Raw genomic sequence first — 115343 nt, 5'->3', positions numbered from 1 at the left:
AACCTTGGTCTAAAGGTTTAGTTAATGCCGTGTTACGCAATTTCTGTCGCCAAAAAAAAGAAATTATAAGCCGTTTGAGCAAAGAACCTTTGTTTGTTCATGGCCAACCCCAATGGCTGGTAGAACGCCTGCAAGTCGACTGGCCCAATGACTGGCAATCAATAGCTCAAGCAAACGACGCACATCCTCCTATGACCTTACGAGTGAACCTCCAAAAACATTCGGTTCAAGAATACCTGCAGATTTTAAATCGTGAAGGGATTGCTGCCGAACTCCATCCTTTAGCACCTGAAGGAATTACTTTAAACACACCCTGTGATGTACATCAATTACCCGCTTTTGCAGAAGGAAGCGTATCGGTTCAAGATGGCGCTGCACAATTGGCGGCTTCTTTGTTGTCTTTAAAACCAGGATTACGTCTTCTTGACGCCTGTTGCGCTCCTGGAGGTAAGACTTGTCATATTTTAGAAAAGGAGCCCAACCTGGCGGCATGTATTGCTCTGGACGTGGATAGCAAAAGATTAAAACGTGTTCAAGAAAACTTGAATCGGCTCAATTTACATGCAACTTTAGTTCAAGGAGATGCTCTAACTCCTTCTTCGTGGTGGGATGGACAGCTCTTTGACCGCATTTTATTAGATGCCCCTTGTTCCGCCACAGGGGTTATCCGCCGTCATTCTGACATTAAATTATTACGCAATAACCAAGAAATTGTTACTATAACCAATCTACAGCGTGATATGCTGAATTGTTTATGGCCTTTGTTAGCCAAAGGTGGCTTACTGGTTTATGCAACCTGTTCCGTAATGTCTGTGGAAAATGAACAACAAATCGCAAATTTTGTTGCTGCTCACCCTGACTGTATCCAATTAAAAGAGCCCAGGACTTGGGGACATGCAACAGGTCATGGCCAACAAATTTTGCCAGGCGAACAAGGTATGGACGGATTTTTCTACTCAGTACTTTTTAAGGATGAAAAATGACAATCAACTGGCCTTTAATTACTGTTTTGTTCTGCTTATCCATTCCTGGGGTGCTCATCGCAATAAAACGGTTAATCTTTTTTTTATTGCCTGATAACTCTGAAGCGTTAAAAAAAAGGATAAGCAATTTTGCCATTTTGCAAACTTTATTGATGGTCTTTATCCTCAGTCTTGCCGGTGCGATGTTATCGCCAATGACAGGGTTACATGACACCCTACTTGAAGGCCTATTACAAGGAACCACCCGGGTAAAAGCATTACTTCCTATCATATTACCCACCGTCTTGTATGCCTTTTTTGGGTTAGTGGTGTTTTTAGTACTCTTTTATGGCTTGATTGCACGCATTATCGATAAAAAAAACATGCAAATCATGGCCAATATTCGTACCGTTCTTGGTGTTGATGGCTGTGTTCTTTATGGCGGTGTAGTCGAGGAAGTCATTGGACGCTGGGGATTATTGAATCTTGCTACTTTTTTTGCCTTGCTGTTTACGAAACAATTTCCCAATTTACTTATCTGGATTTCAATTTTTATTAGCGGCTTAATTTATGCCGTGAGCCAAATTCCGATTTATCTTGCTGCCGGTTGTACCCGAAGCCGCAATTTCATTTACTCTGTTATTATACTGAGTTTGTACCAATCCGTGCTTTTTGGCTATCTATTTTGGCATTATGGACTTATTGCTGCGATTTTGTCCCATATGTTATTTCATTTGGGATGGGCCGCATTTGAAAATGTAAAAAGATCGTAAAGCCCTCCCCCCTTAATTTTGTCTTAACCTTCATCTTTTATCCTACAAGTGAATGTAATGAAAGTTAGGGGGGGTAGGATATGGCCACTTCAAGTAATGAATTTGCTGCTTTAGTAAAGCAATTACATCAATCACCTAATGATCCTGTTTTGAAACAGGCTGTAGTTCAACATTTACCTAAAATGATGGCTTTAGCTCAAGATAACCCTATGGCTTTATACCATTTAGCTCATATTTATCCACCTACTTCTTCTCAATACAAACAAACCATGCGCCAGGCAGCGAACTTAGGGTGTACTAGCGCGATGCTGGTTATGGTGCAAGTTTTAGGCAACTCTAATGATGCGAGCGATCTAAAAAAAGCAGCCCATTATATGACCATGATCAATAAATCGGGAGATCCATACATTAAAGATCAGGCTCAATTACTCTTAGCTGAATATTCTGAGTTAGCAAAAACAATGCAAGAACAAGCGAAGCCTCATTTAAGTTATGGACTTTCTCATCGTTTCTTCACGCCACAACGGGAAAAAGAAGAACCAATGGAGCTATTGAAAACTGTAGCGTGTAACGCTTAATCTTAAAAAGGTAGCCTGTTTGCAAGCATCCAGGCTACTCCTGAAATAACGGAACATTCAAACAATTAAGAATCGAAAATTCTTTTGAATCTCATTCAAATCAAATTGATTTAAATATAAAGAAAAACTCATCCATGCGCTTAAAGCCGCTAAATCCTGAAATGGGGGAGGAAGATAGACGGGATTGGTTAAAACACCGCGCTCTTTGAGTTCAGTGAGTAAAGGCAAATCATCCAAAACCAACTTCCCAGTAAATAATAAGGGAATCGAATCCACATGCTTTTTACTGATTGCAAAACGTATGTAATTATAAATTAATACAAAACCTTTGGCATAAGATAAATCTTTGGTAAAAGGACCACCTGTTGGTGTACTTCCTCGAAAAACTCGTACTGATTGATTATAACTGTCCTCTTCGCTCAAACCACAATCCATAAAATAATTATAAATATCGAGAAAGTCAGCCCCTTGGGTCACCATATCCAACGCAATAACACGATTGGTAATCTTTAACATACGGCTGGGATAAGAAGAAAAAGTAACTACCTCGGTAATCACTGCCAACCCTTCCTGAATTACGCTGCTTGAAGGAGAACCCTTAGAAAGAAAAAAACAATTGGGCTGCATCGAACCATTCAAGGTTGTCCCAACGTGAACCCAACCCTCATGTACTTCAAGATATCGAAGGTCGCGATCACTAAACATCGCTTGCTGGCTTAATTTAATATTGTCCGCACCAGCAGAGGCATCTGCGATCATTTCGTCGCTGACCATTACGGTTACTTTGCCAGGATGTTTATCAAAAAACTGCCCTAAACGCGCTTGCAAAATTTCCTGAGCCTGCTGTGGGGTATAACGTTTGATATCCGCTTCAGATTGTAATTGAACACTAAGACCTGTTAACACATCAAAAAGTAAAGTACCCATCTCTGACATGCGTGGCCCACCTGCGTAAAACACATCATTGGGACTACCATACAATTCCATCGCCAGTTCAGAAAATGCAGGAGTCCCGCGCACAGCAAGCATTTGGGTGGCACGACTATATTCTTCACACTGGCGACGTATTAAACGAGTTAAGGTAGAATATTGCCCGAGTTGATTCTGGGTATCGCGCAAAATAATTCGAAACTCTTCTTGTTTTTCATGGACATCAAAGGGCAAAGGTTTTTTTTCATAATATTCTTTATCAACAGCAGGAAGCCTTTTACCTTTATATTTAAAAAATTCCTTTTTTATTGATTCATCCCATTTGATACTATCAAGAATCCTGATTTTGCGTTGCGCATCCACAATACGCTGTGATAATTCCTGTACAATAAGCAATTCAGCTGATTCTGATGGTGTCATAATAAATCCCCTATGATACAGGTGGTGAAATGCTCACACGTGCATCTTGGTTCTGTTGAGGCAAATCATAAAAATTACTAATATTTGCTCTCGTTAACGGCGGCGGCACTTCTAATGAAGGACCATTACGGCTGCTCAAATAAAGACTCTCTCCATTACTCGCATAACGACTGCATCCAGAGAGAACGAGCGCCACAAAAACAATAAAACACAATTTTTTCACTTAAATCAACTCCAAACTTTTCATAATCTTTTCTAATGGTTCATGATGCTCTTTAGACAAACAAGTCAATGGCATCCTTAATTCGTTATCCATTAACCCCATTCTGTTTGCGGCCCATTTTATCGCAATCGGATTCGTTTCAATAAACAATAATTCATATAGAGGTGCAAGCTGTTCATTGATACGTAAAGATGCAGCGTGATCACCGTCTAAAGCAGAATCACATAATTTGGCCATCAATTTTGCAGCCACATTAGCTGCTGCGGAAATATTTCCTTTAGCTCCAGCCAGCATCCAGGATGCTGCGGTGAAATCATCACCACTAAATACATCAATGCTGCCCTCTGAAAGACGCAAAATTTGCTGTAACCGGGTCATCTGTCCTGTAGCATCTTTTATTCCCACGATATTGGAAATTTTAGCAAGTCGAGCTACTGTTTCTGGTAACATATCACATGCCGTTCTCGTTGGCACATTATAAAGGATAATCGGCATCGCGACGGCTTTGGCGATTTGACTGTAATGCAAATATAACCCTTCTTGGGTAGGTCTAATATAGGCAGGAGTCATAATTAATGCTGCATGTGCGCCACACTCCATCGCCTCCTGGGTTAATTGAATACAATCCCGTGTTGCATTCATACCAGTACCCGCAATTACTGGGATTCGCTCTTTTGCTTGGTCTATTACTGTTTTAATGACCAATAATTTTTCTTCATGAGATAAAGTACCTGATTCACCGGTAGAACCCGCCGCAACAAGACCATGACTGCCCATTTCGATATGAAATTCGACCAATTCCCGTAAACGTGGAACATCAACTTCATCATTCTTCATGGGTGTTAATAAAGCAACTATGCTTCCTTTAAACATACAATCCTCTGTTCTTATTATTTATATTTCTAATACTACTGGAAAATGGGGGTAAGAGTAAAATCTGAACGTAAAAAGCCGCCTTCAAAAGCAAAATATGATCACTTATTTTACATTAAACATTTTTTTTGTACTAAAATCATAGTGAAGATGAAGAAACCAGGATTTTCCTGCCGTGAATCTGCCTTATCAATGCAGAAGTCCTGAAAACTATAAAAAGGAGTTCGCTATGAAAAAAATTATTGCTCCCTTATGTTTTGTCGGGTTATCCGCTTTTATGATCGGGGGTTGCACTAACACTCAAGTGGGTACTGCTGCTGGTGGTGCTGCAGGAGCTGGTATAGGGTATGCAGTAACTGGAGGCAGTGCGGTTGGTACTGTGATTGGTGCAGGAGCTGGCGCATTAGTAGGCAATGCAATCGGCCAAGATCAAGACCGACGAGCATACTATTATCATCACCGCTACTATCGTCCTGGTTACAATTATTACTATTACTAATACAACCCCAAACACCCTTAACCTTTTTTGAGGTTAAGGGTGTTATATTTTAATAATCAAAGTGAAATACACTATTTTCTGCAAAAAATTAGAACATTTTTTATGGAATTTTCTTTAACCAATAAAAAAACTTAATAATATAAAGCAATATCAAATTTCCATTGCTATACTTTTTAAAAGGAATTTCAGGTTAATCCTAACCGATTGATCATTAACCCAAAAAATACAAGGATTGTAATCATGCGCTTAAAAAATAAAGTAGCAATAATTACCGGTGCGGCCAGTGGAATAGGTAAAGAGATCGCCCTTGTTTATGCCAAGGAAGGAGCTAAGGTTGCTATTGCTGATCTTAATCTCGAACAAGCCCAAAATACAGCGGAAGAATTAAAGTCTAAGGGTGGAGAAGCCATGGCAGTTGCCATGAATGTCGTCAATGAAGATGAAGTCAATAAAGGTGTTGATGAGGTTGCAAAATACTTTGGCGGCGTGGATGTGTTAGTCAGTAACGCTGGGATTCAAATTATCAACCCCATAGATCAATTGGCTTTTTCTGATTGGAAAAAATTATTATCCATTCATCTGGATGGAGCTTTTCTAACCACCCGTGCTGCACTAAAGCACATGTATGCTTCAGGTAAGGGAGGCAGTATTATTTATATGGGATCAGTCCATTCTAAAGAAGCCTCTAAATTGAAAGCACCTTATGTCACTGCAAAACATGGATTACTTGGTTTGTGTAAAGTGGTCGCCAAAGAAGGGGCTGCTCATAATGTCAGAGCCAACGTCATTTGCCCAGGATTCGTACGCACACCTTTAGTGGACAAACAAATTCCAGAGCAAGCTAAAGAACTAGGAATTACTGAAGACCAAGTCATTAAAAACGTCATGCTTAAGGATACCGTAGACGGCGAATTTACCACTACAGATGATGTGGCACAAACCGCGTTATTTTTTGCCTCTTTTGCATCCAATGCGCTGACAGGTCAATCATTGGTGGTGAGTCACGGATGGTTCATGGAGTAGTCCTATGACCCGGGCAAAGAAAGGTAAATCGAAAAAGCATCGACATGTTGCCTGCTGTTTTCAAGGTGGAGGCGCTTTAGGCGCCTATCAAGTGGGTGTTTTACATGCATTGGATGAAGCAGGTTATGATCCGGATTGGTTTGTTGGCACATCAATAGGCGCAATTAATGCAGCCATCGCAGCCGGTAACCCGCCAGGGGTACGTGTCGAAAAAATGCAACAATTTTGGCAAAAGATTGCCACCCCCTCTTTCATCAAGCCTGACCTTCTACCTAATGACGATGAAAGTCGAAAACTTGAACATTTTTTATCAGCTCAATCCGCTTTACTTTGGGGACAACCGGGCTTTTTTACACCTCGTTTCCCTCCTTTGCTCATAGGATATTATGACAAACCCGATACCATAAGTTTTTATGATACCCAATACTTAAAATCATCTTTGGAGCAATTCATCGACTTTGATCGCATCAACTCCAAAGCAACTCGTTTAAGTATCGGTGCTGTTGAAATTTGCAGAGGGGAAATGGTGTACTTTGATTCACAAGATACCAAAATCGGACCCGAACATGTTATGGCCAGTGGTGCATTACCCCCTGGTTTTCCCGCTGTTGAGGTTGAAGGAGAATATTATTGGGATGGTGGAATTTCCAGCAACTCACCAGCAACCTATGTATTGGCAGTAAATCGATGCCCTCGCGATTTACTTTGCTTTGCGATTCACTTATTTGACTCTTATGGTTTGTATCCAACCTCTCTAGATGCAGTGATGAAGCGACAAAAAGATATAGAATACTCCAGCCGGTTTTCCCAAGCGATTAACATGTATCAACAGATCCATGCATTAAAGAATACCATTCATATTCTCTCTCGCTATGTTCCAGAAGAGGAACGAGGAAACCCCGAACTAAAACTTTGTATCGCACGTGGACACCAATCTACAGTCTCCGTGGTGCGCTTTTTATATGAGCACGATGAGTCAGAACTTTCTTCAAAAGACTATGAATTTTCACAAAAAAGTATTTTAGAACGCATAAATAATGGCTACTTAGATGGAAGAAGAGCCATTAAAAAATCACCTTGGAATCAAAAGGTCTCTCAAACAACAGGGATTGCTGTTTACGATATGTCCCCTAATAAACATTTAAAAACGGAGTTTGAAAATGAATGAAGCTGAGGTAAAAAAACAGGCATTTGCCATGCCACTCGTCAGTCCATCTTATCCTCGTGGCCCATACCGTTTTATTAATAGGGAATTTTTAACAATTACCTATGAAACCGACATGGATGTGTTGCGGGAGGTAGTTCCTGCCCCATTAGAGGTGGTAGAGCCTTTAGTCAAATTCGAATTCATTCGGATGCCTGATTCCACGGGATTTGGTGACTATACCGAGTCTGGGCAAGTCATCCCTGTTCGCTACAAGGGTAAAATGGGAAATTACACCCATGCCATGTTTTTAGATGATCTCCCTCCCATCGCAGGTGGTCGTGAAATATGGGGATTCCCTAAAAAACTGGCACAACCCAAATTGGAAGTTGTCCATGAAACTTTGTTAGGGACCTTAGAATATGGACCTTGCCGTATCGCCACAGCCACCATGGGTTACAAATATGAAGCACTTGATGTAAAAAAAGTAGCCGAATCAATGAGCACACCCAATTATTTACTTAAGATAATTCCTCATGTGGACGGTAGTGTGCGAATTTGTGAATTGGTTGAGTATTATCTTGAGGATGTTGCGATTAAAGGGGCTTGGCAAGGACCAGCTCAACTGCAATTAACACACCATGCCTTGGCTCCTGTAGCGAATCTTCCTATACGACGCATAGTAAATGGAGTCCATTTATTAACCGATCTCACCTTGCCTTATGGTCGCGTTGTTCACGATTATCTTAAATAGAGGTTAGGAGAGCGAATAAAAATGTTAATTATAATCGGCTATATAGTCATACTACTCTGTGTTTTTGGAGGATTTGCTTTGGCTGGAGGCCATCTTGCAGCAGTCTTTCAACCCATTGAACTGCTCATTATCGCTGGGGCTGCCATAGGCTCACTTATTGTTGCAAACAGTACCTCAGTTTTAAAATCCCTGTTAAAGGCCATACCTAAAGTATTTCGTGGTGAGAAATCCATTAAGGAGAACAATACTAATTTATTAGGCCTTTTATACAATCTGCTGAATAAAGCGCGGCAGCAAGGATTGATGTCTTTGGAAGCAGACATTGACTCACCAGAAGAAAGCCCTATTTTCAATAATTATCCTTCGTTAATGAAAAACCATCATGTTATTGAGTTTATTTGTGATTACTTAAGATTGATCATCACCTCGAACCTGCAACCTTTTCAACTTGAGGCGTTAATTGACATGGAAATTGAATCACATCATGAAGAAGAAATGATTCCTGCTAATGCCTTATCGAAACTCGCTGATGCGATGCCTGCGTTTGGGATAGTTGCTGCAGTTCTTGGTGTAGTCCATACGATGGAATCGATCAATTTGCCTCCCCCTGAACTTGGAGTACTCATTGCCCATGCTCTGGTAGGTACTTTTTTAGGTATTTTAATCGGTTATGGATTTATTGGTCCGGTTGCATCGGCAATGGAACATCATGCCAATCAAATCCAGTTGATGCTGCACTGCATTAAAGCAACCATACTAGCGAGTTTACATAATAATCCTCCTATTATTGCCGTCGAATTTGGGCGTAAGGTATTGTTTTCGGGCCAACGTCCCTCCTTCGCTCAGCTTAATGATGAAATTAAAAATTTCAAACCGGCCGCATCCTCATCCAGCTCTGAGGGTTCTGCTGCTGAACCTACCCCGAGTTAATGAGGTTACAGCATGAGTGACAATGGTGGTAAAGGAAAAGCGGGTGCAAGCCCAATAATTCGAAAAATTAAAAAAAATCAACACAAGCATCATGGAGGCTCATGGAAAATCGCTTTTGCCGATTTTGTTACCGCCATGATGGCCTTTTTTTTGTTGATGTGGCTGATTGCATCACTGAATAAAGCGCAAAAAGATGGTATTGCCGAATATTTTAAACAGCCAATGAAAATAACTTTTTTTGGCGGTAAAAACGTAGGCAATCAACAATTAAATCTTAAAGGCGGAGGACCCAATCTCAAGGATACCAATGGTCAAGTTTCTACAACCGATAAGGCATCCAGCCAAAGTAAACAAGCCCAAGATATTCAGGTCATTCAATCGGATAAAGAGCAAACCCAAAAACTTGAAGAATTAAAATCACAAATTAATTTAAGCATTCAAAAAGATCCCTCGCTAGCAGGATTAAAGAATCGATTATTAATGCGAATTGTGTCCAATGGGTTGCGCATCCAATTGGTTGATAATAAAGATCAATCTATGTTTGATGTAGGCTCTGATAAGCTCAATCCCAATATGGATCCCATGTTTGCCCAGATTGCCAAACTATTAAGCACGGTTCCCAATGCAATTATAATCGAAGGACATACCGATGCTCATCCCTATCACAATCCTGAAGAATTAGAGTACACCAACTGGGAATTATCAACTCAAAGAGCCAATGCCGCTCGCCGCGCACTAATTAAAGCCGGGCTAAACCCAGATCGTGTCAAACGGGTATCTGGTTTTGGTTCAACGATGCTCCTAAATCTAAAAGACCCATTTGCTCCTGAAAATCGTCGAATCAGTATAATTGTTATGAAAAGCAGCCCCAAGGAGAATTTAATTTTAAAGGGTGATCGTATTATTATTAAAAATTCAAATCCGAGTAATGAAGTACCGTCTAATACTAGTAATTCGAATACTATCAATACTGGAAATACTACGAATAAGAGTACCAAGTAGACATGCGACGATTTAGAATTGGAACTTATACTCGCAAGTGGTATGCTTGAAATCCTGGGTGGTATTTTGGTTCAGATTGAAAAAGAAATAACCAATAACAAAGAACCATATATCGATATTTGAGGCTTCCCAAACATTATTTTCACGCCAAATGCAATCTTTTTGTTCAAAGGGCCTAAACGACTCCCGGTTAGAGCTTTGCGCCTAACCGGGGCTTGATGACTATCAATAATTTCAAAAAAAACTAAACAGTAGAAGCACTCAACATCCAACGAGCTTTTTCATGCGCAGCAATACGTTCACTGAGTAAAGCAACTGTTCCTTCATCACCATGCTCTTGCGCTAATTTAACCGCTGTATTTAAATCCTTAACCAAAGCGCCATGATCCTGAGCTAAATCACTCACCATTCGATTCGCATCGAAGTTGGAATCACCATCCTTAATTGTTTTTAATTGATTCAGTGCAGTAAATGTCGCAGGAGCCTTATGCCCCATAATTAAAATGCGTTCGGCAATCGCATCCACGGCTTCTGCCAATTCCTTATATTGCATTTCAAATAATTCATGCAAACTTTTAAAATGCACGCCTTTAACATGCCAGTGATAATTTTGCGTTTTAAGATATAAAGCATAAGTATCAGCCAAAACTACTTCCAATTTTTTAATTATTGTTCCCATTATGACTCCTGACTTTATAAATTACAGTTATTTTGAATGATAGCACGCCATCTCGAGTGCAGCGAGGGATGATGGTCTTCTTTACCAATAAAAAACCCGCCATTACGGCGGGTTTTTAAAGGAATAGGAATGGAGAGAGGCTTACATCATGCCGCCCATGCCTCCCATACCGCCCATTCCACCCATGCCGCCCATATCACCAGCAGCTTCATCTTTCTTAGGTAAATCAGCAACCATGCACTCAGTAGTCAGCATAAGGCTCGCTACAGAAGCAGCATTTTGTAATGCCATACGAGTTACTTTAGTTGGATCCAAAATACCCATATCAACCATGTCACCAAATTCGCCAGTGGCAGCATTGAAACCATAGTTATCTTTATTTTCAGATACTTTGTTTACAATTACTGAAGCTTCATAACCAGCGTTTGATACGATCTGACGCATTGGTGCTTCAATAGCACGACGAAGAATGTTGATACCCATGTTTTGATCGTCATTGTCACCTTTCAAAGAATCCAGAGCTTTTTGGGCACGAATTAAAGCAACACCACCACCTGCTACGATACCTTCTTCTACAGCAGCACGAGTAGCATGTAATGCATCTTCAACACGAGCTTTCTTCTCTTTCATTTCAACTTCAGTAGCAGCACCCACTTTGATGACCGCAACACCGCCAGAAAGTTTAGCAACACGCTCTTGTAATTTCTCACGGTCGTAATCAGAAGTAGTTTCTTCGATTTGAGCACGAATTTGAGTAATACGCGCATTGATTTCAGAAGCTTTACCTTCACCATCAATAATAGTTGTGTTTTCTTTGGTTACCACGATGCGTTTTGCAGTACCTAAATCTTCTAAAGTAGCAGCTTCTAAGCTCTTACCAATTTCTTCAGAAATAACTTGGCCACGAGTTAGAATTGCGATGTCTTGCAACATTGCTTTGCGACGATCACCAAAGCCAGGGGCTTTAACTGCACATACTTTAACAATACCACGCATGTTGTTAACAACTAGAGTTGCTAAAGCTTCGCCTTCAACATCTTCAGCGATAATCAATAATGGACGGCCTGATTTGGCAACGCCTTCCAATACAGACAACATGTCACGAATACTGGAGATTTTCTTGTCAACCAACAGAATGAATGGATGCTCAAGCTCACAAGTCATGTTTTGTTGATTGTTGATGAAGTATGGAGAAATATAACCACGGTCAAACTGCATACCTTCAACAACAGATAATTCATTCTCAAGTCCATTACCGTCTTCAACAGTAATAACACCTTCTTTACCTACTTTATCCATTGCACTAGCAATGATAGAACCAATTGCTTCATCAGAGTTAGCAGAAATAGTACCTACTTGAGCAATTGCTTTATTGTCTTTGCAAGGCTTAGACATAGATTGTAATTTTTTGGTGATTGCAGTAACTGCTTTGTCGATACCGCGCTTCAAATCCATAGGATTCATACCCGCAGCAATTGCCTTGTACCCTTCAACAACAATCGCACGAGCCAATACAGTAGCAGTAGTAGTACCATCTCCAGCAGTATCAGAAGTTTTAGAAGCAACTTCTTTAACCATTTGTGCGCCCATATTCATGAAGCGTTGATCAAATTCGATTTCTTTCGCTACAGATACACCGTCTTTAGTTACAGTGGGAGCACCATAAGCTTTTTCTAAAACGACATTACGACCACGTGGGCCCATAGTTACTTGTACAGCATCAGCTAATGCATTAACACCAGCTAACATTTGTAGACGCGCATCGTCACCAAAACGTAATTCTTTAGCCATTATCTCTATCTCCTAAATGAAACGATTACTTCTCGATTACACCCATGATGTCGTCTTCACGCATCACAACTAATTCTTTACCGTCGATTTTCACTTCAGTACCTGAGTATTTGCCAAACAGGACAATATCACCCACTTTTACAGCTAAAGCGCGAACATCACCGTTGTCTAATACCTTACCAGCGCCAACAGCAATGATTTCACCACGCATTGGTTTTTCAGTAGCGCTATCTGGAATAACAATACCACCCGCTGTGGTACGTTCTTCTTCCATACGACGAACAACAACTCGATCGTGTAAAGGACGAATTTTCATGCTTCTATCTCCTGATTAATTAATCTTTAAAGTCAATTTGCAATGTTACTGAGAGCCATATGGGGACAAGGAAGAGAGTTTCAAGGGTTAAAATAAAAAAAATTTTAATTTTATTTTTTTCACACTACTCGATGTTCTGATATAGTTACACTATATATCAGTAAAATTCTGTAGCCTGGGTGGAGCGCAGCAAAACCCGGGAATTTCTTAGATCAATTTCTAATCCCGGGTTTCGCTGCGCTCCACCCAGGCTTCATTGTAATAAAGGTTTCAGAATGAGAAAATGGTTTTTATTGTTATTTTGTTGCATAACCACATTTGCTCTGCATGCAACCCCTCTTCCTGCTGCAGAAATATTCCAAGTCAATGTAACACCAGTCGATCCGAATACATTTGCCATTAATTTCCGGATAAAGCCTAATTATTTTCTCTACAGCGATCGAATTAAATTAACCACCAAAACGAACAGTGCGGTGCAAATAGGCACCCTTCGGTTCCCCTCTACAGAGAAAAAAGTAGATAAACAGGGGCATGTGTATCCTGTCTATCGTAATCACGTCACCATACCAGTAGGTATCTTAGGAAATAAACCTGGAAAAGCTTTGGTGAACTTACACTATCAAGGCTGCTCTGACGATGGTTTTTGCTATGCCCCAGAAACCCAAACAATTCAGTTAACTATAGATGACAGTTTGGCGTTAACCCAAGCAAGCCTGGATCAAGGCAACAATATGCAACCTGCGGTTGCAGAAGAAACGCAAAATGAGGGAATCACAAAAGTTTTTTCGAGCCACAATTGGTTGCTCATTTTGATAACTTTTTATGGCTTTGGTTTGCTTTTATCATTCACTCCCTGCATTTTACCCATGGTGCCCGTTTTGTCTGGAATTATTGTGGGTCACGGTAAGGAAATTACAACGCGAAAAGCCTTTTTCCTCTCATTAAGCTACGTACTGAGTATGTCGATTACCTATTCAATTATTGGTGCAGTCGTCGCTTTACTCGGATCCAATCTGCAAGTAAGCATGCAATCACCTTGGTCCGTAGGAATATTTAGCCTGATTTTTATGCTGTTAGCCTTATCCATGTTTGGATTTTATGAATTCAAATTACCGCATTCCTGGCAAGCAAAAATACACGGTTCCAGCAATCAAAGAGGAGGCCACTATCTTGGGGCTGCGATCATGGGTTGTTTATCCACCCTGATTCTTTCACCTTGTGTTACAGCACCATTAATTGGGGTATTAACCTACATTGCGCAAACCGGGAATATCCTTTTAGGCTGCCTGACCTTATTTGTTTTAGGCCTGGGAATGGGTACGCCTTTATTGCTTATTGGTACTTCTGCAGGCAAATGGTTGCCTGAAACCGGGAACTGGATGAACACTATCAAGGCATTGTTTGGTATTATTTTCATTGCGGTTGCCATTGTGCTTATTTCGCGAATCACTCCTCCCTTGGTCAGTATGATTTTATGGGCAAGTTTGCTTATTTTTTCAGGAATCTACAGTGGCGCCCTCACCTACTCAGCAACCCATCGTGAAAAATTCAATCAGGGAGTAGGCCTCATTCTACTGGTCTACGGTTTCCTGATTTTGGTTGGAGCAAGCATGGGTGCAACAAATCCGCTGCAACCCTTAACTACAGCCCAATCAGCAAATGCGGCTCCTGTTAATATTGCAATTAAAACACAACAAAAACAGACCTTGAGCTCCATAAAAAAAGCGTTAACTGAAGCCAAAGGCAATCCGGTGATGCTTGATTTTTATGCTGACTGGTGTACATCCTGTAAGGTAATGGATGCAACCACATTTAAAGACCCTCGTGTTCAAGAAGCTTTGGCGCGTTTTACGGTAATTAAAATCGATGTCACCGCAAACTCTGCGGAAGATAAAGCCCTCCTCAATTATTTTCATGTTGTAGCGCCCCCAACCTTTATATTTTTCGATGAGCAAGGCAGAGAACTTAATAAGCTCAAGCTGGTTGGCGAAGTCTCTGCAAATAAATTTTTAAAAATCTTACAGCAGATAGACTAGGCAGAAAAGAAATATCCCTCCTCCGCTAGAAATGAAATACCTTAAGGACGGATGAGGGTCTCCCGAAACGGGAGAGTGTGTAGACTGAGCCTTGGGCTCAACCTACATTTTGAAAGAACCACTGATTTACGTAAATGCAATCAAATACTTGAAACCTCCATAATCTTGTCGACAATAATACTCATTAAGAGGTATAATTCGTTCACTTTTTTTACAGTTAGAGTTTTATGAATCATAAAGTAGGATTTGTTAGCTTGGGTTGTCCCAAAGCTCTGGTAGATTCCGAGCGCATCATTACCCAACTGCGTGCGCAGGGATATGAATTGGTATCCAGTTATCAGGATGCAGGTGTTGTAGTGATTAATACTTGCGGATTTATTGATAGTGCCGTCAAGGAGTCTTTGGATACCATTAAAGAAGCGATGGCAGAGAACGGACGTGTTATTGTTACAGGTTGTTTGGGTGCCAAGGCCGAGATCATCAAAGAAGTGTGTCCCGATGTTTTGCATATTAGTGGTGCACATGCCTATGAGGAAGTAGTGAATGCCGTTCATCAGCATCTGCCTCCACCCGCCGATCCGTTTACCCAGTTGATTCCTCCCCAAGGAATTAAATTAACACCACGTCATTATGCCTATTTAAAAATATCCGAAGGCTGCAATCAAAAATGTACGTTTTGTATTATTCCTACCATGCGAGGAAAATTGCAAAGCTACCCAATGGCCCAAGTATTAAGCGAAGCGCAAAAATTAAAAGACGCGGGGGTTAATGAAATTTTAGTGATTTCCCAGGATACAAGCGCTTATGGAGTGGATACGCGCTATCAACCTATAACCTGGAAAGGAAAAAGCGTAGATACTCGTTTTTATGATTTATGCGAACAATTAGGGCAGTTAGGCATTTGGATTCGCCTGCATTATGTTTATCCTTACCCGCATGTGGATGAGATCATTCCTTTAATGAGTGATGGTCTGATTCTCCCGTATTTGGATATCCCATTACAGCATGCTAATTCGCGAGTACTTAAAGCAATGAAGCGTCCTGCAAGTAGTGAAAATACCTTGCTGCGTATCGCTTCTTGGCGAGAAATTTGCCCCGATATTACATTACGTTCAACCTTTATTGTTGGTTTTCCCGGAGAAACAGAGGAAGAATTTGAGGAGTTACTCGACTTTCTTGAAGAAGCTCAGTTAGATCGCGTAGGCTGTTTCAAGTATTCACCAGTTGAAGGGGCTAAAGCGAATGAATTAAGCGACCCTGTACCGGAAGAAGTTAAAGAGGAACGTTACCATCGCTTTATGCAATTACAGGCAGAAATTAGCCGCAATAAATTAGAAAATAAAATTGGCAGTATACAAACGGTATTAATTGATGAAGTCAACGCAGAACAAATTATTGCCCGAAGCCAAAGTGATGCCCCGGAAATCGACGGGCTTGTTATTCTGCCACCAAATCCCGGCGTTAAAGTGGGATCATTTGCGGAAGTTCTGATTACCGATAGTGATGATTATGATCTCTATGCAGAATTCAAGTAAAAGATAAGTTGCACCTCAGGATCTGTAGCCTGAAATACGCGAATACGGGCTACAGATAAAAAAACTATTTCACCTGATTATAAAGTTCTTTACATACACTCAATATCTCACCTTGCTTGTTTTTTTCATGATTCACAACCCCTGGACGCAATATATTCTGATGCAATAACTGATGGTGTTTTTTGTATGCTTTCTTTAAAAAATTGTAGTGCTCTGTGCTTAAAACACCCGCTAAAAACAAATGATGGAGTTGACTTAACGTATGCGTATATCGTGATAAAGAAGGGGCTCCCAAATGAAGTATTAAAAACTGCACCAAAAACTCCAAATCCAATAACCCACCAGAAATAGGATTTCGATCTTGATGTTGCTCCATTTTGGACCTCATCGCCAACACATCTTGCAGCAGCGTTGGTTTATCACGCGTCATGAACAATACCGATTTTTTCAACTGTAAAAAGGTATTTCTAATCTTTGTATTTCCGCTCAGGATACGTGCTTTCAATAAAGCCTGATGCTCCCATGTCCATGCTTGATTTTTTTGGTATTCGACAAAGGCATCCACATGACTTACCAATAATCCCGCCGCACCAGAAGGCCTAAGACGTGTATCGACAGTATAGAGGACCCCTGACTGGGAACGAGTAGTCAGCATATGCAAAATTTTTTGCGTTAAACGGGTAATCAATGCTTCTTCAGAAAGGGGTGCCGAATGTAAAAAAACCAAATCCAAATCAGAAGCATAATTCATTTCCCGGCTCCCCAGTTTTCCATAAGCAATGATTGCAAAGTGCGATTTTGCTTGCTTCATTTCCGGATATCGCACACACAATTGATCACTCGCAATGATTAACACTTGGTTTACGATGACTTGAGCCACATCCGACAAAAATTGTCCAATGCGCACGGCATTACATAAACCATAAAGCTCTGCCCGTGCAGCCATTAACCAATTGGTTAGCTTAAATTGACGCAATATTTCTTCTTGTGCTTCCACATCATGATGATGGGTTAGTTTTTCAATTAATTGCCCTTGTAATTGATGCAACGACTGGGGGCGCCATTCTTCCCCCTGATCCAACAACACCTCCAACAAAAAAGGTTGGTTTACGAGTAAGGAGGTAATAAACGGACTTTGGGCAAACCAAAACAATAACTCAGTTAAGACCTGAGGATTTTCAGTTAATAAAGCAAGATAAGCGCTACGACCTACTATATTTTCGAGTAAATGCATCACTTGCAATAAAACTTCATCGGTTTTTTCAACATGGGTTAACTCTGCCAGCAACATCACCATGAACCGATCCAATCGCATCCGTGCACCTTGCGTAAGACGTCGGCAACGAGGGCCATGACGAAAAGAATGAATCATTTGATAGCAATGAGAAGCATTGGTAAAGCCTAAACTAGTCAGCAAATTGATTGCCATACTGGTTTCTACATGTCCTTGCCAAAGACTGGCTAATTGATTCGCTAATAATCGTTTCTCATCTTCATAATCTTTGACCTTCCCGAGCACGGAATGAAATGCATAGCTAATAATCCTCTGATATTTATGTAATTTATTAAGCAAATCATCCCATGTTATGTATCCCATCGCTAAAATAATTTGCTCTTGTTTCACTAAATCATCGGGTAACGAGTGGGTTTGCTGATCATTTAAACTCTGAAGTGTGTTTTCAAGCTTGCGTAAAAACAAATACGCCTGTTTTAAAGCATCCGTATGCGATAACAGTTTTTCTCGCTTTAAAACTGTCAGTGCAAGCAAAGCATTCTGTACCTGCAATTGCGGTAAGCGACCACCACGAATTAACTGAAAATTTTGAATGACAAACTCTACTTCCCTGATTCCGCCTTTGCCACGCTTTATATCATCCAACCGAGGATTTAATTGCACCTCCCGCTCAATCATAGCCTTCATACTGCGTAACGATTCAATCACACTAAAATCTACATACCTCCTGTAGACAAAAGGCACGATCAACCGGGCAAACCAGGGATGCACCTCATCCGCTGTTTCAGCAATCACTCGTGCTTTAACCATTGCATAACGTTCCCAGTCGCGTCCCTGCTCTTGATAATAAGTTTCCATTGCAGCCAAACTAGAAACCAGTGGACCGCTGTCTCCATTGGGTCTTAATCGTAAATCGACTCGAAAAACAAACCCATCAGGCGTTACATTTTGCAAAGTCTGTACAAGTTGTTGCACTAGCCTACTAAAATAGTGCTGATTGTCGATTCGCTCCTCACCGTCAGTTTCTCCCACAACCGAATAGGCAAAAATAAGATCCACATCTGAGGAGAAATTTAACTCCCTGCCTCCTAATTTACCCATGGCCAGAGCAAATAATTCGACCTCATTCCCTTTTTCATCGCGAGGGATCCCATAACGTAAAGATAATCCCTGTTTGCAATAATTGAGCGCATGCAAAATAAGTGCTTCAGCACAATCAGACCAAGAACTCATAATCTGTGCCGTACTGGCAATATCGGATAGTTCAAGAAGAAGTAGCCGCAAGAAATGCGTATTGCGAAATTGTCGCAATGCACGGAAATAAGCAGCCTGGGGCAAGTTAAGTGACACATCCTGCACCCTATGAAAATAATCCTCGCGAGACAACAAAGAACAGCAGTCATCTTCCTTGACTAAGGTTTTTAATATTTGAATCTGTCGGCACGCATAATCACTGACAAGAAGCAACTTAACGACCTGGTCATACAAGGGATGATGCAAATCCGACAGGTGCTTTTCAATGAACGATGCTTTTGATTCCAATAATTTAGGGATTTCCATTGTCATATATTTATATTTTTCATTTCCCAAATTAATACTCTCGTTATAATCTATAAAAATCAATAAATAATTCTATAATTAAAAAATGACTCGATTAATTCTAATTGCATTTATTTGTTTCACCTCCTCGCTTTTCGCTCAAGGCGAAACGCTCAATGTAGGGATTGAAAGTTTTGATCCCCCATTCGTCATGCAAGGAACCCGTAATGAAGCCTACGGCTTTGATGTTGATATGATGAACAGTTTATGCAAAATTATGAATAAGACGTGTGTCTTTCATGTGATGCGTTTTGATAGATTAATCGATGCAGTAATTAATAATAAATTAGATATTGCGATAAGCTCCATCACGATTACTAATGAACGCGCAAAAATAGTAAATTTCAGTCTACCCTATTTGCTCAGTTACTCCCGCTTTTTAGAAAAACAGTCGAATTCAAAAGAGACGTTCAGTCTAAATCTTTTAAACAGTAAAAAAATAGGATTAGAAACCGGTACCGTATTTTTAGATCAACTTAGGGAGATGGGTGTAAATAATCCCAATATTAAAGAATATTCCGGTATTGAGGATCAGCTTGCGGCCCTAAGTAGGGGTGACGTAGACATAATTCTACTAGATAATGCAACCGCCATTTATTGGGCATCTAACTCATCAGATGCATTTAAATTGATAGGACCACCCTACATGTATGGATCGGGTTATGGAATAGTCATTAATCCTGCTAAACCAAATTTATTAACCGAAGTAAACGAAGCCTTAGTCAAATTTCAAAATTCGGATGAATACAAACAAAATTATAATAAGTATTTGCTTGAATTCTAAACGATGGAAGCAGCGGTTTAGGGGCTGTGCTTGAATCCTGGATAGCGGCTGGATTTGAGCACAGGTCGTGCACGATGTGCCGAATACTGCTGCTTCGTAAACCGTGAAATTAATGGAGTGTTTGTCCTTGCGTCAAACAACGAGTAATAATTTGTCGGGTTATAAAATCCCCCTGACTCACTCCGTACATTGAATTAAAATGCTTTGCCAAAATGACCACCCAACCAGACAAACGAAAATTCATTTTTTTTTCGGCTTGATCCACAACTATTTCAAAAAGACCTAAGGTATCACTCTCGCGATCACTAGCATACTCCTCCATAATCACGCGGGCGGCTTGTAAATCTTTGTCTCTGGTAGGCCAGTTTTGATTCATATTATTCTCCCTAAAAAGCATGATTAGGATCTCTGTAATTTTGCTATCATATTGAGATAACTTCCAAATTACAAGAGCAAAAATAGGAGCATATTGTCTCATATTTTGACCAAATTTTCAAGATGCAAGACCTGTGCGGAGACATACTTTAGTTACATAACACGTGGAATGTTTTTTCAAGACAGAATATGATATACCTATTCCTTCAAATTAAAAAAATACTCTATGACTTATCATATTTTACCCTCGATTTTGTCTGCTGATCTCACTTGCCTAGGCAATGAAGTAGAATCCGTAATGAATGCAGGAGCTGATTTTATACATTTTGATGTTATGGACAATCATTACGTTCCTAATCTAACGTTTGGTCCTGCGTTCTGTGAGGCTTTGCTCAAACGTTTCCCTAAACTTCCCATTGATGTTCATCTCATGGTAGAACCTGTTGATGCATTAATTGAAGCATTTGCAAAAGCAGGTGCAAAACGAATTAGTATTCACCCCGATGCAACAATCCATTTGGATCGCAGCTTAAAGCTGATCAAAGATTTAGGATGTGAAGCAGGTCTTGTATTAAATCCAGCAACACCCATTGAGGTATTGACTTGGTGCGCTCATAAACTCGATTTTATATTAGTCATGACGGTAAATCCTGGCTTTGGAGGACAGAAAATCATCTCTGAAATTATTGATAAAATCCCTCAAATCCGCAAGCTCTACCCCCAAATTGATCTTTGTGTTGACGGTGGGGTAACCATAGAAAATATTGCAACTTTGGCACGTGCAGGAGCGAATCAATTTGTGGCCGGTGCTGCTGTATTCAACAGTAAGAATTATAAAGAAACAATTGACTCCATGCGAAAACAATTAGGGACTGTTTAAATTTTAATGTAAGAAAGGTTATGAAAAAAATTATTTTATTTTTATGTGGATTCATTAGTTCTCAAGCCTGTATTGCCCTCTCGGGAGAGGCGTACATGGAACGCTTTAATACTTATTTGTCGTTTAGCCAAAATCTTCCTACAACGACACCTAGTGCTTCTTTCTTGGATTTTATTAAAGGAACCGCCCCTTTATCCACAAAACTACGCGAAAAATGGTTGTATGAACTGGCAAAAAATAAGAATTGGATGGCCTTTAGTCAATACTATCAACCGTCTAATGATTTGAATCTGGTTTGTTATGAGCAAATCGCAAACTACAATACAGGCAAGCAGGAAGAAGCATTAAAAGCATCTATTCCACTCTGGCTAAGCGGTGATTCAAGGCCCCCTTCTTGCAACAGTTTATTTGACTTGCTTTTAAAAGATAATAACTTTGATCAAAACTTAATTACGCAACGAATCGTTCTGGCTTTGGATCGACGCAATATTCAACTGGCCCGATATTTATTGAAGCAATACAGAACACCCCATACATCTGAGTTAAATACTTTAAACCTCGTTTATCAAAACCCAGCAAACATTAGCAAGCTGAGTCCTGGTGGTTTAAATAGTGACCTTTACCTTTACGGCTTGAAGCGTATGGTTTCAATTAATATGAATAAAGCGTTGCTGTTGTGGCAGCAAAGCAAAACTCAAAAAATGCTTACCCAAGCACAAAAGCAAGCATTTTTAGCCCATGTAGCACTTTATAGAGCCATGCGCAATCATGACGATGCGCTGCAATGGTTCGCTAAAGTCAAACCTCAATATTACAACGATGTGTTACTCGATTGGCAAATACGTTTTGCATTAAAAAGAAAAGACTGGAAGCAAGTAACCATATTAATTAATGATTCGAAGAATAAAGATGAACCTTGTTGGCAATATTGGTTAGCACGATCTTTAGAAGAACAGGGAAAGAAAGCAGAGGCCAAAGCCATTTACGAACCTTTAGCCAGAAACAGGCAATATTATGGATTTCTTGCCAGTCTTCGCCTCAATAAAACACCCAGTTTTACCAATGAAACACCAACAACAAATCTGGACGTATTGAAACCCTATCAAACCTTCATTGATCAAATTCAAACCCTTTACATGACCAAACAAACGCTGCAAGCATCGCGCTTACTCAATGATTTCATTAGTGAGTTACCTAAAGACGAGGCAAGTGCATTAGTTTATTGGATTGATCAGAAACTGCAATGGCATGGTAAATCCGTTTATTTAAGTAGTAACGAAACCTTAAATAATCAACTTTCGTTAAGGTTTCCTTTGGCTTATAAAGACAGTATTTCACTCTATTCTAAAAAATATGCTGTTGCCCCTGAGTTTATTTATGCCATTATTCGTCAGGAAAGTGGGTTTAGAGATGATGCAACCTCTTCTGTAGGAGCTCGAGGATTAATGCAAGTCATGCCCTATACTGCTCGAGTTGTCTCAAGAGCAGATAAGATTCAGTATAACGATCAAAAACAATTATTTCTTTCCCAAAAGAACATTAACATCGGTGTTGCTTATTTAAAACAACTTGCAAAGCGATTCGGAAATCATCCCATACTGATTGCTGCAGCATACAATGCAGGCCCTAAACAAGTCGTTTATTGGTTAAGGACGCATCCGCCCAAGGAAATTGATGTATGGATAGAGACTCTACCTTGGCAAGAAACACGCAACTACCTAAAAAACGTAATGGCTTTTTATGTAGTTTACCAATACCGCCTGGGCCAAAAACCTAATTTAGGTAATTTCCTAGAGCCACTATAATTTATTCATGTCCTGAATCATCCCAAGGGCAATGAGCGATCTCCAGGTGGTAGCAGGGTTCTGACCATAGGAAATTGCTCATTGCACTTGAGATGGTGACAAAGAGCCTGCGTTCTCTGCACTGCTCCAAGGCTAAAAATATCGTCTACACCAACCACGACAGATAAAATTACACTCAATTTGTCCTATAATTATACAATACCGGCAAAAAGGTAATACAATTTATTTTTGTATTTCTAAGGGCGTTTTTTATGATAAAGACCACCTGTTCTATTAGTCTTTTAGGAACAATACTTATTTTAGCAGGATGCGCTCCAACTGCTTATGTAGTAGGTACATCAAATCCACCAGCCAATTACACTTTTACTCCTGGATATAATCCCCCGCAAGCGGCTTATCCCGATGTACCTTTAGATGCAAATACTTCAATAGATAGTCCTGCGATTGTCGAACAAGAAAATGCCATCAATGCCATGAATGACTCTATTGCCGCTACCCAACAGCAAAATGAAGCCGCTCAGCAACAGGCAATTCAACTACAACTCAATACAATGGCTATTCATCCGTGATCATTAGCCAAAGTTAAGTGCAGCGATCGATGAAAGCCAGTGGGTATTGCATGGGTTTGTTTATTAAATACATGCGCGGGAGAATTGACAGGAAATCTCAGGAATAAAATGTTCTTCTATTATTCCATTGAACTTTTGAATATCCTGAGCGGAAACTGCTGCTTCATTCAATAAATTCAACATCGTTTCTAATTCTTCTTTCTGGAACTCAACAATCAAAGGAAGATTGCTTAGTGCATCAATGACCTCATCTCGATTTAATATATTATTTTTTTGTCCGCAGATTATTTTAAAATTATGTTCATCTAACATAGAGGCGTGTTGTAACAGTTTCATAAAGTGAAATGCACCAGCCCCTAAATGACTTACTTCAAATAAGCACTCAGGATTGTGACAATTAATCAGTGATTCGCTCTTGAGTAACAAAATATTTTTAGCAAAGATATTGGCATTTTGAGGATTGTCCTCAATGATAGTAAAATAGTTAGGGAATAAGGCCTTTTCTGCAGCAAGCTTTTGAGCCCCTTCGTAAATTTTATCAATATGTTTTTCTTGTCTTAGAAGAATATCAACCACATCAGGGTAAAAGAGATTATTTTCTAATATTAAATCAAGCAAAGCGATCACTGTATCCATACGCTCAGCGGCAATTGAGACATCCTTAAGTTTATCCACTAAAATTGTAGGCGAATAAGCACGTTCTTGAAGCTTAATCAGCAATATTGAGATGTTGAGCGCTTGCTCAGGATAGGCTAGCAATAAATTAAAAGTATTTGAATCAAGCATCTCTAGAAGGGCCAAATCTCGTATGCTTTGTGTTATGGATACTTCAAATTTTGCAGCATTAAATAAAAGCGTTATTGGCAGAAATTCAAGTTTTATACGAACATCTTTTTTTATTAACTCTAATAAACTGACAACCCCACCAACTTGAGAAATATTTTCCTTAATCGTGCACTCAAGATCATCAGTCAAATCGATTTTAAATTCTTTAAGTGCCTTAAATAAAGAAATCAAACGATTACCAAAATTAGAATGTGCCTGAATCAGAGACACCATTCGAGTATTGTTTCCTAAATTTAATTTTTGCAGGCGGCTAATAAAGGGATCAGTAGGTGCTTCAGATACTGCAGGCGCCACAGGTACCACTGGGACCACGGGCACTAAGGGTGTCTCAGATATGGTATTGATTGCATTAGGCTTTAAGCTTGTAATCATTCTGTTGGTGCTGCTGTTTGTTCCAGCCATAACTGTCCCTTAATTGATCTCTAAGGGCATAAATATAACATAAATGACTGTCTTAAATCAATTTTGCTTTTTTTTACCAATGGAGTTTGCTGGTTAAATCATGCTTTTGAATCAGTTCAATTAATTCATTTTGATCATTATCCGAGCAGGGCTCTTTAGTAATTAAACTAAGCATGTGTTCTAATTCTCCCTTCTCGAACGCGGCGAATAAGGGAAGACCACATAAAGCCTCCATGACTTTATGCGTATTCAGTATGGAATGATGCTGACACACTTTTTTATAGTTCTCAGCGTTCAACATTCCTGATTGTTGCAGATGCGTCAAGAAGTGAAATGCACCAGCCCCCAATTTACTTGCAATTAAAAGATCTTCGGTTTTTTTATAATCGATAATTGAAAGGTTCTGCAGCAGCAAAATGATATTTGCAAGAATATTGGCATTTTTTGGATTTTTTCCAACGGCATCAAAATAACTTGATGAAAGTTTATTTGCTACAGCAAGTTTTTTTGCTCCCTCGCAAATTTTACTTATATATCCTTGCTGTCCTAATAAAATGTCGAGGCAGTCGAAATAATAGAGGTTGCTATTTAAAAGCAAAGTAAGTATCTCGATTACTGCATTCATGTTTGGGGCCGAGAATTGTCCCAACTTTTCAACTATTTTTTCAGTAGGATAGGCATGGGCTTGAAAATTAATAATTAAATCGGCAAGTAAGTAAGACTGCTCCGGATAAGAAAATATAAGTTTTAAAGTGGCTGCATCAAGTGATTTATGTTTGATAAGCTGGCGCATTCCATGTTTTAGTGTTGTTTCTGATTCTGCAACCTGAAACAAAAGTTCCAGTGGAATAATCGCAGTATCAATTCCTTTTTTGTGCATAAATTCTAATAGATTTACCACATAGCTGGCATTAGAAACATTATTTGCAATAATTTGATGGCGACTTTCGTCCAATGTAATGTCGCATTTTTTTAACACATTGAATAAGGAGGTCAATCGATTGAGATAGGGCAAATTTTCCTCAAGAGTTTGGATCATTCGTGGATCAGACTTCAAACCTAATTTATCGATACGTGCCATGATCTTACTTCTTGTCTCAGTTGTTTGATTGAACTTCATAAATGCCATTTGCCGCCTCACTTTCCTGTGTCATCTATCTGCTGTAAAAATTTTTATCTGTTATCTTTGAGTTTATCATCAAAAAAGATTCATCAAGGTCAAGATACTATCAAATAATTGGATTTAAAATACAGTAGGTATATCTAATATATACCATACACCCCTCGACATGATCAATTTGACATCAACGAAATCACTTAATGGTCACTTAATATTCTTTTTGTATAATCGCAATATTAAGTACATTGTGAGACTTAGTTTACAAATTAAATAATAAAATCACTTAATGGTAACTTAATATTCATTTTGTATAATCAAAAACCTTGGGCGACTTGTCACCTAAATACCCAAATATAATTTATAAGGATCTGGATTATATTTTTATTTTTTAAAAATTATTCTATGGGGAGATTCTTATGGGCGCAAATAGCGAAATTGTTAAAAGACAGATTGCAGATCTTAAGGATTACACAGATACCGTTGCAGCAGTTCATTTATTAAAAGAAGTTGTAACCAATGGAGCAGTGGTTACAGTAGGTTCAGCAAAAGAGATAATTGCTGTAGAAAACTCAAAAAAGGATCCTAAGATTGGAAATGTCGTAAAAGCGATTTTAGCGAAAGCAGGTAAGCCCGGAGAAGAAAGAAGTCAATGGATTCAAAAAGAAGACGGATTACATCTTGAAGCGGCCATTACTATTGGCGGCGCGGTTTATACAGTAGATTTTACTTATAATGGCATAAAAGAAGATCAACAAGAATACACTGTTAATATAACCAGCAAATTAAATGCAGAAGTGAGTCGAGGTAAATTATTTTTCGATCACGATCATTCAGCAACCGTTAAATTAACCTACGATAAAGAAGGTGATCTTCGTGCGGTGACTAATAAAGGGTTAGCTGTTGATACGAAATCTTTTGTTCCACATGCATATCAAAATGAAATATTAGCCAAATTTACTGACAGCCTAAGTGCAGGAAATGAACAACGTCTGGCAGTGATGGGTACCGGTTCAGGCAAGAGTATTGTAATGGCAGGTATTGCTCAAGCTGTTGGACGCACCGTAATGATTGTTCCTGATAAGACATTAGTGGATCAGCAATCTGGTGAAACCCAAAAAATGTTAGGTGCAGGAAAAGTCAATGGCATCTCGCATATTCCTACTGTTTTTACCTTAGAAACGATTAAATCAAAGGTAGATGTGTTTTGGGATGGTTTGAAGGACGATTTAAGTGATATGGAACAAGAGGATAAGTTAAAAATTAAGGAATATTTTGCTAAAGTGATTGCTGGTAGCGAACATTTTGATCAAATTGTTTTACAAGCGGAACATCCCTTGTTCAAGATCATTGCCAGCGAAATCAAAGATTCGATGGTGTTAATTGATGAAAGCCATCGTCATACCTTTAACGAAGAAGACACAAAAATTTTAGAAGGCTTAAAAGGGCGTAATTCCATTTTGGCATTAACAGCTACACCGACTTCCAAGTTGTACGATCTCTTTTCTGGTACTCCTTTGGATGATTTAAGTCTTGGTGCTGCAATTCAGTTAGGGACCATTCGTCCAATTAAACCGGAGGTGGCTTATTTGGAAGAAAAAGATTTGGTTGATCAAGCAGTAATTCATTACTTTGATGATTATTATCTCCAAGAGGGAATGAATGGTTATGTTGATCCAGTCGAATTAAAAGAACAGATCAAAAAAGCAAACAGTGGCATTGAAGACTCTGTTGCCCAACAACAAGCCATTGATCACGCTTTAGAATTGAACCGTATCCGTGCTCAACGCAACATGGGCTTTTCTGATGACAAAACAACACGTGACAAATTGGCGGAGACCTATCAGAAATTAGCGAATGGGGATGAAGCTACTCTTGAAAAATATCAAGCAAAAATAGCAGAACTCAGAAAAGAATCTGAAGCGCGAGCCAGGGTAGAATTGGCCAAAAGATTTGGGGCTGTGGATGAAGTAGCGGTGCGTGGTCAGGTTCCTTTACGTGAAGTGAATTTAAAAAATGATATCAGCAAAGAACAGCAGAAAGACATTCAAAGAACAATAAATAGTTTTGCTCTTGCATTGATCTTTAATGAAAAATTCACCGATATTGCTGAGAAAGACAGAACTCATAAACTCGAGGAATATCTAATAGAATGTGATGAGCATATCAAGAAATACAAAACAAAAGATGTAGAAATACCTCCTCCGTTTTTAAACAAGCTCAAAGTTTGTGAAGAAACAAATAGAGTAAAATTAAATGAAGCGTTGACAAAATTGGGAGCGCCTATTTCTAAATTGCCTCCTGAGCAAAAAGAAGCCATGGTCAAATTGATTTTGGATAGAGCAGAAGCAATGGTCGCTAAAATCAAGACATCACAACCTGTATCTGATGTGATTACAAAGGCTCCTGCTGTCGATTTAGCTGCATTAAAAGCAACGGAGAATTACGCCAGTGCAATTGATATGAAAACAAAACAGGATGTAATTGATGCACAGCTTGCACAAATTGAAGCAGGACTAAGAACGCATATCGTAGCAGATGAGGTGATTGCCACAGGGGTAAGTATTCGAGACATCCTGAACGTACAAGTGATTAATTCTAATTCACCAGTGATTGAATCAAATATCAATGCGATTAATGGAATTCTATCAGGACCTCAAGCAACGGGACGTTGTGTACGAAATAAAGATGTGGAGGCTCGTGCGCAACAGTATATTGATAAAAGATATGAAGGTACAGGTCTCATTCTGACTGTAGAAGATATAATTGATCCTAAAAATTCAGCTGAAAAAACAAGAGAAGTTATGCTGAACAGGGAGAAACAGGCTAAAAAAGAAGAACAAGCAGCTACTGTCATACAATCAGGGATAAGGACTTTTCTCGCTGTTAGAGACAGGCTATTCAAAGAATATAATCCCTTACATGAAAGGATTGAGAAACTCGAAAAAGACTTGGAAATAGTCAAAGCTCAGTTAAAGGAAATTGTTCAGCAGAGAAAACAATTAGAGTTAGCTAAAGCTGAGTATGAATTAGCGATTATACCAGGAAGAAAAGTAGGAGAACCGCTTCCAATGGAATATGCTAGAAATTCATCCTTTTATCTTCAATGGGTAAGATCAACTCTTTTGAGAGAAGAGTTAGGCATAGGAGATGTTCAAATTTTGGATCTTCCTTCTAATGATAAAGAGTTAAATAAAGATCTAAAAGAGGTACAAACACGTGAATTTATGCTTGAGAAAGCAGTTAAAAAAGGAACAATTGAACTGCAGAAATTGCTTGAAAAGGAAGAGCCTTTAGCAGAACGATTAGGAATAAAAACCACAGCGACATTCTAATGGATTAGTGATTCTTTGGTTTCATTACCCCCCGCCTCCGGGGGGGGGGTTATAATCATCTAAAATCAGATATGATTCCCAATTCAAGCCTCATTCATAATCGTTTACGACACTCGTCATCCTATGGAGTTTTACGAAGGATCTCCCAATATTTATCATACTCATGCCATATACTGGGGCTCCCACACTATGTTTGGGCTGATATATTGCAGCAAATGCTCACATTACTCATCCTTGATAATTAAGTAGATTAGAAGAACTAAAAAGGTAATGAATATTTGAAACGCTATGGTTAAAGATCCTCTTAACGAGGAAGACATCCATATGCCAAACCACTCACCGCAGATGGACATAAACACAACTTGCCAAGTTAAAAACCCCAAAGTGAGGCCCGCTACTGCCCAACTTTTAGTACCATTAAAAATCAGTGCACTTGCATGCCTCACTTTAAATAACTTCCAAGCACCTACTGCACAAAGCACCATGGTTAACGTTTCTAATCCAATGATAATAAGGTATGCTGCACGATGTACTGTGGGATTAGAAATAGCTCGATAACCAATTTGAGAGTCTGCAAAGAGGTCGTTCATCATCAACGTACGCTCTACCAGTACATAATTGTTTTTATAATCGGTAACATTACCCAAAACCACGAGAAAACAGTAAAAAGCAATTGCCAGAATACACATTATTTTTGATGTTCTTATCATCATGATCCTGTAGTATTCCTCACAAAACGTGACAACACATGATCGGTACGTACCGCAGATTCCCGCAATGCTTCATTTGGGCTTAAAAATCCTGCAAACATCGCCTCCAAAATTTCATCGTTAATCCCACGAATCTGATTCTGTGGACCAAAACGGGGTAAAGGTTTTTCTTGCAACGCCCCAGCTAAATCTGTTCGCGCCATCAATAAAGTGGGATGGTGGCTACTGTGCAAAATATCAGCATAAATACCGTTTAAACCTATAGGAAAATAACCTGTATGCTCATGCCAACGCTTTTGTATTTCGGGTTTGGTGATAAACGCAAAGAATTGGGCGATTCCTTTATAATGCTCTTTTGTTTGTCCCGCTACAGCCCATAATGCCGCACCACCAGCAACATTGGCATGTCTAACCTGACTCACCTCGGTATCCAAAGGCATGCTGGCAATTCCTAAACGGAAGGGAACTAAAGCAGACAAACTATTATAAGCCCCAGAAGATTGGCTAAACAAAGGACAAACACCACTTGTAAATAAAATAGTGGCATCATCGACCCTTCCGGCATAGCGAAAATAATGCAATAAATGCCAACGCTTCAAACGTGCGAAATGGCTCACTAATTGTGGGGTATTAAAAACAGCGCGCGCAGGATTATCTTGAGTCAGCGGCAACCCATGAATCGCTAAAAAAGACTCAAAAAGGACCCAGCCTGGATAAGCCGTTGTATAAGTACAATCATAGCCTGCTTTTTTTAATTTCTCAGCCAATACTTCCATCTCAGCCCATGTGCGTGGAAAGTTAGCTGGGGAGTAACCTACTTTAGCAAGAATATCTAGATTGTAATACAGCGTTGCGACGGAGAGATTAAAAGGCAACGCCATGAGTTGTCCCTCTTTACTGTAAAACTCACGAACAGATTGGATAAAGTCCTCTTTAGGCAAGCTTATCCCTTGTTCCTGCATCAGTTCATCTACCGGCTTGATGGTTCCTCTCGGGGATTCCATAATAGCCGTTCCCACTTCGAAAATTTGTACGATCGCCGGCGGATGATGTGCTCTGAATGCAGCAGCAAAACTCGTTAATGTCTCAACATAATTGCCCTTATAAACAGGCTTAATCAAGTATTCTTTTTGACTTTGATTAAAATCATCAGCAAGTAATCGGACCTCATCTCCTAAATGCCCGGCCATTGCATGCCAAAACACCAGTTCAATCCGCTTTGCCTGGGCAGATAGAGCAAAAAAAATGACAAATAAAAAAAGAATAATTTTTTTCATGCTAATAAGTCAGGATAATCACTAAAAACCGCATCAACACCCCAGCCAAATAACTTATGAGCCAAACGCTTGCGATTCACCGTATAAGCACAAAGAACATAGCCTGCTGCTTTAATTGCTTTAACACGTTCCTCAGTTAAAACCCTACGGTTAAAATGAATGGAAAAACAGTCTAATTGCTTTGCTTTTTGCAACCATTGTTCGTCCCAAGCATGCAGGAGTAAACCTAATGGCATTTCTGGAGCAATACTTCGACATAAAACTAAAGCATCCCAAGAAAAACTCGAAACTAAAGGTAGCTCTTTTCCCTGTGGCCAATAACGTTGAATGTGGCTCATCACCGCGACTGCAGTTTGTTCCTCGCTACCAGGATAAGGTTTGATTTCTATATTTGCCTGTACACCTGAAAAAGACAACCACTTCAATACCTCTTTAAAATGAGGAATATGCTCGCCTTTAAATTGGCGGGAAAACCAAGAGCCCGCATCCAAAGAGTGCAAATAGGCTGACTCCACTAAGCCTACATCACCACGTCCATTTGTTGTTCTTTTTAAATTATCATCATGAATTACAAAAGGTTCTCCATCAACACTGCACATGACATCAAATTCAATGAAATGACATCCTAAAGTCAGCGCCTTGTCGAATGAAGCTAATGTATTTTCAGGGGCATAAGCGGATGCGCCTCGGTGCCCAATAATTTTTTCAACAACCAACAAAATTTATTCCCCTTTTTGTAAAATGTAATGTCCCCCCATAGGGAGGAGGTGCCGCTCAGGGCGGATGAGGATGAGGTCGAAAATCCCTCATCCCTACCCCTCTTTTATTAATGGGAGAGGGGAATTTCATGAATAAATTACTTTGTAATGGGTTTACGATTCGAAGCAACCTCAACGAGCGCCGTTAGAATTAATTCATTACTTACCGTTAAAGCGGGAGCCGCAGCAGATGCTTCGCCCACCATCATGGTATTCATTGCTTTTGCCTGCAGAGGTCTTGGCTGCGATGGATTACTTCCTTCAACAAAAACCAAATTGCTTACACTGTAATTTTGGTTTGGGTATTCCTTATTAATACGAGCCAATTCATCATTCACCTGCTGATACAACCGTTGTCGAATTTGACTTAAAACAGCCTGGGTTTCATCAAAACTCGGTTTAAAATCTACACTGGATATTTCATATTTGGCACCCGGCAAACTGACATCCTTGGCATTTTTATAAATCTCGGTTAATGCTTCCTGATTGACTCGCGCTTGTGCTTGCACATAGAGCTTTTCAAGTCCTGAACTATCTTGAGAACGGTCAAATTCAATTAAATGCCAATCCCCTTTCGCGATTTTATTTAATCGTTCCATGATATCAGCACGTGCTTTCACTAAATCAGCACTGGTCAATGTCACATTAATACTCACACCTAATAAAGCAGTTTGCGTTGTAACCCACTGTTTTGCGGAAAGTTGAAAATCAATTTTATCAAGAACCAATTGAGGTTGCGGTGGAGGAGGCGGTGGTAAAACATCTTCAGCAAAAGCAAGCGGTGTGATAACCAATAAAACCAGGATTCTGGTGACGATTTGGCGCATAACCCTCTCCGATCTGATGAATAATCAAATTAGTGTATACCAGCATGCCTTAAGATACCAAATTATTAACTGCATCTAGGAACTTTAAAATAATAAGGCGTATTGACAACTCATCCCCTCCCCGCCTACATGCCGCGACTTGTTCGCGGCATCCAAGCGAACGAGTCGCAGCACATAAGGGATAAATTGTCAACACGCCTTATGTTTTGGCAATTTATTCTTTTTGTCTTGGATGTTTTGATGAGAAGGAAGAGCCACTTTCTATTGCGAATTGTTAAAAACTTCCGGAGCGAGAAAAGCAATAAGATAAAAAGAGCATTTTAGAGTTTCTTGGGGTATACCATTGATTTAATCAAAAAATAGGAATATAACTTCTGCAACTATTTGCAAGAGGAGCATTAACAATGATTTCTGTCGACAATATATCAAATACTAACCAAATAGCAACCGAAGATGATTTCCTCGATTACGCTCTCTCTCATGATTTTGGTGACTTGCACTTTAAAGTAGATCCTAAGACTGGAATGAAAGCAATAATCGCCATCCACAATACCAAATTGGGTCCCGCTTTAGGTGGTTGTCGTTTCATTGAATACCCAAATACTTATGCAGCGATTCAAGATGCCATGCGTCTTGCCCGAGGAATGAGCTTTAAAGCAGCATCAGTCAACTTACCCTTGGGAGGCGGTAAATCAGTTATCATTAAACCCAAAGGTCCATTTGATCGTGCCCAATATATGCATCAATTTGGTCGATTCGTTAATGAATTAAACGGTCGCTACATTACTGCTCTTGATAGCGGAACTGAATTACCTGATATGGACATCATTGCAGAACACACACCCTACGTAGCCAGTTTATCCAAATATGATGGAGACCCTTCACCTTCTACTGCCAGAGGGATTCTACGTGGCATTGAAGCAGCTGTTGCATTTAAACTGGGGAAAGAAAGCCTGCAAGGAATTCATGTGGCCATCCAGGGTTTAGGCCATGTTGGATTTTTGCTCGCTAAACATTTACATGAATTAGGGGCGACATTGACAGTGGCGGATGTTTCTCCAGCAGCAGTCGATCGCGCAGTGACCCAATTTGGAGCTAAATCGGTAAGTACTGATCAAATTCATAAAGTTCCCTGTGACGTTTTTGCTCCTTGTGCTTTGGGTGCAATTATCAATGACATTACCATTTCTCAATTGCAAACAACGATTGTTGCAGGTGCGGCAAATAACCAGTTGGCGCATACCTATCATGGTAATAAATTACATGATAAAGGCATTTTATTTGCAGTGGACTACGTCATTAATGCTGGAGGATTAATTTTTGCAGCATCTAAATATCTCCATACTCCAGAAGAACAAGTTAACGAACAAATCGATGCGATTTATACCCATTTAACTGAAATTTTTGTGCGATCTGCTCAAGAAAATTTACCTACGAGTGAAATCGCAGATAATTTGGCAAAAGAGAAGTTATCCTAGGGCTTACGTCATCCCGAATGCGACGAGGAATCTCCATGCTGTAGCATAGTGTTATGACAGGAGATTCCTGCACTCGACGGAGTAGTAGATGAGCATTGGAAACTTTCATTGCCATTTTGGCCCAAATAATAGAACTTAGGACTCTATGAAACATTTAAACCTGACTTCCGAACTTTATGAATACATGCTGGACAAGTCTTTGCGCGAGCATCCATCCCTAACTGGTCTACGCAAATTGACCTCCACTATGGAGCTGGCGAACATGCAAGTTGCGCCGGAACAAGCACAATTTATGCAGTTGCTCCTACGTTTGCTCCGTGCCAAAAATGTTTTGGAGTTAGGAACATTTACGGGGTATAGTGCCTTAGCCATGTCCTTGGTTTTGCCTGATGATGGAAAGCTCATTACCTGTGATATCAATTCCGAGTGGACAAGCAAGGCTCATCCCTTCTGGAAAGAAGCACAGCAAGACCATAAAATTGAATTAAGACTTGGCCGTGCATTAGATACTTTACATAACCTCCTCAATGAAGGCTGGGAACAAAAGTTCGATTTCATTTTTATTGATGCCGATAAAACCAATTATGTGCATTACTATGAATTGGCATTAAAACTGATTCAACCCAAAGGGTTAATCGCAATAGATAATATTTTCTGGGATGGTAAAGTAATTGATGAAAATGAACTAGGCGGACAAACCAGAGAAATTAGAAAACTGAATGATCTGATTAAAAACGATGAACGCGTGTTTGTTAGTTTGTTACCTATAGCAGATGGATTATTTTTAGTACAACCATCTTAGAGACAACATGTAGCTAGGAATCCCCTCCCCTAGTGGAAGAGGGGGAGAGATGAGGAGTCATGAACCCAATCAATACCCTCATCGGCCCTAACGGGTACCTTCTCTTTGGTCTTCGTGATTCCGAGCATAGCGAAGGATCTCCCCATTTTAGAACAGTGTTCACCCTGGAGAGAGCCCTGCTTGCACTCAGGTTGACGGGCAGGGAAAAGGGTAAATTCCTGAAGTAAATGACAGTGGCCACGAGCCAGGCAAGGTAATCTTACTTTACCTATCTCCTATAGAGAAAGGAGTTTTTAAGTACCGAATCATTTTAAAGGAGTAATCAACAATGCAAACAAATAACAACCCCTGTGGATTAGATGGTTTTGCTTTCTTAGAGTTTTCAGGTCCCGATAAAAAACACCTGCATCAACAGTTCATAGATATGGGTTTCCAAGCTACCGCGCATCATAAAAACCAGGACATCACCTTATTTCAACAAGGCGAGATTCAATTTATTGTCAATGCAGCAACAAATTGCCAAGCAGAAGAACATGCCAAAACTCATGGAGCGGGTGCTTGCGCCATGGGATTTAAAGTAAAGAATGCCAAGGAAGCATTCGAATATGCACTCAAACATGGAGCCAAAGCATTTGAAGATTGCACTCACGCGCATCATGGTTTACCAGGTATCCAAGCTATAGGTGGTAGTGTCATTTATTTTGTTGACGATCAACATCAACCCTTCTCAACGCATTGGGAAAATCAAGCTAATAAAAAAGTAAACGGTAATGGCTTAGTACTCATTGATCATTTAACCCATAATGTCTTTCGTGGCAATATGGATAAATGGGCTGAGTTCTATGGAGCCATTTTTAACTTCCAGGAAATTCGTTATTTTAATATTAAAGGGAAGATGACCGGATTATTAAGTCGTGCTCTAGGTAGTCCTTGTGGAAAAATAAAAATTCCTTTGAATGAATCTAAAGATGATTTATCGCAGATTGAAGAATTTCTACATGATTACAAAGGTGAAGGCATCCAACATATCGCATTATCTACTGACAACATTTACCATACGGTGCATACATTAAGAGAACAAGGGGTTAAATTTCTTGATGTTCCAGATACCTACTATGAAATGTTGCATGATCGCCTTCCTTGGCATCAAGAGTCAGTGAGTCAACTTCAAGAAGAGAAAATCCTGATTGATGGTGAAAGCGATCCCAAACATGGTTTATTGCTGCAAATCTTTACTGAAAATATCTTTGGCCCGGTGTTTTTTGAAATCATTCAACGCAAAGGAAATCAAGGATTTGGTGAAGGTAACTTTCAAGCATTATTTGAGGCGATTGAAAGAGATCAGATCAAACGTGGAACTTTGAAAGAAAAATCCGCCTAAGAAAAATATGGCCTGGACAGATGGGGTAAAGAGTCCCTTCTCCGTTTGGGGAGAAGGTGCCCATTAGGGTGGATGAGGGTATTGGTTTAGGCTAATGAACCCTCACCCATAGCCCTCTCCCATGAATGGGAGAGGGGATTAACTTGTCCAGACTACAACTAAATGAGGAACTTATGAAACTTGCCAGTCTAAAATCAACATCATCACGCGATGGAGAATTATGCGTGGTCAATCAATCATTGACTCGTGCAATACGGGTACCTCAAATCGCACCCAATTTGCAATATGCCCTAGATCATTGGAATGCAGTAGAAGAGCAGTTACAAAAAGTGTATCAACAGCTTAATGAAGGACTTTTGGAGAATTCCTTTAGTTTTGATCCACAACACTGTGAATCACCACTCCCTCGTGCTTATCAATGGGCGGATGGCAGTGCTTATGTTAACCATGTTGAACTGGTGCGTAAGGCACGTGGTGCAGAATTGCCAGAGAATTTCTGGACTGATCCTTTGATGTATCAAGGAGGTTCTGATTCCTTTTTGGGCCCCAGAGATCCCATCTTGGCAGCAGATGAAGCATATGGCATCGATTTTGAAGCAGAAGTTGCAGTAATTACTGATGATGTTCCTATGGGCATAAACCATGAAAACGCAGGACAACATATTAAGCTACTCATGCTGGTCAATGATGTTTCATTGCGTAATTTAATACCAAATGAACTGGCAAAAGGTTTTGGTTTTTTCCAATCGAAACCATCCAGCAGTTTTTCTCCTGTAGCTATCACACCTGATGAACTAGGGTCTGAATGGGATGGTCAACGAGTGCATCTGTCTTTATTAAGTCATCTGAATGAGCAATTATTTGGCCAACCCAACGCGGGAATCGATATGACGTTTTCCTTCCCAAAACTGATTGAACATGCTGCAAAAACCAGAGTCCTTCGTGCAGGAACCATTATTGGTTCGGGTACAGTCTCTAATCTGGATCGCAGCAAAGGTTCATCGTGTATCGCAGAAAAGCGTATGCTGGAAACCATAGAGCAAGGTCAAGCAAAAACGTCTTTTATGCGTTTTGGCGACAGAATTCGTATTGAAATGCTCGATAAACAAGGCAACAGCCTGTTTGGCGCAATCGATCAAGTTGTGAAGCAGGTATAAGCGATGAAACTCTATGATTATTTTCGTTCCACGGCGTGTTATCGCGTCCGTATTGCTCTGAACTTAAAAAATATTGCCTATGAGAAAATAAATATTCACCTGGTGAATCATGGTGGGCAACAACATAGTCCAGAATACCGAGCGGTTAATCCCCAAGAATTAGTGCCCAGCTTAGAAATCAATCAGCGAGTGCTTAGTCAATCACTGGCCATAATCGACTATTTGGATGAAACCTACCCTAATCCTGCATTATTGCCTCCCGATCCTTGGGATAAGGCTATTGTAAGATCCCTTGCGTTAATTGTTGCTTGTGACATGCATCCGCTGAATAATTTAAGGGTTTTAAACCGCTTAAAAGAACAATTTCAAGCAGATGAAGCACAAGTCACAGAATGGTATCACCATTGGCTTAAAGCAGGATTTGACGCTTTTGAAATGAAATTACAACAGATAAAACGCAGTCCATCTTTTTGTTTTGGCGACACAGTGACCTTGGCCGATCTTTGTCTTATCCCCCAAGTCTATAATGCACATCGTTTTCATTTTGCTATGGACAACTACCCTCTTATCAATGAAATCAACGCGCATTGCTTGACACTGGAACCCTTTCAAAAAGCAGTTCCCGAGATACAATAATTGTTCTAGGTTGAGGCGAGGCCCAACCTAGATTACTGAGTCTTTTGTCAATAAGATTCTGTTTCAAAACCAAGCCTTCTTTAATTCTACCGTAACCACACCTTGCGGTGTTTTCTGCAGCATGCTCCAAACATTTTTGCATCGCTGTAAATGGCCAACTAGATAATTTTTACTGCTGCATTGATAGCGCACAGGCATTTGGTCATAAATTTTTCCAGAATTAATCGCCATACAATGTTCACCATTAGTCAGCTCTATGCCCCAAGGGTAAGTAAGCGACATATCTAATGTTTTATTTTGCTCATTATGCAAAGGTTCTTTCACTTTAATCAGGACACTGTCTCCAATCCAAGGAGATTGAGGGCATAATGCCTCTGTCCGCTCTGGTCCTGACTTAACAAAACAAGGATCATAAGTTTTGCCATCTGCCAGGCAACGCCAAGCATCTTCCCGCACAATTAATTGGGATTGAGAATAACATTCACCCATGAGTGTGTTTTTCACTTGCGGAATCGCTTGATTCGTCACGTCACCAAAGGGTCTATATAATTTTAATATCGTATCATCTGCTGCAGCCCCTAAAGAGCAAAAAAACAATGAGATACAGAACACTTTTCGCAACATAATGTTTCCTCAATGATAAACCTAGAAAAAGCAGTTGAGATCAAAGCACTTTCATTCTGATTTGGAATTATCGTAATGAAGCAAGAAAATCAACATGTTTTAGCACTCAGATAGTAGAAATGCTGATAACCCCAGTGTATCATCTCATTTTTAGTTAAAGGTATCTATACTTCGCGAAGCCACAAATCGGGGATTGGCATTGCCCAGTCTCGCTAACCAAACGAATTCTTCAATCGGGAAATGCTTGGTGTAACGCAACTACTTGCGCTGTATTAATAAGCGTACATCGACTGATAGAATTTAAATGCACCCTAACTGTGCCTTTGTGAGTGCGCAAAGTATACTCAGAGTGAGGAGTAAAAAAATGAGTGAAGTTTTTACCATAAAGCAGTGTTTAGATGGTGAAATCAGCATTGATGAACACGTTACCGTTAGAGGTTGGGTTAAGACTCGCCGCGACTCCAAAACGGGTTTATCTTTTGTTAGCTTACATGATGGTTCTTGTTTTGCTCCCATTCAAATCGTAGCAACTGATAATTTGGACAATTACCTTGATGAAGTCACCAAACTGACGGCTGGATGTTCTATCATTGCTTCTGGAAAATTGGTAGCCTCTCAAGGTAAAGGCCAAGCATTTGAAATCCAGGCTGACTCGATTAAAGTAGTAGGTTGGGTAGAAAATCCAGATACTTATCCTATTCAAGCCAAACGACACACACTTGAATTTCTGCGTGATGTAGCCCATCTACGACCACGTACTAATACGATAAGCGCGGTAACGCGAATTCGTCATTGTTTGTCACAAGCCATACACCGCTTTTTCCACGAACAGGGTTTCTTTTGGATACATACCCCCATTATCACTTCCAGTGATTGTGAAGGTGCTGGTGAAATGTTCCGCGTATCGACCTTAGACCTTTTAAATATCCCTAAAAATGAATACGGCCAAATTGATTTTAGTAAAGATTTTTTTGGAAAAGAGACTTTTCTCACCGTTTCAGGACAGTTAAATCTTGAGGCGTATTGTATGGCCATGTCGAAAGTATATACTTTTGGACCGACTTTTCGTGCTGAAAACTCAAATACAAGCCGCCATTTGGCTGAATTCTGGATGATTGAACCTGAAATCGCCTTTGCCACCCTACATGATATTTGTACTTTAAGCCAAGAAATGTTGCGTTATTTATGCAAAGCAGTTCTGGATGAGCGTGCAGATGATATGGACTTTTTCAATCAGTTTGTCGCTCCAGGATGTGTTGAACGACTAGAACACATTGCGGATTCTGATTTTGAAATCATGACCTATACTGATGCTATTAAAATATTGGAACAATGCGGCCAATCATTTGAATTTCCGGTTAGCTGGGGATTGGATTTACAATCAGAACATGAACGTTATCTGGCAGAAATCCACTGCAAAAAACCGGTGATACTGACTAATTATCCTCAGGAAATTAAAGGCTTTTATATGCGCCTAAATGATGATGAAAAAACCGTTGCTGCTATGGATGTTTTAGCACCTGGAATTGGTGAAATCATCGGCGGCAGTCAACGTGAAGAGCGCCTGGATATCCTGGATAAGCGCATTGAAGAATGCAATTTAAATAAAGAAAGCTATCAATGGTATAGAGACTTACGTCGATATGGTACGGTACCCCATGCAGGATTTGGCTTGGGCTTTGAACGCTTGGTCAGCTATGTTACAGGCTTAGCAAACGTACGCGATGTCATTCCTTTCCCACGCACACCAGGGCATGCAAACTATTAAACAAATCTCTTGCTGCATAGGTAATTTGTAGCCTGGGTGAAGGCGTCAGCCGTACCCCAGGCGATTTCAATGCAACCAATTAGGTTCCTTGATTTAGAAATCTTATTCCCGCTTTGCTCAGAAACCCGGTTTTCGCGTCGCTCCACCCAGGCTACATACGAAGGTCTATACTTGCTCAGATTATAAATTTGAAGGAGCTTTATTTTCAGGCAGGTTATACTCTACTGCTTCGATTTCCTCAATAATGATCGGTAATTGAGGGGCTTTAATTTTTGAACTTTTATTTCTTAAAAATCGATGAGGATTTACAGCCCCCATATCGACCAAATCATAAGCTGCTTTATCTTTTTGAATTCCATCGAATAAACTTTTCTTGGCTGCGGCTGGTTTATCACTACCAACCCCCTCCTTCTTTTTAAACATTTTTGTTTACTCCTCTTTCTGTTGATAACCTGAATCAGTAATCATTGAAAATCAGATAAAAGACCGTCGCCCAGCACTAAAACTCGATCCATTTGTTTTGCCAACTGCTGATCATGAGTCACAATAACCAAAGCCGTATTCATTTTTCTATTCAGCTCCAGCATTAAATCAAACACTTTTGTTGCCGTTGTCTGATCGAGATTGCCTGTAGGTTCATCAGCTAGTACGCAGTAAGGTTGATGTACCAAAGCTCGAGCTATGGCAACGCGTTGCCGCTCGCCTCCTGAAAGCTGAGCCGGTTTATGTGTTTTTCTTTCTTTAAGTCCAACATCATCCAACATTTTACTTGCTTCAGCCGTAGCATCCTTTACTGAGATATTCGCTAACAGCAGAGGCATAGCAACATTTTCAAGTGCGGTAAACTCAGGTAACAAGTGATGAAACTGGTAGATAAATCCCAAACCTTGATTACGTAATCGGCAACGTTGTTTTTCATTTACTTTTTGCCAATTCACATCCTTAATTAATACATCGCCAGTGGTTGGTTTATCCAACCCGCCCATTAGATGCAATAAGGTGCTTTTCCCAGATCCTGATGGACCAATAATTGCCAAACGTTCGCCTTTAGCAATCGACAAATCGATTCCTCGCAGCACTTCTATTTTAGAAGCGCCATCATTGTATGATTTACATAATTTTGTAGCATTTAAAATAATATCACTCATAATGCAAAGCCTCCGCAATCACTGTTTTTGAGGCACGCCAGGCAGGATAAATTGTTGCGAGAAAGCTCATGAATAAAGCCATAACACAAACGGTCCATAGATCGCTTACCATAATCTTAGAAGGTAAATAATCAACAAAATAAATACTGGATGACAAGACCTTGAAATGAAACCAGGATTGCAGATGGTTCACAATTGTGGTCGCATTTTTAGCCAATACTAATCCACCCAGCAAACCAAAAAATGTACCCACGACTCCTACCATCATTCCTTGTACGATAAATGTCCATAATATAGTAGAAGGGGTCGCACCAATGGTTCTCAAAATGGCAATTTCTGCTTGTTTGTCATTAACAACCATCACTAAAGAAGAGACCAGATTAAATGCGGCTACGGCGATAATGAGCAATAAAATCATAAACATCATCGTCTTTTCCATTTTGACAGCCTGAAAAAAAGCACCGTATTGCTGTGTCCAATTACCGACCTGATATTCTTCACCCAGCAAATGAGCTAATCGAGAGGTCAATTCAGGTGCCTGGTACACGTTATCTATTTTCATTTTGATCCCAGTGACATCATCACCCATTTGCAATAACTTTTGGGCATCTCCCATATTGATAAATGCCAACTTGGTATCAAAATTAAACCCAGAGCCCGCAGAGAAAACACCAACTACTGTAAATCGCTTAAAACGAGGAATCATTCCAGCAGGAGTCACGGTTGCTTGAGGGATCATCACAGTGACCTTATCACCAATCATCGTGCCCATGCTGTCTGCGAGACCTCTACCCAAGATAATGCCAAAATCTTTTAAATTGCTTAGACTCCCGGCCAGCAATTTATCTTGTAAGTGACTCATCTTTTCTTCTCTTTCGGGCAATACTCCCGTTAAGACAATGGGTAAAACTTGCCCTTCATGCACCATTAATCCCTGTCCGCCCACATAAGGAGCTAATGCTTTAATTTCGGGAACCGTTTGAATCTTTTTAGCTACCTCAGGCCAATTATCGAGTCGCTCATTGGGACCAGATACCGTAATTTCAGGGGCCATACCAAAAAAACGGTTATGTATTTGCTCATCAAAACCATTCATTACTGATAAAACAGTAATAAGAACCATCACTCCTAAGCCTATACCCAGCATGGAGCTCAGAGAAATAAAAGAGACAAAATGATTCTTTTTTCGAGAACGCGTATAGCGTAAGCCCATAAAAAGAGCTAATGGTTTATACATAATTGCTATTAGTTAGAGTTAAAGTCTTATTGTAGAGAAAAAATCATCCAAGAGATATACCTCATAAGCAGTTCTGCTGTTTTATTGTTTCGTCATCAGATAACCCACATACTTATCCACAGAATTTGTGGATATTTATACGCAGTCAGGCACGATCTAAGGGATGCTCTTAAGCCATTAATTCTACAAATTGTGAATTATATTGAGTTACAGTAAACTGTTTTATCAAAAATAATTACAGGAGTATCTAATGGCTTCATCACCATTCCAGGTAAAAAAAATCATTCTCAGTGATAAGCTTAGAACCTTAATTAAGACACCTCACGTTTGCATTGATGACATTAATGCAGTTTTGGATGCAGAACTCAATACTGTTCCAGGAGGAAAAGCACTCGATCAATTAACTGATTTCATTCATTTAGTTACGTTCATTCGTTTAAAACACTTTTCTGATCCTATTAGAGCACTACAAATATTTGCGGATAAAAATACAACTCCAGAAACAGCAAAAGCCCTCGTTAAAGCGATTAGAATGGCCCCAGCACAAGATGATAAAATTTATGAGCTCATCTGTATTTTAGCTCAAAATGAAAAGCTGGCACGCTACTCCGACATAGCCCATGTTACCCCACTCCGTTTTGCCATGATCGTAAATAAACTCGGGACTGAAAGGGAGCCCACATATGTGGAGGAAGAATGCAATGAATGGTATTTGCTGTTTGACTTATTTGGTCTTTGTAAAAATCTACCTCACGATTTAATTCCCTTATTTGCAAAATATTTATGCACTACAAATCCTTCAGCGGAGGATCTTCAAGCTCTTAGATTATTTTTAAATCATTTAGATAAACTCAAGCTGTTACACTACGAAATAGTAACCGTGATGCTGCCCCAGCTAAATAATAAAAGGAACATAGAGAAGCTCCAATCCCTGCTGCTTTTTTTACAAAAAAATGATTTGCTCCATCCTCAAGTTTTAGACAATGCACTGCCTTGGTTACATCATTTAGATGTGCTTAAGAATTTCTTCTCCATTTATAGTGAAGAACTGCAATCCGCGAGCTCATGTCGAGAAGCATTAGAAAAACTCCCCCTATATTGCCAACTTTCTATTCCTGATGCCAGCAATTTTGATGATGTGGTGACTAAAAACACCCCCTTACACCTGGCGGTTGTCCAACGTAATCCGTTGAGTCTAAAACAAGCATTAGGCTTAGCGAATTCCAAACTCCTCTTAGCCACTTCATATGAAAATACAGCCTTGCTATTGGCGTGCAAACTGGCTGATAAACAATCTGCACAGCTTATTTTGGCACGAATGCGCGAATTAGGCTGTGATGTAAATCAGGCGGATCACCACGGGATGACCGCGCTTCATTGGGCAAGATTATATCATTTCGATAGTTTAGCTATGGAACTTATTGCTGCAGGCGCCAATGAAAAAATAAAAACCGCAAATGGGAAAAGCAGCTCCTATTTCGCAAAACACCAATTTACCCTCGTAGATTTCAAAATAGAGGGGCATGAAATTATTGAAGATAATTTCAAATTAAAAAATTCTGCTTTAACCGATATTGCCTTTCATGCAGATAAAATAGCCTTAAATTTAAAATTAACCAGCTCCGATGAGATCATGGATTTGTATCAAAGCGATGAGGGAGCTCAAATTCGTTCCTCTAATCGTTTTAACTTATTTTTTAAAGCATTTCGTACTCGATTAATTGAATGGCTAGGAAAACAAAGAGAATTGGATTTAGAAGCCGGTCAATCAGCAGCTGCTCGCTCAACTCCTGGTTAAGAGAGGTATAGACCCTACCTCATCAGGGAGGATGAGGGGATTAATGGCGACACATGAACCTTCAAGCCTAACCCTCTCCCATGCATGGGAGAGCAGAAACTTCCTTTCCAGGGTTTACCGCACCAAGGAATAAGAAGAAAATACTGATTAGTGTCTTTTTAATAAACTACCAGTTATCCTATATAACATTTTGTAAACCCGCTAACAGGTAAGGTAATTTTTATGAATCCTAGCTCTTGGTATTTTCCTTCACTCATTGCTTTATGTCTTTATGGTGCCTGGGGCTATTGGGGCACCAGAGCATCAAGTTTTATCAATCCTCTCTCCATTACCTTTTATTCCAGTATCGGCGTATTAATTTCAGGCATCATCGCCTTGGTATTACTTGATTTTAAATTGGATCTTTGTCCCCGCGGGGGAACGTATGGGTTATTAAACGGTTTAGCGAGTGGTATTGCCTGTATTTTTTTCATTTTGGCGCTACAAAATGGACCGACGATGCCGGTAGTGCTCGTCACATCGATGTACCCTATGATTACTCTATTATTATGCGTCGTGTTTCTAAAGCAAGGATTAACATTCAAACATGGATTAGGAATGGTCTTTGCGATTCTTGCGTTAATTTTACTTGCGACAGAATGATTGGTGATTGGTGCCCAGGGCCGGAATCGAACCGGCACGGGGGTTAAGCCCCGAGGGATTTTAAGTCCCTTGCGTCTACCTGTTTCGCCACCTGGGCAATTACTTTATGGAGGCTGAGGCCGGAATCGAACCGGCGTACACGGCTTTGCAGGCCGCTGCATGACCACTCTGCCACACAGCCTCATTTGCTACTTCTAATACGTCTATCTCTTAAAGCTCTTAAAAAAAAAGCGACTTTCTGTGTCGCTTTAATTTGGAGCGGGAAACGAGACTCGAACTCGCGACCCCAACCTTGGCAAGGTTGTGCTCTACCAACTGAGCTATTCCCGCGTCTCTACGGGGTGTGATTCTACCGAAATTTAACACCCTGTCAATAATAAAATTAATTTTTTTTCGTTAATTCTGGCCAAGCAATCGCCAAGTAAATAATCATCGACCAAATCGTTAAAATTGCGGCCACATACAGTAAGACAAAACCAAAAATACCACCCCAAGTATCTAACGAATTAAAAGCCAACAATAAAAATAACGCGACCATTTGTAAAAAGGTTTTTATCTTGCCGACATAACCGACGGTCACACTGGCACGCCGACCAATTTCAGCCATCCATTCCCTTAATGCTGAAATAACAATTTCCCGTCCAACAATTACAATAGCGGGAATAGTAATATAATTAATTTCCTTAGCGCCTACGAGCAACAGTAAGCTCGTAGAAACCAATAGTTTATCGGCAACAGGATCAAGAAAAGCACCAAAGGGGGACATCATCTTCAGTTTGCGTGCCAAGTACCCATCTAACCAATCTGTAAAACTTGCTGCAGCAAAAATACTGGCTGCCAACATATGTGCAAATGAAAACGGCATATAAAATACGATAACTAATACCGGAATCAGCACGATACGCAGCAAAGTTAATAAATTAGGTAAACTGGTTAATGTACTCAAGGTTTGATACTCCCTTTACATATGACTAAATAAAGCAACTCCCGTTTCCATGAATCACTGCCATTAGGTTAAGGAGTTTCCCTTCTCTCCATGAGGAGAAGGTGCCTCAAGGGCGAATGAGGGTATGATGATGGCCGATGAACCCTCACCCCGTCCCCTATCCCACGAGCGGGAGAAGGGATCCTTTAGCTTAACGACAATGGTCCTATGAGTGTCCCTATAAAAACGTACCCTAGGTGACGCAAAAAACGTACACCCGGAATTCTGCAGTTTTTATTTTTCATACCCACACAAAAGCAAATAGCTATAGATGCAGCTAACTCTCTTTGGATAAATTTAAAAAATCCGCTACCTGTTTATAATCATCAAATACGGCTACTGCTCCAGCTGCCATAAGGACAGCTTCTTCTTGTTGATGATAAATATCTATTCCTACCGCGGTTACTTTAACACTTTTTGCCATTTCCATATCGGTAAGAGAATCACCTATCATCAAAGTTGTCGCTGCAGTTGCGTCGTATTCTTCAATAATTTCTTCTAACATTTGTGGACAAGGTTTTGCTGGTACTTGTCCTGCAGAGCGAGTAACTTTAAATAGTTTATCAAGGCCTGCAGCCTGCAAAGCACGAGACAAGGATTGATGTCCTTTATTGGTTGCAACCGCCAGATTTATCCCGGCTTCATGTAATTGATAGATCAGTTCACGAACACCAGGCATCAAACAGACATCTGCGGAACGAGAATGCATAGCCAATTGCACTGCCTGTAATAACTGTTGATGTTGTGGTGCAGCCAAGTGCGGATAAGTCTTTTTTAAAGCCTGTACCAAACCTAAATCAACAAATTTTCTCGCCTGATTGGGGTCAAAATCGCCAAATCCTAGCAAATTCGCTTCTGTAGCAACAACATGTAAAACTATTCCCAAAGTATCCGCAATAGTACCTTCCCAGTCAAATACTACCAAATCATATGGATTGCTCATTGCTCACTACGCTCCTCGCACGTAATTGTTTTAGTGCGGTAGAAAAATGATTATCTGCATCAGCTTGAAACAAATGCTTTGTGCCATTTAATTCAAATTGAATCGATCGTGCGTGTAAAAAAAGACGATGATGTTGATTATCTATCCCTTCTACATCTCCTGCAAGTGCCCCATATTTTTTATCCCCGACTATAACATGTCCTAAATGGGCGCTATGTACACGAATTTGATGCGTACGCCCGGTTTTAGGACTGGCCTCGACCCAACATGCCTGTTGATAATTTTCAAGAAGTTTAAATACCGTTTCAGAAGCTTTTCCTTCTTCTTTAACGGACACAATGCGCTCACCTGATTTTAAAGTATTTTTTTCAAGTGCAGCACGCACGGTGACTTGTTTTTTACCTTCCCAGCGATGAGTCAATAAGGTCCAATATGTTTTTTGCACCTCACGTGCCTCAAGTAATGCATGCATTGCCCTCAAGGTACTTCTTTTTTTAGCTAATAAAAGACATCCCGAAGTTTCTTTATCAAGGCGATGGATCAATTCAAGATAAGTTAAATCGTTTCGGGTTTTTCTCAACGCTTCGATTACGCCAAGACTCAAACCACTTCCACCATGAACCGCAATACCTGCAGGCTTGTTTATAACCAAAAAACAAGGGTCTTCAAAAATGATGCACTCTTTCAATCGCTTGGCCAAAGCATCGCCCACAAATACCTCTTTTGATTCGGAAACCCGAATTGGAGGAATACGAACATTGTCCCCGGCATGTAATCGTGAATTGATTTGTGCTCTTTTTTTATTAACTCGAACCTCACCACCACGGATAATTCTGTAGATATGACTTTTGGGAACACCTTTTAAAATACGAATCAAATAATTATCCAGACGTTGCCCTTCTTCTTCATTACTGATTTCTCTATAACTTACTTTACTCATTTGTCAATAAACCTGTTTGCTGGGCGTGATTTTTTTGGTATGATCGCCTGTAGCGTGGGAAAATTTCCATGCAACCGAATTATAACGCATTTAAATAAAAAAAGCGTAACTATTTACTTTAAAGTATATGCTAATCATTGAGGAAGAAGGGCTTTGGCCCATCTAAATGAGTGATTATTTGTTAAATAGAGTTACATAAAAATAGCGCTTCCATTTAAGCATAAGATATAAGGAAGCGACCCAATGCCAGAGATAAATTGACCATATTTTTGACAGAAACCTACGCATGCCAGACATGCTTTATACCGATTACGAATTATTTCAGGGCTTTCGCACGCCTTTGGCTTCCTATTTCAACCCGTTTGGTTTGTAATCAGTATATCTCACAGTATGCACCTCTCATCAGACCTCTTTCGAAACTCGCTGCAGAGCGACAAATGCTAGGAGGAACGGAGCACAGAACCTCAGTGTACATGTCCGTACACAAGGATTCTGTTGAACAGGGTACATGTGTAACGTCTGTTTATAGGGCCATGGGTTCGCCTAAAGATCACATCGCTTATTGTTCAATCCCAGGTGCTACTGATCGATTACCTACTTGCGGTGAAAACCCCGGATTTTCCAATATTGCAACACAGCATACTGAGGTATGCCATGAAGCACAGAAAATCCAGACCTCAACCAAAAGCATCGAAATATCAGTAAATCCAATTGAACCTCTAAGGTATTTTGAGCCTTATATTAGGTTTTTTTCACGTTTCGCTAGATTGAGCCAAAAATGGCTTGATTTTCGAGTATCGAAGCGCAGCCTATACGAAGTAGGTGCGCATCGAAACGCAGAAAATCAAAACATTTTGGACATGATAATAGAAAGGTAAAGAGACCCTATCTCAACTTGAATGATGGCGCCCTTAATTATGGGGTAACAGATGGAAAAAATGTTAATCAATGCGATACAAACTGAGGAAGTTCGTGTTGCACTTGTTAAAGATCGTTATTTATTTGACCTGGATATTGAATGTCCTGGTGAAGTGAAAAAAAAGGGTAATATTTATAAAGCAACCGTCACCAGACGAGAGCCGAGTCTCGATGCTGTTTTCGTAGAGTATGGCTCTAAACGTCAAGGCTTCTTGCCACTTAAAGAAATCGCACCTGAATATTTAAGCAAAAATCCTGAAGAATTTGGCGATGAAAAACCACCCATCACTTCCTTAATCCGAGAAGGCCAGGAATTGTTGGTTCAGGTTGACAAAGAAGAACGTGGCAGCAAAGGAGCCGCGCTAACAACCTATATTACCTTAGCAGGTTGTTACCTGGTTCTGATGCCTAATAATCCTCGCTCAGGCGGTATCTCCAGACGTATCGAAGGTGAAGAGCGTGACGAACTGCGAGAAACACTCAATGCATTGACTTTACCTGAAGACATGGGACTTATTATCCGTACAGCGGGTGTAGGCAAAAGCCAAGAAGAATTACAAGATGACCTGGATATGCTGTGCAATCAATGGCAATCCATCAAACAAGCTTATAATTCCGAACTTGCCCCTTCGTTGATTCATCAAGAAGGTGATGTCATCATTCGTTCTATTCGGGATAATCTACGTAAGTCCATCAGCGAAATCATCATCGATGATCAGATTTCTTACATTAAAGCCAAGCAATATATTGAGCGAGTAAAACCAGAATTCTTACCTAACTTGAAGCTCTATAACAGCAGCATCCCTCTGTTTAACTTCTATCAAATTGAAAGTCAGATAGAGACTGCATTCCAGCGTCAAGTGATGTTGCCGTCTGGAGGTGCTTTGGTGATCGACAGAACCGAGGCTCTGGTTTCAATTGATGTCAACTCAGCTAAAGCAACAGGTGGAGCAGATATCGAAGCAACTGCATTCAATACCAATATTGAAGCAGCCGACGAAATCGCTCGCCAGTTACGTCTACGTGACTTGGGTGGTTTAGTTGTTATCGATTTCATTGATATGAGCTCCAGTAAAAATCAACGGGATGTAGAAAATCGTCTGAAAGAAGCATTACAAGCTGATAGAGCACGTATTCAAGTCGGACGAATTTCTCGCTTTGGTCTTTTGGAAATGTCGCGTCAACGTCTGAGATTATCACTAGGGGAAAGTGCTCAGGAGGTGTGTCCACGTTGTGAAGGACGAGGTACTGTTCGTAACATTCAGTCTCACGGGTTGGCAATTACACGTCTTATTGAAGAAGAAGCATTAAAGGAAAAGACCGCTGAAATCCAAGTACAGCTTCCTGCAGAAATGGCGACCTTCATTATGAATGAGAAGCGTAATTTCATTAAAGACATTGAGAAAAGGCATAGTGTTTCAGTAATGATTATCGCCAATCCTTACATGCACTTACCACAGTACTCAATCACTCGTCTAAAAGAAGATAATGTCGGTAAATCGAAAAAGCCTAGTTATTCTTTAATCCAGCAGCCTGAATTACATGTTCCCGGTAGTGAGGTTGATAGTTCTTTACGAGATGAACCTGCAGTCAAACCTTTGACTGAACATCAACCGGTAAAAAGCGCTCAAACCAGCTTTATCAAGCGCTTATGGTCCAGTTTATTTGGTGGGCATACAGAAACTTCGGTTTCAGTACCACAAAGTCAGGCTAAAAGAATACCAGGTCGTCATCAAACTCAGGCAAAAACGCCTAAAGGTTCCGGCGGTGACCGCAGATCGCAAAATAGAAGACGTCGGCCCAGTGGTAACCAACAACAAAGAACCAGTGCGGGTAATAATCCAACTGCTTCTAACCAGAATCGTAGAAGAACAGGCCAACAGCAACAAGGAAATATCAAACCGGTTGTTAAAGGAGATGGCCAGAAAAAAAGAGAGTCTGCAGTAAAAGAATAAAGCTGCCCCATCAGCCCGAGGACACAAGAGATCTCACGCGATAGCACGATGTTATGACGGGAGATCCCTCGTTGTACTCGGGATGATGGCCAAAAGTCCCCTGTTTTACGGCCTTGTCTTCACCCCGGCTACAACTCAGGTGCCATTCCAGGAAGGGATACTCCACGAATAAAGGACTCACCTTCAATGGTAAAAAGTAAAATTATTCGACATAACAAGGAGAGTTTTAGATGATACCCGTAAAAGGTTATGCCGCTCAAAGTGCAAAAGCCCCTCTTAAACCTTATTCATTTGAGCGTCGTGATGTTGGAAAAAATGACGTTCTGATTGACATCCATTATTGTGGCATCTGCCACTCCGATATTCATCAGGTAAAAGATGAATGGGGAGGCTCCTTATTTCCAATGGTTCCAGGTCATGAAATTGTTGGTGTAGTCAGTCAAGTAGGTCCTTCGGTGAATAAGTTTAAAGTCGGCGACCACGTTGGTGTAGGTTGCTTTGTTGATTCCTGCCGACACTGCGAAAGCTGTCATGAAGGAGTGGAACAGTTTTGCGAAGAAGGAATGACTTTAACCTATAACAATCTGGAAAAACGCAGTGGCAATTTGGCTCAAGGCGGCTACTCTACCAAAATTGTTGTTGACGAAAACTATGTCCTAAAAATTCCCCAGAACTTACCTATGGATGCAGCAGCACCTTTACTGTGTGCTGGAATAACCCTCTACTCGCCCTTGAGGCATTGGCATATTGGTCCCGGGAAGCGTGTAGGTATTTTAGGCTTGGGTGGACTTGGACATATGGGAGTCAAACTAGCCCATGCAATGGGAGCTGAAGTTACCGTTTTGAGTCATTCGCTCAGTAAAGAAGCCGATGGTAAACGCATGGGAGCCGATCATTTTTTTGCTACATCAGAACCTCAAACCTTCCAGAAGTTAAACAACTATTTTGATCTCATTATCTGTACTGTTTCCGCCAAAATTGATTGGAATGAATACATCCAATTACTTAAACGCGATGGAACTATGGTTGTTGTTGGGATTCCGGAAGAATCTATCCCAATCAATGCATTTTCCCTGATAGCCAAACGTAGAAGCCTGTCTGGGTCAATCATCGGAGGGATTAAAGAAACTCAGGAAATGCTCGATTTCTGTGGCAAGCACAACATCGTGTCGGATATTGAATTAATTCCCATACAACAAGTCAACGAAGCGTATGCACGTGTTCTAAAAAGCGATGTCCGCTATCGTTTTGTCATTGATATTGCCACTCTATGAATTTGTAACCTGAAGTGCCCCGTCATCCCTCACTAAGTTCGGAATGACGGGAGCCACTGTACCGCACCCAAGCTACGGTACCGCATTAAGCGACGCAGTTCCAAATAAGCTCAAAATTAAAAATGCCAGGAAAATAACGATAAATAAAAAGAAGAGTACTTTGGCAATACTGGTTGCCGTGGACGCAATGCCGCGAAAACCAAATAAACCTGCAACAATGGCGACTACCAAAAAAATGAGCGCCCACTTTAACATGATGATCTCCTTATCTTAATCGATAATTCTTACATTTTGAGTATAGTCGAAAAAGTGGGGGTAATGAAAAGACTGTAGGATGTAGGCTGGTTATAGGAAACCGTCATGCCAAGCATGGCGAAGCATCTTCTATTGTATAGTTTGTGCTACAGCTATGCCCTAGATGACGAGAGGAGCTTTCGGTACGTCGAATTCAAATCATAAATCGGTGGCAATGGGATTAACACCAATATTGGGATTGATACCGCAATCATCAAGAATTTTGAGTAAATTATTCCCTTTTTTGGTTAACCGTTTGATGCAATACTCTTCAAGATAACTTTTTAAAATGTATTCATAATCAGGCAAGGTGAGAATCTTGAGTATTTTTTCTGCCATTTCCAAATGGCGCTCATTGTTATAATTACAGGCTTGAAATAAAACGCCACCTAGCATTGCGGCAATACTGGCTTTACGCAGAGGATTGGCCAAATAAAAACGTTGAATGCATTCATCTATAGCTCGTTCTTTATCCCAGGCTACCCACTCATCATAAAAGGTCATAGCAGGTTCGAAATTAATAAAATCATTTTTTTGTAACTCTTGAATGGCATAAGCAACGGCAACAATCGCCTGTATATTGGCCCAAGAACAATTGCCACTAATTTGCGAACTAATTGGCATTTTGGCGATGGGAATCAACCCTAATTGTTGGTTAATTACTTGATGGAAATAACGTCTCGGTTGTTTTTTATAAAGAAAATCCTGCAGAAAATGAACATTCAAGGCTTCGGGATTACTCATTTTATAGATATTAACACTCCCCTCCTGTAAGCTGTTTTCACCGCGATCAATTTTAGCCCACCACTGACCAAAACGAATAAATCCCATGGCATGTCCACGACTGGCTGCGGGAAGAATCAACATCGGTGCTTTTAAAAATTCCTGCACCCGTCGCATTTGTTGTTCGTTCAAATAAGGCAAGTGCTGATATTGTAAAAGCTCCTCTGCAAGCGTAAAGCCATCGATAATAACGTAGGCCAATGGAAAATAGTCGCGTAAATGGCGTGTTGAATAGCTGCTGATAAAACGTCTTAAAGCATCCCTTATCACGGCAACAGTAAATTCAAGGATAAAACCTTCATAATCCAGTTCAATAAATTCACCCTTGGCATTTACTATATCAACATCCCCTTGCAACTCAAAACGATGCCCAATAAGTTTGCCGTTAATGAAATCAAGGGCAAAATCAAGTTTAGCCCCATATTGATAGAGTAAACGTTTGAGCGTCTCTTGGCTGCGCAATACTGGATAAACCAATACAGAAAGTCCATTGCGCGTATATGCATTGGGATCTGCACCACTGTTTAATAACAATTGCGCCATTTCGACATCATTATTATCCACTGCCCAATGTAAAGGAGTACGCCCGGTCACGTCGGATTTATTCACATTGACTTTCCGAACAATTAATTGCTCAGCAATGTGGGTTTGGCGTGTAATAGCGCACTCAATTAAGGGTGTAAAACCATATTCATCAATGTCATCCAACGATTCCCCTGCTCGAAGATAAGCTTCAAAATCAGGCATTCGATGGCTGATTATGTCACTTGCAATTGTCATTAAGGACCTCTAGGTTTCGGTGTATTAGTGAATCGAGGCATATTACCTAAACGCAGTTGTTTTTCTTGCTCCTGATTGCGTCGTTCATTATCGTATTCGCGTCGCGCATCCGTATTTAACGGAGGTTCAGGATTTAAAGGTGCATCAATGCCATCAAAACGCTGACTGTCTAAGGCTGGATGTTGCAAAATATTATTTTGCAACTCCCCTTCAAGACCCGGTTGAGCCTCATTATTGGAGTGTTCACGAGCTTTCACCGACGCCATTCGTCGCTCACCTTGCTGTTCAGCCAGACGCCTCTGTCGCTCCATAGCTTTAGTTTCCACAACTAAAAAGGAAGAGCTTTCCGTACGAGTGAATACGGGAAGATCCGATACTCTTTTAAGTAAAACATACACCGCAGCAACACCACCATCACTAGGCTTCGCGCTATGAAACGCAATGACCTCTTGGATTTGCGGTAACCAGTGATTCACTAAATTCTTTAGCAGCGGAGGAGCATTTCTAGTACTTTGTGTACCATGAACAATAAGTATGGATTGCTTATTCTTCTTCACTTGTTTTTGAATAAATTCCAGCAAAGCCTGACGCGCATCCTCTGGCTTTAAATTTGAAAGATCCAGTTTTGCTTCCCAAGGAATTTGCGCAGTTTTTAATTCATTAAACCGCTTACCAGAAACATTGGGTGTAACATAAGCTAAAATACTACTCGCAAGAACAGGCTCTTCAATATCATCGGTTAAATAATATTCATTTAGCATAGTTTAAAATCCAATCATGTTAATCAAAGTATAACTTAGGTTGCAAAAAGTAGGAGGATTTTTTTAAAGTTCTGCTTATTGTACAAAAACTGTGATTCTTGAAGCCTGGATGTTTTTTAGCCCGGATTAGCGCCGCGTAATCCGGGTTCTTTTGACGTCATCCCGAGTGGCACCAGGGACCTCTCGTCATCATACAGAGTACTGCGTAGATCCCTAACTAGCGTTCGGGAAGACGGGCCCATCATCGAGGCTACAATACCGCACAAAATATCTTACAAAAATTCTCTTTGCAAAATTTCAGCAATTTGTACTGCATTGGATGCCGCACCTTTGCGAATATTATCCGCAACAACCCACATATTTAATCCATTAGGATGAGAAATATCCTGCCGAATTCGCCCAACAAACACCTCATCATGCCCTATAGCGTTTTTAAGAACCGTGGGATAACTTGCCTTACCCACATTATCAACGACCTTCACTCCTGGAGCTTTAGAAAGAATCTTACGCGCCTCGTCTGCAGTTAAAGGCTTTTTTAATTCCAAATGAATGGCTTCAGAATGGCCGTAAATAACAGGTACTCTAACTGCAGTAGGATTGACCATAATGCTGTCATCTTCCATAATTTTACGTGTTTCCCACACCATTTTCATTTCTTCGCGGGTATATCCATTCTCTTCAAACTGATCAATATGCGGAATCGCATTAAAAGCGATCTGTTGTGGGTACACATTGATATTGGCAGGCCGGCCATTCAAAAGATCGCCTACTTGCGAAACAAGCTCACTAATCGCTTTCTTTCCCGTACCAGAAACTGATTGATACGTCGCCACATTAATTCGAGCAATTCCTACCGCATCATATATAGGCTTTAGGGCAACTACCATCTGAATCGTAGAGCAATTGGGGTTGGCAATAATGCCTCTATTTTTATAGTCAATAATACGGTGAGGATTGACCTCGGGAACGACTAAAGGAATGTCCTCTTCATAACGAAAGCAAGAACTATTATCGACTACCACACATCCACTTGCAGCAGCTTTGGGTGCATACTCTTTAGATACAGAACCACCTGCTGAGAATAAAGCGATATCCGCTTTACTGAAATCAAACTCAGCCAGATCTAAAACATCAAATTGTTCATTTCTAAATTCTACTGTTTTACCCACAGAACGAGAACTTGCTAATGGATAAAGATTTTTTATAGGAAACTTTCGTTCTTCCAATACGGTTAGAAAAGTTTCACCAACTGCCCCAGTAGCACCAACAATAGCTATATTTAATTCTCTGCTCATGATTAACCTCTTCTGAATTCTTTTATCATTTTTTCTCCATGGGGGAAGGGAAATAATTAAGGAGGGTTTAGGATAATGCCTTATTTCTCAAATAGTGATCCATCAGCACCAAAGCCATCATTGCTTCAGCTATAGGCACAGCCCTAATTCCTACACAAGGATCATGTCGTCCCTTAGTCACTACAGTCACTTCTTCCCCAGAAGTATTGATCGTCTTTCCTGGGGTAATAATGCTTGAAGTAGGCTTTAATGCAATACTTACTTCCACATTTTGTCCTGTAGAAATACCACCCAAAATTCCACCAGCATTATTACTAAGAAAACCCTGACGAGTCATTTCATCCCGATGTACAGAACCTAACTGATTTACCGCCGCAAACCCTGCTCCCACTTCGACGCCTTTAACCGCGTTAATTGACATCATAGCATAAGCTAATGTTGCATCCAGTCTATCAAATACAGGGTCACCTAATCCTACAGGCATATTTTTTGCGATCACTTTAACCCGGGCGCCCACTGAATCGCCTCGACGTCTTAAGTGTTCGATTGCCTCCTCAAGATCCTGGATTTGAGTATTATTTGGGCAGAAAAAAGGATTATTAGGGATCTCCGCCTCATCAACAAAGTCCAGAATCAAATCGCCCATTTGCTGTAAGTAACCCACGATTACCAAATTTAAATGACGTTGCAAATACAAACGCGCAATCGCGCCAGCGGCTACGCGTGCCGCAGTCTCTCGCGCTGAAGAACGTCCGCCGCCGCGATAATCTCGATGACCGTATTTATGATGATAAGTAAAATCTGCGTGGCCTGGTCGAAATAAATTTTTGATTTCTTCATAGTCCCGAGATCGTTGATCGGTATTATGAATCAATAAGGCAATAGGCGCACCTGTCGTTTTACCATCAAATACACCAGAAAGAATTTGTACTTTGTCTTCCTCACGGCGTTGTGTTGTATATTTGGATTGCCCTGGCTTGCGTTTGTCCAGAAAGGGTTGAATGTCTTCTTCCTGCAACATGAATCCGGGTGGGCAGCCATCGACCACACAGCCAATAGCCGGCCCATGGCTTTCACCGAATGTTGTTACCGTAAATAAAGTTCCAAATGTATTACCGGACATTAAAATACTCGTCTAGCTGCTGCTTGGTTAATAAAAATACACCTTGTCCGCCATGGCTCATTTCAAGCCAAGTAAAAGGAACATCGGGATAGGCTTCGCATAAAGCCTCCTCACTATTCCCTACTTCTACAATCAGGACACCCGCTTCATTTAAATACTCAGATGCATTTTGCAGAATTGTTTCAACAATAGCTAATCCATTATTGCCAGTTTCCAAAGCTAAAACAGGTTCATGACGGAATTCATCAGGTAAAGTCTGCATCTCTTCCTTACCAACATAAGGAGGATTACTGACAATTAAATCATAGCCTACCTTTGGTACTTTGGAAAAACAATCAGACTCAATCAACGTCAGTTGCTCTTCAACCCCTAACTGTTCGCGATTCCTCGCAGCAACAGCAAGTGCTTCACTAGAAATATCAACTGCATCAACCTCTGCCTCAGGAAAAGCATAACAACAGGCAATCGCAATGCATCCGCTGCCCGTACACAAATCCAAAATCCGATGGACTTTTTCCGCATCGACCCAGGGAGAAAATTCATTTTTAATCAGTTCTGCCATTGGTGAACGAGGGATAAGAACTCGTTCATCCACATAAAAGGGAATATCACAAAAATAAGCTTCTTTGATTAAATAAGGCACTGGTACGCGTTGATTAATTCGCTTTTCCAATTGATGGTGTAAATATTTTTTTTCACTGGTAGTTAAACGTGCATTAAGCCAATTGGGGTCTAAATCATAAGGCAAAGACAAGCTTCTCAGGATTAATGAATGCATATCATCCCAAGCATTATCGGTGCCATGGCCATAATATAAATTCGCATGAGTTGCACAGGACACACTAAAACGTAAAAAATCCAAAATTGTGACTAATTCTTCCGTTTCCTTAAGTATATAATTGCTCATAGGGGGTCAATTCTCATCCAGAAAAAGTACAAATTGTACCCTATGTTAATCAACAAAAGTAGTTGTATGTTTACCTTGATGAAAACTTAGATTTGAATGCAACACAGTCGCAACGGGATTCTTTTACCGTCATCCCCCTCTTCATCAGGGATGGCGGGTTCTTCTATACACTTTATATTTCATAGCCAGGGGTGCAGCACAGCGGAACCCGGGTTATACTTCAAATATCATTTATTATTTTTACTAAAATATGGCTGACGATTTTTTGTCCGATGAAGACAAAGCCTTGTTTCGCGAACACATGCGTTCTGTAAAACCATTGAAGAAACAATCAAAGCAGGTCAAAGTGGCTCAACCCAAGCCTTCAGTTCCACCTAGAAGAAATACCCCCCAAGTAACACAGGAAAAAAAGAAGTATTACTTATCCGATATGATTGTTGACACGGTTCTTTCAGAAACCATTTTATCCTATTCTCATCCCAGCCTTGCCAGCCAAAGATTTAAAGCATTAAGACATGGCCAAATCCCATGGGAAGCCCGCTTGGATTTGCATGGACTAAAAAGTGAAAATGCCCGCGATACCTTATGCCAATTTATTCAAACCCAGGCAGAAAACAACAGCAGATGTATTTTAATTATTCACGGTAAAGGTGGTTACCAAGGTGCACCCCCGGTGATTAAAAATTTACTCAATCGCTGGCTGCCCCAGTTAGATGAGGTTTTGGCTTTTCACAGTGCCCTACCCAGGGATGGAGGAAGTGGTGCAGTTTATGTGCTGCTTAAGAGAAACAGATAATTACGGCATCCCAAGCCCGCCGAAAGAACCCCACCTTGTATCACCCCAATGCCATGAGGAGACCTCTCGCTTGCCTCAGGATAACCGTAAAAGATCCCGGGTTTCGCGTCATGGCGCCCCGGGTCCATAGAAAATAGTTCTGTGACTTGCGTTAATGCCTCATTCTGGTGATAATTCCCACATTAATAAAATATCCAAGAGAGAACATGGAACACTTTAGTCAATTTATTATACATCATTGGCAGCTATGGCTGGCCTTTATCGTGATTTTATTATTAACTTTTATCAACGAATTAATCACCCAAAAAAGGAAAGCAAAGGAGTTGACCCCTCAAGCCGCTGTCGATTTAATCAATCATGAAAATGCGGTGGTCGTTGACTTGCGAGACAAAGAAGCCTTTTCGAAAGGACACATAATTGATTCGATCCATGCTAAAAGCGAAGATTTTGAACAACAGAAAATGGATAAATATAAAAATAAACCCCTTATTCTGATCGCCTCACGAGCTTTTGATGCTCAAACTGTTGCCAATAAAATTCGTGCTCAGGGCTACCAGCCTCATGTATTAGGTGGTGGAGTCGCTGCTTGGCAAAATGCCGAGTTACCCTTGGTTAAAGGAAAATAAATTATGGCTGAAGTCATTATTTACAGTACCGGATATTGCCCTTACTGTGTCCGAGCCAAAGAGTTATTACAACAAAAACAGGTTTCATTCACCGAAATTCGTGTTGATGTGCAACCCGAATTACGTGATGAAATGATAAGCAAAAGTGGCAGACGTACTGTTCCGCAGATTTTCATTAATGGCCAACATGTGGGTGGCTGCGATGATTTATATGCCCTGGATGCTCAGGGGAAACTCGATAAATTACTAAGAGGATAACAATAACATGAACGATCAAGCTAACCAGGCGCAACAAAATCAAAATGAAACACAATTCATGATTCAAAGGATTTATACTAAAGATTTATCTTTTGAAACGCCTAATACCCCGGCTGTATTTCAGCAACAATGGGAACCTGAACTTAATCTTGAACTCAATACCACCAATACAAAACTGGAAGAAGGTGTTTTTGAAGTGGTATTAACCGTTACTGCCACAGTAACCAATAACAAAACAACTGCGTTCCTTGTTGAAGTAAAACAAGCGGGTATTTTCACCATTCAAGGTGCTCCAGCGAATCAACTGGATCATTTGTTAAACAGTTTCTGCCCCAATATTTTATTCCCTTATGCTCGTGAAGCAATTACATCTCAAGTAATTCGTGGTAGTTTCCCACAACTGGTACTGGCTCCCATTAATTTTGATGCGCTGTACATGCAACAACTTGCAGAAAAACAAAAAGAAGGCAAAGCTTAAAATTACAAGTGCACTAATAAGATAAACAGGGTGCAGGCGAAATTGTATAACATAAGTAAGGAATTTCCCTTCTTCCCCTAACCGGTCATCCCCAGTTCAACGAGGGATAACGAGGACAAAGAGAAGAGGCCTATGCGGGCAGATGAGGTATCATTAACCCTCACCCCTGCCCATCTCCCGCTTAGGGAGAGCGGATTCCTTAATTTAATGATAGTCAAAACCCTGCTTCCAGCTCTATTTAACCCCTATTCAAGAACATAAAATGAACCAAAAAACCATTGCTATATTAGGTGCCGGCTCGTGGGGCACTGCCGTTGCAATTCACCTAGCCAAAGCGGGTCATCGTGTTTTGTTGTGGGGGCATGATCCACAACACGTTGCCCTGATGAAGGGAAAAAAATCAAATCCAAATTATTTACCGGATATCACTTTTCCTGATACTTTGGAACCCTTGGCGGATTTGGATCAATGCATCAATGAAGCCAATTACGTCATTATTGCTGTTCCTTCCCATGCATTTGCAGAAATTATTGCAAAAATTAAACAGTCACCTCAAGGTTTAGCATGGCTAACTAAAGGTATCGACCCACAAAGCCATCAATTATTAAGTGATCTGGTGAGTCAAACTTTTGGTGCTACTTTTCCACAAGCAATTATTTCAGGGCCATCGTTTGCCAAAGAAGTGGCTCACTTTTTACCTACAGCGGTCACTTTAGCCTCCAACGATCCGCACTATCAAAAAGATATCCGCGAACTACTTCATCATCACAACCTGCGTGTTTATCTGAGCGATGATATGATCGGAGTGCAAATTTGTGGTGCGATAAAAAATGTCTTGGCTATTGGCTGTGGAATCAGTGATGGTTTAGGTTATGGGGCTAATGCCAAAGCGGCATTAATAACGCGTGGTCTGGCAGAAATGGAGCGTCTTGGACTTGCTTTAGGTGCACGTGCAGAAACTTTTCTTGGTTTGGCTGGCGTTGGCGATTTAGTATTGACCTGCACCGATGATCAATCGCGAAACCGTCGCTTTGGTTTACTTTTAGGGCAAAATATCAGCATCAACGATGCAGAAAAGCAAATTGGCCAAGTTGTGGAAGGAAAATATAATGCGTCACAAGTCTGCTTCATCGCCAATCAATATCAAGTGGAAATGCCGATATGTGAACAAATTAACGCACTGTTACAAGGAAAAATTACTCCAAAACAGGTAGTGCAAAACCTAATGAGTCGTCCACCGAAGGAAGAGTAATTCTCTTTTAATTCCCTCAACCCTTGCCCCTCTCCCGAAGCGGGACAGGGGATTGTTGTAATGGCCTCGCTAATTTCCCTTCTCTTCAAGGGGGAGAAGGTGTCCGTCAGGGCGGATGAGTGATACGTTCTATTTAATTCCTAACATCCACAAGCTCAATATCTTCCGATGCCAACTGCTCACCCAAAAATATCTCGCCTACAATCTGGAACCGTTTGATGGAATCAGTTACTAAATAATTTACTTTGCGATTCAAGGAAGGGGTATCATTCAGTAAATCCTGCTTTTCAAGCAACTGATGCAATGCCCGCGATGTGGCATGTGCTGAATCCACTATAGTTACACCTTGCGGTAATAAACTGTGCAGCAAAGGCTTAAATACTGGGAAGTGGGTGCAACCCAACAAAACTGTATCTTCGTTAGTAAATCCATCAAGATAATGTTTTAACGCTTCACGTGCTACCTGATTATCCACCATACCTTCCTCAGCCAGGGCAACCAAGACACTGCACGCACGCGTGTTTATTACTGCCTGCGGTAGCTTTTGGATGATGAGCTTCTGGTATGCGTTCGATGCAATCGTGGTTTCAGTCGCTAAAACAATAATACGTTTGTTTTCAGTTGCCGCAACAGCTGCTGCAGCACCTGGAGCCACCACACCAAGCACCGGCATATCGGGTAGCATTTCCTGCAAATACGGCAATGCCGCAGTAGTTGCGGTATTACAGGCGATAACTAAAGCCTTAATCTGCCGCTCTACCAGTAATTTTGCCATTTGCATTGCATATTGTTTTACAGTATCCGGGCTTTTAGTACCGTAAGGCAGCCGGGCTGTATCCCCTAGATAGATAAACGATTCTTGCGGCAAGCCCTCTCGCAATGCCCGCAAAACCGTTAGTCCGCCCATCCCAGAGTCAAATACACCAATCGCCAGTTGGCTTGAATTCAATTGAATCCCCCTTGTTGTTAGTCGTCATCTCCGCCAAGACTTAAAGATGGAGAGCGAGGTGCTTGTTTTCTTTGATCCTGAAGAGGTAATGTAGCAATATCATGCGGCCTACCCTCGTCCATTTGTTTTCTAAAGAGACTGGTGGCATTTACCACACCTTTATCGACTTGATCTCTTTTCTTTGGATTAACCATTGTCTTAAACTCGTTTTCAATCTCCTCAACAAGCCCTTTGGCTGAACCTTTGAATACTGTATTATAAAGAGAGTCTTTAGTAAAACTTTTGCCGCGTATTCCACCTAACTGCTTATCCTTACCCTGATCAGGTCTCCACGCACAAGAACCTCTAAATTCTATCTTATCCATTGAAAATTTTGGGTGATGTTCTCCTAGAACACACACTGCAGTCCATAAATTGGCTAATTCTCTCTCCTTGCCATGCACCCCTCTTAATCTTATAGGGCTTTTACCATCCCAATCTTTTAACAGCTGTTTTGCTGCCTCCATACATTGTTCTGCCAGATAGTTTTTGTCCTTAGCAACTATTGGCAGGCCGACACTTATAGGTTTAGAACCGGAGGTGCTAGGTTTACCCTCAGGATGATAATTTACAGTAACACGGGCTTGCCCATTGAGGTCATCTATCTCATCAGGTTCACCAGGTCGACCGCGAGCGGGATTGTCTTTTTTGTGAACTATATCAGCCTTGAGGACATTACCTTTTTCAGGTATTTCGTGAATTTTATAGTTAGGAGAGCTTTCATCAACGTTAGTAGTGGCGGTCGTTGTGCCTACATTTGCGCTGGTTTTTGATTGAAGTAATGCTGATTTTTCCTGGCTTATGGGAATTACTGAATAAGTGACAGTTGCTTTTTCCACCTGAACAGTAGCCTTACCCTTCATCACTTTATCAATGTTTGCTAAAGCACCATCTTCGCCGTTTATCTGTTTTTTTAATCCTTGATAAAATTTCAACTGTGTCTTAATCTTTGTTTTTTCGCTAGTTAATTCCTCATGCAGCTTTGTTAATTCTTCTTGTTTAGGTCCAGGAGCAATAGGCAGGGGTATTTGATCCAAATATATCTGAAGTTTGCGCTGAGCACCCGCTAAATGCTCTATGATCGTATCACATTGTTTTCCCAAAGCTTCATATTTCCCTTTCATTTCATTAGCTTTGTTCTTCGCTTTTGCTTCATTTGCTCCGCTAAATAAATTTGGAAGTAATGTAAGATCTTCCTGAAGATTTTTTAGATATCCTTTATGTTTTTCAATTGTAGGACTGGAATCTTGTATTCGTTCTAAATCTTCGTTGATTTCATTTATAATTGTCTCTTGTTGCTCGCGATTACCCAGAAGAACCCGAGCTCTGGTGCCTTTTAACTGCTCATATACTTCTGGTGTAAACTCTCTGCTCAACTCTTCCTTCATGGCCTGTTTCACAGGATCACTTGATGCATCTGGAATTAACTTATTAAGAAAATCATGGGTACTAGAACTTACAGGAAATGTAGCAAAGTAAATATCTTTAATATGAGCCGCAGTATCCATATTAACAGTTGTTCCCTTTATCGAGACAGAAGTTGGTCCTCCGACTCTTAACAGAATCTCTACAAACTCTTTCTGGGTTTCACCCAAACCTCCGGCACCTACGACAGCAAGTGCAGTCAGCAGATGTTCGTTAGCATGGTGCTTTGCTTGAGCATTAACAGCTATCGGATTAGGGTTAGGGTCGTCACTAAACTTAGTAGCTTTTTCATCTTCAAAACCAAAAGCTTGATAAAAGGCAGCATCTTGGGGGGCGTTCTTTCTGGTAAAACAGGCGGTACTAATCGCATCAACAACGGCTTTAAAATTGGCTTGAGTGGATATATCCACTGCCGGATTATTTTTTAGGTGATCATTTATATCTTTAATCATAGCGGGAGTCGGAATAATAGGAGGATCAATCCCCATCAAAACCTTGGCTATTTCAGAATTATGGATTTGCTTAAACAGAGCAGCTCGTTTATTTTCCTCAACTAATCGTGTAAGATTAAGCGGCCCCCCTTCAGCATTTTTAGTTCCCAAATAATATTGAAGCTCTTCCTTGTTTTTCGCACTGATTAGCAGCTCATGCTTTTTAGTTTTATCTATGTCTTTTAATATCTCAATTTGTTTTGCATCGGGAAGTTGTTTAAATACTGCTACTAATTCCTTGTGGGTAACAGGTTTTCCTGGTCCTGCATCTAGACGAGATTTTTTAACTTCTGCTTCAAATTCTTTCGCGCGCTCATTTCGTTGAAAAGCAGCTACCTCCGCAACCACTGCTTCTCTAAGCTCAGGTAAGTCCTTCTCCTGCACAAAATCAAAAGAAGCCACTCCAGGTATCTTTTTCGCGAGCTCTTTGCGGAAACTCTCTAGATTTGCAGCAGCTGTCTGAAGTTCATCTAAAGGAGTAGCACCACCTGCAGCTATTGCTTTAATGGCATTCTTTGTTAAAGCGACTTTGAACGTGGCTAGGTTGGTATCTGTTACAGCCAAATCGATGACGTCATTATCATTAGCCTTGCCGATAAAGGCTTTTAAATTTGCTTTTAAGTTAGCTGCCGTTGTGTCATTCAACGCAGCAACGAAATTTCCATCACTGATAGCTTTATTTACAGTTAATACCCTTGCTTTCACATACTGTTCACATAAGGATTGTTGATAACTCGTTGCAAGGGCCTCTTTTTTGTCTTTAGGCAAGCCCGCGATTGTTGTCTTATACGGGTTCTGAGGATCCTCTTTCAAATTCGGATGCGCCGCTAAGTTGGTTGTAAATTTTTCTTTATTAGCCTCTTTGAGAATGTCTCTCATTGATGATTGCAAAAGCTCCGCATCTGTAACACTGCTTTTGAATTGTTGCAGTTGTCTTTCAAACTCAACTACGGCAACTGCAGCAACAACTTCCGTCTTTGAATCCAAAGTCAAAGCTGCAGTTAGCTCTTCTAGTGTTTTTCCTTGAGGGGGAGTAATTCCTCCTGCTTTAAGAAGGGCTTTTGCAGCTATTTGAAAATCGCCTACAGTTGTTGCATTGACTAGATCATGGAATAATTTAGGGTTCGTGATCTCACGCTTGTCTATTAATTTTATTAACAACTGAGTTGCTGCTTCAGTTCTAACTCGAACCAAAGAGTCTTTAGTCAGTAGGCTCTCATTGGTTGTTGGAGTCCATCCAGGTAACCCGGTGAGATTAAGTCCAAGATGAGTTTGTTGTGATTCTATGTAGTCTCTAAGTTCTTTTCCATTATCTGTAAAACCAGTAGTTAAAAGACTAACCAAAACGTCAGATTTCGCGCTAGTTAATGTAAATTTAACGCGTTGTTCGGCAGCTGCTTTCCTCATATTTTTCAGAGCTTCTTCATCACTTGTATTTAATGAATTACCGCTTCGCCAAGCATCATGCTCAACCAGATCTTTAAGGTTTGTTTTATCTATTTTTTCCCAAAAAGTTTTATGAGCAAGTACGGCTGTTTCAAGTGCTCCTATGGTACCCGCTAACAATAGTGCATTTAAGGCTTCATCTCTTTCACTGGATGGAGTAAATTTGCGTAAAGCATCGGTATTTTGTAACGCAGCTAAAAATTCTTTATTTATGTAGGGCATAATCACACACTCCGCAAACCATTATGTTTTTATTTTAAACTTATTTTATTAAAATAACCTTAAATTTCATCGCCTCAGTATATCTTGCTTGTATAAAGGCGGTAAGATGGACTAACGTTATAAGATTATTATAGCAAGATTAAAGGATTAAGTGTGAAAATCATCCTAACTGGACTATTATTTGCAGTGATAAATGGGGTTCATGCTCAAGGTTGTGTCATTGGGGAAATCCCCTCACAACCGCGTTATGTGTGTTTTGATGGCAGAACATTGCAACTTGCAGAAGACGGTCATTACCGCTGGAACGCGAAAAGAGGCTGCTTCGTCAGCGCCGTCCCCTGTTGTGCCTATAAGGCCACCCATTACGCCTTTTACCCTAACCCTGCCAAAATTGGCGCCGCATACGCCCGATGCCGTCATGACTACCCCTTCCACTTGGGAGAAATGCAAACCCATTAGCAAAAAGTCGGACTACACATCTGCATACGATGTAGTTTGAGCCTAAGGCTTAACCTTCATCGTTTTTAGCGAACCAGAGTGGTGCCTGCGCAACATAGCTCTTGCTCTTCAGAGCGCATGCGCCGTGCTTTCTCGCTATCAGAAAAACAAGAGAAGAATGAAAATAAACTGTGCTCCTTGGGCTTATTTTGCGCCATAGCCTGGTTAATCATGGTATTGGCTTCCCATTGGGTTGAAGTCCAACCATATAATCCGCGTAATTGGCGAATAATCCATAATCTGCTACGTAGCTGGCGTATATATTTCACGCCAGCAGCCTCTTCTTCAGAGGAGTTACCATTTATATCGTCCTTTAATTGTTGTAATTGGTCATTAAAATCAGGGCGTCCCTCATTCAACTGAATAAAATGCTTCATGCATTCAAGCGCCAAATCCTTTTTAAATTTCAAACCAAACTGATGATCTTCACCTATTTCCGTCAAAATCTGTTTAAAATCTCCATAATCCATATTCTCTCTGATTCTTTCTAAATATGGGTTTTTAAAATGATACGATCTAATGGTTAACAAGAACTCACTTTTGTACTCTTTTGCGTGTTGCGCCTCGTTTGTCAATAAATGTTTGGCGATTAACACGCCATTGTTTTGTACTGTGTCTTGATCTCTCTGTTGCGCTTGAACTCTTTCCAATGCAATATCTAGAGGAGTCTTGCCCGCTTTGTTTCGTACATTAATGAATTCGCCAAACATTTCTAAGGTTTCTTCATACCGATATTCGCCAAGCTTAATTGCAACATGTAGCGGCGTATCTTCAGGATCAAATCCATCTTCATTTTGAGATAACTCTTTAAAACGAGCAATTGAGTCCTGGACTTGCTGCAGGACCCTTTGTGTTGCCCAACGCGTGGGAATGATTTCGTTTACTAAAGCAAGTGTTTGTTGTTCATCTAATTGACTCACATAATTACGAAATTCTTGGCTGGAAAACAATACAGCGCGCAAACGCGCAAGTCTGGCAGTAGTAGCCTGGATCATCAAGGCAACTTGCGCGCGCTCTGAGGCTTTGCTCATATCAGCACATTCATATAAAGTCTGCTGAATGAGCTCTTTAGGCATTAGAATATGTTTAACAAAGGATTTCCATTTCGCTTTGATAAAATTAGGATTATTCCCCAATTGAGAAAAGGCATTGATTTCAGAATAACTACGATACTCCTTATTATCAAAAGGATTAGCAACATAACCAAATTTCGTAGGCCAATAGGCGTTGCATGAAGTGCTTAAACACATGAGCGACTCAAGATCATCCACAGTGATATCAAATGCATGAGGACCATGGAATAAATGGAAAGGTCTTCTGGTTTTAAATCCCATGATGCTGTCTACAAACATTAAATCATGATCGATTTTGAAAAATACCGCATGGGGCCTGCCCCCACGCTCTACCAAATAAAAACCATAATTTCCTTTATGTAAATCATCCTCTTCCAGGGTATAAGAAGTCGCAAAGATACTGGCCAGTGATTCATAATCAATGGTTAATTGTCCAGCCTCCTCAGCATTCACTAAGTCTGCAAAAAATCCTTGCGGAAGTTTATCAAGGAAATAAATAGGTATTTTGGTGGAGTCTTCCACTTTCTTAGGAGAGCAATCACACCCATCATCCGTTTTTTTTAAGGTATAAAAATGATGTTCTAAGCCTTCCCTATTGGCGATGACATAACACAGATGCTGGACTGCCAAACCTAGAATACGATGGTCTTCATTAACCACTAGATTATTAGCAGGAGTGAGTTCAGGTAATAGAAAAAGACGAGCCAATTGGCCAAACATTACTTCAAGACGCGACAACTCGGGTAACCCGTACTTATTTTTTTTATAAATAATTCTGTAGGGCAAATTTTTGTTATCGGGAGGAGTATATATGGCATTGAGAAACGCCACATGCGCGGTTGCTTGTGTCGCTGGACCTTTATTTATGTCTTTAATATGAAAAAATTCTGCCATACATCAAAGGAAGCCAAAGGATCACATAAGGAAATCAAATTGTGTGAAATTTTAACATAAGTCCAAAAAATATCAATTATCTTCGATGCTTAGACTGTCATCTTGTGAATCAAAATCTCCAGCACTATTCAAACGAATTTGTAAACCTACATTATTCTTCGAGTCGGCATATTTGATCGCATTTTCCTTGGAAATTACCCCAGTTCGATATAATTTTAATAAAGCCTGATCGAACGTCTGCATACCTTGCTCCGTACTACGCTCCATCGCTTCCTTAATGTCATCTATTTTGCCTTTCTCGATTAAATCAGATACATAGGGAGTGTTTAATAAGAGCTCCACAGCTGCCACACGTTGATTATTCACCCCTGGGACCAGCCGCATCGATATAATGGCTCGCAAATTAAGGGATAAATCCATCAAGACTTGTTTTCGTGCGTCTTCTGGAAAAAAATTAATGATACGATCCATCGCTTGGTTCGCATTATTAGCATGCAAAGTTGAAATACATAAATGCCCTGTCTCTGCATAGGCAATGGCATGTTTCATGGCATTACGCTCTCGTATTTCACCGATTAAAATCACGTCTGGAGCCTCCCGCATTGCATTGACTAAAGCATTATCATAACTCATCGTATCAATGCCCACTTCACGTTGATCCACTATGGATTTTTTATGTTGATGAATAAATTCTATGGGATCTTCAATCGTTAAAATATGACCGCTTTGATGTTCATTCCGATAATCGATCATGGCGGCCAAAGTGGTTGATTTTCCCGAACCGGTAGCACCCACTACAAGAACTAGCCCACGTAACTCCAACACGATTGTTTTTAAAATAAGAGGTAAATTTAACTGCTCAATTGAAGGGATTTTATTCTTGATGTAGCGCACCACCATTGAAATATCACCACGCTGACGAAATAGATTAATTCTGAAGCGTCCAACCTGGTTAATAGAAAGCCCCATGTTCAGCTCCATAGTGGCCTCAAATTCTTTACGCTGATCATCATTCATCAGTGATAAAGCAATTTCAGCCATTTGTTGCGACTTGAGAGGTGCCTGCCCCACCGGAGAAATAACTCCTTCAATTTTAATATTAGGTGGTGCACCCACACTAAAAAACAAGTCTGAAGCCCCTCGATCGACCATTAATTTAAAAAAAGGAGTTATGTCCATATATCACCTTCGTATCCTTAGAAACGTAACCCGGGTGTCACACAGTTGCCCTCCCTTCTCCCATTTATGAAAGAGAGGATTCTTCTTAACTTTAAGGCAACACTACTGTGCTGCATCCAGGTTACATCAATCCATTTAACTAATCACCAAATCACGTAATCTTCGATTTTCCAACTCACTGTCACACGTCTGTAAAAAAGCGGCCTTCGCATTTTTTGCAGCTTCATGATGCACAGGCATTAACGCAACGACCTCGCGTAAGCGAGTTAAAAATTGTGTATGCTCCTCTTTAGTATATTCTAAAGACGTCTGTTTGGGTGGAAGAATTTCCTCTTTTGTACTCTTCTCTTCCTCACTGACCAATTTAGGACTGAGATCAAGCATCTCTTGAAAGTAATTTGTATTATAAGGAGCCATGGCCAAACGCTCTGCCCCATCATTCTGACCTGGGGTTGCATTCCAACGCTCTGCCGCTTCAATAAATTGTTTTATTTTTTTAGGATCTAAAAATTGAGCATAACGAACTACTCCCGCGGGAAACTCTTTTCCTAGATGATTTCTGACTTCAAATCCTTTTTCTTTTAATGTGCCCATAAAAGTAGTTTCAAAACGAGCAATTCCTCTCGCCTGCGGGTGAGTGACCACATCCAAAGCAATAATCCGTTCATCAGGTGCCTGAGTACTCGTGGGAGACAATCCTCCATTGGTACCTTTCAAATAGCGAACGTAAATCGCATAAGTTACCGGATTCTCACCTTGTTTTGCTGCACTTTTTATCTGACGCTCAATTTGCTGCAGTATTTCTTCCAGCTGTTCGCCGGCCTTGTCATCCTGTACAGGGATAAAATAATCCACATCACGTAATACCTTTGGAAAAGCGACTTGTGGATGGGTAATATGGTTTTCAAAATCAACTATGGGCTTGGTGCCACGACTTTCAATCGTTTCAGCGGCAGCAATTAACATGAATTGGGGTAATAAACTTCTTAATTCTGAATTCACTAAAAAATTCATCAAATCCGCCCCCAGCCTTAACTCCAATTCTTGAACAAAGGAAGTGATTGAAGGCGCATAAGTCGCTTTGCTGGATTGGGTTGGTTTCTCTGTAGTAAAATTCCACTTCCGAACTTGCCATTGGTGAATGTGTTCGCTCAGTTCAGAATCAGCAGAACTGGGCATTCCTATAAAACTCACATAGTGATTGTTTTTTAATAGGTCGCCCAGTTTGCCTTTCATTTCTTCTGTGTTATGAAACAGTTCTACCGTTTCAAGTAAATTAAAGGCCTTCACAGCACGCAACTTCACACTCAGAACAACCCCTAAAAAACCACTGTTTGCCGCACGTAAAGTCTCAAAATCGGGATGCTCAGGAGTCAGTTCACGAATGGTTCCATCCAAATCGCACACTCTGATTGATTCAATCAGGCCACTTACAGCAGGTTCATCACGCCCCGTTCCATGCCCACCAGGAATAGATAATCCTACAAGACTCGCCCAACTCAGCATACTGAGTGTCGATGAAGATAAATTATTCTTTCGTAAAAATTCTGCGTATTCAGCGATCTGAGTTCCTGCGTTTACTTCCACGAGCATCGCTGGAAGTTGATGAATCGGATTGTCAGGATTAATCCATGACGGCTTGGTATCAAGAGGTCCTAATACTTTGGCTTTATGATATTTCTTTTTAAAACGAATAATAATGTCCGTCCCTTCGCTTTGAGGTGATGCTCGCCCCCCTACTACTTCCGAGAAAGAAAAACTGCCTCCATATTCTTCATCCTGAACTTTAGACCAAGGAAATAAACAACAATCTGCATTCTTCTTATCTTCCCAACCGGCACTCGCTCTTAAGGTAATCTTATTCTGTGGCGTCCGTTTATCATTCATCTTCTTAACTTCTTTCATGATGAGTTGAACTTGCGCTTCACTCTCAACATCAACAACCACCGCAGTGGGATTCCTCACATTCCCCATAAAATTGGACCAACCTTGACTGTGAGAAATTTTGTTGCGAGTTAACATATCCATAAAGTCACGTTTTAGCTGGGTGGGAAAAGTCATCATTGCTCCTATGTTGGTTAGTTTCAATACGATAAAGACTGTGTCTAAAACTCTTAAAACGTTTACAACGAAGGCTGCTTGTGTAACCTGGGTACGACGAATGTCCCCGTCATCCGAGTGCAAAAGGTCCTCATCCTAGCGTGGTGCTGCAGTAGGAATCCTTGGTTGCATTTGGAATGACAGTGAATTATTCGTTTCGCTTTAATACCCGTTGCAGATAGGACTTACATTTTTTCCAAAACTTCATGTAAATATTTGACGGGTTCGATAACCATTGAAGAATCGTGTTGTTGCTTGGGCGCATTAGCAAAAGGGACTATCGCTCGTTTAAATCCGTGTTTTGCTGCTTCTTTTAAGCGTTCCTGCCCACTTTGTACTGGTCTGATTTCACCAGCAAGACCCACTTCACCAAAAATAATCGTTTCCCTGTCAAAAATCCGATTACGCAAACTGGATACTACCGCAGCTAATAATGCAAGATCTGAGCCAGTTTCTGTCACTTTCACACCGCCGACTACATTGATGAAAATATCTTGATCATAAGTAGCAATTCCTCCATGTCGGTGTAGGACAGCAAGTAAAATAGCTAAACGATTGGATTCAAGACCCACGGTCACCCGTTTGGATTGCTGCCCATGTGCTTCATCAACCAAAGCTTGTACCTCGACTAACATCGGGCGAGATCCTTCCCAAGTGACCATCACGGCACTCCCTGAAGTAGGTTCTGGCTGGCGCGATAAAAAAATTGCCGACGGATTGGCTACTTCTTTTAATCCTTTGTCGGTCATCGCAAATACCCCCAGTTCGTTGACTGCGCCAAAACGGTTTTTAATGGCGCGAATCACTCTGAAACGGCTATCGCTTTGGCCTTCAAAATAGAGAACACTGTCCACCATATGCTCTAAAACACGGGGGCCGGCTAGAGCTCCCTCTTTAGTCACATGCCCGACTAAAAACACTGCGGTCTGGGTGAGTTTAGCAAAACGAACTAATTGAGCTGCCGATTCACGTACCTGACTTACCCCACCCGGAGCAGAGCTTATCGTCTCTGTAAAGATAGTTTGGATGGAATCAATCACAATCACCTTAGGATTTTCTTTTTGTGCGTGTGCAATAATCGATTCAACCTGTGTTTCTGCTAAAAGTCTTAATCCCGCTAAAGGTAATCCAAGACGTTTGGCTCGCATGGCTACTTGTTGTAGGGATTCCTCACCCGTGACATATAAAACAGTTTCCTGCATGGAAAGGTTAGCCAAGGTTTGCAATAACAAAGTAGACTTACCAATCCCTGGATCGCCTCCGATAAGAACCACTGAACCATAAACCAAACCACCCCCAAGAACTCGGTTGAGCTCTGATAAACCGCAATCCATACGCACTTCTTTATCCATAACGACATCTTCTACTGCAGTAATTACAGAGCGTTGATTCACCCAAGACCCGCTGCGTGAGTTACGATTCATCGGGATACCTTCTTCCGCAATCGAATTCCATGCGCCACAATGGGTGCATTGTCCCGCCCATTGTTTAGAAATCGCGGCACATTGACTGCATACAAATTGGGTTTTTGTTTTCATGCTTATTCCATCAAATTCTGTTGGCGCTAATATACACGATTTATCTAAAAGCAAAAAAGAGCTTCGGTTGCGGCTTTGCCTTCGTCAAGATTTCCAATTTTCATTAAAATTAATTCACGTACATTGAATCCTGAGAACAACTCAGTATAATCAGTACATTTTGAACAATCAGGACAAAATCTATGAGCCAGGACATGCATTTTGAACAATCGATCATGGAGCTAGAAGAAATTGTCAGGCAACTGGAAAAAGGAGAGCTTTCCCTGGAAGATTCGCTCAAACAATTTGAAAAAGGAATTAGTCTGGCCAGACGATGTCAAGATGTGTTACAAAAGGCCGAACAAAAAATAGAAATATTAACCTCTGCTGAACCCAGCTCGGATGAACAATTAAGTGATCAGTAATTACATACAACGGCATGAAGAGTTTCTTAGTCAAATCATTAATGAATCTTCGGTACCAGCAGCAACAATACGTTCTGCAATCAATTACTCTCTTTTCCCTGGCGGAAAGAGAATTCGCCCAATCCTGGTCTATTTAACCGGGAGCCTGCTTGATCTGGATCTAAAAATTCTGGATGTGATTGCTGCGGCTATAGAATTGACTCATTGTTATTCTTTAATTCATGATGATCTTCCAGCTATGGACAATGATGATCTCCGTCGGGGCAAGCCGAGTTGTCATAAGGCCTTTGATGAGGCAACTGCCATCTTAGTGGGTGATGGCATGCAAGCCTTAGCCATTGAAGTATTATTAAATCATCTTTCTCTTCTGCTGCAACCCAAACAAGTCATTGCCATTACGCTGGAGCTGGTTAAAGCCAGCGGCATTAGTGGCATGGTGAGCGGGCAAAGTTTGGATTTATCGGAGTTATCCAAATCATCGATTAGTGAAGAACAACTGAGAGAAATTCACTATCTTAAAACCGGACGACTTATTTTAGCGTGTATTGAAATGGTGCTTAATGCCCATTCTTCCATCTCTGAAACCGATAAGGCCGCTTTACGCACTTATGCCAGCCATCTAGGCATAGTTTTTCAAATGCAAGATGATTATCTCGATCGTTATGCACCTGCTGAGGTATTGGGTAAAGGGCGCTCCTCTGATTTGGCGAATCAAAAAACCACCTTTGCAGCGCTTTATACTCAAAATAAATTAGAAGAAGAAATCAGCAAACATTATCAAATTGCCCTGGATGCATTAAAAATATTTGATCAAAAAGCGTCTACCTTGATTGACTTAACCAAGAAATTACAAGAACGTAGTAAGTTGGATAGGTAACCTGGTGCAACTGCGGATTCTAAGTATCAAAATCCAATGCACCAGTAAACTGCTAGGTATTTATCTCTTTGGCCTAACGATTTGGGAAATGGGTATCATGGTTTCGATTCCAAGTTCGGTTTTTCTTTGCTCCCCTTTCCAGGCATGACCGTATACCACTTCGTAAGTCAGCGGATATTTCCCTCTATCCGTTTGCAGGGTGGCATAATTTTGCTCAAAACGTCGCCAAGCTGTTTTCCCCGTTAGCCCCTGATTTCTTTGCGGGTTAATGTTTTTTACTCCCTGAGCTTTCAAAGCCTGCAACAGCTTAGGGAGCGTTTCATAATGCACCGACAATAATTCCATATCCATTACTGGTTCTAAAAAATGCTCTGCCATCAAGCAATCACCCACGTCATGCATGTCAGCAAATTCATTGACATGAGCGTAAGGATTCACTCGCGCCCAAGCCTGCTTCAATTCTTTAAATGTATCAGGGCCCAAAGTAGTGAACATCAAACAACCATTGGCTTTCATGACTCGATTCAATTCACGAAAAACAGGTGTCAAAGAACCACCCCAGTGAATCACTTGATTGGCAAAAATTAAATCAAACGCACCTGTAACAAAAGGCATACTTCGCATATCTGCAGCCACTAAAGGCCACTTCCGTCGCCACCCTTGTTTTTTTCGCGCTTCAATCAACATAGACTGTGCTAAATCCAAACCTACGATCTGTGCTTTCGGATAGATCTTAGTCAATTCATAAGAAAAAAAGCCAGGTCCACATCCAAGATCCAGGATACGCTGAGGTTTAATGTTCAAATACTGCAAACGCTCTAATAAACGCACCCCAATTTCTTGTTGTACTTTGGCAGCAAATTCATATTCAGAAGCATGTTGATTAAATGTCTTGCTAATTTCGTAGATAACAGCCATTATAAAACCAGGAAAAATTAAAGGAATCCAACACTTGTGCGCCAGAAAATATGGAGTTTAACACAAAGTTTACGCTTGTACTCAATATGTACTTTATGTAATCAATTTCATAATAATAAAATGGCAGTTTGTACCTCTTGCATTGAATTCATGCCTTATCTAGGCCCTGCGTGCCAACAGTGTGCTTATCCTTTACCGGATACCCATCTGCAAATGTGTGGCCGTTGTATAAAAAAAGCACCTCACTTTGACTGTGCCTATATTAATTATACCTTTGAAGAACCGCTCCGTAGTCTTTTACATCAATTTAAATATCATGAGGGGCTTTATCTAGGCTCTTTTTTAAGTCATTTAATGATTAATTCACTGCCAAACTTTGAAAATCTACCTCAGTGTTTAATCCCAGTTCCTATGCATCCACAACGAATTAAATTACGTGGGTTCAATCAGGCCGCCGTTTTGGTTCGTTTGTTGGCCAGAAAATTAGGCTTGCCTTACGATGTAACCAGTTGTCAAAAAATTCGCAATACTGAACCCCAAGCAAGCCTTGATGGAGAACAAAGACAAAAAAATTTACGCCATGCCTTCAAAAGTAAAAAACTTCCCTGGCAGCATGTTGCGATAATTGATGATCTCTTAACAACAGGAAGCACAGCGAATGAACTGGCATTCACTTTAAAAAAATCAGGGGTGAAACAGGTGGATATTTGGTGTTGTGCACGAACCGTAGGTAAATTGTCGACAGATTAACTATCAAGAAATCGCCTCTACCATTCGAGGCAGAGCGACAGGGTCGTTTGACCTCGTCATTTCGAGATAGCGAGGAATCTCCTCGTTGTAGAATAGTGTGCACACTGGGAGATTCCTCATGTCATCCGGAATAACGGAGGGAAATTATACTTTTGCAACTTTGCCGTCTGTCTTCATGCAGCCAAAGAACAGGAGCTTATTTCATACCCATTTGCGTACTCAGTGTTGACTGGTCAATCCCACAAAACTCCAACATCATCGGAATATCAATTCCATAAGGAGTAATCTCGCGTGTCGCGTCGTTAATTTGTAGAAGACCAAAACCTTGTCCATATGCGGTATAAGTTGCCACATTCTTATCCAAAAAAGCCTGAATTGCTTCTTGAGCGAGCTCTAAGCTCCCTTCAAATTCACCTTTCTCAACATTTAAATATGAATTTTTTAACGCGATACGAATCGTATCATCTTGTATTGAATTTTCTTCTAGCGAGTTTTCTTTAGAAAATAATTTTTCTATTTTTGGTGTGGTTTTATATAGTTGCAATTTCATGGAACATCCTTTTTTAACTAAATTTTGCTCTCAACGGAGATGAGTTTATCTCTTAGGCCTAAAAATGGAAACTAGGGCGTGTTGACAATTTATCCCCACCGGCTACGTGCCGCGACTTGTTCGCGGCATACAGGAAATGGATGCGCGACTTAAACATTTTCGAGCTGTTGCCACAAGATATGATAAATTGAAGAGAAATGATGCGTCAATGCTCGCAATGGCTTGTTCCTATATTTGGCTACCAATGTAATCAGTGAAATTTAGGTGATATCATCGCATTGAGTCCAACACTCTGATCAAAACAAGGAAGCAAAATGAAGTCATTTATGTCTATATTATGGCAAGCAAGCGAAATGGTACACTATACGCTGGTTCAACATCAGATTTAATTAAACGAGTCTGGGAACATAAAAACAACCTGATTCCGGGATTTACAGCTAAGTACAATGTACATATATTGGTTTATTACGAGGTTCATGAAACCTATATAGAAGCTGCTCGACGTGAAAAGCGATTCAAAAATTGGCCCAGGCAGTGGAAGTTAAATTTGATTGAGAACCTAAATACAGAATGGCATGATCTTTATGAAGAAATTTGCCACTGATTAAGATCGGCTGGTTGCCGCGAACACGTCGCGGCACGTAGGCGGTGGAGATGAATTGTCAACACGCCCTATGGTTTTGATTCCAGGTTTGGTTTTCCTTTTCTCTTTTTTAATGGCATGGCCCTATACTACTTCATACTTAGCTGATGCGTTAGTGTAGACTCATCAATCCCACAAAACTCCAACACCTTAGGAATATCAACTTCATCGACGGAAGAAATAATGTCCCGAAGGGGGTGCTCGTTAATCAACGTTTGCAAGTTCTTTCCTTGCAGAAAAGGTAGTAGCTTATCATCTACAAAAGCTTGAATTGCTTTTTGAGCGAGATCTAAACTGCCTTCAAATGCACCTTTCTTAATATCACAGTTTCTACCAAAAAATACAATTCGAATCATATCATTTTGTGAAGGCTGATTTTTTTCCTTATTTTTATGATCATCATTAATTTTAAAATTAAAAAATTTTGGTGTATGGATAGGCATTTGATTTATCATAGGAGGTCCTTTTTATTGACTAAACTGTGCAATAATAACTCAAAATTTCGCATTATGCAATCATTATGAGTGCAACAACAAATGCCGCACGTTGAAGATCACAGTCGTTGCAGATCATTCATCAATAAGTGCACCAAGAGTACACAGAATACAATAATAACCAGTCGATGCAATAAGAGCTCCATGGGCACAGAGACCGCTTTACCACGAACTTTTTCAATAAGTGCATAAACAATTGAACCTCCATCCAAGCCAGGGATAGGAAAGAGGTTAATCACCGCAACGGCAAGACTTAAGCTAGCGATGAAAAACAGGAATACAATGGTTCCTTGCATCAGGGATGACACCGAAGCGGCAAAGATGCCTATTGGTCCTAACAACACAGAAAAAGGGATTACCCCAGTGAATAATTGCTTTAAGGTCATTATAAAAAAATAAACCATATTCCCCATAAACTCATTGACTTGATGGATTGCATCTAAGAGGGATGGAGCCTGTAGTGTACTTTTGGCCGCACCCAGATTGGGTTGAATCCCTAGCTGAGTCAATAAAGATAATTTTACCCCACGAAAGTGTTCTTGACTTAAATCAAGCACAACGATGGATTCTTTCCCATCCGCGCGACTTAGCGTTACTGGAATATTTTTTTTCCCCCATAGAATCACTAAGCGCATACCCACATCACTCCATGTTGGAGTAGCCCTGCCATCAATAGCGATGAATTGATCTCCTGGGAGCATTCCTGCCTGGGCTGCGGTACTTTTAGGGAGTACTTCTTTAATTTCAGGCAAAGTGTACGTCAAACCAATGCTGTACACTAAAACAAAAGCAAACCAAGCAATAATCAAATTTGCGGCAGCACCAGCTAATAAAATGAGGATACGCTGCCAAACAGGTTTTTTATCAAAACATTCGGAATATTGTGCAGGCTCCACGGGACTAATGCGTGTATTTTCCAATTGGACATACCCTCCCAAAGGAAAAAATGCCCATACCCATTCACAACCGCTTCGGCTTTGCCAGCGCAATAAGGGTTTACCAAAACCTATAGAAATTTTTTTAATTTTTACTGAAAAAATGCGTGCTACTAATGCATGCCCCCCTTCATGAATGCCTACTACCAAAATTAATGTCAGTATGATGGCGATAATTGCCAAAAACATAAGTTACTCCTTCACCGAGGGCGAGTGTTATCTACGATCAATTCTAGTACTGGTGTTCCTTTTCTACCACCTAATTCATAACCTTTACGATATACTTCAAAAATCCGATACGCTTGATTCGACTCACTATCAACTAATTCAACATCATCGCCTTGTTCATCAACTAACGTAACCGTTAAATGAATTTCACGAAATCCAGCGATATGATATCGTTCTTTAAATAATTCTAATACACGCGCCAAACTTTCTGCTGCCTCTTCGCCACTGTGAGCACCTTGTAGGATTATGTCCATGATCGACTCCCCATAACTTTGGGATTTTTGTATAAAACCCTCTACTCTTGTTAGCGGCTGAATAAAGATGTACTTTAATTTTACAAGAAGTTTTTTTTCATCAATCTGGGTGCAGCGAGGATCTCCGGTTTTACTTCCCCGGAATATGAAGTAGCAACTCTTCGCTGAACTTGGGATGATCTCTGCACTTTTCTCAATCGCAGAATCCCATTTCGTGGGCCAGAAGAAAGAAATAAGGCAGCGTATACTACAAATTTAGTGGCTAATCGTTTACAATCCCACGATTAACTCAATAATTCATATTCTAATAACTTATATTCTATGGTGTTTGTTGCTTGCGGACTAAATCATAAAACTGCTCCAATAAACGTGCGTGAAAAAGTCGCATTATCTCCTGCTACCCAGGATTCCGTACTCGATAGTTTGTTGTGTCTTCCTGAGGTCAATGAAGCCGCTATTTTATCTACTTGTAATCGCACAGAAATTTATTGTGATACTGAAGATCCACAAATCATCACTCACTGGCTTACCCAAGAACATCAATTACCCGCAGAATCACTGTCTCCATTTATCTATATGCATAAAGGGCATCAGGGAATCAAACATCTTTTACGCGTTGCCAGTGGTTTGGATTCGATGATGATCGGTGAACCTCAAATCCTTGGGCAAATGAAACAAGCATACCAACAGGCATGCAATCTTGGCGCCATAAAAACCGAATTAAGACCAATTTTTGAATATGTATTTAGTGCGTCGAAACGAGTACGCACTCAAAGTGGCGTGGGCACCAACCCCGTATCAGTTGCCTATGCAGCAACACAATTAATAGGTCAACTTTTTACAAACTATAAGCCATTGAATGTATTTTTAATTGGCTCAGGGGAAACTGCCTCATTAGTTGCTAAATACTTACGCCAACAAGGCGTTGAGCGTTTTATGATCGCAAGTAGAACATTAGAAAATGCAGAGAAACTTGCCAACTCATTTAATGGACAAACCATACCGCTCACCCACATTGCCGAATATCTACCACAGGCAGACGTTATTGTGTCGGCAACAAATTGTCCCATCCATTTTATTAATAAAAATTGGGTTGAGCAGGCGCTAAATCAAAGAAATAATGCTCCCATGTTCTTTTTGGATTTATCGGTTCCTAGAGATGTTGAAGACAGCATTAAAGAATTAGAACACGTTCATCTTTATAATATCGACGATCTACAAACCATGATCGATAAGGGAATGGAAGAAAGACGCCATGCTGCATTACATGCAGAGCAATTAATCGATGAGGAATTGAATAAGTACATCCGCAAACATCGTTCGCTTAAAGCCAAAAAAGTCATTTGTGATTACCGCAGTCAAATGCAAGATTTGGCACAAAAGGAACTGCAACGCGCTTTAAAAAAACTTTCCGCAGGACAATGTCAGCAAGTCGTTTTAAATGAGTTTAGTGAACGCCTGGTCAATAAACTGACGCATAACCCTACTGCGGGTTTACGACAAATAGCCAAAGATGGGCGAGAAGATTTATTTACTTTAGCTCAATATCTTTTTAATACAACAACACATCAAACATCCTATGAAGAAATCTCTTGAACTCAAACTACAGCAAATGCTGGAGCGATATCAGGAAGTGGGTCGTTTACTATCGGAAGCTTCCATAATTGCGGATCAGAATCAATTTAAAACGCTTTCAAAAGAATACGCCCAACTCGAGCCTGTTGCGACCTGTTATGAAACCTATATTGAAGCCCAAAATAATTTATCATCACTGCGCGAAATGCTCGAAGGTGACGATAAAGAATTAGCGTCAATGGCAGCAGAGGAATTGGAAAGCGCCCAAAAGCAAGTGGAAGAACTTGACGAGCAGCTACAATGGCATCTGATTCCCAAAGATCCAGATGATGAACGGAATGTTTACCTCGAAATTAGGGCCGGAACCGGTGGCGATGAAGCCGCAATTTTTGCTGGCGATCTTTATCGGATGTACAGTCGATATGCGGAGACTCAAGGTTGGCAACAAGAGTTAATCAGCGCCAATCATGGTGAGCATGGCGGATATAAAGAAGTTATCACACGAATTAGTGGTCATTCAGTTTATTCACAACTCAAATTTGAATCCGGTGCACATCGAGTTCAACGCGTTCCTGAGACTGAATCTCAAGGTCGTGTCCATACCTCTGCATGTACGGTTGCGATTATGCCCGAGGTTGATGAAATTGATGACATCCAAATTAATCCTGATGATTTACGTATTGACACGTATCGCTCATCAGGCGCTGGAGGCCAGCATGTCAATAAAACCGATTCGGCCATACGCATCACCCATATCCCAACGGGTGTCGTAGTGGAATGCCAAGACGAGCGTTCTCAGCACAAAAACCGTGCTAAAGCGATGTCATTACTTAAAACCCGCTTACTGGATGCAGAACAAAGCAAACAGAAGAAAGAACAGGCGCAAACTCGTAAATCGCTGGTAGGTACTGGTGATCGTTCCGAACGAATTCGTACTTATAACTACCCACAAGGCCGATTGACCGATCACCGCATTAATTTGACGATTTATCAACTCGGTGACGTAATGGAAGGTAATTTAACTTTGGTCATCGATCCATTAAAACGTGAGTACCATGCCGAATTGCTCGCAGAGCTGGGACGAAATGATTAACATCCGCACAGCTCTGGGAAAAACTCCGGATCTGGAAACAGAGATTTTACTCTGTCACGTTTTAAATAAAACCAGAACTTATCTCTATGCCCATCCTGAGCAATTATTAACCTCGTTACAGTGGGAGACCTTTCAAAATTTAATGGCTCAAAGAGCCCAAGGGATCCCCATTGCCTATCTCACAGGAGAGCGTGAGTTTTGGTCGCTCAATTTAAAAGTCACCCCACACACGTTAATTCCGCGACATGAAACAGAGCGATTAGTTGAATTAGCCTTAGAGCTCATTCCCAATCAACCCAATACCTATGTGCTTGAATTGGGTACAGGAAGCGGAGCAATTGCTTTGGCACTTGCTAAAGAAAGGCCCAATTGGAATATTGTTGCTGGAGATATCAGTCAAGAGGCCTTGAATATCGCTAAAGAAAATGCTCAAAATCATAAAATTCAGAATGTCAGTTTTCATTTATCGAACTGGTTTGATAACATTCCACAAAGACCCTATCATGCCCTTGTTGCTAACCCTCCTTACATTGCAGAACATGATCCGCACTTACAACAAGGTGATCTACGTTTTGAACCACGAAATGCTTTGGTGAGTAGTCAAGAAGGCTTAGGTGATCTACAATGTATTATTAAACAAGGTCATGAGTACCTTTTACCTGGTGGCTTGATCTTGCTGGAACATGGGTACGATCAAAAATTAAAAGTACAAGCTATACTTAATGAATTACAATATAAGAACGTAACCTGTTGGCAAGACATTCAGGGCAATGACAGAGTAAGTGGGGGTTGGCGATAATTTTATTGATGATAGAATAGTTTTTTGGTATACCTAACCGCTTTCTGTAAACCCAGGTTGTACGAGTTGGGTACGGAGGCTAAAATGATCGAACAATTAATTGATAAAAACAATGAGAGACGACACAACGTGAAAAACGACGCAATAGGTAGTATGGGTATCACCCCCTACAAGGAAACCCCAGGTGAAGAATATATGAATGAAAACCAGTTAGCACATATTGAAAAAATATTGCTCGCTTGGCGTCAATCATTGATGGAAGAAGTTGACCGTACAGTAACGCACATGAAAGATGAAGCGGCTAATTTCCCTGATCCTTCAGACAGAGCGAGCCAAGAAGAAGAATTCAGTATTGAATTGCGTACTCGTGATCGTGAACGCAAACTGATTAAGAAAATTGAAGATGCATTAGAGCGCTTGCGAAATGAAGATTTTGGTTATTGCGAAGCATGTGGTATCGAAATCGGCCTTAAACGTTTGGAAGCAAGACCCACTGCGACTTTATGTATCGATTGTAAAACTTTGTCTGAAATTAAAGAAAAACAAAATCAAGGATCCTAATAATGTGTACCTCTCCCGCAAGCCGGGAAGAGGTCTCTTCTACTCCTCTTATTTAAATCATTCTCAAATCAAACGGTAGTCAGAGTGAACGCTAAGCAGCCATTTTTGGGGCTGCACTACGCTTAGCACCAACCGACAATTTTTTAATTGATGTAGCCCTATGTGGAGCGAAGCGAAATCCGGGGTATAGAACCATAATTTCTTATCCGGAAACCGACAGTATTTTGTATGTCAGGTGTTTGGAGTATCTTTTGCGCGCAAGATGCGCCAAGTGCAGCCGCTCGGTGAATAGGGCACGAACATCTGCCCTAAATCACCCCTTCAATTTGCTGTAAATGCCGCATGACCGATCCCTTATTTTTTTCAAAAACCGCATTAGCATTTTTAATCATCTGCTGACGAAAGGTGGGATCCGTATGCAACTTAATGATTCCGTCAATTACTTCATTTGCTTGTTGTACTAATAAAATACCCTGGGCTGACTTTAGATCATTGCAAATCGCTTTAAAATTATGAACCTGGCTGCCACTTAACACCGGGACATTCATCGCGATGGGTTCTAATACATTATGCCCACCAACCGGAACCAAGCTACCACCGACAAAAGCGTAATCACTGATTTGATATAAGCCTAAAAGCTCACCCAGGCTGTCTAAGACCACAATTTCATTTTCCGGGCTTAAGGTATTTAAATCAGAACGTAACCCAGTCTTAAATCCCGATTGAAGGCATAATTGATATACGGTTTGAAAACGTTCTGGATGACGTGGAGCTATTAAAAAAATCAAGCCAGGAATTGCTTGTTGCAATCGTTTTAGATGAGCTAAAAGTTGTGCCTCTTCATTGTCATGAGTACTTGCTGCAATCACCGCAACCCGCTCAGCTCCCCAATGACTTTTCAAATCACTAAAACGTTTGCTGTCGATTGTATTAGTTTGCAGGTCAAATTTCATATTTCCTAAAACATGCACTATCTCATTTCTTGCTCCTAAGGTGGTATAACGTCGTGCATCCTCTTCTCCTTGCGCCAAAATAGCAGAGAATTGATTCAAAATCGGTTTAATTAGAAATTTGATCTTTTTATAGCCATTTAATGAATCATCTGAAATCCGTGCATTAGCGAGCAGTAACGGTACTTTTGCTGCCCGTGCTTGATAAATTAAATTCGGCCATAACTCAGTCTCCATAATCACCCCAACCCGAGGCTGAATTTGTTTAAAGAAGCGTTTCAGTATGCCGGGAAGATCATAGGGGAGGTATTGATGCGTTACCTTATTACCAAAACGTGCCTGTACACGCTCAGAACCTGTTGGCGTCATCGTGGTAACAAATAAAGACCAATTTTTTTCCAACATCGCATCAATCAATGGAATAGCAGCAATAACCTCCCCCAAAGAGACGGCGTGAATCCAGACGTCAACCGGTTTATATTCCTGTTTTGCAAGAAAAAAACGTTCTAATATACGTTCCCTATAGGCAGGTAAGCTTCTTCCTTTCCACCATAAACGGACTAGAATAAAAGGGGTGAGCAAATACATCAAAAAAGAGTAAAAAAATCGCATATAAAACCAAACCCAAAAGGCGACAGTATATACTTAAAATGTGGTATAAAGCGATAAAATCAGTTTAATGAACGAACTTAAGGAATCATTTTAATGTCTCTTCGGGACTTCTTTATCATCTCAACCTGGTGGGGAAAGATCATTGGCGCATTTTTCGGCTATCTAATCGCCGGTTCTACAGGAGCAATTTTCGGTCTCTTGGTGGGTAACTTTTTTGATCGCGGTTTATACAACTATTTTTCCAATCCTCATTGGCTGTATTACGCTGAAAAACGCAAAGTAATCCAAAAAATCTTTTTTGACGCCACCTTTTCGATTATGGGGCATTTAGCCAAAGCAGATGGTCGCGTTACACAACAAGAACTGGATATGGCGCGTTTATTCATGGACGAAATGCGTTTGAACAACGAACAAAAAAACCGGGCAAAGCATTTATTTAATGAGGGCAAACAACCCAAGTTCAATCTCGATGCAATGCTTGAAGAGTTAAAAAAAACCTGTAAGGATAACCGTGACTTATTACGGTTATTTATTGATATTCAATATCGTGCAGCACAAGCAGATGGGCTTGATGCCAGGAAAATCCAAGTACTGGATAAAATTTTTTCCAGGCTCGGCTTTGCCCCCCTTCACAATCAATATCGCTTTTATGAAGATTTTGGCACAAGTTATTCATCCGAGTCACAATATAACAGCAAGCAACAATCAGAACAATCGCAACAATCCTATTCCTCATCCCATTCATATTCATCCTACAGCCGATATAATTATCAACCGACTAAAACCAACATGGATTATGCTTATGCTCTTTTGGAAGTGTCACCGGATGCCAGCAAGCAAGAAGTGAAAAAAGCGTATCGACGTTTATTAAGCCGCAACCATCCCGACAAATTAATTGCACAAGGCTTACCGCAGGAAATGATTAAAATGGCAAATGAAAAAACCCAGAAGATTGTGAAAGCTTATGAATTAATTTGCACCAGTAAAGGGTGGTAATTCCGCTTCTTTTTCAAAATAAGATATAAACTGTGAATGCGTATCAGTCTTTCTTATTCTGCATCGAATATTCTCGATGAACTGCTCATCGATATTGTTCAAATTGCCTTGCAGCAGATAATGCTGATAAATATAATTTAAAAAATTCGAGCGAAGTTCATCGTTGTATTGCCACTTATCAATGTCCTTTATACACGAAATAAGAGCTTGCATGTTGTTAGAATGCAAAGCCAACTAAAAAAAACTTATTTTTTTAGTTGAATACCCATTTTAGTCGATCTCAAGAGGATGCTCAAAATATCCGCTCCAATCAGACTCCTGATTTTTTGCTACTTGCTCCTTAAAAAACAATTTAATTGGAGCCAAATAAGAGTACATAACCGGAGGAGGTTTAGGTTGAAACTCAGGAAGCTTTACCATCCAACCATGGATAAAGGAAAAAAGTAGCTGCCGCGAATATTCATAATCATGGTGAGCGCCAGGTATCTCTAGAGCTAGATAATTATCTTTATTCGGTCCAAATTCTTTTTTTCTGGCCGCCATTTCTTGTTTGGTCATATCATAATCAAACTGCCCAACAATATCAAAAACAGGCATCTTTAATTCGGGTTTTTTATCTGTATTATTTGGAGGAGGGACATCGTAAGCAGACAACAGGACCAAGCCTTCGATTTCGGGTACAGGAGATTTGCCTAAGAAATCAAATGTTTGTTTTAATTGCTCCCCATAATGTAAAAGTACAACACGCACGTTCTTTTGTTTTCTTAAAGCAGTAATCACTTCTGGGAATTGTTTGATCCAAGGCACAGTAATACTAGTATCATTATTGAGTAATACAACCTGCCATCCATTTTCCGCCAATTGATTGGCCAAATTATCGAGCAATGCGGTGGCTTGTGCCTGCTCACCACCATTAATGAGCAATACGGCTCCATATTTATCCTTTTTTGCAGGCCAATAAGGTAAATCAATGTTTTTGCCATCAACTTTAATTTGGAGTTTGTCAGCAAAAGCCATGGAAAATAAACAGAAAAATATTAAAACTATCCTTGTAATATATTTCATATCATCCTGATAAATTTGATCCTGATCGATTAAAAATGAAATCAATTCGCTTCGTTAAGCGAAGCGGGCCGTCATCCCTCACTATGCTCAGGATAACTTGGCTCACGCTAACGGCAAATTATAGGCACTTCAGCAAATCCAGACTGTATTGCTGGATGTACTGCATCTAGTCCGCTAACTCGATACCCGCCTGATCCAACATTTCTCTGGCTTTATCGCCAAGAATTTTATGTGCTAATGCAGTCGGATGTACTAAATCAAAAAACAAATAACCTGTACATGCATCCTGAGGTGCCTTAGGTTTGACTGATGCGACCATTTTCAAAATGGATGTTTTGGTGATGTCTTCAACTACTGAATTAACACAAGTACCCGTTAAATTGGTAAACCCATAATCTTGTGGATGAGACATCAACTCTTCAAATGCTTGATGCAGATCATAATACAACCACTGAACATCAGGATGTGCTTGTTTTAGCTCATCAATCGACTTACTGAGCATGTTATTATGTTCTCTGGCAAAATAAGTCATCTCATTCACGGAACCAAATTCAATTGCTGCAGGAGTTCTTCCTAAATCAGGCAAATTAACGACTAAAATATGTTTCGCACCTTTTTCAACTAAACGTTGTACGCTGTGGATAATTCCTGTATGTACATCGTGTAATGTTTGCTCAACCTCAGAAGGAAATGCAAGATAATTATTTGAACCTATCCATATAACAAAAAGACTGTTTTCACTTGCTTTATCATGATGTTCTGATAAATAATTGTTCACTTCTCTTCTTAGGGTAAATAAAACATCGTCAGCCCCTTCTTCCTCAGATACACCCGCGCCTCCATAAGCATAATCTAATAAATGAGCGCTAGCATTTTTAGGAAAGTAAGAAGCGATTACATGTTCGATCCACACGGGTCCATTAGAAAAACGACCATCATAATAAGGAGGAGATGGAGGTAATTGATATTTCATAAACTTATATAAATTACCGTTATCAGACAAACTATCACCAAATACAACTATATTATGAAGAGGTGTAGCCCATACAATCCCAGAGAATAAAAAAGCCCCTATAGTTGCTAACAGTTTCATGAATACCCTTAAGTTCTAATCCTAAAAAAAGCAGCGTCATCTTGATTAAAGAGGACTACCGCACTGAATTTTGAAGAGTTTATCTGGTTATTTTAAAAACAAAAGCCTTCCGCATTATAGTATGAAAGATCCTTTATAAGCAATTTTTTTAAGTGTACGCATTTTTTGTATTTTTTAATTATTTATCAAATAGTTAAATGCAATATAACGCTTCTTGGAAACAATACAATAATGCAAATATGCTTATTTCATGCACAAAAAAGAGACTTTACGGTCTTTCGATTGCACCCTAAGCAAAAGATATTTATATTAATATTTTTTGCCAAGGAGGCGCGTACAATGGCTTTTGAACAAAATTTTATCCTCAAATGTCTTGATTATATGGAGCAAATTCTTTCTGATGAAAAAGAATTAAAAGAAGCGATTAGTCATTTTACCGAAAATAAAGCAGATAATTCGCGCTATCAATTAAACTCTAAAATTACTGACTCCTCACAATGGAACGAACAGGATAAGCTGTGCTTAAGCGCTGCTCTTTTTGAAGCGATTACCCGTACTTCTTTATCTTTTTACGCAACAAACGAGGAACGAGCCTATGAAATAAATTCAGCGAATACAGCATTTCAAGAACATTTTTTACCGGCCCTGACTGAAAATACTGACCCTGACAAACGAATTGATTCCGTGAAAGAAAAGATTGTACGTATGAAAACTAATCTGAAAAAGGAAATAGAACACGCTGAAAATCCTCATGCTTTTTTTACCCCGGTCACCGCAGGCTTGGTCGTTCTAGCTGCTGCAGCGACAACAGCAGCTTTATTCGCTTACAAAGCATAGAGAGCCTGGGCTCAAGCACCCAGGTTACAGATTATGCACTGCCAATTAAAGTAATTTTTAGCTGACGTCCACAGACCCAAGCTTTAGTTAAATCACTCATTACCTCTTTAGGCATGCCTTTAGGCAGGCGCACCGTTGAATGATCGTCATGAATTTTAAGACCAGTAATTTGTTTACTTTGTAAACCCGCCTCATTCGCAATGGCGCCTACAATATTACCTGGTTTCACACCGTGAATTTTACCGATATCGATTCGGAATAAATCCTGTCCTACTACTTCATCATTAAATTTTTTACGTCCATCACGTGAACCTTTCTTGTCCGCAGCAAAACCTTTTCGCTCCTCTGTTCGAGAACGTTCAAATTTGCCACCACGCTCAGCACGACCTTCTTTAGCCGGACGGGGGGATTTAGGTAATACTTGCTCTTTTTGCCAAGGCAAATCCTTGTTTAACAACAAAGCAAGTGTTGCCGCAACATCTACTGCAGAAACATCATTTTCTTTAATGTATTCTTCAATAATTCGTTTGTATGAAGGCAAGTTTGCATGTTCTAAACGTTCTGTGATATTTGCCATGAAACGTTGTTGACGTGCAGTTTGAATCATATGGTCATTGGGCACTGCCACTTTGGTAATACGTTGACGCGTATGACGCTCAATACTGCTAATTAAACGGGATTCTTTAGGGGTTACAAATAAAACAGCTACCCCAGAACGCCCTGCTCTACCTGTTCTTCCAATGCGATGAACATAGGTTTCATTATCATGGGGTAAATCATAGTTTATTACATGGGTTACTCGCTCCACATCCAGACCGCGAGCAGCCACATCCGTAGCGACCAGGATATCAATAGCTCCTTGTCTGAATTGCGCAATAATACGCTCACGTAATGCTTGAGTAATATCACCATGTATGGCCATAGCCCGCAGGCCTTGTTGTTGCAAGAGTTCGGCAACTTCTTCAGTACTGCTTTTAGTGCGTACGAATACAATCACTCCTTGATATTCTTCTACAGCCAATACACGTAATAGGGCATCAGGTTTTTGGTGTCCAGAAGCAAATAAAAATCGTTGTTCGATACTTTTCACAGTAGCGGTTTCTGCTCGTATTTCGATGGACACAGGATCATGCAAATAAGTGTTGGCAATTTGTCGAATACGATAAGGCATAGTTGCTGAAAACAGACCTATTTGTTTCTTTTCAGGCAGTTTTGCCATGATGGTTTCAATATCTTCAATAAAGCCCATACGCAACATTTCATCCGCTTCATCAAGAATGAATGTACGCAAATTATCGAGATTCAAAGTACGTCTGTCGATATGATCTAAAATACGACCAGGAGTTCCTACCACAACATGAGCACCTGCTTTTAATTGTTTTAATTGACGGCCATAATCTTGCCCACCACATAAAACAGCAACAGTAACACCCCGTTGTTTAGCACTCAATAATTCAAACTGCTCGGCAACTTGAATCGCTAATTCGCGAGTTGGAGCCAAAATTAAAGCTTGAGTACCTTGCACATTAGGAGATAAATTTTGCAATATAGGCAAAGCAAAAGCAGCCGTTTTTCCTGTTCCTGTTTGCGCCAAAGCAATCGCATCTCGACCTTCCATCAGTAAAGGTATCGTTTGTACTTGAATTGGAGAAGGAGTAGTAAACTTCATATCCTCTAGTGCTTTATTTAAAGCATCTGAAAAATTAAAGGACGCGAAGCTTGTTATTTCTTGAGACATAAAAATCCTGATCGATTAAAACATAACCTACAAAAGGCTAAGTGATATAAAAATTGAACAGTATAATAACAAAATAAACAAAATAATGCACTATATTTATAAAATTATCAAAGAAACTCAACCTTAATTTTAAAGAGTGATAGCCTGGATTAGCGCTTGCATCACCTAACTATTTATTTCGAATATTAATGCAACGACGCAATATTTTGCTTCTCAAAAAAACCAGCTGAGAAATCATAATCCCGTTAGGGTAACTGCCATTAAAGTGAAAGACTTTCCCTCCTCCCCTCTCTCACCAGTGGGAGAGGAGATTCTAAAATTAATCAGATGAAAGGTTCCTCAAATCAAAGCTGCCAAACGGCATGCCTGATCAATTGCATGACGCGCATCCAACTCTAAGGCTTTATAAGCGCCACCGACCAAATGTACGACTTTTCCTGCCTCTTTTAAGGGGGCGAACAATTCAGCCAATTCGACTTGTCCAGCACAAATCACTACTGTATCTACAGGTAAAATCTGAGATTGCTCATTAATGCATACATGTAGGCCTTCATCATCAATGGCATCATACTGTACCCCAGAAATCATTTTGACTTGTTTATGCTTTAAGCTGGCACGATGAATCCATCCCGTGGTTTTACCCAAGCGTTTGCCCATTTTTTCCTTTTTACGTTGTAACAAATAAACTTCGCGAGGACTCGGAGTAATTTCAGCAGGTTTAAGACCACCTCGAAATGTTCCATAAATATCAATTCCCCATTCATTGTAAAACTGCTCCCTGGGAACTGGGTTTTGGTGCGTTAAAAATTCAGCCACATCGAAACCAATTCCGCCTGCACCAATAATCGCTACACGTTGGCCTACCTCTTTTTTTCCCGTAATCACATCGATATAACTCGCCACTTTGGGATGATCAATACCAGGAATCATGGGCATACGTGGTTTAATCCCACTGGCTATAACAATCTCATCAAAATCCTGCAATTGTTCTAATGTTGCTTCGGTATTTAGACGAATAGTAACCTTAAATTTCTGCAGCTGATAATTAAAATAATCCAATGTATGTTGAAAAATTTCCTTTCCTGGAATTCGTTTTGCCAAATTAAATTGACCGCCGATTTGATCGTTTTTTTCAAATAAGGTCACCTGATGGCCTCGCTCTGCAGCAACTGTTGCAAATGCTAGCCCCGCTGGGCCCGAGCCCACAACTGCAATGGATTTTGGTTGTGCAGTGACCTCATAAATCAATTCTGTTTCATTGCAAGCACGAGGATTCACTAAGCAAGAAGCGGTTTTGTTGACAAAAACGCGATCAAGACATGCCTGATTGCACGCAATACACACATTAATCGCTTCACTTTCTCCTCTTTTAGCCTTCTCAGCAAATAATGGATCGGCTAAAAAGGGTCTAGCCATGGAAACCATATCCGCAACTCCAGACTCAATTAATTCATTCGCTAATTCAGGGGTATTGATCCGGTTGGAGGTGATGACTGGAATTTTAACTTCCGGCTTTAAATGTTGGGTGAGATGAGTAAACGCTGCAGCAGGAACCATGGTTGCTATTGTTGGAATTCGCGCCTCATGCCAACCAATCCCCGTATTAATGAGCGTCGCTCCCGCTGCTTCAATCGCTTTAGCGAGAATCACTACTTCCTCCCAACTGCTGCCATCCGCAATCAAATCAAGCAACGACAAACGAAAAATAATAATAAACTTCTCACCTACGGCTTCGCGCACGCTGCGAACCACTTCAATGGGAAAGCGGATACGATTTTCATAACTGCCACCCCATTCATCCTGACGTTGGTTGGTATGGGTGACGATAAATTGATTCAGCAGATATCCTTCGCTGCCCATGATTTCAATACCATCATAACCAGCCAATTGAGCGAGACGAGCGCAACGCGCAAAGTGTTTAATGGTTTTTTTAATACGATACTGGCTCATTACCCAAGGCTTAAAAGGGCTTATGGGCGATTTGATACCGCTGGGTGCCACAATAAATGGATGATAGCCATAACGACCTGCATGCAAGGCTTGCAGAATAATTTTGCCTCCGGCTTCATGGACTGTGTGGGTAATTAATTCATGTCGATGTTGTTCTTTACTGTTCGTCAATTTAGCCGCAAATGGTGCTAAACGTCCTGCGCGATCGGGTGCAAAGCCACCTGTGGTAATTAATCCTACCCCGCCAAGTGCCCTTTCTCGATAAAACTGTGCCAAACGATTTAAACTTTCCTTATCTTCTTCAAGGCCAGTATGCATAGAGCCCATCAACAAACGATTTTTTAATTGGGTAAAACCTAAATCTAAAGGCTGAAATAAGGCCTTAAACGGGGTATTATCAATTCTCAATTCCATGAGTGCTCTCACAAAAAGACATCAAAACGAAAAATAAAAGTATAAACCCTGTTGGCATCTTTTCACAGTGAATAAGTAAGAAACTTATGGCATCATCGATGCAGAAAATCTAGAGGAAAATTCAGCTTTGTGTGCCCAAGTTGGCTTTTCGACGCCCCTGGAAGTGATTGGCAACAAAAGCTCCTAGCAGAGTAATAGTGCATCCAGCAAGGGAGCGTAGTGAGATGTGTTCATCTAAGAAAAAAACACCCATTAAGGTGGATACGATAGGCAGCGCATAAAGTGTTATGGATGCATTGGAAGCAGATAAATATTTCAACACGTACCCCCATGCCAAATACGCTAGAGCTGCTGGGAATATACCCATATAAATAACGGCGGCGGTAGTTTGAAAATCAGCACTTTGAATTTGCTGGAGCATGTCAGGCAAAAATAGGGCTAACAATAAAGTGCCACCCCACATAACCCAAGCAATGATTGCCACAGGATGATAGACACTCACAAATTGCTTTTGAATGATAGTTAAGATCGCACCCATTAATGCAGATACCAAAATCGCCAGAATTCCCTGTTGCATTCCAGGCTCCGAACTCTCTCCAATCGCCAATAAAGCCAGACCCAATATACTGATGAAGATACCGAACCAAACGCCGCGCGTCAGTTTTTCCCGTAAAAAAACCAGTGATAAAAGTACGGTCATCACCGGCATTAAACCAATAACAAAACTGGCTATGCCTGCAGAGACGCTTAACTCCCCATAATTCAAACAAATATTATAAATACCTATCCCTGCCATCCCCGCAAGCAGCAGTTGAATACGATCCTTCCATACCACTCGTTTCTTAATTCCTAAACTATAGTAAATGACCAACATACACAGTGATGCAACAATAAATCGTAAAAGAGCAAGCGCTCCTGGAGAGTAGCCGGCTAAACCAATACGTATTCCAACGAATGCTGAAGCCCAAAAAACAATGGCAATAATAATGACACAGCTTACCTTGAACGACCGCATGTTGCGCACCTGCCTTGGGAAAAAATAATGGACTTATTGTACCTGAATTATCCGATACAATCACGTCGCTTTAGGATAATTCAAGCACACCCAAACCGCTGATTTTCACTATTAATTTAAAGCGTACAAATGCTGCATTGCAGCATAAAATCATTGATTTTAAGACTTTTTTTTACAAAATAACAATTTATTAAGTGCAATATGTAAAAAAGCTTGGCATTTTCATTTTTTATAAACTACTTTTAAAGAAGGGCCTGCTCCTATTGAGGATGAATCTATGGATGACCCTTTTGCTTCTTTAAACGAAGCCATTGAAGCCGTTTTTCATTTGATCCCCATGAGAAATGGAAAATACACCTATGATGAAATTCAACAGCTCAAAGACGCGATGGATAACTATGAGGCTAATGAAAAAACAAGCTTCCGTAAATTGGTAAAAGCTTTAGGATCAGCATTACCCCATTTTGAAAAGTGGGGAATTAATTTTGAGCCTATAAAAAAATCCGTTGATTCGCTGGCTGAGCAACATAAGGACGTTGTTGACTGGAATAAATACCTCCTTCACCGTCCTAAAATTTCATCCAGACTCCATTTTTATGCTTTGCAAAATCCTCAACATGATGTGGAGCTTATCCCCTGGCTAAACACAATATCTGAAAGAACTTCCCCGCAACAAGAGCCTGAATTACCCGCAATGTTAATTGCGCATAGGAATTTTCTTGGGTTTAGCAAAAGACTAAATTCTCATTTGAAAAAAGATCCGGAATTTTTATCACGTTTGATTATGGAATCTAAAGAAAATTTTATTCAGATTGCTGGCACACGTTTAATTCTCTACTTAACCGACGAACAACTCGCCAAAGCAATAGTTAAGTTCTTACCTGACTTGCTGCAAAACCATCCAGATCCCCTAGTCCAAGTAGAGCAACTCATGGATAAACTCAATGGAATATTATCTAATGGACGCTCTATTTCTGCACTTTTACGCAATTCGGTAGCCGAAAAGATTTTGACTCGATCAGAATTTTCAGAATTCTTTAGAATATATCAGAGTGAAGAATATAAAAATCGTCAAGAACATTCTTCGTTTGCAGAAAATGATTTTAATTCGATCAGTATGACAAATATACCGAAGTGACCCTCATCCGCCCTACAGGCACCTTCTCCCCCAGGGGAGAAGGGATTCAAAAGTATCTACCCCTTTGAAAAAGAAAAAAACCTATCCCTTTTCTAAAGAGGGAGCATTTTAAAATCCCCTCTCCCGTTATCGGGAGAGGGGCAGGGGTGAGGGCAAACATACAGAAAGGAAATTATCCTTAATCCAACAACCCTAAAGACTTAACGGTATCACGCTCTTGTCTCAACTCATGCAATGTCTTGTCAAACATCTCACGACCGTACGCATTAAAAGGTAATCCCTCAACGACACTTAACTCTCCGTGTTCGCGGCGGCAAGGGAATGAGAAGATTAACCCTTCATCCACACCATATTCACCTTGAGAACTACGACACATAGAGAATGATTCACCTGCAGGAGTATCATTAACCAAATGATTCACACCGGTGATTATGGCATTAGCTGCTGAAGCAGCAGATGAAGAACCACGTGCTTTGATTACTGCTGCACCGCGTTGTTGTACCGTAGAAACAAAAGTATCTTGCAACCAAGACTCATCAATCACTTGAGCTGCAGAAACGCCATTAATCTTCGCATTATAAAAATCAGGATATTGAGTCGAAGAATGGTTCCCCCAAATGGTCATTTGAGTGACTGCAGTGATATCAACACCTGCTTTTTTAGCCAACTGAGTACGTGATCTTAATTCATCTAAAGTAGTCATGGCATAAAAACGATCATTAGGTACATCTTTGGCATGATGCATTGCAATCAAGCAGTTTGTATTGCAAGGATTACCTACTACAAAAACGCGCACATCATCGCTTGCATGATCATTAATTGCCTGGCCTTGCTTGGTGAAGATGCCGCCATTAATTTCCAATAAATCAGCGCGTTCCATCCCTTGTTTACGTGGCACAGAACCAACCAGTAATGCCCAGTTCACGCCGTCCATTGCCTTATTCATATCTGCAGTACACACAACACGCTTCAATAAAGGAAAGGCACAATCATCAAGCTCCATTGCAACTCCTTCCAGAGAAGGAAGCGCTGCTTCAAGCTCAAGCAGATTTAATTCTACTTCCGTGTTTGCACCAAACATTTGTCCGGAAGCAATACGAAACAATAATGCATAACCAATTTGTCCAGCTGCCCCAGTAATAGCAACTCTAACTCGTTTATTTGCCATGTGATTTCCTCTTATTTTTTAGGTAACCGCTGCACAGTCTTTCTTACGAAGCGGGAAAGAAAGCTCAATGCATGATTACATTTTTTGTTACAAAACTCGCAACATGATACTATTGCATTCCCAAACAAGCCAGTATAAAAGAGTAATGATCCCTTTATCGTTGTACATTCACATTCCATGGTGTATCCGCAAATGCCCTTATTGTGATTTTAATTCCCACAAAAGCCCGGAAACGTTGCCAGAGCAAAATTATATTCAAGCACTTATTGCTGACTTAAAAACTGATTTGCAACACATTGAAGCACGTGAGATTTACTCTATTTTCCTTGGCGGTGGCACCCCGAGCCTTTTTTCTGCTCAAGCCTACGACACCTTATTTACTGAATTGAGGCGCCTTTTGTCCTTTGCCAAGGATATAGAAATCACCATGGAAGCCAATCCAGGTACTGTAGAGCAACAACGCTTTACTGAATACCGACAAATTGGTATTAATCGGCTTTCCCTGGGCATTCAAAGCTTCAACCCAGAACATCTACACGCCTTAGGCCGGATTCATGATGCCCAACAAGCGCATCGTGCCATTGAATCCGCCCGTAATGCCGGGTTTACTAATATCAATTTAGACATTATGCACGGTTTGCCCAAACAAAGTGTAGCTCAAGGAATCGATGATTTACGTACGGCAATCGCGCATCAACCCGAACATTTATCCTGGTATCAATTAACCATAGAACCAAATACGGTATTTTACAAAGTAAAACCTCCATTACCTTCTGAAGATGAAGCGTGGCTTCTCGAGGAAGAAGGACTCGCTCTACTTAAAGAATCTGGTTTTTCACGCTATGAAATTTCTGCCTTTGCTAAACCAGATCGACAAGCCCGGCATAATTTAAATTATTGGTTATTTGGCGATTACTTAGGCATAGGTGCCGGAGCCCACGGCAAAATCACTACGAAAGAGCGAGTACTAAGAACGCGCAAGCACCGTCAACCCAGAGAGTATCTCGACTCTGAAAAACCCTTTTTAGCCAGTCTAGAAGAAGTGAACACTCCCGATCTTCTTTTTGAATTTATGCTCAACACAACGCGTTTGGAACAAGCCATTCCTTTAGCACTCTTTACTCAAACCACGGGGTTGCCACTGAGTCATCTGCTCCCTAAACTCCAAATTGCGGCAAATAAGAAACTCATCACGTTAACAGACACCCACTGGCAAGTAACTGCTTTAGGAAGACGTTACACCAATGATTTACAGGCTCTGTACTTATAAAGAGCATACCCGCATAAGTTCACTCATCCGTCCTACGGGCACCCTCTCCCTGGTAGAGAGAAGAGATATTCTTTAACTCAAGTTGAGAGCACCCCTGTCCCTCTTTTGGGAGAGGGACAGGGGTGAGGGCAACTGTACTCTAAACTCATAACTCCACGAATTACACTCATACTATAACGCAGCCACTTGCTTGAAAATAAAGATTATTCAATAATAAGTGACTTTCCGAAAAAGGAGCAATCGGTGATATTGTTCATATTCTTGGTAGTTCTTGCTTATTTAATGGGATCTTTTTGCTCTGCAGTCATTGTGAGTAAAACGTTTTCTTTGCCTGACCCACGGATTGAGGGTTCAAAAAATCCTGGTGCCACCAATGTTTTGCGGCTTGCAGGAAAAAAATATGCAGCCCTGGTTATGGTTACCGATATACTCAAAGGTACTATCCCTGTACTCATCGCCAAACTCTTGGATGCCAGCCCTGCCACAGTAGGGTTTACTGCTTTAGCAGCAGTTATCGGCCATATGTATCCGGTTTTCTTTGACTTTAAAGGAGGAAAAGGGGTTGCAACGGCAATTGGAGCGCTCTTGGGTTTTCATTTTCTTGTCGGTGTTTTAGTCGCAGCAACTTGGTTGTTGGTTGCTAAATTCTCCCGCTATTCCTCTTTAGCATCCATTACAGCTATAGGCTTTTCTCCATTTTATTCGCTGTTACTTATCCAACGTTTGGATATTTTCCCCCCTATTTTCATCATGGCCCTCTTAGTGCTCTACAAGCACAAAGACAATATTGTTCGACTTATTGATAAAAAAGAACCAAAAATTAAATTAAAGAATAATGTGATTAACGAGATTATGCAGGATGAGCCGCCAGAGGCTGCGACACCAGCTAGAACAGCAGAGCCATCTGTACCAGAAGTAGAAATTGAGGTAGAAACCATCACCATTACCGAAACCATAGTGACTCCACCTAAAGCAACAAAAACAACTAAAACTACAAAAACAACCAGCAAAAAGGCCGAGTCACCTGAAAAGAAAACCAAGACGACTAAAAAACCAGCCGCGTCCAAAACAAAAACCAAGACGCCTAAAGAGGAATAATAAGGAAATGCTCATTGAAGTTCGTCCATGAGATTAAAGAATGGACGAACCCAATTGGAAAATAGAAAAACAAATTAAGCCAAAGGCCATCTTGCCTTAACTTCTACGCCAGTACTAAAATCCTTCTCTCCCCTTAACATCCGCAAACATCCTGCATAAGCAATCATCGCACCATTATCGGTACAATATTCTAAAGCGGGAAAATAAATCGTCCCGCCAATACTCTGAATCCATTCACTTAAGCCTGAACGTAACGCTTTGTTCGCTCCAACTCCCCCTGCAACTACCAATTGCTTACACCCAGATTCTTGTACCGCGCGCTTGCATTTAATCATTAAGGTGTCGACAACGGCTTGCTGAAATGCCTTGGCAATTTCAGCTCGTGCCCGTTCATCTTTTGCACTTTGATTCCAAGTATTTAAGGCAAATGTTTTTAAACCGCTAAAGCTAAACTCAAGGCCGGGGCGGTCGGTCATAGGACGTGGAAAACGATAAGGAGTTGATTCACATTGATCTGCAAGCGCTGCGAGTACCGGACCTCCAGGATAGGGTATTCCCATTAACTTGGCGGTTTTATCAAACGCCTCACCCACAGCATCATCAAGAGTATCACCGAGTATACTGTATTTCCCCAAATCGCTGACTTCAACCAATTGGCAATGGCCACCGGATACCAAAAGCGCAATAAAAGGAAATTCGAGTGAAGGAGTTTCCATTTTTGCCGCCAAAAGATGAGCTTCCAAATGATGAATGGCTAACGCAGGAATTTGTAATGCATAGGCCAGGCTTTTGGCAAAACAGGAACCAACCAGTAATGCGCCAATTAGCCCTGGTCCTGCTGTATAAGCAATTCCATCCAATGCTTTTTTATCAAGACCTGCCTGTTGTAATACTTTATCGAGTAAAGGCACCAAATAATTAATATGATCCCGGGAAGCCAGCTCAGGTACCACACCACCATGCACTCGATGGGTATCAATTTGCGAATGCAACGCATGCGCTAACAAACCAGCATTGGAATCATAAATGGCTACCCCAGTTTCATCACAAGAGGATTCAATACCTAAAACCAACATAAGAAGAACCTGATATAAAAATTCAGCCATTGTACCATATATCATATAGACTGGGTGAAACGCAGCGGAGGCGGAAAATTCACTGCTCGATACCAGTTTCAACTAGCCTCTCCTCAATCGTCTACGTTCACGCTTAACCGCAGTAGCGTAGCCCTGAGACGTGTACTTTCCTCAGATAACCAAATATTCAAGCTATAATTATTAAAAAATAAAATTGTTGATTTAAAACTTGACGAGTGCGTCAACTAGCACTAGAATTGCCCACCTATTAAGATCAAATAACCAGAGGACTATTTAATGCCTACAGTTCGCGTCAAAGAAGGCGAAAATCCAGAATACGCACTGCGCCGTTTTAAGCGCTCTTGTGAAAAAGCCGGTATTTTAACCGAGTTACGCCGTCGTGAATTTTATGAAAAACCAACTGCTGAACGTAAGCGCAAGCAAGCTGCTGCAGTAAAACGTCATCTGAAGAAAATTTCTCGTGATATGACAGCAAAACAACAAGGCGGCAAACGCCGACGTAAATAGGATTTTTGCCTGTCCTGTATTTTTTACTAGGCCACATGTACTTCGCATAGTCACAATTTGATAGATGATTATGATGTTGTATTTCGTGGCCTTTCGCTTTTTAGAATAGATTAAACTTCTTCCAAAACTCATTGTAGTGAGGAGAGAGGTTTCCTTACATAGGGCCGAGCCGCTCATTCGATTTTAAGGAATAAAAAATGACTATTAAAGAACGTCTCAATAATGATGTTAAAGATGCAATGCGAGCTAAAGACAAAGAATTGTTAGCCGCACTTCGTTTAATTACTGCTGCCGTCAAACAAGTTGAAGTCGATGAACGTATTGAAGTAGATGATGAGCGTATGTTGGTTATTTTAGATAAAATGAGCAAGCAACGTAAAGAATCGATTGCGCAATATGAAAAAGCAAACCGTGATGATCTGGTTGCCCAAGAACAATTTGAACTGGATATCCTGAAGAAATATTTGCCTGAGCCTTTATCTGCTGCAGAAATTGACAATATGGTTCAAGAGGCGATTTCCTCAACTGGCGCTGAAAAGATGGCAGACATGGGTAAAGTTATGGCACTTTTAAAGCCCAGCTTGCAAGGACGTGCTGATATGGCGCAAGTCAGTGCCATGATTAAGGCTAAGCTAAGCTAAGGATCCCTATGTCTGGCTTAATCCCGCAGCCATTCATTGATGATCTTCTCCACCGCACGGATCTGGTTGAATTAATTGACAGCTATGTTCCCTTGAAAAAACGAGGGAACAGCCATCTTGCTTGCTGTCCTTTTCATAATGAAAAATCCCCTTCATTTAATGTGGTTGCCAAAAAGCAATTTTATCACTGCTTTGGTTGCGGTGCCTCAGGGAATGCCATCAGTTTTGTTATGAACTACCTCAATCTGGGATTTGTTGATGCAGTGGAAACTCTGGCTACTCGTGCAGGCTTAACGATTCCACGGGACAAACAAACTGAGAAAAATAATTCCTCTCAGGATCTTTATAAGCTCTTGTCGGCAGTAAGTCTGCATTATCAAAAAAAATTAAAGCATGAAGGGCAACCTGCGATTGATTATTTGCGTGGTAGAGGCTTAAGCGGAGAAATCGCCAAACTGTATCAATTAGGTTATGCAAGCGAAGGATGGCACTATCTTGAAAAAGCGTTCCCCCGTAATCAACGTGAATTGCTTGCCACAGGAATGTTGATTAAAAATGAAGACGGAAAAATCTATGATCGGTACCGTAACCGGGTCATGTTCCCGATTCATGACCGCCATGGGCGCATTATAGGCTTTGGTGGACGGGTACTGGATAAGGAACAAAAACCCAAATACCTTAACTCTCCTGAAACCGTCATTTTTCAAAAAAGCAGAGAATTGTATGGCTTACATCAAATTCTAAGCCAACAAAAGGCAGTAGAGTACATTATTGTGGTTGAGGGCTACATGGATGTGATTGCATTAGCCCAACATGGAATTATGAATGCAGTAGCCACCTTAGGCACTGCGACCAGTACCTATCACATTCAACTGCTTGCCAAACATACCAAGTCATTAATTTTTTGTTTTGATGGCGATAATGCTGGAAGACAAGCAGCCTGGCGTGCCCTTGAAAGCAGCTTGCCGCATTTAAATTTAGGGCTGGATGCCAGTTTTATGTTCTTACCCGATGGGCACGATCCGGACAGTTTGGTTCGTGAGGAAGGTAAAGACAATTTTTTAAAACGGCTCAAGCAAGCTACCCCATTGCACCGTTTTCTTTTTGATAACTTAGCCAAAGACCTCAATTTACTTCGACCCGCAGGCAAAACTCAACTCATTAATTTGGCTAAACCCTTTTTACAAAAAATGGATGAGGGTTCATATAAACAACTCCTTATTGAAGATCTGGCGCGTTTAACTCATATCGAAACCCACCGCTTAACTCAGTTAGTTACTGAGGAGTCTAAAACACCCCCGCAAGAACAGGCCATGACCATTGCCCGTACACCGATGCGTATTGCAGTTGCCCTGCTCCTACAACATCCGGAAATTTATACCCAGATTAAACAACAAATCAACCTTGAACTTTTCGATGCTAAAGAACATGAAATTTTACTGAGCGTGTTAGAACAACTGGAAGCAAACCCGCAAGCCACTACGGCAACATTAATTGAATCGTGGCGTAATCATCCTTATTTTGAGTCCATGAACAAACTTGCGGCCTGGGATCACCTGGTTCCCGAACAAGAATTAGTCAAAGAATTCATTGATATTATCCTGTTTCTACAAAAACAAAATCGTGAATTAACCATACGCCAGCTAATTAATAAATCACGCCAGCAAGGGTTGAATGAGGAAGAAAAAATACAATTGCAAGAGATGTTAAAAGAACGACATATTTGAAACAGAGGCGTGTAAATATTTCGCTATCTTCTCTCTTGCACCTGGGTTCTAAATGCTGACAATTGATCTGTCAACAACCACAAAATGGATTTTATTGTGCATTTTGTATAAAATATGGTAATGCGACGCTTGATCATAATGAACCCAAGCCTCATAAATAGGATGTTCTAAAAAAAGCAGTGAAAAATTACTAGTATGTTGCAAACTACCGGTCTATAATTGTAAGATTTTGTAATCCTAAAGAAGCAATCATTTCAAACTGGTGTTTTAAATACTACATGGTTTGTTTGTTTTTTAGGATTGTGTCTAATTGTCCCTAGAGAAGTGCCTATGACCATGAACGATCAAGAACAGCAAAGCTCACAGATAACCAAAGTCATTAGCTTGGGAAAAGAGCAGGGTTACTTGACTTACAGCCAAATCAATGACCTATTGCCTAATATAGTCGACACAGAACATTTTGATGTCATTATCAGCATGCTGGAAGGCATGAACATCAAGGTATTTGAGTTACCCCCCGGTGATGATGAACTGGCACTTCTGCTTAATACAGAAGAAGTACCTGATATCGAAGAAGCCGCAATGGTACTTGCTTCTGTGGACAAGGAAACTGGACGCACAACGGATCCAGTTCGCATGTATATGCGTGAAATGGGTACAGTAGAACTGTTAACCCGCGAAGGTGAAATCCGCATTGCGAAACGCATTGAAGAAGGGATTTACCAAGTACTTAAATCTTTGGCAAGTTACCCAGAAACGATTCAATTAGTACTTGATGATTACGAGCGCTTTAATGCCCAAGAAATTCGCCTCAATGAAATTATTAGTGGCTTCTCTGACGTTGAAGATGAAGTAGCTCCCGCTGCAAGCATTGGCTCCATGCTGGAAGAGCAACAAATTGATGACTTACTGTTGTCTGATGAAGAAGATGAAGATGGCGAAGGCGGTATTGGCGAAGTCGATGATGGTCCCAATCCAGAGCAAGCCAAAATTTATTTTGATGACTTACGCGATACGTTTGAAGAGGCCATTGCGGCGTTAAAAGAGCATGGTAGAGAACATGCCAAAACGCTTAAAGCTATGGAGAAAATGTCTGAATCGTTCTTAAAGCTTAAGCTCACCTCCAGACAAGTTGATCGCTTAACGCGTCATTTCCGTCAATTGCGTAACCACATTAGAGAATTCGAGCGCGGTATTATGCGTCTTTGCATTGAAAGAGCGCGTATCCCACGTAAACTGTTTATTGATACATTCCCAGGTCAAGAAACCGACATGGAGTGGCTCAATGGTATTATTGCCAAACACGGCAAAAAGCTCGATTTGGTTCGTATCCAGGAAAACACCGACGAAATTTTGCGCATCCAATCTCGTTTGGTCGCATTCGAAGTGGAATATGGTTTGACGATCGGAGAAATTAAAGACATCAATCGCAAAATGTCTATTGGTGAAGCCAAAGCACGTCGCGCCAAAAAGGAAATGGTTGAAGCCAACTTACGTTTGGTTATTTCCATCGCGAAAAAATACACCAACCGTGGTTTACAATTCCTTGATTTGATTCAGGAGGGTAACATCGGTCTCATGAAAGCAGTAGACAAATTTGAATACCGCCGTGGTTACAAATTCTCTACCTATGCAACCTGGTGGATTAGACAGGCAATTACCCGCTCCATCGCCGATCAAGCACGTACCATCCGTATCCCGGTACACATGATCGAAACGATCAATAAGCTCAACCGCATTTCCAGACAAATTCTTCAAGAAACTGGCCGTGAAGCCACCCCTGAAGAACTCGCAGAAAAGATGGAATTGAGCGAGGACAAGATTCGCAAAGTTTTAAAAATAGCCAAAGAACCCATTTCCATGGAAACCCCAGTCGGTGACGATGACGATTCGCACTTAGGTGACTTTATTGAAGACAACAACATCGAATCGCCAATTGATATGGCAACTGCCGAAGGTTTACGCGAAGCAACTCTGGAAATCTTGGAAACCTTAACCCCAAGAGAAGCCAAGGTACTGCGTATGCGTTTTGGTATCGAAATGAATACCGACCATACCCTGGAGGAAGTGGGCAAACAATTTGATGTGACTCGCGAGAGAATTCGTCAGATCGAAGCCAAAGCGCTCCGCAAACTGCGCCACCCTTCTCGCTCAGAGAAACTGAGAAGCTTCTTAGAAGGCGATGAAGGCTAAAAGCCTATCACGAAACAAAGCCCGCATTTGCGCAATGCATAATGCGGGATTCTTCCTATCCCCAAAGATAATAGAATTTCCTCCCCCTTTCTTCAAACACATAAAAATCTTTAAAAAAAACAAAAAAAACTAGCACATTAAACCAATTAAGTTTAAAATGACCACCTCTCCGGGCCCATAGCTCAGTTGGTCAGAGCAGCGGACTCATAATCCGTTGGTCCTAGGTTCAAGTCCTAGTGGGCCCACCAATAAAATCAAGTAGTTACGGTAGTTTTTGGAAAATTTGAAAAAGTCATGTAGACACAATGTAGACAGATTATGGGTAACTTCCTTATAGGCTTATTTACTTTAACTGGAACCTTAAGTGGCATTTGGTTAAAAGATTATCTAGAACATAAGAACTGGCTCTTCCCCATGGCTCTTCCCCATTTCCGGGGGCACTAATCAAGAACACAAAACTTTAACCCTTAACCTGTAATTTTCAAAATTTCTAAACCCGTAAGCACGTCTTTGAATCAGTTTCATTTTACGATGAAACCCTTCCGTAATGCCGTTGTTTTTAGTAAACCGCCACATTCTAACCACTTCTTCACGCCATTGGTATAATGTTTTACCTAGAGTCTTTAGTGACTCAAAAGGACTTTCTTTTAAAAGCGTTACGTATTTAAGAAACAAAGGCAGTAAACGCTTACATTGCTTTGCTGTCCGATGCTTTTTCATCAGGAGTCGATGGAGACGTTGCTTAAAGTGATAGATAGCCGCAATTGCTGGCTGGTGCTGTAAATAGCTGGCTCTTCTATTTAATCGTTTTATCGTTAAATTGGCTTCATTCGTTCTTAATGCAGCTAATAGACCACGTTGATACTTTATTTGAGGGTCAATCTGTTGATAAGTCTGGAGGCTCATCTGATTCAACAAGCGAATCACATGGAAACGGTCAGCCACTATCTTTGCATTAGGAAAATAACGTCTTATTAATAAGCGATAGCTGCTGCTTAAATCAATACACACAACAAGCACTTTATCCCGCCCCTCTAAGGTCTTGAGATAGCTCTCTAAGTCTTTAGCACTACGCCCTTCAACCACATCAAAGATTTTGTGCTTGGCTAAATCACAAAAGGTTGTCGCATACCCAACCTTTCTATTAAATGAATGCTCATCAAGGCCTAATATCCGAGGACAAGAGCGTCTCGATATCTTTTTATAACGGAGCTCATAACCATAGTGATACCAACGCTCTACAGTCGATTTGCCCAGCTTTAAGTCCCGAGACAAATCTTTTTGACTCACTCCCTTACTGTGATAGTGAAATACTTGTTTTCGTAAACTCTCCGTCGCTCTTTGATGTTTCCCTATCCCAGGAAATCGCTGATTAAAATAACGACCACATGATGGACAATAATACTTATGAGCTTTTAAACACAAATAACTACGTCGCAATCCAATCGATTCATGACGGATTCGTCTTATAAAACTGTCCTTTTTACGTAACTTCTTATTACCACAATGAATACAGCGAACTACCCAGCGATAGCTTACCTCTATGTATACCGGGTTTTCTCCACTTACTCTTTTAATAGAATATCCAGGCAAATTTAGGATACAATCTTTCTTAGGCATTTTAATCTTCCTTTTGACCGTCAAATCAAAGGGTTAGTCTAGACTAACTTGATTAAAATGCCCCCTTATTTGGGGTAGAGCCATGTACTTTTTTTCTTGAAAGCTTATTAAGCCAGCATAACCCAGCTTTAATCAGGGGGATTGAGTTTCGATCGTTCCTATTATTTTTGCTCATCATCTAAGCCATATTGATGTCTTCTCAACGCTTCATCTTCTGATGTGCGTTGTTTTTCTGCCTCAATTTGCCTCTTAAGTGATGCTATGTAATCTTTAGCGAAAAGAACCACATCACGATTTTGTTCCTCTAACCATAGTTCGATTTCTTTCATTCTTTCTTCATAGATGTATATAAAACCTTCTGCACCCTCAACAACTCCCGTTGATTGCAAAGCAATGGCTACGGCATTAAGTAAATCCTCGTTGTTATTCGCAACCTTGATCAACTCTTTGCATATTGGATATATGGATTTATTACCATCATAACCACGTAATATATCGGCAATAAAAAAGAGCGTAAGATCATCACCCGTATTCACAAGCTGAATCAGCGATTTTTCAAAAACAGGCTGCTCTTCAAGTTTTGGAAAAATTAAATTTAATAGCCTTGCAGCATTATAAGTAAACAATCTATCGTCAAATTTCTTATAAGATAGAATTAATTCAATTATCTGCTCTGGAACTTTAGAAAGAGGCTCAGAAAGCGAGCTAAATTGAAATGGAAGAGCCTCAAATCTATCGTCAGACTTTTCCTGAGGGAGAATGATGCGTTCACAGAAAAATTGCACTATCCTTCGAGGTACCTGTTGAGCAATGGGTAATAAGATCTCTTCAGCTTCATGACCAATTTTTTTTAGGCAAAGTAGATTTGTTAAAACAACATCATAGTTACCTGCATCCATTTTATCGAATACACTGACATACTCTTTACTGAACCACAAATCAAATATCCAATTTGGGTATCGTAGTTCTGTGCATTTCTCAATGGCAGGTATCATAACCTTATTAATGAGTTTATTATCACTGTTTTTATGTTGTGCAGCTGAAGTAGCAATTATTTGACTTAAAAGATGAGTATTTTCTGATAGCTTAGCTTTATCAAATAATTTTTTTAGAGTCGATAGTTTAAAGCTGGTGGTAAATTGCAAGAACCTTGTAAGAGCAAGAAAAAAAACACCATCTCTAATCCAAGAGGAAATAAGGCTAGAAAGCACATTCTTTTTAGGGCTCTGCTCAACTCCTCGTAGAATTGGAACAATAAACCATTCAAGTTCTTCGGGAAACTCTGATAGCAGTTGTATCGCGATTTCAGACGATTCTTTTCCCAAACACTCTAAGAACTTCCCAAAATAAGGAAAGGTCGCCATATCATTTGAGCGAATAGCAGCATATTGAAAAATTCGGCCTTTCCAGACTGCATAATTTTGGTCATCAATATCTCGAACAAGCTCAATAATCTTTTCTTCCCTTATTTTTCTTTCTTGTTCAAAATGCTCTTTTATCCGTTCTCCTTCCCAGTCATGAAAAATACTTTCAAACCCAATGAGTACACGAAATATTTGAAATTCTTCATTATCATTCAGTTTCTTTTTGACTACTAATCCCGCTTTTTTTACATCGGGACTCAAGCTGCCTAAATGATAGTAAAGCCAGTAGGCATTATGCTCTATAGTTTGTAGTACTTGGAGGTCTTCTGATTCAACAATACAGTCACTCATAAATTGCAGAACAAACGTTGTATTATCTATTATCATTTGTTCTATTTGTTTGGTTCGCTGGGAGGCACTAGAAAACCTTGTAGCTGTAAGCATCACATCCAATAATTTTTTTTTGGTCTCAGGATTAGCAAGTTCGAAGTAAATTTCTTTTAAAAGTTTTAAAGCATTCTGCCGTAATTTGATTAGTCCTTCTTCTGGAGGTACAGATGCTGTTTTAAGTGTGACAGTATCGTATCCCCACGAAGCGCCTTCAATTGAAGGAGATAGAACTTTTTGAATACACGAAAAAATAGTATTCAAATATATTTTCCTTTCCTCTTTAGAAAAAGATTGAATTTTTTCAACAATTTTTTCTTGTGGCCACCATCCTAAACCATGAAACTCTTTTCCATCACCAGAAAAGACTTCTAAATTATATTGAGCAATGGCTTCAAGTCCCCTAGTTGCTTGCTTCCTAACCTCTTCATCCTCATGAATAGCATATTCAAAAAGAATATTTAGAATTTTTTCAATGTCATGATAACGTACAGTTTCTAAGGCATTAAATATTTGAATGATTAATTTTTCCTTAGTGTCTATGCTTTTTAAACTATCTAATGAAATATTAGGGATTTCTGTATAACTTAACTCAATGGAATTTAAGCGAGGAAGGAATTCAAGATATATTGACACAACCTCTTTAGGAAAGAGCCGGGCTATAATCTTTAGGATTGCAATTTGTTCTGAGATAGCATCGAATTCAATGCTCGACTTTAACTCTCCAGCTGCTTTTTTAAGCTCGCTTTCAATTGCATTAAGAGCACGCGGGTCTTTATTTGCCTTAGTAATAAGAAAACCAATAATTTTCTTTTTTTGTTTAAGATCCATGATTACTCTTACTCCAACATTCCAATGATTTCATCCATCACTCTTTCACTAGCAGCATGACAAACTTCTTTATCTCCGACGATATAACGAGTTCCGAGATCTTTAATATAGGGATTGGGTTCTCCTGAAAGTAATACTGCACATGCCTCTACTCGTTTAAGGTTGTACCCCTTCGAACTTACCATCTGAAAGAGTACGTCATGTGTTGGAGTATCAAATGCTACTAAATAACCCAATAGCCGCAAATAAATTTCACTATCTTGTTTATAAATTGCTTTTGCAAGAAGTCGATCAAGCGGGTTATTTTCTACGTTATCATTATCCGCCTGCACATTTAATTCTAATTCTTGAGTATCTAGTTCTGTTTCTGGCTGAGATATCCCAGCTTCTTCTTTACGCAATATATCAAGCAGTTCCTCAAGCGTTATAGGATGATAGCCCAAGCTTTGAAGAGCCTTTGACATAGTATTATCATTTGACAAAGCATATCGAAATTCATACCCTTCATGTTCTGGTGTCTCTAGAGCGTTCTTAGCCGCCTCGTATATCCATGCATCAGGAATATCTTGACGATTTTTTCTATCTTTGAAGGGTGGTCTACCGTGAAAATAAGCATCCCAAGTCAAATCAATATGTTTTTCTAATGGTGGGTAATCTTTTATATTGTTCTTTTCTAGAAACTCTTGGACAACGTTTTTACTTCTTTCGGAAAGATAAGCAACATCATCAAACTCCTCAAATATAATTGAATTCAGTAATAATTGAGAGAAATAATTTGTACCTCGGTGTGAAGATATTTTATGTCTTAATGTATTTAGGTTATTTACTAAATCCATTACTTTTATTGTCCGCCATTCTTCTAGACATAAACTAGATGTACATAAAATAACGCCCCCTTTCTTAGCGTAATTAAATAAAGTGTTATACCCCTCATCTGTAGGTTTGTATCTTTTAAAAAAACCAGTTTCCAAAAATATTATGCAGTTTCCTGACAATGGCATATGTCCCTCAAACTTTCTCAAAGAGTACTAAATTAGTAATAACTGAATAACATTATTATAGAAACTCATTTCTTCGATACATTTATCGTTTTCTAGGTGAAATTCCGCTAGCCCTATAGAATAATGCATTAAATTTAAATCACGATTGAGTTTTTAAAATTACTGCCCCATGACTTCTTGTATATGAATATATACTTCAAATTTTCATAATCTTATCATAATTACCCACAGGATTAACTAACCTAAGTAGCGTCAACGGGGTCAAGCCTTGCTTTTTTCCCTGGAGGTGCAGTTTGATTCATAATTTCGGAATCAATGGGATCAAACTCGACTGATAACATGTATAATTTATGAACATAAATTCACGTAAGCATATTGTCCAATATCTCAGGGACAAAGGGGACATTTGGGGCTGGCGCGTCACTACTAGGTTTTAGCCGCCCCCACCCTGTGCCATGAAGGTGGGGCATATGGGACTTATTGAAACCTATACCCACCAATAAAAATCCATTCCATCATAATAATTCCTTTAAATTGGATATAGGATTAAAAGTAAATGAAGGCATAGCAGTTGCCTTTTTCTTTTTGTCCTGATTTATGGCCAGTCCCTTCGGTTGCTGATCACTGACATCCCTTTGTGAATACCCAGGCTTTTGACCATTCAAGTATTTCAATACGTATAACCTGAACGTATTGTAAGTTGCTGTGAAGCTCCCCTCATTCCTAAGCGTTTCCCATATGATAGTAATCGACCATCCTTTTTCCAAGGCTTCGGAAATGTCTTCGCGCATAGCCAGGAATGCTACTTTATTTTTTCTGGCGTTCATTCTTTGTCGACCCTGTTTAGAAGTCATTATGTTTTCTGTTAAGGATTTTTTCATTATCGATTCACCGTAAAAATGGTTATTCAATCCTTTGAGGTTTATTGTTTATTTGTAACTACTCACCCAACTTCTACGTCCTGCGGCTTGTCCGCAGGATCCATATGCCCTATTCAAGATCTCTGGACCCCGCGGACAAAGCCGCGGGGCGTAGGGATAGGTATTTATGTTTATTTCTATTTATTTTCGACCTTTTAGGTACCTAGCTACTCCCTTTTTGGTAATTTTCGGTAATTTATTATTTATTTTTGTTTATTCATGATTATTTTCGTTATTAATCGTTATATAACGAACAATTACGAATAATTACCAAATTGTGGTTCCAAAATAAATTTAAAAATACAGGGCAAGATAGGTGAAGTTAGCTAACCTGCAAGCAGGTTACCTAATTCACTTCGCTTATTCGCACCTGCGGTGCTCAATGTATAAAACATAAAGTCCTCCCCAAAAGCGCCCCAATAATTAACTATTCGGCATCCAGTACTTGTTTAGAAAAGACATACAACCGTGGCGTACCAACCCCTTTGATTCTTGGCTTGTGGGATGCCTTACCATCATTGGTTGGAATCAACCAACCGCACTCTAATAATATTTTGGTTACTGTGCGTTGATCAAAGCCCTGACAAAGCTCATTTTTATACACTTCAGTCAATACCATAAAGCGGCGAAAACCTTCGTCATCAGTTCGATAAAAACCTGCTCGATTAACGACTTTCTCATTATTAGGAGCATTAGCGTTATCAAACCGGCTGGCACCATGCAGCTCAAAGAATGCCCTTACCTGCGCTTTAATGGCACGGTCTTCCCGATTACCCTTATCACCAAAAGCAAGCAACCATGCTTTAAAGCATTTCTTTGCCGCAGCGTAAGATTCACCTTTCTGCCAACCAGTCAGATTAAATTGAGTAGCAAGCTCACCCGCAGCACCCACTAAAGCAAAACGTCTGGCCACGCGGATGACTTGACCGGTTACATTCGAATCAATAACCGTATCGACAAACTGCTGGATCCCTTGGTTAATCAACCGAGCAAGAACATCTTGGTTTGTGACCACAAACTGTAGCCATGCTTCACCCACTGCCCCGTAATACTTGCTTGAATAGTTCTTAAGCGTAAGCGCGAGGCTAGCTGGACTTAGTTGTTGATGTAAGGTTTCAAATAGTCCCATGCCGCAACCCGCGTCAGCTTCAATATCCGCTAAGCGAATTTCTTGCCCTGCATTACAACGCTGGCCAATTCGTGCCATTAAGGTAGCAAGAGATTCTTCACCTGCTGATAGAAATATCAAAGCCCACTTATTCGCGGCTTTAATCGTACCTAGCTTTGAGGCTCTATTTTTGCCTTGGCCATTTGCAAGCAGATAAGCAGCTTCACCCGCCTCCCGAGGATCGATCTGACTGAGCTCATCAAGAATCAATAAGCCATCGTTATGCATTGCTGCCAATCCTTCTAAGCCATTAGCAGTGGCACGCCATAAGCGTATATATGAATTAGGTTTACCCCATACCGATGCAGCCACATTAAGTGCCGTGCTTTTGCCAGAAGATGAAGCACCCCGAAAATGAAAACCACCAGAGTCTTCACCAGCAAGCCGTGCAATGGTTGGAGCAAAGGCACTGGCAATAGCAAACACCAGTCTTGAATTACCTATGGCAAACTTGGCTATAGAGTTTTTCCATTCTTCAGCACTCCCTGAGGTTGATAGTGATGATTCAATGGCATTGGTATTTTGAAAAACGATTTTTTCTTCCGATTGGCCAATAGCCTGCTTAAGTGTAACAAATACTTTGTTATGCCAACCTAGCTTATCTACACAACGTGCTCGCGCTTCTACCGGAAAGACTTGCACATAAGATGTTAATAAATCCCGTGCATGGTGACCTGGCGAAATGGTTAAACCTAATCTTACTAACTCTCGCCGTACTTCTGAGGCATCCCCTTGCAATAAGGCCAGTGGCATTGCCCATTGGTGCGTTATGCCATCATCATCCTGCCATTCTAATAAGCGACCCCATTCGCCATTATGCGCATCACGCGTTTTTGCAGTTACGTACAGTGGCGAACAGATCCACCGTGGTGCAAGTTCATTGCTATCTTTATCCCTACCCAAATAAAATACGCCTTTATTGTTTATCTGAAACTTGCCACCGGCATAGTCACAATAGGTTATTTGCGATTGGTGGTCGGCTTGTTTGACTTTTGCATCAAAAGCGATAATTTGATTGTTGCTCATAATATTCTCCAACATAGGCTTGCAAAGACGACACAAGGCAACCTTTGCTGATATTTAATTCCAGACAAGTTGATGTGTGCTATGAATAGCTTTGTTGACTTGTTGAGCTATAAATTTTCTGTTGAATATATTCGAGAACATCGCTTTTGCGATATAGAACTTTACGACCAATTTTGATGTAGGGGACACCGCCACCAGCCCAACGATTACGTTCAAGCAAGTGAGTAGAACAACTAAGAACTGCGGCAATGGTGTGTTGATTAAAGAGAGCTGATTGGGGGGCTAACTCAAATTCATTTAATAGGTGTAACCGAGTTGTTTTTGGTGAAGACATGAATACCTCCGTTTCATAATACATTCAGCATAGAGCTGACTTTTTAATGTATTTTTCATTATGCAATCCTTTGATTAATATTATTTAACAAACACAGCACACTGTATTAAACAGTTGAGCGATGCTTGCGACTCTTTCCTGCCCATTAGGAATGGTTAGCAGGTCTGGCTTTAACTTCAAGCTCGACCAGAGTATTGCTGATTTGCTAAAACTCTGTCAAGCAAAAAAGTTCGAATTAAAAGAGGTGTTATCAAATGATATTGATTGGTATTGAAAATCACTTTAAAAATGAAGGTGTCCCATACGTCCCATGGTTCCAAAATAAGACAGGGACGTGTCTAGCCCAGTAATGACGCGGGCGTCCCTCTTGTCCCTTTCGTCCCAAATATTTTTTAATTGAACTAAATGTATTTGCAATCCATTTTGGACGAACCTATAATCCATATTAGACGAACCTATAATCCATATTAGACGAACCTATAATCCATTTTGGACGAATCTATAATCCATAATGGACGGAATCATAATCCATATTAGACGAAACTTAGGATACCTTCTTGAATACGAAAAAAAATAATTTTCCAAGGCAACTTAAAAGTCGAATGGAAATTGCCATGAAGGATACACCCGTTGTTTTAATAAACGGGCCTCGGCAATCAGGGAAGACCACTTTAGTCAAAGAATACTCGCCTTCCTTACCCTACTTCACATTGGATGATGACAATATTCTTAATGCAGTAAAACAAGATCCTGTGGGTTTTGTTAATCGAATCGATAAAGCAATCATAGATGAAATTCAACGAGCGCCAGAATTACTCCGTGCGATAAAACGTTCAATTGACGAAAACAGACAGTCCGGCCGCTTTTTATTAACTGGATCAGCCAATTTACTCGCATTACCTCAAATTGGAGATAGCTTGGCTGGTCGAATGGAAATATTAACCTTATTTCCACTTTCTCTGGCTGAAATTCAACATAGAGAAAATCACTTTATAAAATATGCCTTAGACCAGTCCTGGCCAAATCAAGCAACACGTTCAGAGCAATCAGACATTATTTCACAGGCTCTGACTGGTGGATATCCAGAAATGTTAACGAGACCTACTTTTGAAAGACGAAATGCTTGGGCTAAATCTTATATCAAAGCAATAGTAGAACGCGATGTAAAAGATATCTCATCAATAGAGAAATTAGTGGAAATGCCTCGATTACTGGAGGTACTG

101 protein-coding genes, 4 tRNA genes and 1 pseudogene (1 of these 106 running past the window's edge) are annotated in these 115343 nt (G+C 40.4%); 51 read left to right on the top strand and 55 right to left on the bottom strand.

All coding sequences use genetic code 11. From position 1 onward, the window contains the following. From rsmB to OQJ26_RS13485, 3 genes are all read left to right on the top strand, one after another. Positions 1–983 carry the 3' portion of a 16S rRNA (cytosine(967)-C(5))-methyltransferase RsmB gene (gene rsmB / locus OQJ26_RS13495; protein WP_265704279.1) on the top strand. It extends 301 nt beyond the left edge of the window, so only the last 983 of its 1284 coding nucleotides appear in the window; the start codon falls outside the window, past its left edge; it ends in the stop codon at positions 981–983. Next, entirely contained in the window at positions 980–1735 is a 756-nt protein-coding gene (locus OQJ26_RS13490) for a CPBP family glutamic-type intramembrane protease (RefSeq protein ID WP_265704278.1), read from the top strand. The genes rsmB and OQJ26_RS13490 overlap by 4 nt, the downstream gene beginning before the upstream one ends. Positions 1736–1815: 80 nt before the next feature. Beyond that, complete coding sequence (locus OQJ26_RS13485) at positions 1816–2313, top strand: hypothetical protein (protein WP_265704277.1); 498 nt, start codon at positions 1816–1818, stop codon at positions 2311–2313. Positions 2314–2370: 57 nt separating this feature from the next. Here the strand turns inward: OQJ26_RS13485 and OQJ26_RS13480 are convergent, their stop codons facing one another. From OQJ26_RS13480 to dapA, 3 genes are read right to left on the bottom strand one after another with little or no spacing between them, the layout of a single operon-like run. Continuing rightward, the gene (locus tag OQJ26_RS13480) at positions 2371–3663 is read right to left on the bottom strand and encodes a flavohemoglobin expression-modulating QEGLA motif protein (protein ID WP_265704276.1); all 1293 of its coding nucleotides are present in this window, start codon (positions 3661–3663) and stop codon (positions 2371–2373) included. Positions 3664–3673: 10 nt separating this feature from the next. After that, complete coding sequence (locus tag OQJ26_RS13475; protein ID WP_265704275.1) at positions 3674–3886, bottom strand: hypothetical protein; 213 nt, start codon at positions 3884–3886, stop codon at positions 3674–3676. Continuing rightward, entirely contained in the window at positions 3887–4759 is an 873-nt protein-coding gene (dapA, locus tag OQJ26_RS13470) for a 4-hydroxy-tetrahydrodipicolinate synthase (protein WP_058387305.1), read from the bottom strand. A gap of 229 nt (positions 4760–4988) precedes the next feature. Here dapA and OQJ26_RS13465 point away from each other — a divergent pair, with 229 nt between their 5' ends. The 6 genes from OQJ26_RS13465 to motB all read left to right on the top strand — a co-directional run bounded on the left by OQJ26_RS13465 (position 4989) and on the right by motB (position 10111). Further along, a complete protein-coding gene (locus OQJ26_RS13465) occupies positions 4989–5258 on the top strand; it encodes a glycine zipper domain-containing protein (RefSeq protein ID WP_265704274.1) in 270 nt (89 codons plus the stop codon). A gap of 240 nt (positions 5259–5498) precedes the next feature. Beyond that, complete coding sequence (locus OQJ26_RS13460; RefSeq protein ID WP_265704273.1) at positions 5499–6281, top strand: 3-hydroxybutyrate dehydrogenase; 783 nt, start codon at positions 5499–5501, stop codon at positions 6279–6281. A gap of 4 nt (positions 6282–6285) precedes the next feature. Beyond that, entirely contained in the window at positions 6286–7449 is a 1164-nt protein-coding gene (locus OQJ26_RS13455) for a patatin-like phospholipase family protein (protein WP_265704272.1), read from the top strand. Continuing rightward, a complete protein-coding gene (locus tag OQJ26_RS13450) occupies positions 7442–8179 on the top strand; it encodes an acetoacetate decarboxylase (RefSeq protein ID WP_265704271.1) in 738 nt (245 codons plus the stop codon). Before OQJ26_RS13455 ends, OQJ26_RS13450 begins: the two co-directional genes overlap by 8 nt. Positions 8180–8200: 21 nt before the next feature. Next, positions 8201–9109 (top strand): flagellar motor stator protein MotA, encoded by a 909-nt coding sequence (motA, locus tag OQJ26_RS13445; protein ID WP_265704270.1) that lies wholly within the window; start codon positions 8201–8203, stop codon positions 9107–9109. Between the two features lie 12 nt (positions 9110–9121). Continuing rightward, the gene (gene motB, locus OQJ26_RS13440; RefSeq protein WP_265704269.1) at positions 9122–10111 is read left to right on the top strand and encodes a flagellar motor protein MotB; all 990 of its coding nucleotides are present in this window, start codon (positions 9122–9124) and stop codon (positions 10109–10111) included. Between the two features lie 244 nt (positions 10112–10355). Here the strand turns inward: motB and OQJ26_RS13435 are convergent, their stop codons facing one another. From OQJ26_RS13435 to groES, 3 genes are all read right to left on the bottom strand, one after another. After that, positions 10356–10790, bottom strand: coding sequence for a Dps family protein (locus OQJ26_RS13435; RefSeq protein ID WP_265704268.1), 435 nt, complete (start codon positions 10788–10790; stop codon positions 10356–10358). 141 nt (positions 10791–10931) lie between these two features. After that, positions 10932–12581, bottom strand: a complete 1650-nt coding sequence (gene groL / locus OQJ26_RS13430) for a chaperonin GroEL (RefSeq protein ID WP_058478323.1) — start codon at positions 12579–12581, stop codon at positions 10932–10934. Between the two features lie 25 nt (positions 12582–12606). Next, entirely contained in the window at positions 12607–12897 is a 291-nt protein-coding gene (gene groES / locus OQJ26_RS13425; RefSeq protein WP_028381154.1) for a co-chaperone GroES, read from the bottom strand. Positions 12898–13172: 275 nt separating this feature from the next. On the opposite strand from groES, the gene dsbD reads away from it, so the two are divergent. Together dsbD and rimO are read left to right on the top strand one after the other, a co-directional pair. After that, the gene (gene dsbD, locus OQJ26_RS13420; protein WP_265704267.1) at positions 13173–14933 is read left to right on the top strand and encodes a protein-disulfide reductase DsbD; all 1761 of its coding nucleotides are present in this window, start codon (positions 13173–13175) and stop codon (positions 14931–14933) included. A gap of 227 nt (positions 14934–15160) precedes the next feature. Next, the gene (gene rimO / locus OQJ26_RS13415; RefSeq protein ID WP_265704266.1) at positions 15161–16468 is read left to right on the top strand and encodes a 30S ribosomal protein S12 methylthiotransferase RimO; all 1308 of its coding nucleotides are present in this window, start codon (positions 15161–15163) and stop codon (positions 16466–16468) included. Between the two features lie 64 nt (positions 16469–16532). On the opposite strand, the gene glnE is transcribed toward rimO, so the two are convergent. Beyond that, positions 16533–19268 carry a bifunctional [glutamate--ammonia ligase]-adenylyl-L-tyrosine phosphorylase/[glutamate--ammonia-ligase] adenylyltransferase gene (gene glnE, locus OQJ26_RS13410; protein ID WP_265704265.1) on the bottom strand — a complete coding sequence of 912 codons (2736 nt, stop codon included), beginning with the start codon at positions 19266–19268 and terminating at the stop codon, positions 16533–16535. Between the two features lie 79 nt (positions 19269–19347). On the opposite strand from glnE, the gene OQJ26_RS13405 reads away from it, so the two are divergent. Next, positions 19348–20085: a transporter substrate-binding domain-containing protein gene (locus OQJ26_RS13405; RefSeq protein ID WP_265704264.1), complete on the top strand. Its 738-nt coding sequence runs from the start codon at positions 19348–19350 to the stop codon at positions 20083–20085. A 109-nt stretch (positions 20086–20194) separates the two neighbouring features. Here OQJ26_RS13405 and OQJ26_RS13400 read toward each other — a convergent pair whose 3' ends face one another. Continuing rightward, positions 20195–20461 (bottom strand): hypothetical protein, encoded by a 267-nt coding sequence (locus OQJ26_RS13400; RefSeq protein WP_265704263.1) that lies wholly within the window; start codon positions 20459–20461, stop codon positions 20195–20197. A gap of 225 nt (positions 20462–20686) precedes the next feature. Here OQJ26_RS13400 and rpe point away from each other — a divergent pair, with 225 nt between their 5' ends. The 3 genes from rpe (at position 20687) to OQJ26_RS13385 (ending at position 23714) form a co-directional block, all read left to right on the top strand. Next, positions 20687–21340, top strand: coding sequence for a ribulose-phosphate 3-epimerase (rpe, locus tag OQJ26_RS13395; protein ID WP_265704262.1), 654 nt, complete (start codon positions 20687–20689; stop codon positions 21338–21340). Between the two features lie 20 nt (positions 21341–21360). Beyond that, the gene (locus OQJ26_RS13390) at positions 21361–23145 is read left to right on the top strand and encodes a transglycosylase SLT domain-containing protein (RefSeq protein ID WP_265704261.1); all 1785 of its coding nucleotides are present in this window, start codon (positions 21361–21363) and stop codon (positions 23143–23145) included. Between the two features lie 251 nt (positions 23146–23396). Beyond that, on the top strand, positions 23397–23714 hold the full coding sequence (locus tag OQJ26_RS13385) for a hypothetical protein (protein WP_265704260.1): 318 nt from the start codon (positions 23397–23399) through the stop codon (positions 23712–23714). A 63-nt stretch (positions 23715–23777) separates the two neighbouring features. On the opposite strand, the gene OQJ26_RS13380 is transcribed toward OQJ26_RS13385, so the two are convergent. Beyond that, the gene (locus OQJ26_RS13380; RefSeq protein WP_265704259.1) at positions 23778–24962 is read right to left on the bottom strand and encodes a hypothetical protein; all 1185 of its coding nucleotides are present in this window, start codon (positions 24960–24962) and stop codon (positions 23778–23780) included. Positions 24963–25035: 73 nt separating this feature from the next. Then, complete coding sequence (locus OQJ26_RS13375; RefSeq protein ID WP_265704258.1) at positions 25036–26091, bottom strand: hypothetical protein; 1056 nt, start codon at positions 26089–26091, stop codon at positions 25036–25038. Positions 26092–26498: 407 nt separating this feature from the next. Between OQJ26_RS13375 and OQJ26_RS13370 the strand changes: the two genes are divergently transcribed. After that, positions 26499–29414 (top strand): DEAD/DEAH box helicase family protein, encoded by a 2916-nt coding sequence (locus OQJ26_RS13370; RefSeq protein ID WP_265704257.1) that lies wholly within the window; start codon positions 26499–26501, stop codon positions 29412–29414. A gap of 224 nt (positions 29415–29638) precedes the next feature. On the opposite strand, the gene OQJ26_RS13365 is transcribed toward OQJ26_RS13370, so the two are convergent. The 4 genes from OQJ26_RS13365 to OQJ26_RS13350 form a co-directional block, all read right to left on the bottom strand. Continuing rightward, the gene (locus OQJ26_RS13365) at positions 29639–30127 is read right to left on the bottom strand and encodes a DUF2165 family protein (protein WP_265704256.1); all 489 of its coding nucleotides are present in this window, start codon (positions 30125–30127) and stop codon (positions 29639–29641) included. Beyond that, positions 30124–31401 carry an extracellular solute-binding protein gene (locus OQJ26_RS13360; protein WP_265704255.1) on the bottom strand — a complete coding sequence of 426 codons (1278 nt, stop codon included), beginning with the start codon at positions 31399–31401 and terminating at the stop codon, positions 30124–30126. The genes OQJ26_RS13365 and OQJ26_RS13360 overlap by 4 nt, the downstream gene beginning before the upstream one ends. Beyond that, a complete protein-coding gene (ugpQ, locus tag OQJ26_RS13355; RefSeq protein ID WP_265704348.1) occupies positions 31398–32117 on the bottom strand; it encodes a glycerophosphodiester phosphodiesterase in 720 nt (239 codons plus the stop codon). Before ugpQ ends, OQJ26_RS13360 begins: the two co-directional genes overlap by 4 nt. A 140-nt stretch (positions 32118–32257) precedes the next feature. Next, positions 32258–32986 (bottom strand): hypothetical protein, encoded by a 729-nt coding sequence (locus tag OQJ26_RS13350; RefSeq protein WP_265704254.1) that lies wholly within the window; start codon positions 32984–32986, stop codon positions 32258–32260. Positions 32987–33390: 404 nt separating this feature from the next. Here OQJ26_RS13350 and OQJ26_RS13345 point away from each other — a divergent pair, with 404 nt between their 5' ends. The 5 genes from OQJ26_RS13345 to maiA all read left to right on the top strand — a co-directional run bounded on the left by OQJ26_RS13345 (position 33391) and on the right by maiA (position 38440). Continuing rightward, positions 33391–34464: a Leu/Phe/Val dehydrogenase gene (locus OQJ26_RS13345; RefSeq protein WP_265704253.1), complete on the top strand. Its 1074-nt coding sequence runs from the start codon at positions 33391–33393 to the stop codon at positions 34462–34464. A gap of 145 nt (positions 34465–34609) precedes the next feature. Next, the gene (locus OQJ26_RS13340; RefSeq protein ID WP_265704252.1) at positions 34610–35266 is read left to right on the top strand and encodes an O-methyltransferase; all 657 of its coding nucleotides are present in this window, start codon (positions 34610–34612) and stop codon (positions 35264–35266) included. A 328-nt stretch (positions 35267–35594) separates the two neighbouring features. Next, the gene (gene hppD, locus OQJ26_RS13335) at positions 35595–36647 is read left to right on the top strand and encodes a 4-hydroxyphenylpyruvate dioxygenase (protein ID WP_265704251.1); all 1053 of its coding nucleotides are present in this window, start codon (positions 35595–35597) and stop codon (positions 36645–36647) included. 173 nt (positions 36648–36820) lie between these two features. Then, positions 36821–37804 (top strand): fumarylacetoacetate hydrolase family protein, encoded by a 984-nt coding sequence (locus OQJ26_RS13330; protein ID WP_265704347.1) that lies wholly within the window; start codon positions 36821–36823, stop codon positions 37802–37804. A gap of 3 nt (positions 37805–37807) precedes the next feature. After that, positions 37808–38440, top strand: coding sequence for a maleylacetoacetate isomerase (gene maiA, locus OQJ26_RS13325; protein ID WP_265704250.1), 633 nt, complete (start codon positions 37808–37810; stop codon positions 38438–38440). 63 nt (positions 38441–38503) lie between these two features. On the opposite strand, the gene OQJ26_RS13320 is transcribed toward maiA, so the two are convergent. Further along, on the bottom strand, positions 38504–39064 hold the full coding sequence (locus OQJ26_RS13320) for a hypothetical protein (RefSeq protein ID WP_265704249.1): 561 nt from the start codon (positions 39062–39064) through the stop codon (positions 38504–38506). A gap of 364 nt (positions 39065–39428) precedes the next feature. Between OQJ26_RS13320 and asnS the strand changes: the two genes are divergently transcribed. Continuing rightward, positions 39429–40832, top strand: coding sequence for an asparagine--tRNA ligase (asnS, locus tag OQJ26_RS13315; RefSeq protein ID WP_265704248.1), 1404 nt, complete (start codon positions 39429–39431; stop codon positions 40830–40832). A gap of 180 nt (positions 40833–41012) precedes the next feature. Here asnS and OQJ26_RS13310 read toward each other — a convergent pair whose 3' ends face one another. The 3 genes from OQJ26_RS13310 to OQJ26_RS13300 are packed head-to-tail and all read right to left on the bottom strand — an operon-like array spanning position 41013 to position 43217. Continuing rightward, positions 41013–41255, bottom strand: coding sequence for a hypothetical protein (locus OQJ26_RS13310; RefSeq protein ID WP_265704247.1), 243 nt, complete (start codon positions 41253–41255; stop codon positions 41013–41015). A 41-nt stretch (positions 41256–41296) separates the two neighbouring features. After that, the gene (gene lolD, locus OQJ26_RS13305) at positions 41297–41980 is read right to left on the bottom strand and encodes a lipoprotein-releasing ABC transporter ATP-binding protein LolD (RefSeq protein ID WP_265704246.1); all 684 of its coding nucleotides are present in this window, start codon (positions 41978–41980) and stop codon (positions 41297–41299) included. After that, positions 41973–43217 (bottom strand): lipoprotein-releasing ABC transporter permease subunit, encoded by a 1245-nt coding sequence (locus tag OQJ26_RS13300; RefSeq protein WP_265704245.1) that lies wholly within the window; start codon positions 43215–43217, stop codon positions 41973–41975. Before OQJ26_RS13300 ends, lolD begins: the two co-directional genes overlap by 8 nt. A 250-nt stretch (positions 43218–43467) precedes the next feature. On the opposite strand from OQJ26_RS13300, the gene ankQ reads away from it, so the two are divergent. Together ankQ and OQJ26_RS13290 are read left to right on the top strand one after the other, a co-directional pair. Further along, entirely contained in the window at positions 43468–45015 is a 1548-nt protein-coding gene (gene ankQ, locus OQJ26_RS13295; RefSeq protein ID WP_265704244.1) for a Dot/Icm T4SS effector AnkQ/LegA10, read from the top strand. Between the two features lie 222 nt (positions 45016–45237). Beyond that, entirely contained in the window at positions 45238–45657 is a 420-nt protein-coding gene (locus OQJ26_RS13290) for an EamA family transporter (RefSeq protein WP_058387253.1), read from the top strand. Positions 45658–45665: 8 nt separating this feature from the next. Here the strand turns inward: OQJ26_RS13290 and OQJ26_RS13285 are convergent. The 6 genes from OQJ26_RS13285 to OQJ26_RS13260 form a co-directional block, all read right to left on the bottom strand. Continuing rightward, a tRNA-Leu gene (locus OQJ26_RS13285) sits at positions 45666–45754 on the bottom strand. Between the two features lie 10 nt (positions 45755–45764). Further along, positions 45765–45838 (bottom strand) — tRNA-Cys (locus tag OQJ26_RS13280). Between the two features lie 73 nt (positions 45839–45911). Continuing rightward, positions 45912–45987 (bottom strand) — tRNA-Gly (locus tag OQJ26_RS13275). Positions 45988–46039: 52 nt separating this feature from the next. Next, positions 46040–46603, bottom strand: a complete 564-nt coding sequence (gene pgsA, locus OQJ26_RS13270; RefSeq protein WP_265704243.1) for a CDP-diacylglycerol--glycerol-3-phosphate 3-phosphatidyltransferase — start codon at positions 46601–46603, stop codon at positions 46040–46042. A 316-nt stretch (positions 46604–46919) separates the two neighbouring features. Next, positions 46920–47585: an HAD family hydrolase gene (locus OQJ26_RS13265; RefSeq protein ID WP_265704242.1), complete on the bottom strand. Its 666-nt coding sequence runs from the start codon at positions 47583–47585 to the stop codon at positions 46920–46922. Further along, on the bottom strand, positions 47569–48525 hold the full coding sequence (locus OQJ26_RS13260; protein WP_265704241.1) for an RluA family pseudouridine synthase: 957 nt from the start codon (positions 48523–48525) through the stop codon (positions 47569–47571). Before OQJ26_RS13260 ends, OQJ26_RS13265 begins: the two co-directional genes overlap by 17 nt. Before the next feature lie 929 nt (positions 48526–49454). Between OQJ26_RS13260 and OQJ26_RS13255 the strand changes: the two genes are divergently transcribed. Together OQJ26_RS13255 and OQJ26_RS13250 are read left to right on the top strand one after the other, a co-directional pair. Next, positions 49455–51398, top strand: coding sequence for an Rne/Rng family ribonuclease (locus OQJ26_RS13255; protein ID WP_265704240.1), 1944 nt, complete (start codon positions 49455–49457; stop codon positions 51396–51398). Between the two features lie 230 nt (positions 51399–51628). After that, positions 51629–52672: an NAD(P)-dependent alcohol dehydrogenase gene (locus OQJ26_RS13250; protein WP_265704239.1), complete on the top strand. Its 1044-nt coding sequence runs from the start codon at positions 51629–51631 to the stop codon at positions 52670–52672. 72 nt (positions 52673–52744) lie between these two features. On the opposite strand, the gene OQJ26_RS13245 is transcribed toward OQJ26_RS13250, so the two are convergent. The 6 genes from OQJ26_RS13245 to prmB form a co-directional block, all read right to left on the bottom strand. After that, positions 52745–52927, bottom strand: a complete 183-nt coding sequence (locus OQJ26_RS13245; protein ID WP_265704238.1) for a DUF1328 domain-containing protein — start codon at positions 52925–52927, stop codon at positions 52745–52747. Positions 52928–53125: 198 nt separating this feature from the next. Further along, complete coding sequence (gene ankH, locus OQJ26_RS13240) at positions 53126–54529, bottom strand: Dot/Icm T4SS effector AnkH/LegA3 (protein ID WP_265704237.1); 1404 nt, start codon at positions 54527–54529, stop codon at positions 53126–53128. Then, a complete protein-coding gene (locus OQJ26_RS13235) occupies positions 54529–55290 on the bottom strand; it encodes a Smr/MutS family protein (protein ID WP_265704236.1) in 762 nt (253 codons plus the stop codon). Before OQJ26_RS13235 ends, ankH begins: the two co-directional genes overlap by 1 nt. A gap of 272 nt (positions 55291–55562) precedes the next feature. Further along, a complete protein-coding gene (locus OQJ26_RS13230; RefSeq protein ID WP_265704235.1) occupies positions 55563–56585 on the bottom strand; it encodes an aspartate-semialdehyde dehydrogenase in 1023 nt (340 codons plus the stop codon). A gap of 67 nt (positions 56586–56652) precedes the next feature. Continuing rightward, on the bottom strand, positions 56653–57708 hold the full coding sequence (gene aroC / locus OQJ26_RS13225) for a chorismate synthase (RefSeq protein WP_265704234.1): 1056 nt from the start codon (positions 57706–57708) through the stop codon (positions 56653–56655). After that, positions 57698–58615, bottom strand: coding sequence for a 50S ribosomal protein L3 N(5)-glutamine methyltransferase (prmB, locus tag OQJ26_RS13220; RefSeq protein ID WP_265704233.1), 918 nt, complete (start codon positions 58613–58615; stop codon positions 57698–57700). Before prmB ends, aroC begins: the two co-directional genes overlap by 11 nt. 250 nt (positions 58616–58865) lie before the next feature. Between prmB and OQJ26_RS13215 the strand changes: the two genes are divergently transcribed. The 5 genes from OQJ26_RS13215 (at position 58866) to OQJ26_RS13195 (ending at position 62025) form a co-directional block, all read left to right on the top strand. Beyond that, a complete protein-coding gene (locus tag OQJ26_RS13215; protein WP_265704232.1) occupies positions 58866–59411 on the top strand; it encodes a Smr/MutS family protein in 546 nt (181 codons plus the stop codon). Between the two features lie 206 nt (positions 59412–59617). Beyond that, positions 59618–60037 (top strand): rhodanese-like domain-containing protein, encoded by a 420-nt coding sequence (locus tag OQJ26_RS13210; protein ID WP_265704231.1) that lies wholly within the window; start codon positions 59618–59620, stop codon positions 60035–60037. 3 nt (positions 60038–60040) lie between these two features. Continuing rightward, on the top strand, positions 60041–60295 hold the full coding sequence (gene grxC, locus OQJ26_RS13205) for a glutaredoxin 3 (RefSeq protein WP_265704230.1): 255 nt from the start codon (positions 60041–60043) through the stop codon (positions 60293–60295). A 7-nt stretch (positions 60296–60302) separates the two neighbouring features. Continuing rightward, positions 60303–60773 (top strand): protein-export chaperone SecB, encoded by a 471-nt coding sequence (gene secB / locus OQJ26_RS13200; RefSeq protein WP_028381197.1) that lies wholly within the window; start codon positions 60303–60305, stop codon positions 60771–60773. 262 nt (positions 60774–61035) lie between these two features. Next, entirely contained in the window at positions 61036–62025 is a 990-nt protein-coding gene (locus OQJ26_RS13195; RefSeq protein WP_265704229.1) for an NAD(P)H-dependent glycerol-3-phosphate dehydrogenase, read from the top strand. Between the two features lie 133 nt (positions 62026–62158). Here the strand turns inward: OQJ26_RS13195 and murI are convergent, their stop codons facing one another. From murI to radA, 6 genes are all read right to left on the bottom strand, one after another. Beyond that, the gene (gene murI / locus OQJ26_RS13190; protein ID WP_265704228.1) at positions 62159–62974 is read right to left on the bottom strand and encodes a glutamate racemase; all 816 of its coding nucleotides are present in this window, start codon (positions 62972–62974) and stop codon (positions 62159–62161) included. A 17-nt stretch (positions 62975–62991) separates the two neighbouring features. After that, the gene (locus OQJ26_RS13185) at positions 62992–66597 is read right to left on the bottom strand and encodes a kinetochore Spc7 family protein (protein ID WP_265704227.1); all 3606 of its coding nucleotides are present in this window, start codon (positions 66595–66597) and stop codon (positions 62992–62994) included. Positions 66598–67121: 524 nt separating this feature from the next. Continuing rightward, on the bottom strand, positions 67122–69062 hold the full coding sequence (gene ankK, locus OQJ26_RS13180; RefSeq protein ID WP_265704226.1) for a Dot/Icm T4SS effector AnkK/LegA5: 1941 nt from the start codon (positions 69060–69062) through the stop codon (positions 67122–67124). A 72-nt stretch (positions 69063–69134) separates the two neighbouring features. Continuing rightward, positions 69135–70241: a PilT/PilU family type 4a pilus ATPase gene (locus OQJ26_RS13175; protein ID WP_265704225.1), complete on the bottom strand. Its 1107-nt coding sequence runs from the start codon at positions 70239–70241 to the stop codon at positions 69135–69137. A 135-nt stretch (positions 70242–70376) separates the two neighbouring features. Then, positions 70377–72305, bottom strand: coding sequence for an FAD-binding oxidoreductase (locus OQJ26_RS13170; protein ID WP_265704224.1), 1929 nt, complete (start codon positions 72303–72305; stop codon positions 70377–70379). A gap of 221 nt (positions 72306–72526) precedes the next feature. Continuing rightward, on the bottom strand, positions 72527–73879 hold the full coding sequence (gene radA / locus OQJ26_RS13165; protein ID WP_265704223.1) for a DNA repair protein RadA: 1353 nt from the start codon (positions 73877–73879) through the stop codon (positions 72527–72529). Positions 73880–74061: 182 nt separating this feature from the next. Here radA and OQJ26_RS13160 point away from each other — a divergent pair, with 182 nt between their 5' ends. Both OQJ26_RS13160 and OQJ26_RS13155 read left to right on the top strand, forming a co-directional pair. Next, positions 74062–74283, top strand: a complete 222-nt coding sequence (locus tag OQJ26_RS13160; protein ID WP_265704222.1) for an exodeoxyribonuclease VII small subunit — start codon at positions 74062–74064, stop codon at positions 74281–74283. Then, positions 74273–75160, top strand: a complete 888-nt coding sequence (locus tag OQJ26_RS13155; RefSeq protein WP_265704221.1) for a polyprenyl synthetase family protein — start codon at positions 74273–74275, stop codon at positions 75158–75160. Before OQJ26_RS13160 ends, OQJ26_RS13155 begins: the two co-directional genes overlap by 11 nt. Before the next feature lie 60 nt (positions 75161–75220). Here the strand turns inward: OQJ26_RS13155 and bioC are convergent, their stop codons facing one another. After that, positions 75221–76078, bottom strand: coding sequence for a malonyl-ACP O-methyltransferase BioC (gene bioC, locus OQJ26_RS13150; protein ID WP_265704220.1), 858 nt, complete (start codon positions 76076–76078; stop codon positions 75221–75223). 36 nt (positions 76079–76114) lie between these two features. On the opposite strand from bioC, the gene OQJ26_RS13145 reads away from it, so the two are divergent. Then, positions 76115–76828: a ComF family protein gene (locus tag OQJ26_RS13145; protein WP_416209963.1), complete on the top strand. Its 714-nt coding sequence runs from the start codon at positions 76115–76117 to the stop codon at positions 76826–76828. A gap of 196 nt (positions 76829–77024) precedes the next feature. Here OQJ26_RS13145 and OQJ26_RS13140 read toward each other — a convergent pair whose 3' ends face one another. Continuing rightward, positions 77025–77378, bottom strand: a complete 354-nt coding sequence (locus OQJ26_RS13140) for a hypothetical protein (protein WP_265704219.1) — start codon at positions 77376–77378, stop codon at positions 77025–77027. Between the two features lie 139 nt (positions 77379–77517). Here OQJ26_RS13140 and OQJ26_RS13135 point away from each other — a divergent pair. Both OQJ26_RS13135 and OQJ26_RS13130 read left to right on the top strand, forming a co-directional pair. Next, a pseudogene (locus OQJ26_RS13135) lies at positions 77518–77628 on the top strand (IS5/IS1182 family transposase); the annotation flags it as partial. 87 nt (positions 77629–77715) lie between these two features. Continuing rightward, positions 77716–77982: a GIY-YIG nuclease family protein gene (locus tag OQJ26_RS13130; RefSeq protein WP_265704218.1), complete on the top strand. Its 267-nt coding sequence runs from the start codon at positions 77716–77718 to the stop codon at positions 77980–77982. Positions 77983–78110: 128 nt separating this feature from the next. On the opposite strand, the gene OQJ26_RS13125 is transcribed toward OQJ26_RS13130, so the two are convergent. The 3 genes from OQJ26_RS13125 to OQJ26_RS13115 form a co-directional block, all read right to left on the bottom strand. After that, complete coding sequence (locus OQJ26_RS13125; protein WP_265704217.1) at positions 78111–78476, bottom strand: hypothetical protein; 366 nt, start codon at positions 78474–78476, stop codon at positions 78111–78113. A 98-nt stretch (positions 78477–78574) separates the two neighbouring features. After that, a complete protein-coding gene (locus OQJ26_RS13120) occupies positions 78575–79639 on the bottom strand; it encodes a M50 family metallopeptidase (RefSeq protein WP_265704216.1) in 1065 nt (354 codons plus the stop codon). A gap of 11 nt (positions 79640–79650) precedes the next feature. Further along, a complete protein-coding gene (locus tag OQJ26_RS13115) occupies positions 79651–79932 on the bottom strand; it encodes a hypothetical protein (protein ID WP_265704215.1) in 282 nt (93 codons plus the stop codon). Positions 79933–80253: 321 nt separating this feature from the next. Here OQJ26_RS13115 and hemA point away from each other — a divergent pair, with 321 nt between their 5' ends. The 4 genes from hemA (at position 80254) to dksA (ending at position 83960) form a co-directional block, all read left to right on the top strand. Next, a complete protein-coding gene (gene hemA / locus OQJ26_RS13110; RefSeq protein ID WP_265704214.1) occupies positions 80254–81528 on the top strand; it encodes a glutamyl-tRNA reductase in 1275 nt (424 codons plus the stop codon). Continuing rightward, entirely contained in the window at positions 81512–82600 is a 1089-nt protein-coding gene (prfA, locus tag OQJ26_RS13105) for a peptide chain release factor 1 (RefSeq protein ID WP_265704213.1), read from the top strand. The genes hemA and prfA overlap by 17 nt, the downstream gene beginning before the upstream one ends. Further along, entirely contained in the window at positions 82593–83399 is an 807-nt protein-coding gene (gene prmC / locus OQJ26_RS13100) for a peptide chain release factor N(5)-glutamine methyltransferase (RefSeq protein ID WP_265704345.1), read from the top strand. The genes prfA and prmC overlap by 8 nt, the downstream gene beginning before the upstream one ends. Before the next feature lie 84 nt (positions 83400–83483). Continuing rightward, positions 83484–83960, top strand: coding sequence for an RNA polymerase-binding protein DksA (dksA, locus tag OQJ26_RS13095; protein WP_265704212.1), 477 nt, complete (start codon positions 83484–83486; stop codon positions 83958–83960). A 308-nt stretch (positions 83961–84268) separates the two neighbouring features. On the opposite strand, the gene waaA is transcribed toward dksA, so the two are convergent. Next, positions 84269–85522: a lipid IV(A) 3-deoxy-D-manno-octulosonic acid transferase gene (gene waaA / locus OQJ26_RS13090; RefSeq protein ID WP_265704211.1), complete on the bottom strand. Its 1254-nt coding sequence runs from the start codon at positions 85520–85522 to the stop codon at positions 84269–84271. Positions 85523–85615: 93 nt separating this feature from the next. Here waaA and djlA point away from each other — a divergent pair, with 93 nt between their 5' ends. Continuing rightward, positions 85616–86518, top strand: coding sequence for a co-chaperone DjlA (djlA, locus tag OQJ26_RS13085; RefSeq protein WP_265704210.1), 903 nt, complete (start codon positions 85616–85618; stop codon positions 86516–86518). A 270-nt stretch (positions 86519–86788) separates the two neighbouring features. Here djlA and OQJ26_RS13080 read toward each other — a convergent pair whose 3' ends face one another. Both OQJ26_RS13080 and plaA read right to left on the bottom strand, forming a co-directional pair. Beyond that, the gene (locus OQJ26_RS13080) at positions 86789–87583 is read right to left on the bottom strand and encodes an alpha/beta fold hydrolase (RefSeq protein WP_265704209.1); all 795 of its coding nucleotides are present in this window, start codon (positions 87581–87583) and stop codon (positions 86789–86791) included. A gap of 166 nt (positions 87584–87749) precedes the next feature. Beyond that, positions 87750–88676, bottom strand: coding sequence for a GDSL family lysophospholipase PlaA (gene plaA / locus OQJ26_RS13075; protein WP_265704208.1), 927 nt, complete (start codon positions 88674–88676; stop codon positions 87750–87752). 339 nt (positions 88677–89015) lie between these two features. On the opposite strand from plaA, the gene OQJ26_RS13070 reads away from it, so the two are divergent. Next, complete coding sequence (locus tag OQJ26_RS13070) at positions 89016–89513, top strand: hypothetical protein (RefSeq protein WP_265704207.1); 498 nt, start codon at positions 89016–89018, stop codon at positions 89511–89513. Positions 89514–89544: 31 nt separating this feature from the next. Here OQJ26_RS13070 and OQJ26_RS13065 read toward each other — a convergent pair whose 3' ends face one another. The 3 genes from OQJ26_RS13065 to OQJ26_RS13055 all read right to left on the bottom strand — a co-directional run bounded on the left by OQJ26_RS13065 (position 89545) and on the right by OQJ26_RS13055 (position 94630). After that, a complete protein-coding gene (locus OQJ26_RS13065; protein ID WP_265704206.1) occupies positions 89545–91251 on the bottom strand; it encodes a DEAD/DEAH box helicase in 1707 nt (568 codons plus the stop codon). A 339-nt stretch (positions 91252–91590) separates the two neighbouring features. Continuing rightward, complete coding sequence (locus OQJ26_RS13060) at positions 91591–93615, bottom strand: NADPH-dependent 2,4-dienoyl-CoA reductase (RefSeq protein ID WP_265704205.1); 2025 nt, start codon at positions 93613–93615, stop codon at positions 91591–91593. A 121-nt stretch (positions 93616–93736) separates the two neighbouring features. Continuing rightward, the gene (locus OQJ26_RS13055; protein ID WP_265704204.1) at positions 93737–94630 is read right to left on the bottom strand and encodes a DMT family transporter; all 894 of its coding nucleotides are present in this window, start codon (positions 94628–94630) and stop codon (positions 93737–93739) included. Positions 94631–94907: 277 nt separating this feature from the next. On the opposite strand from OQJ26_RS13055, the gene OQJ26_RS13050 reads away from it, so the two are divergent. Beyond that, complete coding sequence (locus tag OQJ26_RS13050; protein ID WP_265704203.1) at positions 94908–95768, top strand: hypothetical protein; 861 nt, start codon at positions 94908–94910, stop codon at positions 95766–95768. 178 nt (positions 95769–95946) lie between these two features. Here OQJ26_RS13050 and OQJ26_RS13045 read toward each other — a convergent pair whose 3' ends face one another. Continuing rightward, positions 95947–96936, bottom strand: a complete 990-nt coding sequence (locus OQJ26_RS13045) for a malate dehydrogenase (protein WP_265704202.1) — start codon at positions 96934–96936, stop codon at positions 95947–95949. A gap of 145 nt (positions 96937–97081) precedes the next feature. On the opposite strand from OQJ26_RS13045, the gene hemW reads away from it, so the two are divergent. Beyond that, positions 97082–98206: a radical SAM family heme chaperone HemW gene (gene hemW / locus OQJ26_RS13040; RefSeq protein WP_265704201.1), complete on the top strand. Its 1125-nt coding sequence runs from the start codon at positions 97082–97084 to the stop codon at positions 98204–98206. A 243-nt stretch (positions 98207–98449) separates the two neighbouring features. Continuing rightward, complete coding sequence (plsY, locus tag OQJ26_RS13035; protein WP_265704200.1) at positions 98450–99304, top strand: glycerol-3-phosphate 1-O-acyltransferase PlsY; 855 nt, start codon at positions 98450–98452, stop codon at positions 99302–99304. Positions 99305–99378: 74 nt separating this feature from the next. On the opposite strand, the gene tsaD is transcribed toward plsY, so the two are convergent. Next, positions 99379–100380 (bottom strand): tRNA (adenosine(37)-N6)-threonylcarbamoyltransferase complex transferase subunit TsaD, encoded by a 1002-nt coding sequence (tsaD, locus tag OQJ26_RS13030; protein ID WP_265704344.1) that lies wholly within the window; start codon positions 100378–100380, stop codon positions 99379–99381. A 297-nt stretch (positions 100381–100677) separates the two neighbouring features. Between tsaD and rpsU the strand changes: the two genes are divergently transcribed. The 5 genes from rpsU (at position 100678) to OQJ26_RS13005 (ending at position 105717) form a co-directional block, all read left to right on the top strand. Further along, the gene (gene rpsU / locus OQJ26_RS13025) at positions 100678–100908 is read left to right on the top strand and encodes a 30S ribosomal protein S21 (RefSeq protein WP_010652681.1); all 231 of its coding nucleotides are present in this window, start codon (positions 100678–100680) and stop codon (positions 100906–100908) included. Positions 100909–101105: 197 nt separating this feature from the next. Beyond that, positions 101106–101549, top strand: a complete 444-nt coding sequence (locus OQJ26_RS13020) for a GatB/YqeY domain-containing protein (RefSeq protein ID WP_265704199.1) — start codon at positions 101106–101108, stop codon at positions 101547–101549. An 8-nt stretch (positions 101550–101557) separates the two neighbouring features. Next, positions 101558–103276, top strand: a complete 1719-nt coding sequence (gene dnaG / locus OQJ26_RS13015) for a DNA primase (RefSeq protein WP_265704198.1) — start codon at positions 101558–101560, stop codon at positions 103274–103276. Between the two features lie 330 nt (positions 103277–103606). After that, entirely contained in the window at positions 103607–105469 is a 1863-nt protein-coding gene (gene rpoD, locus OQJ26_RS13010) for an RNA polymerase sigma factor RpoD (RefSeq protein ID WP_265704197.1), read from the top strand. Between the two features lie 171 nt (positions 105470–105640). Further along, a tRNA-Ile gene (locus tag OQJ26_RS13005) sits at positions 105641–105717 on the top strand. Positions 105718–105913: 196 nt separating this feature from the next. Here OQJ26_RS13005 and OQJ26_RS13000 read toward each other — a convergent pair. The 6 genes from OQJ26_RS13000 to OQJ26_RS12975 all read right to left on the bottom strand — a co-directional run bounded on the left by OQJ26_RS13000 (position 105914) and on the right by OQJ26_RS12975 (position 114120). Beyond that, the gene (locus OQJ26_RS13000; RefSeq protein WP_265704196.1) at positions 105914–107089 is read right to left on the bottom strand and encodes an ISL3 family transposase; all 1176 of its coding nucleotides are present in this window, start codon (positions 107087–107089) and stop codon (positions 105914–105916) included. 161 nt (positions 107090–107250) lie between these two features. Next, positions 107251–109671: a hypothetical protein gene (locus OQJ26_RS12995; protein ID WP_265704195.1), complete on the bottom strand. Its 2421-nt coding sequence runs from the start codon at positions 109669–109671 to the stop codon at positions 107251–107253. An 8-nt stretch (positions 109672–109679) separates the two neighbouring features. Next, on the bottom strand, positions 109680–110672 hold the full coding sequence (locus OQJ26_RS12990; protein WP_265704194.1) for a PIN domain-containing protein: 993 nt from the start codon (positions 110670–110672) through the stop codon (positions 109680–109682). A 515-nt stretch (positions 110673–111187) separates the two neighbouring features. Further along, complete coding sequence (locus tag OQJ26_RS12985; protein WP_265704193.1) at positions 111188–111553, bottom strand: TraK family protein; 366 nt, start codon at positions 111551–111553, stop codon at positions 111188–111190. A 466-nt stretch (positions 111554–112019) separates the two neighbouring features. Further along, complete coding sequence (locus OQJ26_RS12980) at positions 112020–113786, bottom strand: DUF927 domain-containing protein (protein ID WP_265704192.1); 1767 nt, start codon at positions 113784–113786, stop codon at positions 112020–112022. A 79-nt stretch (positions 113787–113865) separates the two neighbouring features. After that, a complete protein-coding gene (locus OQJ26_RS12975) occupies positions 113866–114120 on the bottom strand; it encodes a MerR family transcriptional regulator (RefSeq protein ID WP_265704191.1) in 255 nt (84 codons plus the stop codon). Positions 114121–114677: 557 nt separating this feature from the next. Between OQJ26_RS12975 and OQJ26_RS12970 the strand changes: the two genes are divergently transcribed. After that, positions 114678–115343: ATP-binding protein (locus OQJ26_RS12970; protein ID WP_265704190.1), on the top strand; the 666-nt coding region annotated here is incomplete at its 3' end.

Origin of the sequence: Legionella sheltonii (assembly GCF_026191355.1) — a bacterium.
Taxonomy (GTDB): domain Bacteria; phylum Pseudomonadota; class Gammaproteobacteria; order Legionellales; family Legionellaceae; genus Legionella; species Legionella sheltonii.
The sequence above is the reverse complement of the archived record's forward strand: the minus strand, read 5'-3'. Positions and strand labels throughout refer to the sequence as shown.

Coding starts and splice junctions, on each gene's coding strand:
- maiA (WP_265704250.1), top strand. CDS start 37,808: ATGAAACTCTATGATTATTTTCGTTCCACGGCGTGTTATCGCGTCCGT.
- asnS (WP_265704248.1), top strand. CDS start 39,429: ATGAGTGAAGTTTTTACCATAAAGCAGTGTTTAGATGGTGAAATCAGC.
- prfA (WP_265704213.1), top strand. CDS start 81,512: ATGAAGAAATCTCTTGAACTCAAACTACAGCAAATGCTGGAGCGATAT.
- OQJ26_RS13230 (WP_265704235.1), bottom strand. CDS start 56,585: ATGAGCAGAGAATTAAATATAGCTATTGTTGGTGCTACTGGGGCAGTT.
- OQJ26_RS13020 (WP_265704199.1), top strand. CDS start 101,106: ATGACTATTAAAGAACGTCTCAATAATGATGTTAAAGATGCAATGCGA.
- OQJ26_RS13455 (WP_265704272.1), top strand. CDS start 6,286: ATGACCCGGGCAAAGAAAGGTAAATCGAAAAAGCATCGACATGTTGCC.
- OQJ26_RS12995 (WP_265704195.1), bottom strand. CDS start 109,671: ATGGATCTTAAACAAAAAAAGAAAATTATTGGTTTTCTTATTACTAAG.
- dapA (WP_058387305.1), bottom strand. CDS start 4,759: ATGTTTAAAGGAAGCATAGTTGCTTTATTAACACCCATGAAGAATGAT.
- OQJ26_RS13385 (WP_265704260.1), top strand. CDS start 23,397: ATGATAAAGACCACCTGTTCTATTAGTCTTTTAGGAACAATACTTATT.
- lolD (WP_265704246.1), bottom strand. CDS start 41,980: ATGAGTGATATTATTTTAAATGCTACAAAATTATGTAAATCATACAAT.
- motA (WP_265704270.1), top strand. CDS start 8,201: ATGTTAATTATAATCGGCTATATAGTCATACTACTCTGTGTTTTTGGA.
- hemA (WP_265704214.1), top strand. CDS start 80,254: ATGGTGTTTGTTGCTTGCGGACTAAATCATAAAACTGCTCCAATAAAC.
- OQJ26_RS13310 (WP_265704247.1), bottom strand. CDS start 41,255: ATGTTTAAAAAGAAGGAGGGGGTTGGTAGTGATAAACCAGCCGCAGCC.
- tsaD (WP_265704344.1), bottom strand. CDS start 100,380: ATGTTGGTTTTAGGTATTGAATCCTCTTGTGATGAAACTGGGGTAGCC.
- OQJ26_RS12985 (WP_265704193.1), bottom strand. CDS start 111,553: ATGAAAAAATCCTTAACAGAAAACATAATGACTTCTAAACAGGGTCGA.
- OQJ26_RS12990 (WP_265704194.1), bottom strand. CDS start 110,672: ATGCCATTGTCAGGAAACTGCATAATATTTTTGGAAACTGGTTTTTTT.
- rpe (WP_265704262.1), top strand. CDS start 20,687: ATGACTTATCATATTTTACCCTCGATTTTGTCTGCTGATCTCACTTGC.
- OQJ26_RS13405 (WP_265704264.1), top strand. CDS start 19,348: ATGACTCGATTAATTCTAATTGCATTTATTTGTTTCACCTCCTCGCTT.
- OQJ26_RS13330 (WP_265704347.1), top strand. CDS start 36,821: ATGAAACTTGCCAGTCTAAAATCAACATCATCACGCGATGGAGAATTA.
- OQJ26_RS13460 (WP_265704273.1), top strand. CDS start 5,499: ATGCGCTTAAAAAATAAAGTAGCAATAATTACCGGTGCGGCCAGTGGA.
- dnaG (WP_265704198.1), top strand. CDS start 101,558: ATGTCTGGCTTAATCCCGCAGCCATTCATTGATGATCTTCTCCACCGC.
- OQJ26_RS13125 (WP_265704217.1), bottom strand. CDS start 78,476: ATGATAAATCAAATGCCTATCCATACACCAAAATTTTTTAATTTTAAA.
- OQJ26_RS13060 (WP_265704205.1), bottom strand. CDS start 93,615: ATGGAATTGAGAATTGATAATACCCCGTTTAAGGCCTTATTTCAGCCT.
- OQJ26_RS13255 (WP_265704240.1), top strand. CDS start 49,455: ATGGAAAAAATGTTAATCAATGCGATACAAACTGAGGAAGTTCGTGTT.
- OQJ26_RS13260 (WP_265704241.1), bottom strand. CDS start 48,525: ATGAGTAAAGTAAGTTATAGAGAAATCAGTAATGAAGAAGAAGGGCAA.
- groL (WP_058478323.1), bottom strand. CDS start 12,581: ATGGCTAAAGAATTACGTTTTGGTGACGATGCGCGTCTACAAATGTTA.
- OQJ26_RS13370 (WP_265704257.1), top strand. CDS start 26,499: ATGGGCGCAAATAGCGAAATTGTTAAAAGACAGATTGCAGATCTTAAG.
- OQJ26_RS13185 (WP_265704227.1), bottom strand. CDS start 66,597: ATGCCCTACATAAATAAAGAATTTTTAGCTGCGTTACAAAATACCGAT.
- OQJ26_RS13365 (WP_265704256.1), bottom strand. CDS start 30,127: ATGATGATAAGAACATCAAAAATAATGTGTATTCTGGCAATTGCTTTT.
- djlA (WP_265704210.1), top strand. CDS start 85,616: ATGTCTCTTCGGGACTTCTTTATCATCTCAACCTGGTGGGGAAAGATC.
- bioC (WP_265704220.1), bottom strand. CDS start 76,078: ATGGCTGTTATCTACGAAATTAGCAAGACATTTAATCAACATGCTTCT.
- OQJ26_RS13390 (WP_265704261.1), top strand. CDS start 21,361: ATGAAAAAAATTATTTTATTTTTATGTGGATTCATTAGTTCTCAAGCC.
- OQJ26_RS13345 (WP_265704253.1), top strand. CDS start 33,391: ATGATTTCTGTCGACAATATATCAAATACTAACCAAATAGCAACCGAA.
- ankQ (WP_265704244.1), top strand. CDS start 43,468: ATGGCTTCATCACCATTCCAGGTAAAAAAAATCATTCTCAGTGATAAG.
- OQJ26_RS13175 (WP_265704225.1), bottom strand. CDS start 70,241: ATGGACATAACTCCTTTTTTTAAATTAATGGTCGATCGAGGGGCTTCA.
- OQJ26_RS13195 (WP_265704229.1), top strand. CDS start 61,036: ATGAACCAAAAAACCATTGCTATATTAGGTGCCGGCTCGTGGGGCACT.
- hppD (WP_265704251.1), top strand. CDS start 35,595: ATGCAAACAAATAACAACCCCTGTGGATTAGATGGTTTTGCTTTCTTA.
- OQJ26_RS13350 (WP_265704254.1), bottom strand. CDS start 32,986: ATGCGCCAAATCGTCACCAGAATCCTGGTTTTATTGGTTATCACACCG.
- OQJ26_RS13490 (WP_265704278.1), top strand. CDS start 980: ATGACAATCAACTGGCCTTTAATTACTGTTTTGTTCTGCTTATCCATT.
- OQJ26_RS13375 (WP_265704258.1), bottom strand. CDS start 26,091: ATGGCATTTATGAAGTTCAATCAAACAACTGAGACAAGAAGTAAGATC.
- rpoD (WP_265704197.1), top strand. CDS start 103,607: ATGACCATGAACGATCAAGAACAGCAAAGCTCACAGATAACCAAAGTC.
- OQJ26_RS13485 (WP_265704277.1), top strand. CDS start 1,816: ATGGCCACTTCAAGTAATGAATTTGCTGCTTTAGTAAAGCAATTACAT.
- OQJ26_RS13065 (WP_265704206.1), bottom strand. CDS start 91,251: ATGTCTCAAGAAATAACAAGCTTCGCGTCCTTTAATTTTTCAGATGCT.
- OQJ26_RS13080 (WP_265704209.1), bottom strand. CDS start 87,583: ATGAAATATATTACAAGGATAGTTTTAATATTTTTCTGTTTATTTTCC.
- OQJ26_RS13055 (WP_265704204.1), bottom strand. CDS start 94,630: ATGCGGTCGTTCAAGGTAAGCTGTGTCATTATTATTGCCATTGTTTTT.
- glnE (WP_265704265.1), bottom strand. CDS start 19,268: ATGACAATGGAAATCCCTAAATTATTGGAATCAAAAGCATCGTTCATT.
- OQJ26_RS13160 (WP_265704222.1), top strand. CDS start 74,062: ATGAGCCAGGACATGCATTTTGAACAATCGATCATGGAGCTAGAAGAA.
- prmB (WP_265704233.1), bottom strand. CDS start 58,615: ATGAGCAATTATATACTTAAGGAAACGGAAGAATTAGTCACAATTTTG.
- rimO (WP_265704266.1), top strand. CDS start 15,161: ATGAATCATAAAGTAGGATTTGTTAGCTTGGGTTGTCCCAAAGCTCTG.
- groES (WP_028381154.1), bottom strand. CDS start 12,897: ATGAAAATTCGTCCTTTACACGATCGAGTTGTTGTTCGTCGTATGGAA.
- OQJ26_RS13170 (WP_265704224.1), bottom strand. CDS start 72,305: ATGATGACTTTTCCCACCCAGCTAAAACGTGACTTTATGGATATGTTA.
- dsbD (WP_265704267.1), top strand. CDS start 13,173: ATGAGAAAATGGTTTTTATTGTTATTTTGTTGCATAACCACATTTGCT.
- OQJ26_RS13400 (WP_265704263.1), bottom strand. CDS start 20,461: ATGAATCAAAACTGGCCTACCAGAGACAAAGATTTACAAGCCGCCCGC.
- OQJ26_RS13045 (WP_265704202.1), bottom strand. CDS start 96,936: ATGGCAAATAAACGAGTTAGAGTTGCTATTACTGGGGCAGCTGGACAA.
- aroC (WP_265704234.1), bottom strand. CDS start 57,708: ATGTCCGGTAATACATTTGGAACTTTATTTACGGTAACAACATTCGGT.
- OQJ26_RS13380 (WP_265704259.1), bottom strand. CDS start 24,962: ATGGCTGGAACAAACAGCAGCACCAACAGAATGATTACAAGCTTAAAG.
- OQJ26_RS12980 (WP_265704192.1), bottom strand. CDS start 113,786: ATGAGCAACAATCAAATTATCGCTTTTGATGCAAAAGTCAAACAAGCC.
- OQJ26_RS13140 (WP_265704219.1), bottom strand. CDS start 77,378: ATGAAATTGCAACTATATAAAACCACACCAAAAATAGAAAAATTATTT.
- OQJ26_RS13130 (WP_265704218.1), top strand. CDS start 77,716: ATGGCAAGCAAGCGAAATGGTACACTATACGCTGGTTCAACATCAGAT.
- OQJ26_RS13250 (WP_265704239.1), top strand. CDS start 51,629: ATGATACCCGTAAAAGGTTATGCCGCTCAAAGTGCAAAAGCCCCTCTT.
- OQJ26_RS13450 (WP_265704271.1), top strand. CDS start 7,442: ATGAATGAAGCTGAGGTAAAAAAACAGGCATTTGCCATGCCACTCGTC.
- motB (WP_265704269.1), top strand. CDS start 9,122: ATGAGTGACAATGGTGGTAAAGGAAAAGCGGGTGCAAGCCCAATAATT.
- radA (WP_265704223.1), bottom strand. CDS start 73,879: ATGAAAACAAAAACCCAATTTGTATGCAGTCAATGTGCCGCGATTTCT.
- OQJ26_RS13115 (WP_265704215.1), bottom strand. CDS start 79,932: ATGGACATAATCCTACAAGGTGCTCACAGTGGCGAAGAGGCAGCAGAA.
- waaA (WP_265704211.1), bottom strand. CDS start 85,522: ATGCGATTTTTTTACTCTTTTTTGATGTATTTGCTCACCCCTTTTATT.
- grxC (WP_265704230.1), top strand. CDS start 60,041: ATGGCTGAAGTCATTATTTACAGTACCGGATATTGCCCTTACTGTGTC.
- OQJ26_RS13210 (WP_265704231.1), top strand. CDS start 59,618: ATGGAACACTTTAGTCAATTTATTATACATCATTGGCAGCTATGGCTG.
- OQJ26_RS13265 (WP_265704242.1), bottom strand. CDS start 47,585: ATGAGCAATCCATATGATTTGGTAGTATTTGACTGGGAAGGTACTATT.
- OQJ26_RS13290 (WP_058387253.1), top strand. CDS start 45,238: ATGAATCCTAGCTCTTGGTATTTTCCTTCACTCATTGCTTTATGTCTT.
- OQJ26_RS13480 (WP_265704276.1), bottom strand. CDS start 3,663: ATGACACCATCAGAATCAGCTGAATTGCTTATTGTACAGGAATTATCA.
- OQJ26_RS13120 (WP_265704216.1), bottom strand. CDS start 79,639: ATGTTTTTGGCAATTATCGCCATCATACTGACATTAATTTTGGTAGTA.
- prmC (WP_265704345.1), top strand. CDS start 82,593: ATGATTAACATCCGCACAGCTCTGGGAAAAACTCCGGATCTGGAAACA.
- OQJ26_RS13050 (WP_265704203.1), top strand. CDS start 94,908: ATGGATGACCCTTTTGCTTCTTTAAACGAAGCCATTGAAGCCGTTTTT.
- OQJ26_RS13360 (WP_265704255.1), bottom strand. CDS start 31,401: ATGAAAAAAATTATTCTTTTTTTATTTGTCATTTTTTTTGCTCTATCT.
- plaA (WP_265704208.1), bottom strand. CDS start 88,676: ATGAAACTGTTAGCAACTATAGGGGCTTTTTTATTCTCTGGGATTGTA.
- ankK (WP_265704226.1), bottom strand. CDS start 69,062: ATGGCAGAATTTTTTCATATTAAAGACATAAATAAAGGTCCAGCGACA.
- OQJ26_RS13465 (WP_265704274.1), top strand. CDS start 4,989: ATGAAAAAAATTATTGCTCCCTTATGTTTTGTCGGGTTATCCGCTTTT.
- OQJ26_RS13000 (WP_265704196.1), bottom strand. CDS start 107,089: ATGCCTAAGAAAGATTGTATCCTAAATTTGCCTGGATATTCTATTAAA.
- ankH (WP_265704237.1), bottom strand. CDS start 54,529: ATGACAATTGCAAGTGACATAATCAGCCATCGAATGCCTGATTTTGAA.
- rpsU (WP_010652681.1), top strand. CDS start 100,678: ATGCCTACAGTTCGCGTCAAAGAAGGCGAAAATCCAGAATACGCACTG.
- OQJ26_RS13215 (WP_265704232.1), top strand. CDS start 58,866: ATGGCTGACGATTTTTTGTCCGATGAAGACAAAGCCTTGTTTCGCGAA.
- OQJ26_RS13235 (WP_265704236.1), bottom strand. CDS start 55,290: ATGCTAAATGAATATTATTTAACCGATGATATTGAAGAGCCTGTTCTT.
- OQJ26_RS13435 (WP_265704268.1), bottom strand. CDS start 10,790: ATGGGAACAATAATTAAAAAATTGGAAGTAGTTTTGGCTGATACTTAT.
- OQJ26_RS13340 (WP_265704252.1), top strand. CDS start 34,610: ATGAAACATTTAAACCTGACTTCCGAACTTTATGAATACATGCTGGAC.
- dksA (WP_265704212.1), top strand. CDS start 83,484: ATGATCGAACAATTAATTGATAAAAACAATGAGAGACGACACAACGTG.
- secB (WP_028381197.1), top strand. CDS start 60,303: ATGAACGATCAAGCTAACCAGGCGCAACAAAATCAAAATGAAACACAA.
- OQJ26_RS13070 (WP_265704207.1), top strand. CDS start 89,016: ATGGCTTTTGAACAAAATTTTATCCTCAAATGTCTTGATTATATGGAG.
- OQJ26_RS13245 (WP_265704238.1), bottom strand. CDS start 52,927: ATGTTAAAGTGGGCGCTCATTTTTTTGGTAGTCGCCATTGTTGCAGGT.
- hemW (WP_265704201.1), top strand. CDS start 97,082: ATGATCCCTTTATCGTTGTACATTCACATTCCATGGTGTATCCGCAAA.
- OQJ26_RS13320 (WP_265704249.1), bottom strand. CDS start 39,064: ATGTTGCGAAAAGTGTTCTGTATCTCATTGTTTTTTTGCTCTTTAGGG.
- OQJ26_RS12975 (WP_265704191.1), bottom strand. CDS start 114,120: ATGTCTTCACCAAAAACAACTCGGTTACACCTATTAAATGAATTTGAG.
- OQJ26_RS13300 (WP_265704245.1), bottom strand. CDS start 43,217: ATGTATAAACCATTAGCTCTTTTTATGGGCTTACGCTATACGCGTTCT.